Origin of the sequence: Roseixanthobacter glucoisosaccharinicivorans (assembly GCF_043195095.2) — a bacterium.
Taxonomy (GTDB): domain Bacteria; phylum Pseudomonadota; class Alphaproteobacteria; order Rhizobiales; family Xanthobacteraceae; genus NCEH01.
In genome coordinates, this window is the sequence record NZ_CM195538.1 from 2,610,221 (window position 1) to 2,715,096 (window position 104,876).

Below are 104,876 nucleotides of genomic sequence, written 5' to 3' on the forward strand. Positions count from 1 at the left end.
CAGCAGGTGCTTCCTGGCCTTGGCGGCGAGCGGAAACAGATTGCCCGGCACCCCGATCTCGATCACGTCGCCGCGGGCCACGTTCTGGTGCAGAAACCGCGAACCGCCGCGCGACTGCGCCACATGGCGCACGATGATTTCATAGCGCGCCCGGCTCTCAGGCGGGGACACCAGGGAATAGGCATTCTTCATCACCCGCCCCTCGTGGCGCAGGGTGACCATGACATGGGCGCCGGCGGAAGGCGTCGGGAGCGGGCCGCCATGCAACGGCTCGAAGGCGAAGCGCTTCAGCGTGGGCGAAAGCTGCTCGATCTCGTGGATGCGGACCGGGATCGGACCTGAAGCGATCATGCGTAAAGCTCCTCGGCATCGGGCACGGCGCCGGGGACTTCGGCATCCACCTGCACGCCCATGAAGGCCGCATGCCGGCGGGAGAAATGATCGCGCACGAACAGGTTCGCCCCGCAGCCGGTGCAGGTGAAGATGGAGGTCGTCACCCCCTCGCCATAGGTGCGGCAATGCACGCAGAACACGCGCCGCGCCCTGGTTCCCGCATGGGCGAGGCGGATTTCCTGCCGGCTCATTCCGGCAGCCTCGGCAATGCGGAACACATCCCACAGGAACGGCTCGGAGCCGGCGCCGTAGAGCCGTAGGCCCATGGTTTCGCGGGCGAGGCGCTCCTCCAGGGCAGAGAACAGATGGCCGTTGGAACGGAACGGCCGCACGCTGTCGCCCGCCCCATCCACCACGGAGACCGGGAGCAGCGCGCTGCGGTTTACGACGGTCCAGGTCTCGCAGGCGGCCGGCTCAAACCCCTCGGCCAGCGCTTCCGCCGGCAGCGCCGGGCCTTCGACCACAAGCAGATGGTGTCGCCCGGCCGGGTCCAGTTCCAGCGGGGCGTATTTGGGCCGGCTCTTGATGCCTTGATCGCTCATGATGCCTTCCGGTTCAGTTTACACTGTCGGGCAAGCAGGAAACGGGCCGAGACGCCCGGGCCTGCTTACGCCCGCTTCCCCCTCCCCAGCCCTCCCCCGCAAGCGGGAGAGGGAGCATGCCGGGATTGGGAAACAGGATGCCTCGCACGCCTTGCTCCATTCCCTCTCCCGCTTGCGGGGGAGGGTCAGGGAGGGGGCATCGCGCCGCGGAGCGCGCCTCGTCCGCGACGCGCCTCCTATGCCCGCACCCGCGTCTTCTGCGGGTCGAAATGCGGGAACGGCACGATCTGCGCGGGAATGCGCTTCTGGTGTCCGTCCAGCTTGCCGATCTCGATCGGCCCGCCCGCCTCCGCCGCGGCGATATCCAGCCGCGCCAAAGCGATATTCTGTTTCAGGATCGGCGACTTGGTGGCGCTGGTGACGACGCCCACCTGGGCGCGGCCGCTATAGATCGGGTCGCCGTGGCCCACATCGTCATTGGAACCGACGAGCAGGCCCACCATCTTGCGCGCCGGATTGGCCTTGCGGCGCATCAGGGCCTCGCGGCCGACGAAATCCTCGTCCTTATTGGCCACCGCGAAGCCGATGCCGGCCTCGAACGGGTCGGTCTGGTCGCAGAAATCATAGCCCGCGAACACGAGGCCCGCCTCCACCCGCAGCATATCCAGCGCGGTGAGGCCGAGCGGGCTCATGCCCTTGGGCGCGCCGGCTTTCCACACCGCATCCCACAGCGCGGTCGCATCCTTGGGATGGCACCAGATCTCGAACCCGAGTTCGCCGGTATAGCCGGTGCGCGAGACGATCAGCGCCGGCCCCTGCGGCCCGCCGAGGCGGGCGATGGCGAAGCGGAACCATTTCAGCTCGGCGATCGAAGGCTGGACGGGCGAGGTCCAGATGATCTCGGACAGGATCTCGCGGCTCAGCGGCCCTTGCACGGCGATGTTATGGAGCTGGTCGGTGGAGGATTTGACGAAGGCTTTCAGACCCCATTCCGCCGCCTTGTCGCGCAGCCATTTGCCGGTGAATTCCTCGCCGCACACCACGCGGAAATTCGCCGGGCCGAGGCGGAAAACGGTGGCATCGTCGATCATGCCGCCGTGCTCGTAGCACAGCGCGGTATAGACCACCTGGCCGACCGAAAGCTTGCGGATGTCGCGCGTGACCGTGCGCTGGAGCAGCACTTCCGCGTCCGGGCCGGTCACCTCGAACTTGCGCAGCGGCGAGAGGTCCATCACCGCCGCCTTTTCGCGGCAGGCCCAATATTCGGCGATCGGCCCCGCGCCGGTGAAGCAGGTGGGCAGCCAGAAGCCGCGATATTCCACGAAATTGCGGGTCTGCTCGGCGATCCTTGGATGGAAGGCGCTCTCCCGCGTCAGGCGCGGCTCGGCTTCGGGGGTCATGCGGAACGCGGTTCCTTTGGAGATGGGCGTGCCGCCGTCATAGACGCGCACATGAATGTCGGTCGGATTCCAGGCATTGGCGGAATCGATGTCGTCGGCGCAGGAGGAGGAGGCGCACAAAAGGTCCGTCATGGCCCGCAGCAGCACATAATCGCCGGGGCGCGACCACGGCTCGTCCATGGTCAAGGCGTTGGAGCTTTCAACGCAGGTGTTGAAGAAGAAATTGATCGCCGGCCAGCCGCGCTTTTCCTTGATGCCGTAAGGCTTCAGGACAAGGTTGAAATTGTCCGAGCAATTGTCGTGGCCGGGATAGCCCATGTCCTCGTAATATTTGGCCGAGCAGGCGAGCGCGAAGGTATCGTGCCGCCCCACCGTGTCGCGCACGACTTCCACCAGCGGCATCTGGCGTTCGTCGAAATATTTCGAATGCAGGCCGGGGCCGGGAAAGGCCGAGCCCATGAGCGTGCGGGTGGTGGTGGAATCGAGGCCGTATTCCAGCCCCTCCTCGTCCAGCGCCTTGGCGTCGAAGGCGAGGAAGTCGGAGCATTGCCGGCCTTCCACGTCGATGATCTGGATGTAGTCGCCGGCCTTCACGCGGTAAGCCTTGGCGCGGGCGGCTGGCACCCGCAGGTCCAGCACCATTTCACCCAGCGGCGGGGGAAGTTCCGGCAGCGAGCCGGCGACGCGGGACACGTCCACCTTCAGTTCGGTGGGCGGGCTCTGCTCGTCCGGCGCCATCAGCGGGCCGCCGGCGGCGATCACCACCAGAAGATCCCCGAGTGCGGTCAGGCGGGCCTCGGCGCCGGGGGCATCGCTTCCGCCCAGCAACACGCGGGCGGGGGCCTGGGTGTCGATGCCGCGCTGCGCCAGCAGGCGCGCGACGTCCGCGCCCCCCTCGCCGGTCAGGCGCGCGGCGAGCGGCGCGCCCAGCGGCGCCGCATCGAGCCCCAGCGCCGGCGCGGCATCGGCGCCGGTGGCGTCGAAGGCGAAGAGGTCAGCGGCCTGGAGGCCCTCGGGATCGGTGATGCGGATTTCATCGCCCGCCTTCAGCGCGAAGGCGGCACAGCCGCCGCCCGGCACCACGCGCCGCTCGGCCAGCGAGCGGGGCGCCGAGGGCGGGCCGGAAGACAAGGAAGGCGCGGCGATGGCATCCATAAGCTTCAGTCCGGATCGGTGAGCGAGCGATAGCGCCCGCGGTAATAGATGAGCGGGGCGCCCTCGCCCTCGGCATGGAAATGCACGACACGGCCGACGAAGATCTCATGGTCCCCGCCGTCATAATGGGCATAGGCGGCGCATTCGAAGGCGGCATGGGCCGGGCGCAGCATGGGCGCGCCCGAATGGCCCTCGTGAAGCTCGAGATTGGCGAACTTGTCGGCGCCGCCGCGCGCGAAGCGGTTGGAAAGCTCTTCCTGCCCTTCCAGCAGCACATTGACCGTGAAGAACTTGAGCTTCTCCAGCCGCGCCAGCGAATGCAGCGAGCGGGCCATGGAGAACAGGATCAGCGGCGGATCGAGCGAGACGGAGGAGAAGGAATTCACCGTCACGCCCAGCGGCCCCTCTTCGTCGCGGCCCAGCACCACGGCGATGCCGGTGGCGAACCGGCCGAGCACATTGCGCAATTCGCGCGGGTCGAAGCGGGCGTCGAGATCAATGCGGGTCATGAGTTGAAGGCGCTCCTCGCTCCCGCGTTCGCCGGCGACGGCCAGGCCGCCGGCGCCGTGCGGAACGCCCGAAGCCGGGAAGGTGACGGAAGCCGGCATGGGGGACAAGCCTTGTCCCCCATGTTGCGCGGCCGCACCCCGCAGGCCCGCGTCCGGCTGCATGGCGGCGGCGCTCACGCCACCTTGGCCGGCTGAAGCTCGGCGAGGAGCTTCTCGGCGAAGGCGCGCTTCTGCGCGTCGTCCATCTTCTTCACTTCATTGTTGAGCATGCGCTGGTTGATGGACTTGTTCCAATAATCCAGGCTCTCGAAGCCCAGCAGCGAAGCCTTGCCGACGAACTGGCGCAGCACTTCGTTGGTGGGGCCCATGACCCAGCCAGCCTTGCCGTCGCGCAGGTAGCGCTCGATCTGAAGCGCCGGGCGATAGCCGGTGCCGCCGCAGGCGTGCAGCATCTTGTCGGTGACATGGGTGACGTTCTTGGCGGCCTCGAACTTCACCTGCCACAGCCAGTGCAGCAGCGCCGAGCGCGGCAGCGCGTCGAGGTCCTTGTGGATCGACCAGTCGCAATTATTGGTGACGCTGTCGAGCGCCTGGGCCATCTGGAAGACGAAGGCACGGCACGCATTGGTGTCCATGATCGCTTCGCCGACATAATCCTGGATGGTCGGATAATCGGCGACGCGCATGCCCACGTCATTGTGGGTCTTGCGCGTGGTGTGGCGCTTGGCGATGTCGATCACCGCAAGCGAGATGCCGTTCCAGCAGGCGGACGAGCAGGTGAGGAAGAACGGGTCGACCACTTCGTCGTTGGATTTCGCGCCATCCCCGATGGGGCCGACCATGGCGTCCTTGGGGATCACCACGCCTTCCACCTGGATCGGACCGGACTGGTTGCCGCGCAGGCCGAGGCCGTCCCATTCGGACGGATTGGACTTCACGTCGTCCTTCAGCACCAGGAAGCAGGAGAGATCGGAATAATCGCCGGAGAAGCCGGGGCTGGTGGTCTGGAGGATGTACCAATCGGCAAAGCCGCCGGAGGTGGTCCAGGAGGCCTTCTTGGTGATCTTCCAGCCATCGCCGAAAGCTTCGGCCTTGGAGGAGATGGGGTACCAGAAATGCGAGCCGGTCTCGGGATCGGAATAAGAGAGCGTGCCGATCAGCACGTCCGCATCCAGCCGCTTGAGGATGTCGGTGAGGCGGGCGTTGTCGTGATAACGCAGCAGCGCGGCGGCCACCGCGCCAAGGTGCATGGTGTAGCACATGGCGGTGGAGGGGCAGCCGTAGCGCGCGATGGTCTCGACAACCATCGCTGCGCAGACATGGCTTTCACCCAGGCCGCCGAGCTCCTTCGGCACCGTCAGGGACAGCAGGCCGAGGGTGGCGAGCGCCTCGAAATTCTTGCGGGGATAGATGTATTGGGCGTCACTCTCCACCGCATTGGCGCGCAGCGTGGTCTCGCACAGAGCGATGAGCTTGGCCTGCAATTCCTTCTGGGCGGGGGTGAGGAGCCATTGCGGGTCCCATTCGAACCCAAGGCCCCAGAACTCCTCCTGGCCCCACATTTTGACTTGCGACATGACGCTTGCTCCGAACGCCCGGCGCTTCAGCACGCGAGCGGTGAATGTCCCGGCTTAGCTGTTCCCCGCAGTGAACTTTTTTGCCGCCGCAGAAACAGATTGCCAAATGCACGCTTGGACGCAAGAACCAAAAGCAGGCAGGTAAACGCCTTCGATTTAGGCAAAATATTCAAAAGCAACGGCTTAGCGTTTTTGCATCGCCCCAATATTAGGCATCTTAGCCAAAAGATTTCTTCTCAGGAAAAGTAATTGACAGAAAATGCCCCTCGCACAAGGATGACCCCGCCTTGCAGAGCCTGAGGGGACGCAAAGAATGAGCCCGACGCCATTGCGCCAGTCGATCCTGAACGAGCGTCACCGCGCGCTCGGATCGAAGCTGGAAGAATCCTGGAACGACACCGCCATTCCCCAGCATTACGCGACCGATCCCTATGAGGAGGTGACGGCCGTCCGCTCCCGCGCCGGGCTCATCGACGTGTCGGCGCTGAAGATCGTCAATGTCTCGGGTCCCGACGCCACCGCCTTCCTCAACCGCCTCGTCACGTCCGACGTTGCAAAGATCGCGCCCGGCCGCTCCATGATCTCCTCCATGGTGGGAGAAGACGGCGGGCTGATCGACGACGTGCTGATCTATTGCGACAGCCCCACGGCCTATCGCCTCTCCCACGGCGGCGGCGCCACCGAGGAGGTGCTCCCACTCCTCACCGAGGGGCTGGACGTCACTTTCGCGCGCGATGACGATGTGCACATCCTCTCCCTGCAAGGGCCGAAGGCGCTGGAAATCCTCCAGCCCGGCACGCCGCTGGACATCGCCGGCATCCCCTATTTCGGCCATGCACCGACCACCCTCTACGGCATCGACGTTTCCCTGGCGCGCGGCGGCTATTCCGGCGAGCGCGGCTATGAGGTGTTCGTGAAGGCCAAGGACGCGGTCGAGATGTGGGACAAGATCCTGGAGGCCGGCAAGCCTTTCGGCATCATGCCCGTGTCGTGGGATTGCCTGGACTTTGGCCGCGTGGAAGCCGCTTTGCTGTTCTTCCCGTTCGACATGCCCCACAAGGACACCACCCCCTGGGAAGTGCTGATGGACTGGACGGTGGACCTCTCCAAGCCGGATTTTCGCGGCAAGGAGGCCCTCATCCGCCGCAAGGGCACCGAGCGCACCCACCAGGCGGGGCTGGAAGTGATGCATTCCGCGGCCATCACCCCGGGCGCCAAGATCCTCAAGGACGGGCAGGAGGTGGGCACGGTGAATTCCACCGTGTTCAGCCAGCATTTGATGAAATCGCTGGCGCTGGTCTCCCTGGTTCCGAGCCTCACGGCGCTTGGCACCGCCGTGACCGTGGTGGACGACGGCAAGAGCTATGAGGCGACCGTGGTGCGCACGCCCTTCTACGATCCCCTGCGCCTACGCACACACCCGCCCGACGAGCGCGGCTGAGCCGGCGCGGCTTCCCCCTCACCCGTCCGCTGCGCGGCCGACCTCTCCCCGGCAGGGAGAGGTGATCTCGAAGCCCCCTCTCCCCCGCGGGGAGAGGGCCGGACTGGGGGCGGGCCGCAGAAGCGCCCGTCGCTCCCTATTAAACATCTGTACGCGGCTAAAAATGCCGATCGCCGGCCGGCCGGTGCTTCTGCTATGCTCAAGCACCGGGGCGACCGGGATCGGGGCGGACATTCGGTGACTTTCATATCCAGGCAGATTTTGCGCGGCGCCGGCAGCGCCGCACCTGTGCAGACCAAGCGTGCCGCACTCTTCTCCGCCCTGCCCATTCTCGCCTTGCTGCTCGCCGCCGCGCCCCTGCTGTCCGCCTGCGCCGACCGGCCGGGCGCCGATGTGCTGACGCCGAACCTCGTCGAGGCGCCGGGCGCCAAGCCGCATACGATCCTCGTCGCCACCACCCGCGCGCGCGACCCGCGACCCGGCACCCTGTTCAGCGGCGAGCGCGGGAACGGGCTCGACTTTGCCACCGTGACGCTGACCGTGCCGCCCGCCCACCAGCCCGGCGGCATCGAATGGCCCAAGCAGGCGCCCGGCAATCCCGCCACCGACATGGTGGTGCACGAAGCGGTGTATCGCGACACCGACCAGGATTTCGTGCGCGACCTCAATGCCCAGCTCGCCCTGCTGCCGGCGGGCAGCCGCAACGTTCTGGTGTTCGTGCACGGCTACAACACCATGTTCTCGGAAGCGCTCTACCGCCTGACGCAGATGGCCCATGATTCGGACGTGCCGGGCGTGCCTGTGCTGTTCAGCTGGGCCTCGCGCGGCAAGACCGAGGATTATGTCTACGACAACAACAGCGCCACCGCCGCGCGCGACAATCTGGAACACACGCTGACCCTGGTCGCCTCCAGCAAGGCGGAGAAGATCACCATCATGGCCCATTCCATGGGCAATTGGGTGACCGTGGAGGCGCTGCGACAGATGAAGATCGGCGGCAAGGGCCTGCCGCCCGCCCGCATCGGCAACGTCATCCTCGCCGCGCCGGACATCGACGTGGACGTGTTCAAATCCCAGCTGAAGCGCTTCGGCAAGCCGGAAAAGCCGTTCATCGTCATCGTCTCGCGCGACGACAAGGCGCTCGGCTTCTCCGATTTCCTGGCCGGCGGCAAGGTGCGGCTCGGCAATTACACCAATGACGGGGAATTGGTGGCGCTCGGCGCGGTGGTGATCGACATGACCAATGTGAAGGCCATGGACCCCATGAACCACGGCAAGTTCGCCCAGCTGGCGCAGCTCGCTCCCGCCCTGCGCGGCCAGCTCGCGGCCCATGGGGCGCTGGCCAGCGACAAGCCCAACACGATCGAGCTGGACGGCATCCAGATTTCCGGGGTCAACCGGAACGTTGGCGTGCTGCCCGCGGCGGTGCCCGCCCCGGCGCTTCCCTCGATCCTCTCCCCCGCCGCGCCGATCCAATAGCGGCCGGAGCCCTCAGGCCTCGGTTGCGCCGGGCTGCGGCGCGCCGGGCTGCGACAGGATGGTGAGCTTCTTCACCGTCAGCTCATCTATGGTGAGCGAGCGGATGCGCGCCCGCTTGATGGCGAGCCGGCCGATGGCCAGCGCCCCGATGGCGAGCGCGCCGAATGCCAGCGCCCCCACCGCGATGGCGCCGAACGAGGCGGTGCCCACGGTGGAGGCACCGATCGCGGAGGCGCCGACGGCCGCCGCCTTGGTGCGGGATATGGACCTTTGGGAATGGCGCGGCATGAGGGGCTCTCCCGGTATGGCGTGGCGCGGACGGCAAGGCCGCCCGCGATCGCCCAGCTTAGCCCCCGCCCGCGCATGCGGAAGGGCGGATGGCGGCATGGCGCCCGCATCCCGCCCGGCGGGTGGCGGGCCTGAGCAAAACGCGGTCAGCCGACGCCGTATGTCTTGAACCAGGCGAGCATGCGCTTCCAGCCGTCCTCGGCCGCTTCCTTGCGATAGCTCGGGCGGTAGTCGGCATGGAAGGCGTGGGGCGTATCGGGATAGAGCACGATGTCCACCGTCTTGCCGGCGGCCCGCGCCGTGTCGCGCTGCTTTTCCACGTCGGCCACCGGAATGCCGGTGTCGGCGGCGCCATAGAGGCCGAGCACGGGGGCCTTGAGATCGGCGGCGACATCGGCGGCGGTCTTGGGCTGGATATCGGTGCGCGCGCCGCCGATGGGGCCGTACCAGGCGACGGCCGCCTTCAGCTTGGGATTATGCGCCGCATAGAGCCACACCGAGCGCCCGCCCCGGCAGAAGCCGGTGATGCCGAGCCGGTTTTCGTCCGCCTTGGAGCTTTTCACCGCCCAGGCCACGGCCGCGTCGAGATCGGAGAGCATTTCCGCGTCGGGCTTCTTGGAGATGACGTCGCGGACGATCTGCTGGATGTCGGTCATGCCCGTGAGATCGCCCTGGCGGGCATAAAGCTCGGGCGCCACCGCGCAATAGCCCTGCTTGGCGAGCCGGCGGCAGATGTCCTTGATATATTCGTGAACGCCGAAAATCTCCTCCACCACGATCACCAGCGGGAACGGGCCATTGCCCTCGGGCATGGCGCGATAGCCGGGCATGTCGCCATCTGAGGTGGGGATCTTCACTTCCCCGGCGACGAGGCCGGCGCCATCGGTGTGGATGGCCTGCGCCTGCACCGAGGTGGTGGCGAGGGTGAAGCCGGCGATCAGGCCTGTCATGACGAAGCCGCGCCGGGACAGGGGTTCGCGCACCAATCCCTCGAGCCCTTCGAGGGCGGGATCGGCGGCGGGCGCGATGGGCGTGGAATCCATGGCGATCTCCTCATTCACGCCGCCGGCAGCAGCGGCCCCCGTCCTGTGCCACGGGACGCGGCCGGGAGGTAGGGGGGAAGGTTTTGGATTACCGGGAGGCGCGAACACCTGCGCGTGATCGGGGGGCGACGCTTGGAGCTGCGGCAGTGGAACTTCTGGTGGGCGCATCCAGCGAGGAATTCAGCGTAATGGCCCTGAGCGGACCTCGCGGCGGCTACTTGAAGGGAGAGGGAGCAGCTTTTCGCCGGGCGGCCGCTATGGGCGAAGAGCGGCCCTTGAGGAGAAAGACACTCTGCTTGCTCGATCCCAAAGCGGTGCAAAACGGTGTGGTTATAAAAATTGACCAAACAGAGCCACCACTTCTGATTGCAATAAATTTGGCCACTTGATATCATAAAAACAAGTTGGGGATTGCTGAAAACGCCCTAGGACCTGCCGCACCCACACAACCACGAGTTATATGCAACCATTTCGGGAGATGAAGGGCCATGTCTGCCGTTGATCGCGAAGATTTGCTGAGCATTCAACTAAAGGCCCTTCGAGCGGCCGAGAGCCCGGCAGCCGCCGAGCTCCCGATGTCAGCCACACTTTCTCGACTTGCGCATCACGGGGGTCTGTATCAACTCCTCGATGAAGCGGCCTTACAGGCGCGCATCGCCCCCCTCTTTGAAGTCGCAAAGAAGCGTTCGACGCAGGAAATGCCCGATGCAGAAGGGCAAGCAACGTTGTTTTCTGCCGCAGCAGCCGTTCCCGCCATGACGAAATTCGTCTCTCGTAAAATCGCCAATTACTTCTCACATCTTGCCGGACCGCCATGCCACATACCTTCTAGCCTTATGTCACACCTTGTTATGCCTTGCGCCGGACGGGTTTATACTTCACCGGACACTGAAAGGATGACGCCACACGAGTTCGACAGCAAGGCCGTACCGGCCGCTTTCACCTTCGTGGGGCAGTTCATTGATCACGACCTGACGCTCAATGCGCTTAACCTTTTCGAGAACCAGACAGCCAATGTGGTCGACTCAGCGACACCGTTGATCGATCTAGACAGCGTGTATGGGCCGAGGGAGGTGTTGGCCGATCATACAAAATTTCCCAGCGTCTTCGATTCGAACGGCCGCTTTCTTCTGCGCCGGTCGCCCGATGGCGTCATCGACGTACCCCGCGACCCGCCGGAAACTGGCACTAACGCCGAATATGCCAGAATATTCGATGGTCGAAACGATGAAAATCAGATGATTCTTCAGGTTCACATATTATTGATGCGCCTTCACAACGCTTTCGTGAGCAAATTTGGCGACTTTGAAACCGCAAAAACTAAAACAATTCTGAATTGGCAATCATTTATTATAAATGATTATCTTCAAAAAATTATTCGAAATGACATTCTAAACAACATACTTATGGAGGTCGTTAAGCCAAATTTCGGCAACCTTAAGCACAAGCCGCTCCTCGACCTCGCGACCAATACGCTGATTGGAACGATGCCGCACGAGTTCGCCATCGGCTTCCGAATGGGCCATAGCCAACTAAGGCCAGGCTACGAGATTCAGAGAGGTGTCACCGTCAGATTGTTCAACAATCGGCTGACTCCCCAGATCGATGGCGACGGCATCTTTTTCGATGATCTCCGAGGCGGACAGAAATTGCGCGTCGGACATCAGATCGATTGGAATTTCTTCTTGAGCAGTCAGTTGGCCAACGGAATTGACAGCCATGTGACTAGCGTCGTTTTTGATTTGCCTGAGAGCACGATTCCGGATGAGATCACGTTCGTGGGGAACCTGCCTCATCGTAATTTGATCCGAAGCGACAAGATCGGCCTATGTTCAGGCGAAGCGCTCGCGGCTTTCTATGGAGTTACAGAACTCCCGCCCGATGTCATCGAGCCAGATCAGACCGCCCAATCCTTGTTCAAGACCACGGGCCAGTTTTGCACACCGCTCTGGTACTATCTTCTGAGGGAGGCCGAGCACGAGGCAGCAGGCATGCCGGTGCAAACCCTAGGCGAACTCGGCAGCCGTTTGGTGGGCGAGGTAATTGTCGGCGGTGTGGCCTTTAGCCCGGATAAGCATAACTATTTCAAACAACCTGATCCAAGCACTTGGTCGATCACTAGGGTGAACGCTGTTACTTTCCAGGACATCCTGGATTTCGTGGCCAGCGATAGCGATTCATGAGGCGTGGGATAGCCTGATTAGAGCCCCAATCCAATATCTCACGCGCCTATTGGGGTTTTTGACGGCGCGCCGCTCTGTTTGTGGTGCGTGGTTGGAGGACGACACTCGAGACGCAGAAGCTCGTCCTCCTCCGGTCATGCGTCAACTACGAGGCGGGAACGGCCAAGTCGTGGTTTGGCTCGGCATGTCCGTTCCGGCAAGCTCCTAGAGGCCGCTCCGGGTGCTGTCTCCCCCTCAAACCTCCACCGGCGCCCACAGCACATCGTCCACGCTGCGCGCCCCGCTCGCCAGCATCGCCAGGCGGTCCAGCCCCAAGGCGCAGCCGCTGGCGGGGGGCATGAGAGCGAGGGCGGCCAGAAAGCCTTCGTCAAGGGGATAGCGCTCGCCATAGAGGCGGGCCTTTTCCGCCATCTCCACTTCGAAGCGGCGGCGCTGCTCGTGCGGGTCGGTCAGTTCGCCGAAGGCATTGGCCAGTTCCACCCCGCAGGCATAAAGCTCGAACCGCTCGGCGACGCGCGGGTCGGCGGGCTTCGGCCGGGCCAGCGCCGCCTCGCTGGTCGGGTATTCGCACAAAAGCGTCGCCCGCCCCCGGCCGAGATGGGGCTCGATGCGCTCCACCAGCACCTTGGAGAAGATATCCGCCCAGGTGTCGTCATCAGCCACCCGGACGCCTGCGGCGCGCGCCGCCTGCGCCAGGGGGGGCGCCTGCGGCTCCTCCCCCGGCGGCGCCAGCAGCGGGGAAAGAGCGATGCCGGCATGGCGGGCGAAGGCCTCAACCAAAGTGAGCCGCTCCGGCGCGGCAAACGGGTCGCACTCTTGTCCGCGCCAGGAAAAGCGCGCGACGCCCCCCGCCCGCGCTGCCAGCGCCAGGAGCGCGGCGCAATCCTCCATCAGGGTTTCATAGGGTTCCCCCGCCCGATACCATTCCAGCATGGTGAATTCGGGATGGTGGGTGGCGCCCCGTTCGCGATCGCGAAACACGCGCGCCAGCTCAAAGATGCGCGTCTCCCCCGCCGCCAGCAGCTTCTTGGCCGTGAACTCCGGCGAAGTGCGCAGGGAAAGAGGCATCAGCGCCCCATCCGGCGCGTGCCAAGTGGTTGAAAAGGCGTGCAGATGCGCCTCGTTGCCGGGCGAGATCTGGAGGATGGGGGTCTCCACCTCGGTGAAGCCCTCGGCCTCGAAATGGGCGCGGATCGCCTTCGTCATGCGGCCCCGGGCGGCGAGAAAGGGGCGCCGATCCTGGTGGCGATCCGGGCTCCACCAGGGGGAGGACGGGGCGCTCAAAGCTGTGGGCCGCGCGGAAAAACACTTGCGTCGGCGCACAAAAGCAGCCGGCAAGGGTGGCGAAAAGCGAGAAGATCGCTATGTTGCGCCCCGATCAAGGGCGCTCGGGCGCCCCAAGCCGTTCGAGGAAGAAACACCGTGGTCAAGGTCATCGCCAGCTCTCTGCGCAAAGGCAATGTGGTCGAAATCGACGACAAGCTCTACGTCATCCTGAGCGCCGAGAACATCCATCCCGGCAAGGGCACGCCCGTCACCCAGATGGACATGCGCCGCATTTCCGACGGCGTGAAGATCTCCGAGCGCTACCGCACCACCGAGCAGGTGGAGCGCGCTTATGTGGAAGACCGCCCGCACACCTATCTCTACCAGGATAGCGACGGCTACACCTTCATGAACCCGGAGAATTACGACCAGATCGCCGTGCCCAAGGACGTGATCGGCGATATGGCCGTCTATCTTCAGGAAGGCATGGAATGCATGATCTCCATGCACAACGGCGTCGCCATCGCCATCGAGCTGCCGCAGCGCGTGACCCTGGAAATCGTCGACACCGAGCCGACCGTGAAGGGGCAGACCGCCTCCTCCTCCTATAAGCCGGCGATGCTCTCCAACGGCGTGCGCACCATGGTGCCGCCCCACGTCGCCACCGGCACCCGCGTGGTGGTGATGACCGCCGACGCCTCTTATGTGGAACGCGCCAAGGACTGACCCCCTGGCGGGCGCCTTCTCCGCGCGAACCGATTCGCGCGGAATATTTTACTGATGAATGATGTTGAATATGCGCGCTGCCGGCCAGGTGGCGCGCATTTTCATTCGTGGTGGAACATTTCGCGGAAATTCGGGTTTAGCGCAGCGGACATGTGGTGAGGAACGGCTTTAAACATGATTTTGTCGGGCAAGCGCATCCTCGTGGCCGAGGATGAGATGCTGGTGGGGCTGCTCCTCGAACAGGCGCTGTTGAGGCAGAATTGTACCGTTTTGGGGCCCATGAGCACGCTGGCGCAAACCCTTGAAGCGGCTCGCACTTTTCCCCTCGACGCCGCCATTCTCGACCGCAACCTGCGCGGCGAGGACGTGCTGCCGGCCGCCGAACTTCTGTTCGACCGGGGAATTCCTGTTTTGTTTTGCAGTGGTTACGGACAAGATCCCGATCTGCCGGCCCATCTGCGGGCGGTGCCGGTTCTGCACAAGCCCTATCTGGAGGCCGGCATGATCGCCGCCCTATCGGGGCTCTTGCGCGACCCTGGCCGGCTTCCCTCCGGCCGCACGCTAATCCCTTCTTAAATATAGATCTTTCCTCCTTCCAGACGAACTTTCGCTGCGCCGGCGAAGAACCGCGCGGCGGCCTTTCGGCCGTCATTGCCGCTGGAGCCCGGCCATGAAGTCGTTTACCGTAAGCGTGCACAGGCCAAGCTCAACCCAATCCGGGCGGGGATAGTGGACCCGCCTCTTCCGCCGAAGGGGGAAGAAGCAATGGATCTCGATCCGGTCGTTCTGGCGCGTCTACAATTCGCTTTCACCGTCTCCTTCCACATTATTTTTCCAAGCTTCACTATCGGGCTGTCTGCTTTTATTGCGACGCTCGAACTGTTGTGGATCAAGACGGACCGCGACGTCTTCCATCGCCTGTCGCGTTTCTGGACCAAGATCTTTGCCGTGAGCTTCGCCATGGGCGTGGTGTCCGGCATTGTCTTGTCCTATCAGTTCGGCACCAATTGGAGCCGCTTCTCCGAGGTGACCGGCAGCGTCATCGGCCCACTGATCGGCTTCGAGGTGCTGACCGCCTTCTTCCTGGAGGCCACGTTCCTGGGCGTGATGCTGTTCGGCTGGAACCGCGTGCCCCGCTGGCTGCATGTGCTCGCCTGCGTGATGGTGGCGGTCGGCACCGCCATGTCGGCCTTCTGGATCCTCTCCGCCAATTCCTGGATGCAGACGCCGACCGGCTACGAGATGCGCGATGGCCTCGCCTATCCCCTTGACTGGCTTGAGATTATCTTCAATCCGAGCTTCCTGCACCGCCTGCCGCACATGCTGCTCGCGGCTTATCTCACCACCTCCCTGGTCGTGTTGGCGGTGGGCGCGCGCTATCTGCTGGCGGGCAAGTTCACCGAGGAAGCCCGCGTGATGATGCAGATGGCCATCGGCATGCTGGCCATCGTCGCGCCGATCCAAGCCTATGTGGGTGATTCCCATGGGCTCAATACCGCCAAATATCAGCCGGCCAAGATCGCCGCCATCGAAGCACATTGGGACGGCTCGAAGCCCGCACCCCTCGTTCTTTTTGCCTGGCCCGACGCAAAGGCGGAGAAGAATCTCTTCGAAATCTCAATCCCCCGCGGCGCCTCCTTGATGATTACACACTCCCTGGATGGCCTTTTCCCTGGCTTGAAGGATTTTGCGCCAAATGACCGGCCTCCGGTGATCGGACCTTTCTTCGGGTTCCGGGCCATGGTGGGCATTGGCGTCGTGATGATCCTGTTCGGCTGGGTCGGCGCGTTCCTGCTCTATAAACGCAAGCTTTATGAAAGCCGCTGGTATCTTTATCCCGCCCACCTCGCATGGCCGCTGGGCTTTCTCGCCATTCTCTCGGGGTGGATCGTCACCGAGCAAGGTCGCCAGCCCTGGCTTGCCTATAACATCCTGCGAACGGCGGATGCCATTTCCCCCGTGAGCGCGGGGGCCGTTGCCTTCACCTTGGTCCTGTTCGTCCTCGTCTATGGCATCATCTTCTCGATGGGCATCTATTACATCAACCGCCTGATCGTGAAGGGGCCAGGGGGATCCGCCATCGCGCCCTCGGGCAATGACACGCCGAGCCGTCCCATCGCCGCCGCGCATGAAGCCGGCCGCGAAGCCATCGCATCCGGTTCGTGAGGAGAATAGGCCATGGAATGGTATCTCCCCGTCATCTGGTCGCTCATCATCGCGGTGGCGGTGGTCATGTATGTGGTGCTCGATGGATTCGACCTCGGCATCGGCATCCTGTTCCCGTTCGCGAAGGAAGAACGCGAGCGCGACCAGATGATGAATACGGTCGCTCCGTTCTGGGACGGCAACGAAACCTGGCTTGTCCTGGGTGGCGGCGGCCTTTGGGTCGCTTTTCCCAAAGCCTATGCGGTGGTGATGCCGGCGCTTTACTTGCCGATCATCATCATGCTGCTGGCCTTGGTGTTTCGCGGGGTCGCGTTCGAATTCCGGTGGGTGGCGCTGACAAGCCGCCGCTGGTGGAACCTGTCCTTCTCCGCCGGCTCCACCCTTGCCGCCTTTTGCCAAGGTGTTGTTCTGGGCGGGCTGGTGCAGGGCATCAATGTGCAGAACGGCCAGTTCGCCGGCGGCTCGTTCGATTGGGCGACCCCCTTCGCCCTTCTGTGCGGGCTCAGCGTGGTGTGCGGCTATGCCCTGCTGGGCAGCACCTGGCTCCTCATGAAGACGGACGGCGCGGTTGCGGTGCAGGCACGGAAGACGGCACTGATGCTGCTTCCGGTGGTTCTTGGCTTCATGGCTCTCGTCAGCCTCTGGACGCCGCTGGCCTTCGACCGCATCGCCCAGCGCTGGTTCGTGACCCCGAACATCTTCTATCTCGCGCCGGTCCCGCTGGTCACAGCCGCGGTGGCTTATCTGGTGTGGCGCGGCTTGAAGGGGACGGCGGAATACGCCCCCTTCTTCGGCTGCATCGCCTTGTTCGTGCTGGGTTTCCTGGGGCTCGGCATCTCGACCTTCCCCTATCTCGTGCCACCCAGCCTCACGGTGTGGCAGACCGCCGCCGCCGCGCCGAGCCAGATCCTGATGCTGTTCGGCGTCATCTTCCTGCTGCCGGTCGTGCTCGGCTACATCGTGTTCGTCTACTGGCTCTTCCGCGGCAAAGTGCGCGAGGGCGAGGGTTATCACTGACCCATGCGCGGGTGCCTCACCCGCGCGCGGTGAGGCCCCCCGCCTTCTCGATAAAGCGCGTCACCACCTCCACCCCGATGCCGTTTCGAATGGAGGAGAAGACGTAAGGCCGTCCGGCGCGCATGCGCTGGGTATCCGCCTCCATCACCGAGAGGTCGGCGCCCACCATGGGGGCAAGGTCGGTCTTGTTCACCACCAGCAGGTCCGAGCGGGTGATGCCCGGGCCGCCCTTGCGCGGGATTTTCTCGCCGCCCGCGACGTCGATGACATAGATGGTGAGGTCGGCCAGCTCCGGGGAAAAGGTGGCGGCGAGATTGTCTCCGCCGGATTCGATCAACACGATGTCCAGATTGGGGAATTTGGCCTGCATATCGGCCACCGCCCGCAGATTGATGGAGGCGTCTTCGCGGATCGCGGTATGGGGGCAGCCCCCGGTCTCCACCCCGAGAATGCGCTCCGGTTCCAGCGCGCCAGCCACCGTGAGGATGCGCGCATCCTCCTTGGTGTAGATGTCGTTGGTGATGGCGCAGATGTCGTAGCGGTTGCGGAATGCCTTGCAGAGCGCTTCCATCAGCGCCGTCTTGCCCGATCCCACCGGGCCGCCGATGCCGACGCGAAGCGGACCATTTGCCGATGTGCTCATGAGCGGAACAGCCTCGTATATTGGGTTTCGTGTCGGAACGAGCCGAGATCGGCCCGGAAGGTCGCGCTGCCCAGGTCGTCCAGGGTGAGAGTGCGGATGTCTGCAGCCAGTGCCCGCACCTTCGGGGCCAAGGCGGCCACCACCCGCGTGCCCGCCGTCTGGCCGATGGGCGCGAGGCGGATGGCGGCGGACACCAGATTCTGCATCATCGCCAGGAGGAAAGCTTCGAGCGCCGGCTGCCGCGGCACGCCATGGGCGGCGGCGGCGAGCCCCACTGCGACGGGATAGGCCACCTCCCCCTTGAGCAAGCCGGCCTGCGCGAGCAGAGCGGGTGCCGGCCAAGCGGCACATACCGCGTCAAGAAAGCTGCGCCCCTGCTGGCAGGTCTCCAGCCGCAACTCGGCCGAGGGCGCAAGCGCGACCGCGAGGGCGTTGACCTCGACCAGACTCGCACCCTCCCCTGCCCCGGCCGCTGCCATGGCCTGCGCGAACAGGATGCCGTCGTTGCGGCCGAGGCCGTGGAGCAGGAGGGTTTCCAGCCAGCCGGCGAGATCCGCCTCGGTGTGGATGTCGCCGGCCTCCACGGCCCACTCCAGGGCATGGGAATAGGCATAGGCGCCCACGGGAAAGGCCGGGGAGAGCCACGCCAGGAGCGGGAGAATATCGGCCAGCCCGGCTTGCGGGACGGCGGCATGATCAGCCATGGCGATGGGAGGGATCCCGGCCGTGGGCATGGTCGTGGGAATGATCGTGGTCATGGGAATGATCATGGCCGCACTCGGGCCCGTGCACATGGGCAGAGGCGCTCGCGGATGCCGCCGTCGCTTCGCCGTGATGCACGTGGCCGTGATGCGTATGATCGCCGTGGGTGTGATCGTGACCGGCCTCATGATGGGCATGGCCGTGGTCGTGATCATGGCCGTGGTCGTGGCCGCAACCGCACGCATGCGCGTCCGCGTGCGCCTCGGCGTGGGCGTGATGCTCGTGCGCATGATGGTCATGGCCAGCGTGCTCATGCCCATGATCGTGGGAATGCCCATGATCGTGGCCGTGCCCATGGGCTTCCGCCGCCTCATAGGCGCCGCGCTCGGGGCGGAAGGGGCGCAGCACCGGGGCGGCGCTGGCGCCGAGGCCGCGCACCATCTCCACCAGCACATGGTCATAGGCGATATAAAGTGCGTCTTCGGTGATCTCGGTGGGCACATGGCGGTTGCCGAGGTGCCAGCCCACCTTCATCAGCCGCAACGGGCTGCCGGTACGCACCTCGATCAGCTTTTCGGGCGCCGCTTCCACCCGCACCAGCGAGCCGTCCTCCAGCTTCAGCGCGTCGCCGTGGTCGAGAAGTGTCGCCTTCTCCAGGTCCAGCAGGAAATCCAGTCCCTTGGCGCCGGTCATGGCGACGCGACGGCGATGCCGGGCTTGATGGTCGAGCATGATGGTGTCCACCACCTTGTCCTCGCGGACGGCGGCACGGCGAACGACGGCGGTGGCACGAAGCATGGAAAAACCTCAGAACAGGAAATAGCGCTGCGCCATGGGGAGAACCTCCGCCGGCTCGCAGACGAGCAATTCCCCGTCCGCGCGCACGTCATAGGTCTCGGCGTCCACCTCGATATGGGGCGTCGCGTCGTTCAGCACCATATCCTTCTTGCCGATGCCGCCGCGCACATTTTCCACAGCCACCAATTGCTTGGCGACCTGGAGCTTCGCCGCCAGCCCGTCCTCGATCGCCGCCTTGGAAACGAAAGTCAGCGAAGAGCCCGTGCGCGCCCGCCCATAGGCGCCGAACATGGGGCGATAATGCACCGGCTGCGGGGTGGGGATGGAGGCGTTCGGATCACCCATCTGCGCCACGGCGATCACTCCGCCCTTCAGCACCAGATCCGGCTTCACGCCGAAGAATGCGGGCGACCAGAGCACGAGGTCAGCGAGCTTTCCGGCCTCCACCGAACCGATGTGCTTCGACATGCCATGGGCGATGGCGGGATTGATGGTGTATTTCGCGATGTAGCGGCGGGCGCGCAGATTGTCATTGTCACCCGTTTCGCCCGGCAGGGCGCCGCGCTGGCGTTTCATCTTGTCGGCGGTCTGCCAGGTGCGGATCACCACCTCGCCCACGCGGCCCATGGCCTGGCTGTCCGAACTCATCATGGAGAGCGCGCCGAGATCGTGAAGGATGTCCTCGGCCGCGATGGTCTCCTTGCGGATGCGGCTTTCAGCGAACGCGAGATCCTCCGCGATGGAGGGGTCGAGATGGTGGCACACCATGAGCATGTCCAAGTGCTCGTCTATGGTGTTGCGGGTGTAGGGCCGGGTCGGATTGGTGGAGGACGGCAGCACGTTGGGCAGCCCCGCCACCTTGATGATGTCGGGGGCATGCCCGCCGCCCGCCCCCTCGGTATGGAAGGCGTGGATGGTGCGGCCTTTGAAGGCCGCGATGGTGTCCTCGACAAAGCCGCTTTCGTTCAGCGTATCGGAATGGATCATCACCTGCACGTCGAAGGCGTCGGCCACGGAGAGGCAGCAATCAATGGCGGCGGGCGTCGTGCCCCAATCCTCGTGCAGCTTGAGCGCACAGGCGCCCGCGCGCACCATCTCCTCCAGCGACGCGGGCAGCGACGCATTGCCCTTGCCGGCGAAGGCGAGGTTCATGGGGAAGGCGTCCGCCGCCTCGATCATGCGAGCGATGTGCCAGGGGCCGGGCGTGCAGGTGGTGGCAAAGGTGCCGGTGGCGGGTCCGGTGCCGCCGCCCAGCATGGTCGTAACGCCGGAGGCCAGCGCCTCCTCGATCTGCTGCGGGCAGATGAAATGAATGTGGCTGTCGAACCCGCCGGCGGTGAGGATCTTGCCCTCGCCCGCAATCACCTCCGTGCCGGGGCCGATGATGATGTCCACCCCGCCCTGCACATCCGGATTGCCGGCCTTGCCGAGCTTCACGATGCGCCCGCCGGAGAGCCCCACGTCGCATTTCACCACGCCCCAATGGTCCAGCACCACCGCATTGGTGATCACCGTATCCACCGCGCCCTTGGCGTTGGTCACCTGGCTCTGGCCCATGCCGTCGCGGATCACCTTGCCGCCGCCGAACTTCACCTCCTCGCCATAAATGGTGAAGTCCTTCTCCACCTCGATCACCAGCGAGGTGTCCGCGAGGCGGATCTTGTCACCGGTGGTGGGGCCGAACATGTGCGCATAGGCGGAACGGGGCAGATGGGCGGGGGTGGACATGGGCTCATCCTGGTCAGAACCGATGGTGCCGGTTCATTGAAGGCGATGTTTGTGGCCTCTCGGGCCATCGAAAGCGCGTGTCGCGGGCCTCACAATTTTCCCGAGACCGCGCCCCGGAAACCGAATACTTCGCGCTTGCCGCCGAACGGCACCAACGTCACTTCCCGCGTCGCCCCTGGCTCGAAGCGCACGGCAGTGCCGGCGGCGATATCCAGCCGCATGCCGCGTGTCTTGTCGCGATCGAAGGCGAGCGCAGGGTTGGTCTCGAAGAAATGATAGTGGCTGCCGACCTGGATCGGCCGATCGCCGGTATTAGCTACCGTCAGCGTCACCCGCTCCGCACCCTCGTTGAACACAATCTGCCCCGGCGCGGTGGTAATCTCGCCCGGCACATCGTCGGAGGCTTCGCCCCGGATGGGGTGGTGCACGGTGACGAGCTTGGTGCCGTCGGGAAAGGTCGCTTCCACCTGGATGTCGTGGAGCATTTCGGCGATCCCCGGCATCACCTGGTCGGTGGTGAGCACATGCGCGCCCGCGGACATGAGATCGGCCACCGTGCGCCCGTCCCGCGCGCCTTCCACCACGAAATCGGTGATCAGGGCCACCGCCTCCGGGAAGTTCAGCTTTACCCCACGGGCGAGGCGCTTGCGCGCCACTTCCGCCGCCATGGCGATGAGCAGCTTGTCCTTTTCGCGCGGCGTAAGCAGCAAGGCCGATCTCCTCAGGAAGCCCAGACGCGCGGCAAGGGCGCGCCCCGAAAATTCATCAAAAACGAGGTGGCGTCCCGCCGCAACATCTCGCTGTCGGCGGCGAGCCAGCGCACCACAAGAAGCCCATTCCAGGCGCTTGCCCCGCATTCGCTGGCGCAGGACTCCAACGCGGCGCGCACCGCGTCAAGCCGTGCTTCCGCGTCGGGCGCCACATAAAGCAGGGTCGCCAGCGCATGCCGGCCGTTGGCGATCGCCGGCTTGGTCAAAAGGGTGTCGATGGCGCCATCCAAGCGCAGCGCATCGGCATAGATCAGGCCGCCGCCGCGCCGCACCCGCCATTGGTCGACCAACGCACCGCTCTTCATCACCTCGCCGCGCGCGGCGCGCCCCAGAACCAGCGCCTCAAAGGCGAGGAACTGGCTTTCGGGCGCAAGGTCCACCTCGTAGCGGCGCGTCAGGCGGGCCTGGTCGAACAGGATTGTTTCCTGTGGCAACCAATGCAGAGCGGCCCCATGGCCGGCGACGAGCCGCACATGGATCGACGCCTCATCGGCATCGGACCGGTAGACTTTCTCAGCAGCAGGGGTGGAGACCGTGAGCCGCGCGCCGTCGCGCGCCTCGATCTCAATGGCAAACCTATCGCCGCAGGCAACCCCGCCGGAGGTGTTGACGATCACAGCCTCCATGTCGCCGCCATCGCTGCGCGGCAGGCGACCGCGCAGAGCGCCCTGCTCCTCCAGCTCCTGCAAATGGGTCCGCCCGCGTGCGCCGGCCGCGGCGATCCGAAGGCGCCCCACGCTGCGCTGGCGCTTCGGCGCTTCGCTGACCAGGATCGGGGGCAAATCCTCAGATCGCCATGAGGCGGCGGACGTCATCCCCATCAAGCCCGCTCCGGTCCCCGCTCGCCACCACCTCGCCGCGCTCCATCAGAATGAAGCGGTCGGCCAAATCGCGGGCAAATTCGAAATATTGCTCCACCAGTACGATGGCCATATCCCCCTTGTCGCGCAAATAGGAAATGGCCCGGCCGATATCCTTGATAATGGACGGCTGAATGCCTTCCGTCGGTTCGTCCAGCACCAGCAGGCGCGGACGCGTCACCAAAGCGCGGCCGATGGCCAATTGCTGCTGCTGCCCGCCCGAGAGGTCGCCGCCGCGCCGGCCCATCATGGATTTCAGCACCGGGAAGAGTTCGAAAATCTCGTCCGGCACATATTTGTCCTTGCGGGCGAGACGGGCGAAGCCGGTCTCCAGATTCTCCTTCACGCTCAGCAGCGGAAACACCTCGCGCCCCTGGGGCACGAAGCCGATGCCGAGCGCGGCGCGGTCCGGCGTCGGCAGGCGGGTGATGTCGCGGCCATCGAAATTGATCGAGCCGCCGGCGATGGCGCGTTGGCCGACGATGGCGCGCAGCAGCGAGGTCTTGCCGACCCCGTTGCGCCCGAGCACGCATGTCACCTGCCCCGGCATCGCCTCCAGCGACACGCTGCGCAAGGTGTGGGCGGCGCCGTAATAGAGATCGAGATTCTCGACCTTCAGCATGAGAGATCTCCGCTAGGGCGTGCAGAAGCCCTCTCCCGCTTGCGGGGGAGGGTTGGGAGGGGGCTGGCCGCAGGCCGGAAAACGTCTGGATTTTGAAGCGGTCGCGTCTGCCCCCTCCCCGACCCTCCCCCGCAAGCGGGAGAGGGAGTTCGCCATGCGGGAGAGGATGCACCGAAAACGAACATCCTCACCTCCCCAGATAGACTTCGATGACGCGCTCGTCGGCGCTCACCTGATCGAGCGGCCCTTCGGCGAGCACGGAGCCTTCGTGCAGCACAGTCACCTTCACGTCCAGGTCGCGCACGAATTGCATGTCGTGCTCCACCACCACCACGGCGCGGGTCTTGGCGATCTCGCGCAGCAGTTCGGCGGTGTCGGCGGTCTCCTGGTCGGTCATGCCGGCGGCCGGCTCGTCCACCAGCAGAAGCCGCGGCTCCTGCGCCAGCAGCATGCCGATCTCCAGCCATTGCTTCTGCCCATGACTGAGCTCAGAGGCCTTGCGGCCGCGATGGTCCTTCAGGCGGATGCGCTCCAGCAGCGCGTCGATGCGCTCGCGCTCATGGGCGGTGCGGCGCCAGTAGATGTTGGAGAACGGCCGCCGGTCGGCTTTTACCGCCAGCAGCAGATTGTCTTCGACCGTGTGCATGTCGAACACGGTCGGGGTCTGGAATTTGCGGCCGATGCCGAGCTCCGCAATCGCCGCCTCGTCCAGGCGCGTCAGGTCGTGCACGCCGGCGAACAGGGCCTCTCCCTTGGTGGGGCGGGTCTTGCCGGTGATGACGTCCATCATGGTGGTCTTACCGGCGCCATTGGGACCGATGATGGCCCGCATCTCCGCTTCCTCGATGGTCAACGACAAGGCGTTGAGCGCGCGGAAACCGTCGAACACCACCGAGACATTGTCGAGATACAATAGCGATTGGGCAAGGATCGGGGTGAGGGCTTGGCTCGCTTCCATGGTCTCACTCCGCCGGCTTGGCCGAAGCCACGGCACTTGGTGCGGGCTTATGACGTTTGGCAGAAAGGCTGCCCCATAGACCGAGCACGCCACGCGGCAGGAACAAGGTCACCAGCACGAACAGCGCGCCGAGGGCAAACAGCCAGGCTTCCGGCAGCACGCCGGTGAACCAGGTCTTGCCGGCATTCACGATCAGCGCGCCGAGCGCCGCCCCCACCAGCGTGCCACGCCCGCCGACCGCCACCCAGATGACGATCTCGATGGAATTGGCCGGCGCAAACTCGCCGGGATTAATGATACCCACCTGCGGCACATACAGCGCGCCCGCCGCGCCCGCGAGCATGGCCGAGACGGTCCAGGCCAGCAGCTTGTAGTTGGCGACCCGGTAGCCGAGGAAGCGCGTGCGGCTTTCCGCATCGCGCACCGCGACCAGCACCTTGCCGTATTTGGAGGTCACCAGCGCCCGGCACAGCAGATATCCCGCCGCCAGCGCTATGGCGGACAGGACGAACAAGGCCACGCGCGTGCCGTCGGCGGAGATGGAGAAGCCGAGGATGTCCTTGAAATCGGTCAGCCCATTATTGCCGCCGAAGCCCATGTCGTTGCGGAAGAAGGCCAGCATCAGCGCAAATGTCATGGCCTGGGTGATGATGGAGAGATAGACGCCCGTGACGCGCGAGCGGAAGGCGAACCAGCCGAACGCGAATGCCAGCACGCCGGGCACCACCAGGGCCATGATCATGGCAAAGGGGAACCAGTCGAACCCGTACCAGAACCAGGGCAGTTCCTTGTAATTGAGGAACACCATGAAATCCGGCAGCACCGGATTGCCATAGACGCCCCGTGCGCCGATCTGGCGCATCAGATACATGCCCATGGCATAGCCGCCGAGCGCGAAGAAGGCGCCGTGGCCCAGCGAGAGCACCCCGCAATAGCCCCACACCAAATCCACCGAGACCGCCAGCAGCGCGTAGCAGAGATATTTTCCGAGCAGCGGCACGAGATAATTGGAAATGTGGAACGCGCTGCCTTCCGGCACTACCAGATTGGCGATGGGCACCAGGATAGCGGCCGCGGCCACCAGAACGAGGAAGATCGCGCCCGGGCGATCGACAATGCCGAGGCCCTTCATGATTCCACCGCCCGGCCCTTCAGCGCGAACAGGCCGCGCGGGCGCTTCTGAATGAACAGGATGATGAACACCAGCAACGCGATCTTCGCGAGCACGGCGCCGGCGAACGGCTCCAGCAGCTTGTTGGCGATGCCGAGGCTGAAGGCCGCAACCAGCGTGCCCCACAGATTGCCCACGCCGCCGAACACCACCACCATGAAGCTGTCGATGATATAGCCCTGCCCGAGATTGGGGCTGACATTGTCGATCTGCGAGAGCGCCACGCCGGCGATGCCGGCGATGCCCGAGCCGAGCCCGAAGGTGAGCGCGTCGATGCGGCCGGTGCGGATGCCCATGGCGCCCGCCATGCGGCGGTTCTGGGTGACGGCGCGCACATAGAGCCCGAGCGAGGTGCGCTTCAGCACCATCAGAAGCGCGAAGAACACGCCGAGCGCGAAGATGATGATGCACAGGCGGTTATAGGTGATCGACAACTGCCCGAGCTGGAACGCCCCGGACATCCAGGACGGCGCGCCGACTTCCTTGTTTGTCGGGCCGAAGATGGTGCGCGTCGCCTGCTGCAGCATCAACGAAATGCCCCAGGTGGCCAGCAGGGTTTCCAGCGGGCGGCCATAGAGGAAGCGGATCACCGTGCGCTCGATCACGATGCCGACCAGGCCGGTGAACAGGAACGCCAGTGGCAGGGCAATGGCCAGGGACCATTCGAACAGATAGGGCGCCTTGGTGCGGATCAGCTCCTGCACCACGAAGGTGGTGTAGGCGCCGAGCATCACCATCTCGCCGTGGGCCATGTTGATGACCCCCATCACGCCGAAGGTGATGGCAAGGCCGATGGCGGCCAGCAGCAGCACAGAGCCCAGGGAAAGCCCGTACCAGATATTCTGCGCCACGTTCCAGAAGGCGAGCGAACGGTTGATCTTCGTTATCCCCGCATCGGCGGCGGCGCGCAGGGCGGGCGAAGCATCGGCGGGCACGCCCGCCAGCAGCGCCAAGGCCTCCTGGTCGCCGCGATCGACGATCAGCTTGGTGGCGGCGATGCGCTCGGCCTCCGGCGCATCGGCCTTGGTGAGGATGATGGCGGCCCGCGCTTGGGCAAGCGCCGCCTTCGCGTCCGTGTCGCGCTCGCGGGCGATGGCGGCGTCCAGGGCGGGAAGCGCGGCGGCATCGCGCGACTTGAACACCGCGCCGGCGGCATCTATCCGCTTCGCCGCATCCGGGCTCGCAAGGGCGAGGGCTCCTGCGGCGGCTTCCACCGCGCGGCGCACGCGATTGTTCAGGCGCACGGTCTTCAGATCCGCCGGGGCCGTTGCCACCGCGGCGCCCGTGGCGGCTTCCGTAAGGGCGCCAGCCTTGGTTTTCACATAGACCGCCTTGGTGGCGGGATCGAACACGAGCCGTCCGTCCCCCACCGCATCGACGATGACGGCGGCCTGGGGATTGGGGCTGAGCGCCAGCGCGGCAAGGCCGGCCTCGGTGTCGGAATAGCTGTCTGCGGCAAACCGCGCCACGGCCGGGGCAATATCGGCGGCGCCCTGGCAGCGGCCCTCGGTCACGAAACCGGGTCCGGCGCCGAGGAGAACCAGCCCCAGCAGTGCGGACACAGCCAGCCGCATCAAGGAAATCATCATGTCGGCCTCGCCCGGAGCGGCGGCGATGCGTCCGCCTGCTCCCCCCGAAGCAGGCGGACGCCGCCGCGACTTGCCTTCTTTCGAAGGCTCACCCACCGCGCGCAACCGCGCGGCGGGACGGCATTTCGGAACCCTCAGGCTCTCACTTGGTCGCGGTGCCGAGGCAGACCTTCTTGACCGAATCATAGTTGCCGCACTTGAGCTGCACCCAATCGGCCACCAGATCCTTCGAACCTTCCAGCTGCTTGGACCAGGCTTCGCCGGGGATCAGGTTCTCGGTCTTCCACACCACGTTGAACTGCCCATTGTCCTCGATCTCGCCGATGAACACGGGCTTGGTGATGTGATGGTTCGGCAGCATTTCCGAGACACCGCCGGTGAGGTTCGGCTGCTTGGTGCCGGGCAGAGCGTCGATCACCTTGTCCGCGTCCACCGTACCGGCCTTGGTCACGGCCTGGACCCACATGTTGAAGCCGATGTAATGGGCTTCCATGGGATCGTTGGTGACGGCCTTCGGATTCTTCATGAAGGTCTGCCACTGCTTGATGAAGGCGTCGTTTTCCGGCGTCTTGATTGACATGAAATAGTTCCACGCCGCGAGATGCCCCACCAGCGGTTTGGTGTCGATGCCGGCCAGTTCTTCCTCGCCCACGGAGAAGGCGACGACGGGAATGTCGGTGGCCTTGATGCCCTGGTTCGCCAGTTCCTTGTAGAACGGCACGTTAGCATCGCCATTGATGGTGGAAACGACCGCCGTCTTCTTGCCCGCCGAACCGAACTTCTTGATGTCGGCAACGATGGTCTGCCAGTCGGACTGGCCGAACGGGGTGTAGTTGATCATGATGTCCTCGGACTTCACGCCCTTGGACTTCAGGTAAGCTTCCAGAATCTTGTTGGTGGTGCGGGGATAGACATAATCCGTGCCCGCGAGCACCCAACGCTCGACCTTTTCTTCCTTGGCGAGATAATCCACCGCCGGAATGGCCTGCTGGTTCGGGGCGGCGCCGGTGTAGAACACGTTGCGCTCGCTCTCCTCGCCCTCATATTGAACGGGGTAGAACAGGATCGAGTTCAGTTCCTTGAACACCGGCAGCACCGACTTGCGGCTCACCGAGGTCCAGCAGCCGAACACCACGGCGACCTTGTCCTTCGTGATCAGCTCGCGGGCCTTTTCGGCGAACAGGGGCCAGTTCGACGCGGGGTCGACCACGACCGCCTCGAGCTTCTTGCCGAGCACGCCGCCCTTCTTGTTCTGCTCGTCGATCAGCATCAGCATGGCATTCTTCAGCGTGGTCTCACTGATCGCCATGGTGCCGGACAGGGAGTGCAGGATACCGACCTTGATGGTCTCTTCCGCTTTGGCTGCGCTTATGCTTGCCGCGAGGGCGGCCGCTGCCGCCAGCGCCCCGATGCCTTTGGTGGTCCGTCCCAGAAATTCGAGCATACGCTCTCTCCGTGTTCGTCGGCCGGCGCGAAGCCAGCAACCAGGGAGAGCAAGGGGCGTGCCACAATTCCGCCAAACGCCGAGAGGGTTGCGTGGCGCGCTCTCAGCCGTCGGCGTACCCCGCCTAATTTGTATACAGCCAAGGAAATATGGCTACAAATTAATCATTTGCATAAAAAATAGCCGATCCGGCGATGGGGGATTGCCCCCATCGCGGAGTCGCGGCCCGCTTTCCGATCGGCGCACGGGCGCAGCGCTTAAAGGACGTGGAACAAGTAAAGCAGAACGATCACCGAAAACGGTACGCCCAGCAGCCACAGTACAAACCCGCGCATCGTCTTCACTCCTTCAGGTTTTTACGCTCTGAAATGAAAACGCCGCGCTTGCGGAAGCGTTCCCGGCCCCGCGCGCAATCCACCACATTGCATCGCGGAAAACTTGACCGCAGGCGCAGCACGCTCTTTTGTGGCGCGTTTGCACGCAGCGAGGAAAAGCATGGACACTCTGCTCGAAGGATACCGGCGGTTTCGCGACCTCGCGTGGCCCACGTACAAGGATCTGTTCGAGCGCCTCGCCGCGCGAGGCCAGAAGCCGCATACCTTCGTCGTCGCGTGCTCGGACAGCCGGGTCGATCCGCAGCTGATCTTCGATGCCGGGCCGGGCGAGTTGTTCGTGGTGCGCAACGTCGCCAACCTCGTGCCCCCCTACGAACCGGACGGGAATTATCACGGCACCAGCGCGGCCTTGGAATTCGCGGTGCGCGTGCTGGAGGTTGAGCGCATCGTCGTGCTCGGCCACGCCCAATGCGGCGGTGTCCACGCCCTGCTGGAAGGCGCGCCCGTGCTCGCGCGCGACTTCGTGGCCAGCTGGATCACCATCGCCGAACCGGCGCGCACGGAAACAATGAACGCCAACCTGCCCCCCGCCGAACGCCAGCGTTTCTGCGAATTGTGCTGCGTGCGCCTTTCGCTGCGCAATCTCGCCACCTTCCCCTGGCTCAGCGAACGGGTTGCCGAAGGTAAGCTCAAGCTGCATGGGGCTTATTTCGGCGTCGCCACTGGCAAGCTGGAGTTGTTGGGTGAAGACGGCAGCTTCCATGCCGCATAAGTTCCCCCGCCAAGTTGAGAGGCACGGCCCAAGCCAAGCCTGTCACACGCGTTTTACCGCTTCATCCTACAGGCTTGATTTGACATCGTGCGTGGCGTCACACGCCGGGCTGGGAGCTCAGGATCATGAAGCAGGACACCATCGATCCGGTGCAGGCGACTCTGTTGCCTGAAAATGCCGGGCGCCGCCACGTCGCGGATATCGTCGAGTTCCTCAATCAGAAAGAGCTCTCCGAGGCGGTGCAATTCGTCACCACCTTGCCGAACGAATGGGCGGTCGAGGTTCTCGACCAGCCGGACTTCGACCTGGCGTGCGAAGTCATCGAGACGCTGCCGCAGGATAAGGCTGTGGCGCTGCTGGAGGGCATGTCCAGCGATCGCGCCGCCGATATCCTGCGCTGGATCGACGATCCGGTGCGCGGCGAGTTGCAGCATCGCCTTTCGCCCGAAACGCGCACGGCCATCGCCCATCTGCTGACCTATCCGGAGAATACCGCCGGCGGCCTGATGACCACGGAATATGTCAGCGTTCCCGCCGACTGGACCGTGGAGCAGACCCTGGTCTATCTGCGCGAGGTCGAGGCCTCGCGCGAAACCATTTATGCCATCTACCTGCTCGACCCCGCCTCCAAGCGCCTGGTGAATGTGGTGCGGCTGCGTCGGCTGATCTCGGCCAGCCCCTCCGACACGATGCTTTCTCTGGCCCAACCCTATGAGGTCATCACCACCAAGCCGCTGACCGACCGCGAGGAGGTGGCGCGGCAGATGGCGAAATATGACCTCATCGCGCTGCCCGTGGTCGACAGCACCCACCATCTGCTCGGCATCGTCACCTTCGACGACATGATCGACGCCATGATCGCCGAGCAGACGGAGGACGTGCAGCGCATGGGCGGCATGGAGGCCATCGACGAGCCTTACATGCAGATTTCCTTCCTGCAGATGATCAAGAAGCGCGCTGGCTGGCTGTGCGTTCTCTTCCTCTCGGAAATGCTGACCGCCAGCGCCATGCAGGTCTATTCGGACGAGTTGGAGAAGGCGATCGTCCTCGCGCTGTTCATTCCGCTGGTCATGAGCTCCGGCGGCAATTCCGGTTCCCAGGCCACCTCGCTCATCATCCGCGCGCTCGCCCTGCGCGAAGTCCGGCTGAAGGATTGGTACCGCGTGGTCTTGCGCGAAATCCCGACCGGCATCGTGCTCGGGTCCATCCTGGGCGTCATCGGCATCATCCGCATCGTGGTCTGGCAGGAGCTGGGCATTTTCGATTATGGCGAGCACTGGCAACTGCTGGCGATCACCATCGGCGCCGCGCTGATCGGCATCGTCACCTTCGGCTCCTTCGCCGGATCCATGCTGCCCTTCATCCTCAAGCGCGTCGGCTTCGATCCGGCGAGCGCGTCTGCCCCGTTCGTCGCAACGCTCGTGGATGTCACCGGGCTGATCATCTATTTCAGCGTCGCCTACGCGATCCTGCGCGGCACCATCCTGTGAGGATGCGGGCATTGCACTGAATAGAAAAAGCCGGCGCCCGTGCGGCGCCGGCTTTGCTCTAAAAATTGACGAGCCTGACGAGCGACGGGCTCAGTGGTTCGCCATGAATTTCATCAGCGCGCCATAGCCCCCCTCCCCTTCGCCGACGGGTGTTTCCTCGCGCGCTTCAGCGGCGGCGGCCTCGGTAAGATCGCGCGCGGACAAATCGAAGCCTCGGGCGGTAAGGAAGTTCACCGCATCGTCGGTGGTCATGAAATCCGCGACCGCCTCGGCCAGTGTCTCGCTCAAGGCGGTATTCCCCGAGGCATCGGCCTTCAGCCGTTCAATATCCGTATCGCCCATTTCGGCCTCCACTGCGTGTGTGTCCTGCTTGGGACGTCAACGGCGGAACCCTGGCCGTGTTCCCCATCCTGTTCGCGTGCGACCCACAATCGGCGCCACTGGACGACCGCAGCCGCCCCGGCTACCTAAATATCTCACGTGCAGCGGCACGTTGGCGGACTTCAGCCCAGCGGCGACGGGTCACTTCATGGGGCAGATCGCGTTTCTTCTCATCGGTTCGGAGTCCATACGTCAGCGATGGTTCGTGATGGCGGGGCTCGGCGCCCTGATTGCGGCTGCAGGCGGATTTTTAATCCTCGATGCCCTGGACGGCGAGACCCTGCTCCCGGATGGCGTGCTGGGCTTCGTTTTCCTGCTGGAAGGATTCTTCGCCATCCTCACCGCGCTCGCGGGACAGGAGGGCGTCAGCCGCACCATCTCCGTGCTGAAGGCGGGAGGGCTGATCGTCATCGGCTGTCTGATCATCCAATATCCCGACGCCAATACCTATATCGTCACCATCCTGTTCAGCACCGCTTTCGCCGTCGACGGAGCCACGCGGATCGGCACCGCGAGCATCGTGCGCTTCCGCAATTGGCGGCTGGTGGTGGCGTGGGGCGCGTTCGAGTTGATGCTCGCGGTGCTGATCGCCGCCGACTGGCCGATCCCGCGGGCGAAGAACATCCATTTCTGCGTCGGCCTGCTGCTGCTGTTCTCAAGCTGGGTGCTGATCCGCATGAGCCTGATGATCAAATCGCTGGAGCCGGAGGCGGCGATCCTCACCTTGCCCATGTTCGGCGCACGCGCCTGGTATGATCATGCTCCGGTGCTGCTGGGGGAGGATCCGCGTCCGAAATCCTCCGAAGCCATGGTGGTGCGGGTGTGGACGCCGGTCGGCTCGGCGGATGTTGCCAACCGGCGCGTCGTGATGGACCGCTATATCGCGGCGCTCGATCGCAACGGAACCATATCGACCGGCCATTCCGCGCTGGAGCTGCCGCCGGATGTCTATATCAGCCATTATCCCGCGCAGGAGATCGAGCAGAGCGCAGGCGCGTTCATGAACGCGCTGCGCGCGAGCGCCGACAATGATATTCCGGGGCGCTTCCAGCCCTCCTACGAGGTGGAGCGCGCCAATTGGTGCGATGCGGACGCCGAGGTGGCGTTCCGCAATTTCAACGCCCGCCGCCTGCGCGCCTTCTGGATCGGCTATCGCCAGGAGAACACGTACAATCTCACCAACCGCAATTGCTCGGTCGCGGTCGCATCGGCGCTCGATGCGGCGCTTGAGGGTACGTTGGCCTCGCCCTATCCCTGGCTGCGGCTGCTGCGCCTCATGTGCAATCCAGACCTGTGGGTCGCGGCCGCCATCCGCGCCCATGCCGAGACCATGACCTGGACCCCCGGCCTGGTGCTGGATTACGCGCGCGCCCTCCATCGCCTGGTGGAACCAACGCGCCTCACCTGGTTCGAGCGGCTGAAGGGCGCGCTCGCCCTCCTCATTCCCAAATCGAAAGCACCCGCGGCATGACATCCCACGACGCCAGCGCGCCGGCGCCCGCGCACCTGCTGTCACGGGGCGCGGTGATTCTCACCGCCATGATGTTCGGCCTCACCTACAGCCTGAGCGCGGCCCTGATCGCGCTTGACCTGGCCGGACGGGGCATCTCCGACGCCGTCATCGGCGCCAATGCGGCGATGCATGCGGTCGGCGTCCTGGCCACCGCGCTCGTGCTTCCGCGCCTCGTGTCGCGCGTGGGTCCCCGCCGCCTTATCCTGAGCGCCCTTGGGCTCGCGGCGCTGACGTTGATGGCCTTCCCGCTCACGCCCATGATCTGGCTCTGGTTTCCGCTGCGCTTCGTCCTGGGCGCGGCCTCCGAATCCCTGTTCGTGCTGTCGGAAACCTGGATCAATAGCCTCTCCACCGAACAGACGCGCGCGCGCGCCATGGCGGCCTATACCGCCGCCCTCTCCATCGGGTTCGCCCTCGGCCCGCTCATTCTCTCTCTAGTGGGTGCCCAGGGCATGCTGCCCTATGCGGTGGGGGCCGGCATGGCGATGATCGCCGCTTTGTTCGTCGCTTCGCCGAAGGTCGAGGCGCCGGTGTTCGAGGCGCCGAGCCATTCCAACCCCATGCACTATCTTCGCCTTGCCCCGCTCGCCATGTCGGCGACCGTGCTGAACGCGGCCATCGAGGCGGCCGGGCTGTCCTTCCTGGCGCTCTATGCCATCAATCTCGGCTGGGCCGAACAGGAAGCGGCGCGGCTCATGTCCTGCATGATGCTGGGCGCGATCGTGCTTCAGCTGCCCATCGGCTGGCTGGGCGACAAGATGAATCGGCGCCACCTGGTGATCGGTCTCGCGGCGACGGCGACCGGCGGGGCGCTGCTGTGGCCGCTGGCTCTGCAAAGCCCGTTGGCCATCTATAGCCTGCTGTTTCTCTGGGGCGGCGCCTTTGTCGGCATCTACACCATCATGCTCACCGTGGTGGGCAGCCGGTTCCAGGGCAGCGCGCTGGTGGGCATCTATGCGGTGATGGGGCTGACCTGGGGTGGCGGGGCGTTGATCGGCCCGCTGGCGGCCGGCTTCGCGATGCAGCTCACCTTGCACGGACTGGCGCTGTTCGCCGCCTTCGCCTGCGGCCTCTTTACCCTTGCGGCGCTGTTTCTTCGCAAGGAAAGCTGACCAAAAGCGATAGGGATCGGCGGCGACTGCGGTGAGCCAACGGCCGCGGATGAATCGTGTCTTGCGCGCGGCTGTCACAGGTTCATGCTAGAGCGTCGCCATAGCTTGAATGCGACCCACGCACCGAGGGGACGCGCCATGAAATCAATTTGGATTGCCCTCCTTCTCAGCCTGACCTGCGCCTTGTCGCCCGCCCTGGCCCAGGACGAGAAAAGCCTGCCGGCAAATGTGCAGCCGATGCCGCCGGCGAGTTGGCTGTTCGTCCAGGTGGCCGATTCCGTGACCGTCAGCGGCAACAAGATGATCTTGAAGGGCGTCGCGCCCCAGACAGTGATGTTCGCCGACCGCCCAGAGCGCATGACCGGTGACACAGCAACGGCCGATTTCGTCAAATTCTGGACCGCCGGCAAGGACAGCTTCCAGACGGACCCGCCCAATGCCACCGTTTCGGTGACCGTGGACGGTAAAAGCGAGGTTTCGGTGGTCGAGCTGACCGATCCGGACCTGTCCGGGGATACCCTCACCTACACGATCAAGGTGCTAAGCGACGTCCCGCCCAAATCCGGCGAATCCGCCAGCCTGTTCATCGATTGGTGGGTCGCCCGCCGTGGCGCCTGCTATCGGGGCCCATACGGCGGCCTGCACTGCCGCTGGTAGGCTCCAGCTGCATTTTTAAAGCCAGCGAACCCCGCCCGGTTTTCCGGCGCGGGGTTTTTCTTTTCAGCCCCACCGATTCGTTTCTTCATGGAAGCCGGCACCGAGCCTGGGCAACGCAAAACACGCGCGCATCCGGCCCTGTCCGTCAGCGATTCGCGGCGTCCGCCTTGTTCCCCAGAAAAGGGCGGCGAAGTTCTTATGGGATAAGGATCGCGCTGCTCCGCGGCTTTGCGCTGCGAACTGGGACGTGGATTTATCATTGAAGCGAACGGGCGGGAAACCGTTCAAAATCCTTGGTCGGAGTGGCAGGATTTGAACCTGCGACCCCCACGTCCCGAACGTGTCGTCCTATTGGGAAACCCGCATGAATGCGTGATTTCTGATGCCGCCAGATGCCGTTTATCTCGATTCGTTCACGGTGTATCTGTCCCATTTCTGTCCCCCGGCGCCATATGATCGGCTTCCGGCATCATCGCCGCATAGAACGGCAACCTCTCCCCCTGCCCCGTCTCCCTCAAATACCGCACCCAATCCCGAGGGACCGGATGCAGGGAGATGCCACCCAGCCGCCCGCAGCCGGTGCAGCGCATGCGGCGGGATATTTCGGAGAGTGGGGTGGTGTCGCGCTGGCGAAAAGTACCCGAGGGCAGGTGCGCCTTGTGGCGGCAGATCGGGCAATCGGCGATCATGACCGCGCTGGCGGCCTTCGCCTCACCCAATAGGATCGGTGGCAGATCGGACCCCTTCCGCCGCATTTGAGATCGTCCCCATGGCCGGGAGCAAGCTCACATATGAACGAAACGAGAACAAGGCAGAGATGGACGAAGAGGGCTAACCCCGCCGCTTCGCGAGTTCGTCCTGCCCCAATGCAAAATGCAGATCCCGATTGATGTCCGCCGCCAACCCCGCCAGCTTCCGAAGTGGCAGCTCTATCCGTTCGGAGGGCTGCCCGGGCCGGAGAATGCGCAGATACACGATATCGTTTTCCACGAAAGTGGAGACCCACGGCCCCTCGCTCAAGGCAGCGCCTCCATTTCCACGATGGGCTTGCCGGCGGACTGGAAGAACTCAGCCTCCATCGCCATGCCTACGCTTTCCTTCCATCCGTCCATGCGAACGGCGACCATCGCCGAAGCGGCGTCCATGAACGGCTGATTCTGCTCCATCCAAATCTCATGCGAAAGCGGGTCTATCCCGCCGACGCGGGCGATGGTGTGGGAATGGGCGATAGGGGAGAAGACCCGTAAGCCGAGGCCGATCAGGTGCGCCGCGTGACGCTCGGCATCATAGGCCGCGCTCGCGAGCCCCCAACGATACCGGCTGTATGGGGTGGCGAGATAGACAAAGCTCGGGAGCCCGCGAAGATCGTCCAATGTCATAGCGGCTTCGCCTCCACTGCATCGGCCTTGGGCACCATCGCGATGATGCGGGCGGTAGGTGGAGATATGTGGAGCATCAGGGCTTCGGCGGCCCTGGTGGCGAGGCGCCGGCCGGCTGTGGTCTTCGCCGTATCCACCAGCTCGATCATGGCGCGCAGATCGGCCGCGATTTCCCATAGTCCGCCGCCGCATTCGATGTCGTCATCGTCATTCATGCTGGCGCCCCCACTGCATCCATGATCGCGACGCGGGCGCGCCCGATCTCGCCAAACGACTGGTGATAGGTGATTGCCTGGAGGGACCGGCCGGACAGAAAGCCAGATCCAAAATGCCATGCGTCCTGTGCGACAGGGCTCTGGTGGATCTCGCAGATCACACCCTCACCTTCGGTCGCGGTCTTGGAGGAATGGTGAAGGTGGAACCCGTGGACGTAGCGGAATTGAGTTGCGCCCCAATCCTCGGCCCGCCGATGCGCCATGATGGACGGCATCTTGCCGATTTTGACCATGTGGCCGTGCGTGGCGCCGAAGAGCACGCGGCCGAACCGCATCCACCAGAATAGAGACGGATCCACGTCCACGGTCACGCGGGGCTCGTTGCGGTACCAACCCAAGAGAAAGTAGGCGATCGCGACGCTGGCATGTTCGTCGTGGTTGCCCTTGAGGATGCGGACGGTCACCTGCTGGTGGCGTGCGAGGCAGGCGTCCACGGTGCGCACCAGGAGCCGGGAAGCGACGCCGATCACCTTGTCATAGCGCCCGTCTACATCCAACGTATGTCCGGAGCGGGATGTCCGGTTGTCCCCGTTATCTGCGTGGATAAGGTCGCCGCCGCCCAACACAACGGCATCGCCCGATGCAGGGGAGCGCGCGACAAGGTCAGAGACCGCATCGCCGATTGTGGTTTCGGCGATCTTCAGATCCCAATTCGTCCCGGTCTCCCCCCTCCAAGCGAAAAGACCTATGTGCCAATCCGCGAGAGGGTATAGAGTGAGTAGTTCATCGCTTGTGGCCTGTGGCGCGGGGACAGAACTTGCCGTCCCGGCGTAATCAAGGAACGCGCCCTTGATCGCATCCGCGATAGCGAGCGGGTCGAGTTCCCCTTCTCGGGTTTTGATCCATTGCCCGATGATCCGGTTTTCGGAATCAACATAGGCGGAAACGCCCTTAACGACGTGGCCGGCCGGGACCTCGAATTCCTCGCCCGGCGCGGGCTCTTGCTGCACCCATTGTCGGACGACGTTCTCATCTTGGTCGAGTTCGGCCGATGTTTTGGTGATGACGAACCCGGGTAGGACTGGCTTTGTTCCCATCATTCCGAGCGCAGCAGCGGTTTCAAGGCGACCCCGAAATGATGCGGGAGTGATCCCCAATTCCCGCGCCGCCGCGCTCTTGTTGCCCGGATTTCGCGATAGAGCCTCAACCGCCTCCCGCGCTTTAATTTCGTCTCTCTGGTTGCCCATAGGCTACCTCTCAAGTCGGAGCACGGGAAGTCAGTGAGGGACAACGAGCCCCTTGATGCCGATCCACAAGGCGGCAAGCATGCCTGAGACCACCACCACGATCGCGGCGGCTATGGTCTTGTCCTTCAGGGAATTGGAGGCTGTGCGCCAAGACCGCAGATGGATTAGGTCCGCCTGCATCTCGCGGATCTCCTTGGGGTCCTTGATGTCCACGCCGAGCAATTGCATGGCACGCGCGACACCCAGCTCCGCAGCCTCTTCCGACGCGGCCCTGAGGACAGCGCGGGTATCATCGGCCTGGAGCGCCTCCCTTGCGCCTTCCCGGGCTATGCTTCGGATCTGATCTGGCGAAAAGTCCATTACTTGCCCCCGCCAATGGCTTCCGCTTCCGCGTCGTAGAGTGCCAGCAATCGCTTCCCGCAGCCGGATAGGTGAACCTCAGAGGCCCGCAGCGCTCCGACCAGGGCAACGACTTCCTTCGCGGACATGGCGCCCGAACCGGGAGGCTTCCGGGTGACCTCGGAAAAGCACGTCCGAAGATCCGCCGGCACAGCCGACAATTCGATCTTAGGGGGCGACCCAGAGACCCCGCAGGCCATCAGCGGTAGCGTCATCAAGACAGGCGCCAGCAGGCGTGCGAGATTCCAAGTCATTGATTTTTCCCTCAAGTGCGGTGATATCGGCGGCATTGCTGGCTGCCGCGATTGAATCGAGATGGAGGGCATCCGCCTGCTTCTGCATTTGCACGAGGCGAGCGTTTGCGGCTGCGAGTTGTTCTTTTAGAGCAGCGGCCTCGCTGACGGATTGGCCCGCAGCAACACCGGCCGTCCAGCACGCCCCCGCCACAAGGGCAGCCCCGGCGAGCGAGGCAATGCGCCCATAGGGAAGCGGGAAGAGGCCATAGATGATGGCCCCAATTCCAACAAAGCCGAGCAGGCCGGCAAAAGCCGATACCCAGCCGGACGACAGAAAGGACAGAGTCCAGGCGATGACGTTCATAATGCCCTCAGGAGCCGGAAGGGGGAGGAGGTTCGTCGGATGGGCCGTCGATATCCCGCAGGTGCGCGAGGAAATTGCGATCGTCCCACACCGCGCCGAACACGTAGGAGCCGATGGTTGATCCCATCAGCAGGAGCACGCCGCTCGCGATCGTGCGCGAGAGTTCGTGGTCTTGCCCCCAACCCGTGAGATAGATGATTTCCCCGCCGCAGAAGAGGAGCACGGCGACAATGATCCGCCGCCGAATAGTCCAAGACGGGCGGCCTAAGCCGCTGCGGCGCCTGCAGCGAGCGCGCGCTTGACGTAGCCCAGCCATTCCAGTTGATCCTGATAGCCGTTGGGGATTTGGCTGGTTTTCACCGTGCCGACGTTGATGATCCTGGCGATAGACAGGGCATCGTTCTTATCGGCGTAGGAATTCAGGTTCCCGTCCGACCACTCGTAAAGCGAGGGCAGAAGGATGTTCTGAGGCTCAAGGAGCGCATCAGGGTCGGACACGAGGTCAACGCCCATGCGCTTCCCATATTCCGCATAGGCGCCCTTGCCCGTCGTTTGAAGAGGCCCGCGTCCGCGATAACGATACCCGTCGCCAGTCTCGGGACCGCCATTGCCCATGCGGTTGCCGTACACGATGTTGAAGAGCTTCTCGCCCTGCCCTGCGAGCGCCACCAACTCGGACTTGCTGCGGAAATACCGGTGCCAGTTTCCGCGATCCCATTGGTCCGACAGGTTCTTGGCTGTGTAGCCGGCGCTTTCCACCAGCACCCGGAAGCCGCCGGTCTCCGAAAGACACCGGGCGAGGAAATGCGACAGACGAAGATTTGTCGTGAGGCCGTAGGTGGCGAACAGATCGTCCGCATATTTGTCCAGCGCTTCGACATAGGCCGGCTGTGCGCGGGTCGCGATTTTGCGCACCACGTCGATTGCTCGCATGGGTCTCTCCAGGGAATGGACACAAAAAAGCCGCCTCAGCGGGCGGCGTGGATGTTCGGTATTGGGCGCCTTATTCGACCGACGGCTGCCACTCGGCGCCCGCCACCTCGCGCACGGGCATGATGGCGAGCAGGGCGTGATGCATGACGTGTTCGGGCGCGGTGGCGCAAACCTCCGGCAAAACCCAGGTGGCGCCGTCTGCCAGCAGCACCGGGGCAAGCGCGGCGCCGGGGGCTGTGGGGCCGCGGACCGCATCCGCCGTGGTGTGATCGAGAATCAGAAACCGCATCACGCAACTCCCACGCTGGTCATGTACGCCCGCAGTGCCGCATGCAGCGCGGTTTGCTGTGCGGATGTGAGGGAGCCCCCGGCCCAGCCAGCGGCCAGCCGTGCGTCGGAATAGGCAGATGCGGGCAGCCCCGCCGCCAGATAGTCCAAGCGGTTCGATACCGTGCCGCTCGCCACGGTGTCCGTCAGCGTCTGCACGCCCGCCTGGTAAAACTCCCGCGCGCCGGCCGCGGACCTATTGAGGCCCGTCGAACCGGTGAACGCGCCCACCGGGATATTGGCGGACGTGGCGTCATTGACGCGGCACTGATACTGCGTGCCGTTCAAGCGGCGCTGGAGTCGTCCGGTGGAGGTGAAGACCAAAATTCCGCCCGTAGAGGTGGTCACGTCCGCCGTTTCAACCCATGCGCCGAGGGTGGCGCTGTTGAGCGTCAGCAGGCGCCCGCCGGCGCTCGGATCGTAACCGGTGGCCGTGAGGAAATTGGTCGCCCCGTCGCCTTGGTACCCGCGGTCCACCGTGAACGTCGGCGAATTCGTCGCTGTCAGATCGTAACTAGAGGATATCCAGTTCAGACGGGCGGCCTGCGCGTCGTGGGCGGCCATGATGTGGAGCACGTCGAGCCGTTGCCACACGCCCGCCGCTTTGAGCGCGCGGACAAGGGTGTTGATGGCGGTTTTTCGCGCAAAGGATGGGCTGGCGCTCATGCGGGCGATCACGGCGGCAGCGCCGGCATCGAGGGAGAGTGCTCCACCAGACCCGCCCAGCGATAGCGCCGCCGCGCCTGACGCACGGGCCACGCGGCGGCTCGCACCCACCTGAGATAGAGCGAGCCCCGCCGCAGCTTCAAGGCGGCGCGCCCGGCGCGCGCCGCCTGCCGCGGCCAGGGCAAGATCCGCAGCGCCGCTGGCGCGCCGCACGCACCGCGCTCCCGCTTCGGCCTCCAGCGTGAGGGCCGCGGCGCCGCTGCCATAGCTCGGCCCCTGGAGCGCCGAGACGCCGATCAGCCGCACGATTTCGAGCGGCCGCCGGCCGGCGATGATCCGTGGTCCCGTCAACATGTTACACCTATGAGATCGATGCATTCCGCCGACATGCGCACGCCGGCCGAGTTGACGAAAAAGATATGCAGGCGCGTGAGATTGCCCGTGGGCAAGGTCGCCGTCAGGGCCTCGTCCAGCACGATCAAGCCATGAGCCACCTGCCCAGCCCCATCGGCCGCAGGCGCGGGCGCCACCTGCTCGATCACGATGCCCGCGCCCACCGTGAGGTCGATGCTGAGGCCGCGCGCGACGAGCCGCGCGGAGACCGTCCCGTCAGAGATGTTCACGATGGTGTCGCCGGCCACGACGAGGAACGGCTGCCGCACCTCATCTCCAGGCCGAAAGGTGATAGCCATCGCCTCAATCCAGCGTGATGTCGATGTCGCCGGCATTGATCAGCAATTGATCGGTGTCGGCGATAACGCGGGACGCGGTGAAGGCGGCGGAAATGAGCATGTTGCCGGCGACGGACGCATCGAACAACGCCCAATGGGTGATCGTGCCCCAGGCGCCGCCGGCTGCCTGAGGGAAGGTGATCAGGCTGGTGTTTTCGCTCGCCCCGCCCGAGGCGGCGGTGAACTGCACCTGCTGGCGGGCATAGCCCAGCCCCGCGACTTCGGTGCCCAGCCCCGCCTCACCGGGGTCGGCCGTGAACAGGGCGAGATAGACCGCCGTCGGCTTGGCGAACGTGGTGGAGCCGAGCGCGTGATCGAGGAGCTTGTTTTCGAGATAGTTCGAAGCGGACATGGGGTTCTCCAGGCACAAAAAAAGCCGCCCGAAGGCGGCTGAACAGGATTCGATTTCGCGTCGGATTAGGCGGGCCAATACCCGTCATCGGCATAGTTCGCCGGTATCGGATCGAGCCCCTGAAGCAAGAAACTCGCGGACCAGATGGGTTGCCGGTGGTCGCCCGCAGCCAGAAGAACCGCCATCCACTCTTGAGCCGTCACGGTTGCAGGGCCGGTATCCGTAATGATTGAAATGGGCGTCGCCGCATCGCCGGATGCAAGCAACGCTTGAGCCAGCGTTGTCACTTCCGACCAGCCCTGCTGATCTTCCGGCGTTGTGCCAATGCGATGCACGCCACGTGAATCGCCGAAGTCATAGCTGAAGCCGAGCGCCAGGCGCCGATCACGTTCAGCGATCACGTCATAAACGGTGGGACCTGAGTGATATCGAATGCCATAGGTGGACAGGACCTCAGCCAACGAGGAATCCGTCTGGTGGCCATCTTCGTCGCAGGGCCACCGCGTCGCGCGGGATTTTTCGGTCCACGACACATAGTCGGAATCGCTTTCAGCCACAGTAATCTGCCGCGCCGAAGAATAAATGCGGCCATCATCCGCAATCCAGTACCAATCAGACGGTGCGAATACCGGCAAAGCGAGTGCCGAGAGGGTTGCGGGCTCAAACATAAAGGCCTCCGGCGCTGCTGGTTCCACTGGTGGTCCCGGGGTAGAATGATGATCCGGCGCCATAAGTGTTGATCACGGAATTGTTTGTTACGTCGTATCGGCTTCCGGTATTCGATCCAGAAATGCTTGCACCCGGGATAGCGGTGATAGTCCCGAGGTCTCCAGCTTTTGCGAATGCGGTAAAGACAGCACTCGGTGCGGCGGCAAGGTTTGCCGTTTGCACAATTGATCCACCGATACGAGCAAGAAGCGCGGAGGCCATCGTTCCGCTAACCTTGCATCCGTCGCCGACATAAATCATAGACGATTCTGCGGAGCAGATATGTGAATAAATGGAAGACGATGCCGCCGTAAAGCTGACATGATCAATCGCAGAGTATCCAGATCCATTGCAGTTGAAGGTGTTATTGCTCGGACCAGTGTTGTGGAGGCTAAGCCCCTGAAGTATCAACGTTCCACTGCTGTTGCTGAAAACGTTCCCACCTCCACCCAACGGCCCGAGTCCCGCAACGATGTAATTATCCTGGTTTGCGACGTCTCCAAGAATGGTAATTCGTCCAGAGACGATAGGATCCCATGCTGCATAAGTGCTGGCCACACCCAGGCGAATAGTCGTCGTCCCAGAAATCCTGAAGGCGCGCTGTACCGCCTCGTTGATCGTCTGGAGCGCTCCACCCGCGGTATTGGACTGACCGTCATTGACGTCGCTTCCATCCGGGCGAACCCAGAGAGTCGATGCGTCGGCCGCGCTCACGTATTCAGAGGCCACCACAGCCTCAAGCCGCACCACCGATCCATCGTATCGAACCCGTTGGACGGTGCCGGACACCAGGTCGCCACGCGTGATTGTTGAGCCGTCTCGGTGCTTCAGGACTTTTGACCCCGTTACGCCGGAAAATTCAATGGTGGGGTCAGAGGCCGTGTTCGTCGCGCTGATGCGGATATCAAGTGGAACGTTTTGAAGGTCTGACCAACCCGCCGGGGCCGGACTGGCAGTGATGGTGAGCGCGTTTGCAGTTCCGCCCGCCACAAAGTAATTCAGCCTCTGTGAACGGATGGCAGCCTTGTAGATATCGAGGATGGTCGAGACATCACCATCGTCGAGCATGTCGGCGCTGGTCATATCCAACCCGAACTGCGCAATCATTGCCGCCGCGACTGATGCTTGCCGCATGGCCTTATTGAAGGGGGCTGAAAACGCGGTTCCAGCCACGAACCCCGCGCTCCTCGACCCGAGCGCGACATAGTCCGCCTGCGACATGACGTTAGCGCCGACGCCCGTTGCGAACGGGAGAAAATCATTTGTTGGCATAGGGGATTCCCATTTTGTCGTGCAAAATCACCCCGCGCCCAATGGGGCAGAGTTCGTGACGTCCGGAGGTGGGGTTAGTTTAAGAGGCTATGGATTGTAGAAGTCCGGCGGAACGCCCCAGGACCCACGGTCCCAGCCGCCGATATATTCGTTATCCACGTCAAACCCGAAGATGGGCGCGTCCACAACTGAGGTGGTAAGATAGCGCGCCTGAACACCTTCCGGCTTGATGGGGATGTATCCACCCGTCAGGAGGGCGAGAAACGCCGCGTTCGGACGGCGGCCCGAAACCCCGAAAATCATGCTCATGTCAAAGCGATCTTCGATGTACATATAGACGCCGTCGCCGCTGAAAAAGCGCTCCATCGGTTCCCGAATAGACTCGATCGTGCCATCCCATTGATTGGCGATAATTTTAAGCTTCAGCAGGCTGCGGTATGTTTCATCATCGAGGGCATAGAGACCTGTATCGGGATCAAACTCTCCCTTCCATATGCCCTGATCCCAGCCCAATCCTTCGATGTCGAAGGAAAACCAAACGCTTGCGAGGGGGATGTTGACGTACCGCGACCGGCCGACCCACTCGCCCACATGATCAAGCTGGGTGCCGATCGCGGTATCAAGGTCGAAAGCGAGCGACAGTTCAGAAAGAACAGCCTGGGCTTCTGCAACGGGCTCGACGGCAGTGCTAACAGTCTTCGAATATTTGGGACGCCCCCGATGATATGGGGTGATGAGGGCGAGGTAATCCCCCGTATTGCGCGGCCTCATCAGATCACCGTTACCGTGATATCACCGATCACACACGATGCCGATTCATTGAATGCGATCGTTACATTTGATGCCGATGGAGGTCCGGCATCTCGCGCTATGAGCAGCCTTGCGATATCGTAGGTTTCGCTCTGAGGCAGACCGTTCAGATTTGCCGGAACGAAAAGTCGCCTTCTGTAAATGTCCTCTCCGATGTCAAGCAAATTGATATAATCCGCGACGTATTGCTTTATCAGTTCGCCAATCGCTGTCGTATATCCTCCGACCACGGAGATTTCGATAGCGACAGTAATTGGGACAATAGTGGGTCGAAAAAAGCTGATTGTCTTGGAGATTCCGTAGGTATCCGTAACCACCTCGCTGGTGGTTCCGTAGGTTGGGCTTCCAGGGGTCTTCTTGAGGCGAATCAAACTAGCGATCTCCTGCGCATCCCCGCCTTCCACGACCATAGCCAAGGCGTGCGCCGGAACCCCATTGCCATCGGTTGAATTGGTGTCGTTGTCGTAGGGCTTGACGCGCGCCACGCCTGGGAGATCGAGTAGCGCACCAACGATTCCATCCACCACAGTCTTGGACGGGAGGGCTGTGGACGTCTTTTGCCGCCTCCGAAGCGCGGCGTCGGACTCGACCGGGGCGCCTTCGGTGGCGGCTTCCGGATTGGTGACTGTTTGCCACCCCCTGGTGGGTGTACCGATATTGATGATGGTGTCAGGGGGGGCAGAGAGTTGCCCCTCGACCGAACAGGTGGCTGTGACCGTTATCTGCCCTTCAACGGGGATCGTTACGCTATCGGGAAGTACCCATTGGACGCCATCCGCATCTGTCGCGTAACCGCCATTGATGGTGGTGCCTGCGGTTCCCCCGAGCAATAGGTCCACGCTGGATTTGCTCGGCAGCAAGCGGGCGATGCCATTAATTTTCACGACGCTTGAAAGACCGTTGCCCTGGGCTGTCGCTGGAGAATAAGCGCCATAGCAGGCGACGGTCTGCGCATTGCAGTCGTGGATCGCCGTTGAAAAGATATCCAAAAGCTGACCGTCCTGGCTGTCACTCTCCAGATAGACGTCAGTCCCGTAGATCGCCTTGTAAGAGGAGACGAAATAGGCGCGGATATCCGCCAAAGACGGGGCGTGGATGCCGGTCGCGTCGATGGTGCAGACGATTGCCATCAGATGGGCTCCACAATCTTAGCCTGTCCATAGGCAGTGTCGATGGTCACGGACGCCGCGAAGGTCCGCATCTCGGGATCAAAAGAACTCGAATAGGAGGCGAGCGCCGTCACGCCCGTGGTTCCGAGCACGCGGGTTCGTACAGTCCTATCACGCAGAGAGGTGGTATATTTTCCGAGGACATCGGTGTCCCAAGGGGTGCCTGCCGATGTATCCAGGAACCATTCATTGGTCTTCATATGCAGGCGTGTTTTTACAGCTTGGGCGGGCGCCTCCGGCACGTCGCGATAGAAATCCAGGGATCCGCGCCCAAAGGTGTAATCACCATCCGCGTCGAGCTTGCGATATCTCATGCGACCCTCGCGAAAACCTTGGACGACGGGCCGCCCGCAGTCATTACGGGGGACCCGCCGGATCCGCCGAGGTCCACGCGATCGCTGGAAATCTCCACAGACAGGTCGCCGACCTTATGCGTGATTTTGTCCGGCGTGACGGTGGATTCGGAGCCCGTGGCTTTGATTTTCACCTGGCCACCCTTGATGTCGATCAGCGTGTCCCCGTCCGTTGAGCGGATTTGCACGGAGTCGTTCGGAACATTCGAAAGGGCATTCGGATTGCTCCGAAACCCAACCATCACAAAGGCATTGGAAAGATCGTGGCCTCGGTTGTCGATCTGCTGCTGCTCCCCCCCCGACTGCTGCCAAGCATCCTGCGAGCGAGAGGAGATGATCGCGAGCCCCTCATCACCCGGAGATACAGGGAAGGTCATGGAGACCCCGCCACCGTGTGGGAAATGAAGCGGCGCGTCCTGGATCTGCGGAAGCGATATCCACTCCTGCGACCCGTCCGGCTTGCGCACGCAGGCCTTAACTGTGGGCTGGACGGCGCAAGTTTGCTTCTGGTAATCGACGCTCACGATTTTTACGGGAACCGCCGTATGGAGTTCGGCCATCCTTCCGTCGATCGCCGTCTGAATGGCTTCGTCGAGATCAACGTTAAACCGCGTGCGCTGGTCCATTATTTATCCTGCGGGTTGACGGGAACGCCACGCGCGGCCGTGCCCATAGGAATAAACGAACTACTTGCAGAAACACAGACGGCGTCTGTATAATAAGGGTTTCCCCTGGTGTCCCCTGAATTGTTCACAATCAGGACCTTATAGATCCCGTCCGCAGCAGTGGGTGGGATTAGGAAATTTTGTGCGTCTTGATAGTTAGTCGTAAAGGCTGCCTGCTGAATGCTGGCCTGATCTATTTTCAGCCTGCGTCCGGGCTTTATCTGGGGGTTCAGAAGGCAGCGGACCTCAATCCCGTTCATCGTCTGAACGGGCATGCCGACCATACCGGTGTCAGAGTTCAGGACAATCGCATTGCCGGGGATATAGGTGTCGTTTCGGACGATCTGAAGCTGTTTTCCTTGGATGCTCCAGGATGTTCCTGTCGCCGCGCAGATTGCTCGGAGCTGGTTTTTCACCATCCCGAAAAGCGCCTTGCCGCGCGGCATTTTCGCCTTTCCAAGGTCGACGATATAGCCCGCCGTGATCCCGTACTTTTCCAATTCCTTGAGGCAGGCATCAACCTGATCTCGGAATGTGTGCCCAGCGGCGAGCGTTTTTGAGATCATCGCATAAGAGTAGGCTTTCTGACCTTCCTTGGCGATGAGGTATAGGTATGTATCGGTCGGGTTTTCTCGGCCGATCCTCTTTTGAACGATCTCGCCCTGGAAGATAGTGGCGCAGTTGCCATCATATCCAGCCTGGAGCACTACGGAGTCATATTCCTTCTGAATGCGGTTTGCCGTTTGCTCGGACAGGTTGGTGATGATGATGTCCGCGTGATTTGGCGTTTGAACATCACCCTGCTGTACGTTGAAGCGAATGCGCATATTGGACAGATCAATAACGTCGCCGCCATTGCCGACCTGAAGGTTGACCTGCCGGATCCACTGCCGCGTCATGGCGCAACCCAGAACAGCCGAGAGGGACCGCCAAGCGTGTCATAACTCGGCACCTCATCGGGCGCGCCGTCTGTGACCACATAGAGCGAGCCGCCGAGCCCGAGGTGCCTGTACTGCTCCAGAAGGTCGGCGCCTGTTACCAGCGGGACACCGGCTAGAATCGAAACGCCTTCGGTGCCGGCGATATCCATGATCCACCCCGCCTCGTCCGCATCTCGATAGGTAAAGGTCAAGCGATACTCGACTTGTGCGAGTTGAATAGAGAACGCCTGCGGCATAGGCGAGAGGGGGATCTCATAGGTCGTCATGCCGATCCTCCAATAAAAAAGCCGCCCGGAGGCGGCTTTGGGTGGCGTGTGGCCGATGCAATTTTGCATCGTTCAAAATCAATGATTTAGGCCGGGTCTGATCGGCGCGATTCCTGCGGTCCAATTTTGGACCCAATGAAATCAAGGGATGGCTCCGGCCCCTTATAGTCCTCGTCAGCCGGCGGGCGGCTGGCTCGGCGGCGGGACAAGGTTCAACAGGCGCTGCCCCTTCTTGTCCTTCTTGCGCATCTGTGCGCCGATCTGATTGCGGATCCGCTCGGCGCCATGGTCGGTGCCGAACAGCCAGTCGCGCGCCTTCTCCCTGGGAAAGCGCCACGGGCGCGCAGGGTTGAGGTCGGCCGGCGTCCGAAAGCAGCCCGAGCCGTCGCAAAAGTCCAGCATGGCGTTGGTGATCATAACCGTGGTGCCCCGGACGCGCTCCTTGCGGTTCACGCCCGCCAGCTCAATGATCGTATCCGAAGTCACCGATCCTGACAGATCGAAGGTCGGAGCAGCCCGCATCGCCTCCAGGCGCTTCACCGCTCTTTCCATCTCCGTGACCTTGTGGATCGTGGACTTCATGATGCCGAGCGCGCGCGAGATTTCATCGGCGGTCTCCCCCGTTACAATCGCAGCGGTCGCCTTCCCTTCCATGCGCTCGCGAATGACGACGTTGCACTGCATATGGAACTCGGGAGAAAGGGCCTTCGCATAGGCCAGGGCAATCTGCCAATGCGCGAAGGTCGCCCCGCTGCGCCCGCGCTCTCCCTTGATAATGTGGCTGTGGGCCACATTATGCGCATCTGCCAGGAAGGCGATGAACTCAGCCCCTTCCTTGCGCGCCCATTCCGCCGGGCGCTTATGCTCCGGCGAGCCGGCCGCCTTCCACATATCGGTCAGCGAAAGCATTTCGCTGCGGTCGCGAATTTCCACCCCGTTGAACGAAAGCGGGGAACGTGCCATATCTTGTGCCGTCATTCACAGCATCCTGTTTGCTGGGATTGAAACTAGCCGCCCTGCTAAGGCGGCCGGGAAAGCGGGGTCGGGGAGCGCGCCTCTCACAGCATTTGCTCCCCGCCCCTGGTCCCCTCGGGAAACCGAGGACATAATCCACAAGAACAGATTATGAACGCCACGTCCCCCGACGCCAAGAGGTCCGCGCGACCTCCCGGCGTCTTTTCTTTGCCGTGTGGGTATCCCGGTGGATTGATGGGACAGAGCCGCAGCAAGTCGAATTATCTTGCGCGCGGCCGGAATGGATCTGGATCAACATAGCGCCCTTGTAAGCGGGCTCGTGTTTCTCCGATCAACCCAACTAGCGCTTTCCCTCCGAAGGGCGCCTGCCCCATCTTCATTTCAACCACCTCCCCAATGACATTGAAGAGTGCGTCTCCGAAGCTCGCTTCTTGCCCCCGCTCCAGGCGGACCTTGGCGGAGAAAATCATCTCGTACAGCGTATGCAGATCGACACTACCACCGGTGTCATCCCGCAGAGGTGCGCGCCGCCGATGCGCCCGCACCTTTACCGGCTTTTCGACTGCGACGGCGCCACGCTGATAGGCATCGAACACTTCCACCATTTGAATGGTCACGTCGGTCGCGTTCGCCGTCTCCGATTTGGTGCAGAGATAAAGCGCCTGCTTCTTGTTGAGCCAGTAAGTTTTGCCGGGGCGGCCACCTTTCGGGCCGGTTTCATCCACGGTGGATGAAACCTCCCCAAACCTTTGAAGCGCCTCAATGTTCCTCTCCACAAGGTGCTTCATCTTGATCTGCGCGCCATATCCGAGGGCCTCAGCAAGGCGCTGGTGGGCAACTCGCGGCTCGTGATTAACCGCCGTGTTCAGGTCCACGATTGAGAGGTCTTGTCCCATCACGCATCCTCCAACACCTTGGAGGCAACACCGCCGGTCAGAACCGGCGGCTTCGGATCGACACGCACCAGCGCCGGGCTGGACGGTGGCGTGATGAGAAGGCCCTTCAGCAGCATGACGCCGAAGGCGGCGGCGTCTTCGGGGCGGCGGCGAGATGTGGTAGGCTCGTTCTTAGCCTGGTCCATGGAAGCACTCCTTCCGTAGGCTGGTTAGGGCCGATGCGGAAGTTCCCGCTTCCCATCGGCCTGCTACTTTGATATCAACAATCCATGCCCGACACAATAGATAATATCAAAGTATCAAGATCCGGACGCCCAAAGGCAAATACGGAGCCGGTGATGGTTCGCCTGCCATCGGCTTTATTGGCGCGCATTGACGAATGGCGTGCCCAGCAGCGCCCCATTCCAACGCGCCCCGCCGCTATCCGCGCGTTCGTTGAGGCCGGTCTGCACCTCGTCGAGAAAGATCCCAGCTAGGTGGGGTCTCCCGCGATTACATCTCAAGTGATATCATCGCCTCCTTTTTGGAGGAGCAGATGCGCCGCCTGTTCGTATTCCTTATTTTCTGCATCTCCACCAATCATTTGATGGCGGCGGAGGCCCCCGCAAATTGCGTTTGGCCTGATAGCACCCGATCAATCACGGGGGTCTTGTTTCCCCGCGATGTTAAGGTTTCATCTACAAGCTCAAAATCCACGCAATTTCTTTTGATCCGATTAGCAACGCCGGAATGCATTATTGGATATGATGAAGACACCAGAATTGTTCAACTAATATTTAACGGACCAGACAAGACCGCCGTTGCCCGAGCGATGGTTGGATCAACCGTAACAGCTTATGGAACGCTTTCTTTAGCCGAAACGGGCCACCACATTGCGCCTATATTTATGATAGTTGATAGAATATCTGAGACAGCAATCACAAAAGAACCAGGAATAGAATTGATAACCATCCCGGTGATAAACGTTGAATCTGAGTGCGCCGGTTTTGCGAAAGGAAATTCTATTACGTATAATTATTGCATAAATAATCAACAAATAGGTTACGACAGATTAAAATCTATATGGGATCAAGTTTCAATTGACGTTAAGCGCAAATGCCTTTCGATTGATGAATCTAATAAAAAGTCCGGAAACCCTTATAGATATTCAAATATATCTGACTGCATAGACGTCTTTACGCAGCAAGAATTTCTGAATGGCACGCGTCAGATTCCAAGAGACAAATTTAGATACTAATTCTGCCCAATAGCGGAAGATTGGATCGCCCCGGCCTCAATCGGTTGCTTTGTTCCTGAATTGCTCGTCGACGATGACCGCTTCGGATCGGATTGCGTGGCCGAGCTACCGCCGACAGAGGCCATCTGCGTGTTCGTAATAATCACCTCGCGCAACAGGACCCGCACGAACAGTGCATATTCCGTCGCCGCAGCGGTCGTGACCTCCAAGCCGACGACCAGCATGTTCGTGTAGAGCCGCTTCCCGGTCAGAACCGTGAATGGCTCACGCGCCGCCTGGAGCGACTGGAGCGCACCATAGATCATCTCTGAATACCCCTGGAAGCCTGCGGTGCTATCGGACCACGCGCACCGCATCTCGACTTCCACCGGCATCATGAAAGCATGGTCCGAGATGGCGGCGCCACGTTCCACCGGGTGGTTCGTCACAAAGGTCGTATCCCGGCCGATCTCTTCCGCGACCACGTCCGGCACAATACCCCCGATGGAGCGTCCGGACGTCAGGAGCAGAGACGACACCGTTCCGATCACGGCCTCAACGATATCGACCATTCACGCCACCATTGATTGAGCACGCGACACGACCGCGCTGTTAACCCCACGCTGCGCCCGAGCGACCTCATAGGCGGTTTGGTTCGGATCGACATCGCCATTCACGACAATGGTCGTCGTCTGCTTCATCCGGCCGAAGGCCTCGTCATTGGACGCGACTATGGCGGGGGCGGCAAACCCACGCAATTCCGCTCCGTTCCTTTTTTCCGGTACAACCTCGGGCGCTGCCGGCGCGGGCGTCTTGGGCTGCTCTACGGGATCCGGCTTCCCGCGCTTGAACATTTCATGTGCGCGACGCCATTCCGCGTCGCTCATCGGATATTCCCGTCCCGCCTCAAACTTTGACATGGCTTTTGCAAGAGGAACGGCAAACCTCGGATCGTCCAGCATTTCCTTGGTGATAAAGTCGTTTGGATTGATCCCAAGAGCCTTTGCCACAGAGCGCACGTACTCACCCGAAGCGTTCCCTCCAGACCATCTATAAATCGCGGTCGCTAAGGTTTTTCCTGCATACCTGTCTTTAAAAAGATCGAACAAGGCCGCGCCGCCCTGTTCTTTTGTGTCGAAGATGGCAATCTTGTTGCCCTGCCCCAGGCCGTCGTTGAGCACCTCGTGACGGGTAGAGCCGAACTTCGATGCTGATGGTCCCGGCCACATCGCGCCGGGGTTGTTGCTGCGGACAGATGCAGGAACCCTCGTATCCCCCTTAGGCACAGCCGTGCTTGGCCCCGCGCGCCCTTCAGATGACCCAGAACCACCGCTGGAGGCGGATCCTGTCTCGCTCTTTCGATCGAGGCCGATGAAGCTGCGGAACCGCGTCCGAATGCTCGCGCGAGGTTCGATCGTCGCCCCGTGCGCCTCTGCCCGCCCTCCAGACCAGAGGCTGCCTGCCCGGGCTCCAGGAACCCTCAATAGCTCTGCGAGCGCGACAGCAGCCGCAAGGACCAAGCCCACCGTACGCCCCATGCGCAAAGCGATCGAAACCAAATACCCTCCGGCAATGATCCCTGCGGCCGTTTCTAGCCCGTCCGCACCCCCAACGAATTCGCCAACCGCCTCCCCAACGGGCGTTAGGCCACGAACCATGCTCTCGACACTTCGGACGAGCGAGACAATGGACTCCATCAGGCGGCCGACAAACGAGACGATCTTGTACTGGTTCACCTCTAGCCAGCCGGAAAGCTCATCAAGCAGGGGGCCAAGTGCCGGGGCGAGAGCGCCCGCGATAAGGCCCAACACCAAATCCAGATCAGCGGCTAGGCCCCTGACGCTGGACATGAGGAGCGTCGCGCTTGTTGCGGCCGCGCTCGGGTCCACGCCAAGCCGGCGTGCCCGCTCCTTGAACTCTTCCTGGTAAGCCCGGATCTCTCCCCCATATTTGCGGAGGTGGTTGTATTGCTCCTCCGAAATGCCGAGTTGAGCGGCGGTATGGACCGCCTGCACATACGACGTGCTCGCCAGGGAATCCACGACGTCCAGCAGAATGCTGGTGGTGTCTCGCAGTGTCCCACCCACGCGCGTCTGCACACCAAGAAGGTTGATGATCCCCTCAGTGCTGGGCAGCGTGCGGAGCTTCTTCGCGAGCCCGCTCAGGGCCGCCGTGGAAGATGATCCACCCGTCTGACCCAGAGCATAGGCAAGCGCCTGGAGCCCGGCCGCAGACGCATCCAGGCGTTGCGCGGAAAAGTTCAGATCATCCAGGGCAACCGTGGTGCGCCCAATTAAAAGGCCGACACCAGCCGCCGCCGTGGCGAAAGCCGCGATCAACTTTTGGGCCGCCTTATCCGCCCCTTCAAGGGCGGCATCCCATTTGGCCAAACTCGCCTTGTCAACATCCCATCCGATGGAGACAAGAAACTCTTTCATCTGCTCCATATTTTAGCCTCAGGCGAAAGCAGATTGCGAGTTCCGCAACAATTCCGCGTTGAGCCTGGGCTGAAGTGCGCCCAGCTTATCCGAGGTTCCGGCCGGGTCAGAGCTGCCGTTGATTTCGATCTTCGTGTTCTGCTCGATCGAGGCGGATCTGGTGACGCTATTCCCCAGCGCGAAGGTGCCCGAACTGAAAGGCTGAAGGCCCGCCTGGTTGACGGATTTCAGGATTTCGTCGCTGATGCCCCTAATCTCAGAGCGCTTGTCCGGATCGGAAACGCCATCATGAGCCCGGATTGGCTTGCCTGAACTATTCCGCGAGTCGCTACGCTCAATATGCCACGGCTCATGCGGAAGTGGGAAACTCAGCCCATACTTAGCTGCATTTTGGTGGAAATATTCTCTTGCCTCCGAGCTTCCGAATTGCAGGTCCATCGCCTCACCAAAATTATGCTGTGAGCGGCCGGGAGGGGCGACGTATTTTCTTGCGGCATCCTCGGAACCATACTTTTTAACTGCTTCATCGAACAGTTGTCTTTGCCGCTCGACTGAACGGAAACCGGAGTTTACCCCAACGGACTGGCGAATATGATCGGGCGCATCCTCCATCATCTTATCAAACCTTGATTTTAAATCAGGGTTTAGCCCACCGCCTTGCTTATTTTCTTTGTCTGCGGGGGGCTTAGATGCCCCTGGGGCGGCGGGGTTGCCCTTATTATCCACGGGAGGCAACCCGAGAAACTCTCGGGCCTTGTTTTGCTGCCGCGCCCACCAGTTCGGCGGATCTCCCGCCTTGCCGTTTATGGCGTCATTAACGCCGGCACCGACGCCGATCTTGTCCTGGTCGGACATGACGAACGCGTCGTACCCAATGCCCATGATCGCCGCGAGCGCGAGAAACGCCGGATTGCGCATCAAGGTCGCGAGGGTCCCGAGCATTCCCGCAAGCCACGCTCCAGCCATATAGAGCAGGACGGCCTCAAGCGCCCACTTGAGCCCACTGTCTCCAGTCAGGCTGGTCACGAGGTCCAGGAAGGCGTCTGTGACCGGCTCGATCTTCTCCAGGAAGAGCGCAAAATCACGCGCCATTCCATTCACGGCCTCGACAATTCCGAGCACGGCTTTCACAATATCGTCGGAGTGCTCCTCAACCCATTTGGCAAATTCTCCGAGGTATTTCGTCAGCACAGGCTGTAGTTCAACGGTGACCTTTTCCGTCACCAATTGTAGACTGAGAAGAAGGTCCCTGAAGCTCGTCATGAGCCTGTTGGAATTCTGCGCTGCTTTGTCCGGGTCGACCCCGAACTCTGCCGCGCGGCGCCTGTAATCGTCCTGGAACTTCTTGATCTGCGGCCACTGCGTGACGAGGACCTGGAAGGTCGCCTCATCAATCCCGAGGATGCCAGCGATCTGTGCCGAGGTATAATAGGGGTGCGACTTCGACAAGCTGGAGACAATGCCGTCGATTATGACGGCGGTGTCCTTGAGCCGACCATTTTCCCTGGTTGCGATCCCGAGGGAATTCAGCATCCCCTCAATGCCGGGATTGGTGCGGATCGCCGCCGCCAGCCCCTCAATCGCCGCCGATGCCTGACCGGATGAACCGCCCACCTGAGAGAGGGCATAGGTCAGGGACTTGATGTTCGCGACGCTCGCGCCCGTCCGCTGGGAGGCGAAATAGATGCTATCGAAGTCGGCCGCGATCTTGATGACAGAAGCCTGGATCGTCGCCGCAGCCGCTGCCATCGCGGCGGACAGCCCCGCCACGGTCTTTGCCGCCGTCCCGAGCGCGTCCCGGAACCGAACTTCGTCCGCCTTGTTGACCTTAAATCCCAGGGTAACAAGATAGTCGCGAAGGGTTTCGGACATTATTTGTTAGCCTTCTGAGATTCGTTCATCCGACGCGTATTCTCATCTCGGATGTTGAGTGCGTCGTTGAGCAGCGCGACATCGCACAGGTCGTATGTGCCGTCCTGCAACTCTTTAAGGGTGCAGAGCCCTGCCATGACGGGCCGCATCAGGTAGTCCTCGCCATCTGGAAGTGTGACGAGGGCAACGCTTGGGCTTACTGCCCCAACGCGGTCGAACCGGACGGCAGGGCGCGCATAAAATTTGACAGGTTCTCGCCGATCACATTGGCGGCGAGCATGATCATTTCGGGGGCTTCGATGTCCTGGTATTGCAGCGCTTGCGCCTGCTGGTTCCAGACGCGTTGCCAGCCGACATTTCCAACCTCACGCTCCACCACGGAGAGGCAGGCCGCGAGCACATAGTTGCAGTCTTCCTCCGGCATAGCCGCGATCGCCCGCGTCAGGGGCAATACGGCGCTGATTGCGTCCGCCTGGTCTGCGGACCTCTTGCCGGCCGCAGACATCAGCGCCTTCATCGCCGGGGCAAGCTCGCCCAAGACGGGGGCGATGCGTCGGGCAACGTGAAGCTGCTTGAATGCGTCCAACTTGGATGACCGGTAGTTGTGGGCGCCTACCTTAAACTCCATGGATCACCTCAGAGCCCAGCCGCCAGGCCGGAGCCGAGCTGCATGTCGATATAGACGGCGTCGAACACCCATTCGTTGGTGCCGCCGTCCTTGGCGAACGTGATATCCGGCTGCTTGCGGAATGCGCATTGCTGGCAGACGATGACGTCGCCCCGGTAGACATCGCGACCGCTGAGGATGTTCTGCCCGTGCACCGCAGGGTTCGACGTTTGGAAATTGTAAGCGGCACTGAGAAGCGCGTTCGTCGGGCTGGTCTTGAGCAGCCGGACGGTCACGGTACCCGACCGACCCGCGTGCAGCGAGTGCATGCCGGATCCGTCCGCGCCGATGGTCATCGTGTTCTTGTCTTCGGTCATCGCGAAGGAGACGCCCTCCTCCGCATTGCCCGCGCCGGAGCCCAAGGAGAAGTTCCCGCTTGGACCCTGGAAGGTCATGACGAATGTTTCGAATGAATAGGTGTTTGCCATCGGTCAGGCCTCAGCGATTGACGTTGACGGAGACGAGCGCAAAGTGGGTGGCGCCCGCAAGCTTGAGCGCGATCTGGAAGGAGACCGACTTGCGCGCCTCGCGATCCGCCTGAGACTGCGTGGAGACGGGCGGGGCATAGGTATACCAACCCTTGGTCAGGGTATCGCCCTGCTTGAGTTCGCCAAGCCCGGCGGCATTCCAGACACCGGGAGCCGCCAGGCCATTGCGGACGGCCTGTGCGCAGACGCTGTCCATCGTGGCGACGATCTGCTGCATGCCCTCATCAGTCTGCGGGACTTTCGTCGGCGACGTGTAGAGGAGGTTCCAGACGGCCGTCTGGACCGCGTTCTCGAACCAATCCAGCCCCTGACGTTCGTCGAAGAACTGGCCGCTGGCCATCACGCCTTCTTGGATGATGGCCGTCGAGTTGTCGTAATTGACGAAGATATTGACGTTCTTCGCCTTGAGGGCCGCGGCCTGCGTCTCGGTGATCGTCTCCGCCGCCACGCTCGGCTCATTCTTGAACTTCATCGTCAGAGCGGTCTTGCTGCCGTTGAAGTCAACCGTCGCGGCCCGGCCGAAGAATGAGGCTGCCGCATATGCGTTGGCCGAATACTGGCTGTAGGAGCGGTTGTAATTGCCGGCCTTCAGTATGTATCCGAGGTCGGTCGTGCTCCCGCTATCCAGGACCGTGGACGAGGTGATCGTGTAGCCGATGATCCGCTTCTTGCCCTGCCCTTCGATATAGTCCGAGGCGGCCTGCGCGACGGACGTTGAAATGGACGGAAGAACGACGGCAGAATACCAGTCGCCTGATTTGTCAACGAACGCCTGGAGCGCGGCAGCGAGGGTTTCGGCGGCGATGCCCGCCACGGGAGCGGATGCGAGGCCGGACGTCAGCTTGAGCTGTGCCGAGATGTCCACGCCGGATCCGGTCGCGCTGGCATAGCCAACCGTCGATGACGTGCCCGTAGTATCAGAGCGCACGACGAACTTGGCGTTGTACGCATCCCATGTCACCGATGCGCCGGTAAGCGCCGTGTCGATGATTGCAGCCACGCCGGGCATATTGAGCGCGGCGGAGAAATTGAGGGACGACAGCGTCTTGGTGGTCCCGTCGATGTCGATCTTCATGGACCCGGTCGTGATCGAGGTCCACGCCGACAGGAGTTGCTCGGACGTCTGGAGCACTCCACCCCGCAGGGTGCCCTTCGTGGCGCTCTGCCCCCATCGCCCGATATAGAGCAGAGCCGGCTGCGGCACCTGGGCGAAGTGTTTCTGCGCGGAGAGATATTCCGGATCGGTCAGGCCGAAGTCGCCGCCGACACCCGCCAGATTGGAATACTGGCGAATGCGCTCTCCGGTGTCGATGACATCCGTGGTCCCGATATGGAGGGCGGCGCCGAAGTTGCGCGTGGGCGCGGCGATCGGCGAAATATTGACGGTAACGTTAACGACGTCTGTGACGGCAAGGCCTTGAGCCATGGTCAGTTCTCCGTATCGAAGTTTTGAGAGGCGGCGCTTGCCGGGTGGATGGTCCCGACGCCCGACACGACGTTGAGCACCGGGTACGTGCGGTTGATCTGTCGGCGGAACGTCATCAGGACGTCGGCGCGGGCGATCCAATTTTGATTGAACAGGTCCCCAGCGCTAACCACGTCTGAGGCCTGCCTGATGAGCAGCCCTGCCGTAACGATCGCTTCCAGGTTCTGCGGGATAAGAAGGCCGTCAGATAGCAGCCCGGCAAACCCCATCCGGTGCGGGCCATAGAAGCTCGCCATGACGGTTAGCGTCGCGTGACGCTGGAGCGTGTCGGAGCCGTCCCCTGCCCCGCTGTGAATGCGCGCGGCGAAGGTGTCGTTTTCGACGTGGGTGACGCCGACCGCGCACCAGTCCACGCTCGGCTCCGGCTGCTTCGGCTGGTTTGGCTGCCAGCGTGGGCGGACCACCGAGCCCGGCAAGCCCGTGATGCCGACGATCATCGCCTGAAGCACATCGTCGAGTTGATCATCCCACGCTGGGCCGGGCGACGATGGAACGAGGTAGCCACCCGATGCCGATGTATTGGTCACGGGGATACCTGCTTAAGATCGCATGTGGCGCAAACATAGCCGGCGCCATAAGTCGTGTAGTCATTGACCGCGCTTACGATGTAGCGACGGCCGTTCCATTGGATCTCATCTGCGTCGGTGTTTCCGTTGCCATCCGTGAGGGGAAACGTCGTGTGGATCGTGATCGAGCCTCGGATACGCTGCCCGTCTGGAGTGCGGTCAAGGATGTCCCCGGTGTCCGCCGTCACCACGCCGGGGATAACCTTCGTGGTGGTGGTACGAGCGCCGCGCCCGTTGGCGCCAACACTGAGGGTTGAGCGATAGAGCACAATGGCCCCCGCGTCCTGGGCGAACATGGGATCGCCGAGGACGTCGCTCACATCAAGAAGAGGCATGCTATTTGCCTTTCGGGCGGATCACATAGGTCTGAGCATTGCGATACTGCCCAGTGTCCAGTAGCGGCTTCTCGCCCGTTCTTCCGCGCGCCCGCCGCGCCCGCAGCGTGGTTTCAGCCAGGGGCACAAACGGCCCCCCTGTTATGCGCGCCTTGACGGCAGACGATGCGATCAATCCGATATTGTTCAAGGCGACGTCTGCTGCACCAGCCTTTCCGGCCAACGCTTGCTGCGCACCCTTCTTGAGCTGCCCCGCTATGGCGTCCCTGGCGTCCGAAATTCCAGGCAAGAGATGGGGGCGAGCAGGGATATTTGCGTTGGGCGCCCCGAACTCCATGATGTAGCCGATGGTGGCGTTGTTGATCGGCTCGCCCTTTTGGGCCTCTTCTTCATCCGCATTGCGGGGGGCGTTGGCGTCGGGCACGCCGATAAGGACTCGGCTCTTGGTCAGATCCTTCACGCTGGCGAAAACGCCTGCATCGAACTTGCGAACCGTGACCTTCATAGCTGAACACCGCCGGCACCGATCATCAGAGCCAATTGGCGATAACGAACGCCATAGGTCGTCAGGTTCCATGCCCCCGCACCCTCAAGGGAGGCGCTGGACGTGTCGTAGGAGGCAGAGACCTTATCGACGGTCTTCGATGACATAATGCCCGTCGATGCCCCTGGAACGGCGCCGGTGGCAGCCGACGCAGTGGACAGGCGCGATAGCGCAAGGTTGTGCGCGACGAAGAGGCCTGTCCCTAGATCGAGAAGATCACCCCAGCGATCGGCGCTCAAAAGCGACCGCGCCGCAGCGATCCACATATCCACGGTTGCCACGGGATACTTGCCCACATCCGCAAATTCCGGAAATGCCTGATAGAATGTTGCGGATGTAACCGTCATGTTCAGGCCGCTCCAGCCTTGGCGATTTCAGCCTGAAGGCGGGTAACGCCCCAACGGCCGTCAACGGCGATGCCGAGGGTTTCCGCATGGGCAATGAGCGTGTGCTTCTCGCTTACTTCTTCAGGTGTATCGACATGCGTCGTGCCGTCGTCCTCAACGGTGACGCCCTCAACCGGGGCGGGCTCCGGAACAGGGGCAGCCGGTGGCGCGATATGAAGCAGCACGTACCAGTGCTGGGCAATATCGTCCTCAACCTCATGAACGCCCGCCTCGAATTTCTTCAAGACGGCGCCAAGGTTGAGCGTGAACGTCTTCACGACGTTGATGCTGGTCATGAGTTCTTCCTATGACAGGAAGGCCGGCGAAGAGCCGCCGGCCCCTCGCTCACAAACCGTCCCGATAGCCGATCGTCTCGGGGTACACGACTTCAACCACGCCGAGCCGGCCGAAGTACGTGGTGAGCTGATAGAGCGACCGGTATTCCAGCGGGGTGCGCTGGAGCGGCGTCATCGGGAAGCGAACACGCTGCGGGTCCTTGGTATAGGCCGACATGCGGTTCGTGGTGGTGTCGTCACCCTGCGTGCCGCCGGAGCCGGCGCCATTCAGCCACTTGAGGGGCTGGATGTTCAGATCCTGGCCGTTGGACTTGGCGAGGTTGTTATCGCGCAGGTATTGCAGGATCGACATATTGCCGGCGTTGGAGACTTTCTGCGAGACGAGGTAGCTGTACTTCTTGGGGGGAAGGCGCAGTTCCGTGGGGATCACGGCCCAGCCCGACGCAGCCCACACGCTGGACAGCAGCTCGTTGACGTCGGCAAGGATCTCGTCGGCCGTCTTGCTTTCCCATAGCGGAGACAGAGACGCGCCGTTTGCCACATTGGTGACGTTGGTCACCTTGTTGTGGTTGACCAGGCCGTAGACGCCGAGCACGCTGTCGCCGATATAGACCTGCTCATCCACGTCCATGTTGTGCTTGAGACGCATGACCTCGAACTTCTGGGAGTCGACCGGGCGCCCAACCTTCGCAGCCGACTCCAGTTCCGGGATCGTCCAGGAGATTTCCTGGCCCCAGAGATACAGGGGCTGGGCGGTCTTGCCGATATCGAGGGAAACGCCGGAAATGGCGTTGGCGTCCTTGCCGATCCAGGCCTTGCCGCCCGGGGTGATGCCGCCGGCCGCCGCGAAGCTGGAATTGGTGAAGGACGAGGTTTCATCGGCGATGGACACGTCCTCGCGCAGATCAATGTCACGCGACCAGGTCACGGAGACCAGGGGCATGTGCAGGGTCTGGTCGAGGCGCTCCAGTTCCTGGATCAGGAACGAGCCGGCGCTGTCGATGGTGCGACGGTCATAGGTCATCATCGCGTCGCGCGTACGGGCGCGGACGATGGCCGGGCGAGACACGCCGGCCAGGAGGGTCTTATCGTGGTACATTGATGTGGCTCCTTGCCGGGATCAGATGTTGTATGCGATCTCGACGATGCCGTTGGCATCGGCGGGGCCGATGAAGAAAGCGCCGGTGACGGCAACGGCCGTGCCGCCGCCCGCCGGGGACGTCGAGGTGACGATATCGCCCACAACGACGGTGCCGCCGGCCGTGGTCACGGCATAGACCGCGCCGTTCTTGGCAGCGGTGCCGAGCGCCAGGGTCGCCATCATGTAGCCGCGCTTCAGGACATCGCAGATGCCAGAGGTCGCGGGGGTGGAAGTGCCGAGCCCATCGGTGCCATTGCCCGAGGTCGGGAAGGGCCGCGCGAGCATGCCATAGACCACAGAGCCGGCATCACTGGATGCGAGCGGCTGGATCTTGCCGGTCACCATCTTCACGAAGATGCCGAACTTGGTCGGAGGCGTGCCGGAGTCGATGACTTCCGGGGTGATCGTCGCGTGTTCGACACGATTGACGGCGCCGGGAATTCCGGCAGCCATGCGGTAGAGGATTGCATTGCTCATGGTTTAGTCCTTTCGGCTGCGGGAATTCAGGAACGAATCGCCCAGAAGTCGCGATTGCCCTTGTTGATGGCGGCGATGGAGGGGATCTTGACGCCGCTGGCGTCTCGGGTGGCGCGGTCGTAACCGATGCCGCGATCATTGTTTTTGTGCTTGGCGATTTCACTCGCCGCGTAGAACGACACCTTCACGGCGTCGCACGTCATGGACTTGATGCCGGCGGAGGCAACGAGCGGCTTCACGAAATCGGCCGAAGCGTCATCCGAGAGGGCGGCGTCGAGAGCCTTGCGGCGCAGGGCGCACAGGTTGTCCCGCACCTTCTTGGCGCCGACTGCGGCGTCGAAGGTCGGAATCTTGATGCCGGGGGCGAGGATCTCGGCGCGAGCGATGGTGTCCTTGAATTCATCGCTGAGGCCGGCGGAATCGACCGTCTTCCCCTCCTTGACATCGCCCTCTTCGAGCACGTCTTCGTCGGTAGTCTTGTCCTTCTCCTCGTCCTTCTTTTCCCCTTCCGCCTCATCACCGGTCTGGGCTGCGGGCTGGGAAAGCTTGGCGACGGCCTCGGCGATCTGCGCCACGGACGCCTCCAGGCGTGTGAAGCGCTCTTCCACGGGATCCGTGGGGGCACCTTCGTCCTTCTCGGGAGCATCAGCCTTGGAGGCCTCGGCGCCGGCACCGTTCAGGTGCACATGGACGTGCGTGCCACCGGCTTCTCCGGTATCGTCGTCCATGACCTCACCCTCTTCGAGGGCCTTGGCCATCTCTTCGTCGAGGGTCTGGCGGGACTTCAAGAGGTCCCGAATGTTGTCCTTCCAGGACTTCCTGGTCTTCGCCATTTTGCTGTCTCCAATAGAGCAACGAGGTCCGCACCGGCCGTGTTCGACCAGCGCCACATGGTTTCCGATGATGTTGTGTTGCCGCCCGCGACCCGGCGCGGTTTGCTCGTAATCGGCGTCGTAGCCGCACGAGACTTCCACTTTCCCGCCGAGCACTGCCTTGATGGTGTCGGCGTCTTTGATGAACAGATCGCCAACGAGGCAATCGTTCCATATCCCTTCCCCGCGACGCGGGTTGTGGATCTCTCCTTTGGCAAGTTCCGCCCAATTGTCCGGGGTCACATCCTCGTTGGGGTGTTCGTCGGTGACCGGTTTGCCAAAGAAAGAGGCGATGGTCTTCGGGTCGAAGACATCCGCCTCGCCGCGCTCAATAAGAACGATTCCGTCCGGCCCTGCCTCAATGGGGACTTCGCCCGCTCCGTATGTCATAAGGCCGGTGCGCGCGAGCGGGACGGACTGGCAGACGAGAAACCCTTCAGGCGTCAGGTATCGGGTTTCCCCGATCTTCTCCGTCACGTACCACATGGCCGCCCCCCCCTATTCAGATCAAGCGGAGAGGATGCGATACCACTTGCCCACCACCGGGCAGACGTAGAGCGCGGTCTTGCCGGCCGCCTGGGCAACGCCCGTGGCGGTTGCGACGTCGTTGATCGTGTCGGTGCCGTAACCGAAGACCTGCATCGAGTCGGCGGAATCGCCATTGGTGACGATGCAGATGGCGCCCAGCGTGCTCTTGGGCAGCTTCACGCTGTCGGCGGCGGTCGCAACGACAGTGACGTGATTGATGCCGGCCGCAAGCTGCGTGGCGTTGGTCTGCCCGCCGCCCGCGTACGCAGTGATGGCGGTCTTGGCGGAAAGCGTGAGATTGGCAAAATCGCCGACCGCAGCCTGAACCTTGCCCTTGCGGACATAGTCGGGAAGAGACATGATTTCAGATCCGTTTTATGAGAGACCCATGCGAGACACTTTCGCCACACTCGTCGAAGAGTTGAGAGAGAAGGCGGAAGAGGCCGCAGAAGAGGCGAATGATGGAAACGCGGCGCTTTCCAAGGTGATCAATGTGAAGCCTGCCCGCCCCCAAGACATGATCGAATGGGAAGCGGCGGATGTAATTGAGGAACTCTCAGACGCGCTATCGAACATCAGCGACGGCAACAGCGATCCCAAGTCCATCGCAGACAAGGTCTTTGACCCAACCGAACGAGCAAAACGATTGCTCAATCGGTGATGATCGGCTCCGGATAACAGCGGCAGTTCCAGATCGCCCCTGGCAGCGCGTGATGGCCGGGATCGCATTCCGGAGGATCGTCCCACCGAAACACTTTCCCGTTCAGCGCCCTGTGTGAGGGGCGAACATCGCTGTCGCCGACCGTCCGCCAAATGAAATGCGTGGAGCCAACATGAAGCGCCCGAGCTCGCGTCAATTCCGTTGCCGTGCGGCTCACCTCGGTGCGGGCGATCAGGGTCGCTCGCGCCTTGGACACGTCACCGGATCGCATAATCTCTGCGGCGATTTCCTTCGCCCGCGTCCCGTTCGCGATCCCCTCGAGCGTTAGATCGTGCACCCGCTGCGCCGCGTCGATCGGCAGGCTTTTAATGAGCGTGACTTGCTCACTTAGCCGGGTGCGTACAATGCTTCCCGTGGGTGCGCGCAGAAGATCGGTCTTAAGTTGCTCGCCCATCTGGCGGGCGGCCCGGTTCCAGGTCTCGCGATCCCGAGCGTCAACCTCGGCAATCATGCGGGACGCGACAGCTTCCGCCCACGGCGAAATGGTCTCGCTGTAGCGCCGTAGCAAGCCTTCCAGCGTTGAAGTGGTTTCAGGATCGTCCGGCTGATAGATGGCCCGCGTCAGGTCATCAATGTGTTTTGCGATCTGCCTCAGTTGCCGGCCGTATCGCGCTTCTTCCTTGCGCGACCGTTTAAAATCAGCTGCCTTCGGACCCTGTCGGTCTAACGTGAGAGCCCGCAGAGACCCCCGCTCACACGCGAGGCACATTGGGCCGGTCTTCAGGCTTCGGGGCGCTGGGGGTGCCAGGAAGCGGCGGGAGCGCTAATTCCGGCAACGGCGGAGGCTCTTCCTCTGCGTTCGCGATATCGTCGTCCGTCACGTTGGACCAGATTCCGGTCACGTCGGCGGACTGGCGCAGCTCCTTCAGCGCTGTGGCCTTATCCACCAGGCCGGCGTCCGATGCCTGCACCACGGCGGAGGTGACCCCCACAGCGATGGTTGCCTTCTCGGTGTCGCTCATCTGCCAAAGCGGATTGAACTTGAAGTTCAGATCGTCCGGCGTATCCTTGCCAACCTCGGAGCGATACGTCAGATCCACAATCTTCCGAACTCCGGAACTCAACTTCGCCTCTTGTTGCTGCGAAATCATGTCGTAATAATTTCGGATGTCCGAGTCGCCCGTTGCATTCAACCCAGCCGGCGACTGCCCAAAGAGGCGCACGAGCGGGATTTGCAGCGCGCCGGACAATTGTTGAGCAAACTGCAAGAGCACGTCAGAAAGACCGGCGAACGAATAGCTGTGCGTCTCGAACTTGTCTTTCGCATCAATCAGCGTCAGGCCCTCATTGGACTGCATGATGCGGATCATATCGAACATCTTGGTGAGGGCTTCTTCCAGCTTTCCGCCAGCCGAAAGAATTTCCCGCAGGCCATCGACACTGACTGTCCTCAAATGCGCCTTATAGACGAGCTGTGCGGCGCCCTGCGTCGTGCTATCGAATGCCACCAAGCGATCAAATAGCCGCTCGATCACGGATAGGCCCCATCCGTTTTCCGTGATCCTCTGCCAGTATGGCAGCACGACCCCCTCAAGACGAATGACGCGTGTGTAGTGCACCTTGCTGTTCTGAAGAGCCGGGGCATTGGCCGTCACGTAATACGATTCCGGCTTCCCGAGGTCCGGCCCCAACTCCGTGACAAGCCGTTCGAAGCTGGGCTGCACCATCCAACGGTCAAGAACCAAGACGCCCTTGAACTGACCCTTACCCACCGTGCTTACTCGGAGCGGGGTGGACGCGTCTTGTCCATCCACAAGAAGAACCGCAAGCGCCCCGCCGTATAGGCGCGACCACTTGATGGTTTCGTTCAGGTTCTGCCAGATTTCCATGCGCGCCATGGCGCCCTTGACGGAATCCAGTTTATCCGGCGGAATCGATGACGTCAGGTCGATTCCGGCTCGGGTCATGTCCTCGGCAATGCAGTCCACCGCCTGCCCGACAATCCACGATCCGCGATAGGCATACTCCAACTGGATTCTGTTTCGGGATATGGGATTGAACCCATAGGCCGACGCAGTGCTGATGTTGTCGGTTCCGATGCCCAAGCGCGCGGCGACGTTCTGGAACGAGTCCGAAGTCCGGCGTGTGGCGAGGACGCGGACGCGAGGCCTCTCGGTTGCGCCGCCTTGGATTTCAGCCATTATGATACGGCAATCACAGCGATCTTGGCGCCCACCGGCAACGGAACGTCAACCGGGGTGGCGGCTGCAAGGTACTGCCGCGCCGACGTGACGGCCGCGTTGATCGCGGTTGCCGTCGGGTCCGGTGTGGTCCCTACCGCGAAATAGCATGCGGTGTCCGACGTAATGTGTGCGACCGTCTTTGTGGATGCCCCGACAATGGCGCCAGTCGCCGCCGAGCCACTAATGGTCAGGGCCTCAGACGCCACAGTCAATCCAAAGATCGAGGCGCCAGCGCCGCCCTGGTATCCAGAGGGCGCTGGAAGCGCGGGCCGCCCATATGCGATGTATGCCGTGGCCATTTCGCGGCTCCTGTCGCGCTGCCTATCCGGCGAACGCCTTGATCCATTGCGTTGGGTCTAGGGAGTCACCAAGCATCAACTCGGTGAGCGCCCACACGGCGGCATCGACGCGATCCGGCGACCCATCGCCCAAGAACCCGTCCGCCGTAAAACTGCACATCTGGTCTTCCAGGGCTGTAAGCCCGCCTGCCCGGTTGGCGACGTGCTTCACACGCCCCTGCTCATAGAGCGCGGCCACCGGCTCAGCGCGAGGGACCTTCCCTCGACTTGCCGTCACCTCTTTGTAGGCAGCGCTCTTATCGACCGTCCGAATAACGTGCTCGACCATAGCGCCACCGAAATTCCTCTCGGCAACGATCAGATCAGCCGCAAACTCGGTGTATGCCTCTACGGCGCGCCGACCCCATCCATCTGGCGACATCTTGCAGGTCCGGTCAGCCAGGATGTACGCCATCCCGCCGAAGTCCTTGCCGGCAACCACAATGCCGATGCTATCCCCGCCGTCCTCGGCGCCCCTGGTCCCGGATGGGTCAACTGCCACGACAATCCGTTGCAAATCAGGATGCGCCTGCACACGGCATGCATCCATCATTGCCCGCGTCCAGAGCGCGCCTGGAACGTCGTCCAGGATTTCGGCTTCAAGCTCCTGCCGCCCTAGCCGCGTGCCCGCATAGCGATCCGTGATCGACCGCACGAATGCCGGCGCGAGGTTCGCGCTATTGTCCCGCGTCGCGCCCCTGGTGACGACCGTTGATGCCGCCGCCATGATCTCCCGCAGCACCGGAATGGGGCGCGGCGTGGTGGTCACGAGCTGCTTCGGCTTCGTCCCGAGGCGCAGCCCAAACTGGAGCATGTCCCATGTTTCGCGGGCATAAGCCCACTTGGCCAATTCATCGCACCAGGCCGCATCGAACTGCGGCCCGCGCAATTGGTCCGGCTCCGTCGCATTGAAAAGGGTGGCCACAGCCCCATTGGGCCACGTCACCCTGCGCTTTGATGGCTCATAGAGTGGGCGAAACCCAGGCGGGTGAACGCTGAGGATTCCGCTGTCACCTTCCACCATCACGTCGCGGGCATCGGCCGCTGTCTCGGCTATCAGGGCAATGCGCCCATAAGCCCCGCGCGCCAGAGGCGTCGATCCACACACGATGGAGCGGACCCATTCCGCCCCTGCCCTCGTCTTACCAAACCCGCGCCCCGCATTGATGACCCATGTGAGCCAATCGCCCTCAGGCGCTATCTGTTCCGGACGGCCCCAAAACCTCCAGTCCCACGCGAGTGCATCGAACTGTGCATCGGTTAGCCCATCAAGAGCCTTCGCCCTGTCCGCTTCTGGCAGTGAGGCGAGCAATTCGGCTTGTGACAAGCTCACGGGCGCTCACTTCCTCGACTTCGATCGGTCCACCGTCCTTGCCTGTGTGCTCAAGCTGGTGCTTCTCGCGCCATTGTTCGGGGCGTCGGTTCTTCAGCCAAAAGATGGCAGCCGTTGTATCAGGCGGATAGTGTTCGCGGTACTCCGCTCGAAGAATCTCCCCCTGATTGTTGAAGATCTTCACGGAGTCATGCGTGTACCCGGTGGCGCGCTGGTACAAGCTGCGCTCTACGCGATCGTCCGCCTCGCTCTTACCTTCCTTTAGGGCCTGACAAAACTCTTCGTGCTTGGTCTTCCACCTTGCGATGGTTCGAATGCTGACTTCGAAAAACTCGGCAAGGTCCTCATCTGTCGCGCCAAGCCCACAGAGCTTCGCCGCTTGCTTGGCGTATGTGGGCTGGTATGCCGTTGGGCGTCCGCCCACCCCCTTTTCGGCTGAGGCCGGCTTCGATCCATCGGCGCGATCGGCGGCGGCCTGCACTTCTTCGGGAGAAAGCGCCGCACTAAACCTCTTGGCCATCAGTGCACCGCTGCGCCTTCCAGAACACCGTCATCGTCTTCGCCCTCGATCGCTGTGAACAGTTCCGGCGCGATCGCGTTTGCCTCTTCCATCAGGTGCGCTGCGAAGCGTTGATCGTCCATCCCGAGCACGGCCTGGGCTTCTGTGAGGAGAGCGGCTGCGGCGGCACGACGTTCCATCTTGGTCATCGGTGCTCGCCCCTTGTGTCCAGATACAGGGTGATTACCACCACCAGGGCTATCCACCAGATGGTGTGCCTTGCTAGGTGGCGCATGGGGTTAGGTGTTGGGCCTGGGCTCGCGGGCGCCGGAGGCACGCAGAAGTGCATTGGCGAAGCGGATCACATAGGACCAGAAGAGCTTGCTCATTTCGTCACCTGTCCCACAGCCTTGGAGACACCAGCCCAATCCGTGCGGGGCGAGGCGCAGCCAGCGAGAGCAAGCACGACAAGGGCAGCCGCTGCGATCTTCATGATTGCCTCTCTATGGGGTTCGGAAGGCTCGGCTCCGAGAACGTCGGATAGACGTGCGCCCGAAAGGGCTAGAGGAGACGTTCCGAGACGCTTCCGAATTCTGATGTTGAGGTATGCCGGCGCGCTAAATTTACCACCAGCTGGGGTTGTGAGCGCGATACTCCGACCATTCGGACTCTGTCATGTCGCGCTTTATGCGATTGCAGTCGTCGCACGCCCACACGGTGCGTTGTCCACCCTTTGATCTGGGATGAACATGATCCAGAGTGGGGGTAAGCCCAGCACGAGCCGCCATTTCCCTTTTGCAGTATGGGCAAAGCGTTCCGACCGCAGCGGCATACCTGGCGATCTTGGTGAACTTGTTGGCCAATTACGAGCCTTAGCTATTTCCGCATTGCCTCATCAGGGGCTGCACGCCAGAACTGCTTGCCGTCCTTCTCGGAATTCCAGGGGCTGCCGAACGCCTTAGCCGGTGCAAGGTCGCCATCGCCAAAGTTCAATCTGATCTTAGCACATCGGCGCGCCCGGCGGTTCTCCGCACGCTTTAATTCCTTGTCACTCTCGGCTGCCGTGTTGCCGAAAATCGGTGTTCGCCTTTTTGATCGTGCCATGGCAGATCTCTCGAAACTGTATCTCGCGGGCCGGGCGCTACACCGGCTTTCCTGAATGCCGTGATACTATCCGGGCTTTGCTTCATCCACTCAGGGACTCCGCTTTCATCCGGCCAATTGCTCTCAGCCACGACAGATCAGGCACCAATGGAGGCGGGTCTGCTTTCCTCGCCGCCGCGAGAATTAGTCCGTGCAGTCAAGCCCACGGCGGCGTCAGGATATATGCGCCAGGCGATCAACCCTGGCGGCCGTGAATAACCACGGTCTTCAGCGCTATCGGTGCCTTGAGGGGTGTGCCTGGGCAGTGACCGTTTCTCAAGGCCAAACTGGAGGAGGGTGGAGGGATCGAACCCCTGACCGTTAGGTCACCCTAGTTTTCGAGACTAGTTGCCAGCCATTCAGCGGCACCCTCCTGAATTTGGCGGAGGGGGCCGGGATCGAACCGACGCATCCTTTCGGATTCATCGCCTTAGCACGGCGACGCATTACCGCTCTGCCACCCCTCCGGAACTTGATGAGCTGTCGGATGACATAGCGGCCTCTGCGGAATTGTTTTGAGCCTCGCGCCTCCGGGCGCGAATCTGGCTCATATTCACTTTGTCACATAGTCGCGTACTCGGAGTCAATGGTCTTTTTGCAGTGTGCCCCAAAAAATTGCGAGACGATGCAGCCCCTCGGAAAGCCGGTCCACAGCAATAGCGCGAGCACGGTCGCGGTTTGAATGTCCGGTGATCACAAACCCAACGTCCACTGGGTCTTGCCCGTCAAGGATAATCGGGTCAAGCACGCGATAGAAATACATCCCCAAGCAATCCCGTGCACCGCGAAACTGCCCCCGATGGTATGCGACACGCTCGCTGCTCGGCATTGCACTTGGCGGCAGGGTTAGACCCTCGCCTCGTGATCCCGCCCCATAGTCGATCGCTCCGAGACCATTGAGGCCGGCGTTGTACCAGTGCGAGTAATACGTGTTTCCCGCCTCGTAGAGAATGTCATTGCGGTTTTTGTCCTGGCGATCCAGGCATTGGCGCACAGCGAGTCGCTTTAGAGGTTCGTCTTCCATTCGACGGACGCCGTCCGCGCCCACGCGCACATCCCCACGTGCATGTGCGAGGCGCTCGGGTGTGGGGGTCGGCATCAAGGCCGCGCGCTCGGCCGCCCGGTCGATGATCGTAGGCTTTTGCTTCAACGCTGCCTTGGCCATGTGTGATCAATCCTTTTCAATCGGGGTGATGCGGTAGGCTTTTCCGGAGTCGAGATGAACAAAAAAGGACGGCCCTTCCATGCGATTGATGCGCCGATTAAGACTGTCGATCGCAAGGCTATTCATCACGACGGTGATCGCGACGACGAATATCCAAAAGCGGGCTCCCTCATCCATCGTCACAGCCCCGCCAGAACAGAGGAGCACTGCTGCGGCGATGAACGCCGCCGCCGCGCCAAGACTCAACCTCTCGACAATCGTCATTGGCCCGCCCTTCCCGCCGTCTGGCATAGTTCTCGTGTGTCTTGCGCCAGCCCGCCCTTGAGCGCCGCCCGCATTTCCTGCACCAGGGCAAGCTCTGCCGCCTGGCGCCTGGCAGACTCGTCCTTGCCTTCATCGTTCATCCTCTGAACTCTGCGCATGAGGATGTGCTCTCTGTTGCCAAGAGCGGCTAGAAGGGCGTCACGCTCGGATTTGGTGCCTCGGAAGAGCATGGCGATTCAGCCCTCCCCTTTGGGAGGGGCGGGGAGAACGGCAGCGGCTTCAAGGGAATCCGCTTTTTCTCTCAACACGCGAGCCTGCTCTAGGGCGCTCTTCCGAGCGCGATCGTGCCAATCAGGCTCGCCAAAGAGCCATCGTGAATTTCCGGCAGCGACGATCTCGCGGGCGGTATCATCGGACACGCATGCCAGGGTAAGATATTCGACTTCGCCCACTGATGAATGGTTGCGAAGCTGTAGAGACCAAGGCTTGTCGTGCTTTTCTTCCAGGCCCGATGGCCGCAAGATCAGATCGACCACGGCTCAGCCCTCCCCCTGCTTGGAGAGGTCGGGGATGCCGGCGGCTTTCAGAACGGCGCGGGCAATTGCAACCTCATAGTCGCCGAATAGCTCGTGACCCCCTTCCTCTCCCCATGCCCGCACCACCTCCACCGCATCAACACCTGCAGGGGCGGAATGACCCTCGGCGTGGGCGAGGGCGGGACGAGTATAGAGAGGCTCTGCGTTCGACGGCCCCGGCGTCAGACCGTTGTGGCAATCGTTGACGACCCAGAATTCGCGCCCTCCTGCGGTCGCCTTGTAGCGGTACGCAACCGGCTTCACCTCTCCCTGTACAGGAGGGGGCGTGAGAGCGGCGGCCTCGCGCTGCAAAGCGGTCTCTGCGTTCGAATCGGTGACGTGCTTGTAAATGTTGAGCGCGACCTTCGGCAGGTCTTCGCGGCGAAGGTGCGGCGCCCTCCCATCCTCCTCAGACATGTTCAGTTTGAGGATCGAGAAGATCGAAGCCGGCGATATCAGCGTAGGATCCCACTGAATCCAGACAGCCCGCTCTTCAACCTCGTACTCCGAAGGTCGTAGTCGGGGCGCAAACCCATCTGACCAACTACTCCACTTGCCCAAGTCCTGCCCGACCTCTCGAAACCGCCATTGAAAAGTTCGAGCGGCGCGCGTGCGCCAAATTGAAAAAGCAGTTGCGCGGTCGAAACCTTGATCGAGGTTAGATTTAGCCCAGTCATCAAACGCCTTCAGATCTGCTTCTAGGTCCATCAGCGCACCTCCGGTGCAAACGGTATTTCGTCGTCCATATCGTCTCGGTTCAGCCTCGAACCCGCAGAAACCGGGGCGCGCTCAGATCGGCTAGGAGCCTCGTCAGAGGCCGTTTCGCGGTCGGAGCCACTTGTCCCGCTCAAAATGGTCAACTCGCCCCTGTACGGCCTCAGAATGACCTCCGTGGTATATTGCTCGCGGCCATCCTTCTCGTACTTTCGGGTTTCGAGTTGGCCTTCGATATAGACCGTCGATCCCTTTTTCAAAAACCGCTCGCAGACGCCGACAAGATTTTCGTTCAGGATCGACACGCGATGCCACTCGGTGCGCTCCTTTTTCTCGCCGCTCTGCTTGTCTTTCCAAGACTCGCTGGTTGCGACACTCAGATTAGCAACCCTCCCCCCAGATTGAAAGCTACGGATCTCGGGATCGCGGCCCAAATTCCCAAGAATAATTACTTTATTGACCGAACCAGCCATTAGGCGGCGCTCCCTTGTTTCTGAAACCTGAAAGTAAGTTCGCCTGGCGCCGTGCATTTAGGATGCCCAGGCGGGGGGCCGAGAACAGCCTCTGGCCAATCGCCGGTATCGCCGAAGCGCCGAACAGCCCGCTCCCATTCCGCCGGCTTAACCGTGGCCGGATCTCGCACAGCGACGGGCGCCGACTTGGGGATCTCTGGCGCGCGCTTTTGGTGCGCCTCGCGAATGTCCTCTTCGAAATAATTCAGGGACCTGACACTCTTCCCCGCCAACAGCCTCTGCTCGAGCTTTCCAAGCACGACGGCCTCGCAGAGCCGCATGTCGAACCCCTGCGCCGCCCACAGGTGCACCGGGTGCGTGTCCAGCGTCAGCCGGTTGGGGTCGTTGCTTAGCCTCCGGAAAAGGCTGGTGATTTTGGTCGCCAGCTGTGCGGCGGGGTGCGGCGGTTCGGAGGCCGGCTCTGGAGGTTGGCTAGGCTCCGGCGAAGCCTCGGTGTCACCCGCGCCCGCAGAAGATGCGTGAGCATCTTCTTCTGTCTCTGTATCTGCCTCTGTATCTGGGGGCGTTGCGCAACGTCCCTGCAACGTCCCTGCAACGTTGCATCCCGTTGCATCACCGTTGCAATCCGTTACGGCAACGTTGCGTCGGCGTTCGCGAAGCCGCCTTGATCGCTCCGTTGAGGTGTCGCCTTCATACTGCCGACGCCTCCATGCGCTCACTGCCCCGCCTTCGATCATGCCGATTTCGGCCATCGCGTCAAAGACGGACTTGATCGCCTCCATGGGTTCAGCCAGGGCGGCAGCAACACGGCGCGGCGTGGTTTCGAATCTGCCCCCATCCTCTGTTTCCGCAGCGGACTCCAGGATCGAATGCCACACCGCAATGGCAATGGATCGCGAGCAGCCGGCGATAACGGATGCTTCCGCAAGCTTATCGTCCTTCACGGTTCCGGCATATGCCCGATACCAGCGATTACTCATTGCTGGCTATCTCCTCAAATTTCGGATTGCATTGCAGCCAATGTCGCAGAACACGGATACGATCTTGATCGGCCCCTGGCGTTGCTTCGCTATGGCAATTTCCATGAGGTTCTCGTTGGCGTACAAAGCCGCCTGCCGCTCAGCCTCGTCCTCGGCGGTCTTTCCCTTTTGCCGCTCGAGGTAATAGGATTCCCGGTGCAGGAAGAGCACCACGTCTGCGTCCTGCTCGAGCGCGCCGGAATCCCGCAGGTCTGAAAGTTGAGGACGTTTGTCCTCTCGGTTCTCATTGCCCCGGTTCAACTGGCACAGCACAAGCACACAGACGTTCAACTCTTTTGCGAGAGCCTTCAACGCTCCGCTGATCTCCGTGACTTCTGCCGTCCGGTTTCCCGAATAGCGTTCAGAAGCCCGCACCAGGTGGACGTGGTCGATAACAACCAGCTCGAGCTGGGCCTTACCTTCGCGCTCCAGCTTCTCCTTGAGCTTCCTGGTGCGCGATGTGATTTGACCAACGGTCAACCCCATTTCCTGCTCAATCTCGAGGGGCCATGGTATCATTTCAAGCGCAGCCCGCTCGAGGCGTGCTGTCTGTTTGTCGTCCACCTGCCCAGCGCGGATTGCCCGGTATGTGATCGGAGGGCCATTGTCATAGGTCAGATCGGATAAGGCGCGCTGCGTCAGGGATTGGGCTCCCATCTCGAGGGAGAAAAACGCGACCCCATGACCATTTCGCGCCGCCTTGCAGGCGATTGAAAAGCCTGTTGCCGTCTTCCCGACGCTGGGCCTAGCCCCTAAAAGGACCATTTCCCCATATGACATTCCGAGCGTAGCATCGTCGAGTTCGGACAGCCCATAAGCGACACCGGCAATCGCCCGGCCGCTCTCCTTTGTCTCGAGCATTTGGCGATACGCGCCAGCTGCGGCTGCCCCGATAGACATGGGCTTTACAGATTGGTCCAGGTTTGCCGAAACGATCCCATCAAGCACCTCTATGCTCGCTCGAGCGGCCTCAGCAGGGGAGCGGGCGGACTGGGATAGAGCTGTCGCGCGCAGGGTGTCTCCGACTTCGACCATGCGGCGGAAATCAGCCAGTTCTCGGATATGAGCGGCATAGTCTCTGCACCCGACCACCGTGATGGACTCAGACGCCAAGCGAGCCACATATTGGCCGACCGTCATCCCGTCGAACAGTTCTTGTGATGCAACAGACTTAAGCGCGCCGATCGTCAACGTCATGTCGATTGACCGGCCCATCCTCCGGGCCTCGAGGAACGTTCCCCAAATATGGCCGTGCACCGGCTCGAAAAAATCTTCTGGCGCTACCCTGCCCTCAACGACATCGACGGCATCTGCATTGATGAGAGCGGCGCCTATTAGCGCCTGCTCTGCTTCGATATTGTGCGGGAGCTTCGAATCCAACCCGATCATTTGTGCCGACCGATAATGAGGACATCCACATTGTGAAGGGCCGCCCGCTGATCAGTGCTCAAGAACACATCCATAAACGATCGGTGAGCGGCGCCGGCCGCGATACCGTCTTCAAGCCGCAGTGTTTGTTGTGCGCGCTTTACTGCCGCCACATAAACATCCCAGCGACCTGAGATGATCGCTTCACGTTGCGCTTCCAGGGAGATGATCTCTGCGCTCATTCAGCGGCCTCCCGCCAATCGAACCAGTGCAGCTCGGGACGGCCGATCAAGACCGAGGCATTCATTCCGCCGCTCCCGGAAGTTCGAAGAGAGGCCCTGCATTGACGGCAACCGGCGCCTTAGCCAACGCGCGCTGCTCCGGCCCCATCCAATCGCGCTCGATCCGCCTGCGCGCCATGCCGGCATAGTCTTGGTTTAGCTCAATCAGCGCGGCGCGCCGCCCATGGCGCAAAGCCACCATGGCCGTGGTGCCCGCGCCGCCGAAGGGATCGAGCACCAAGCTACCCCTTGGACAGCCCGCGAGGATGCAGCGTTCCGCCAGTTCCGGTGGGAAGGTCGCGAAATGCGCCTCGCCGAAGGGCTTCGTGGCGACGGGCCAGACAGTGAGCGGCGCGGGCTCGTAGTTGCGCAGGTTGCGCGAGCCGCGCTCTACCCCCTCTATGCCGGTGTGATTGATGTGGCCGGCATGACGCGGGTCTGCGACGTCGGAGGCGCGCTTTTTCTCGGCGCCATCCCAGCGCTCGTTGAAGCCCGCCATCCTGCGCCCGCTGGACGCGCCAACGGCGGCGGCAGCGGCAGCGGTCTCTGCCTGCTTGGCGCGCCTGCCACCAACTGCCTTCATGGTGCCGTTGGTTTTCCTGCCACCGTTGGCGCGGTATGAGCCCTCTTGGTTCTCGATGTCCTGGGCCCACCGTTGAAGGCTAGCCGGAGACGCGCCCTGCCGCACCGCCATGGCGTCATACCAATAGCGCTCGCTTTTCGTGAGCAAGAACACCTTTTCATGCGCCGTCGCAGGCCGATCGCGAATGCTTTCCGGCATCGGATTCGGCTTGGCCCACACGATTTCCGAGCGCACCCACCATCCATCATCCTGCAGGGCGATAGCGAGACGGTTCGGCACCATGCAGAGGTCTTTGGGCTTCAGCACCCCGCCATGGCGGTCATGGTGCTGCCCCTCACCCACATTCGATCGCGCCCTAATTGCGCCAATGGTCGAGAACGGCTTGTCCCGAAATGTCCGATCATCCTTGCCCGCCGCCTTCACATCGGCCGCGCTGCGCCCGTTGGGCGAGGTGGCATAGCAATCGCCATAGTTGACCCAGCACGTGCCAGACGGCTTGAGCACCCGCCGCACCAGGCGGAATACTTCCACCATCACATCGAGGTGCTCGCCAAGCGTCGGTTCCAAGCCGATCTGTCCGGCGACGCCGTAATCCCGCAGTCCCCAATACGGCGGGCTGGTGACGACGCAATCCACGCTATCCGGCTCCATTGCTGCGAGCATCTCGCGCACGTCGCCGCGCCAGAGCGCCACCCGACCGTCAAGGAAAAGCTCCGGCGCGCTCATGATCCACCCCGCTCGTTCGATCGGATCCTCGCCGCAGCCTCGGCAAGGCGGCTCGCGCCTGCGATAACCCGCGTCTCCAGAAATTCAGCCGTGGATTTTAGCGCGCGGTTGCCCTTGGCCTGCCGGAGAAGCTCAAGTATAGCGCTTGCCTCTTGGTCCATTTCGTGGGCTTTGTCGGTCATGACGACAGATCAATCAGGCAGCGCAGCATCTCGATCTGCTTACGCAACAGCGCGTCCGTCTTAATGAGACCGTCAATCTTGCGCACCGCATGCAGGACAGTGGTGTGATCCCGCCCGCCGAAGCGGCGGCCAATATCTGGCAGGGAGCGTGGGGTCAGCGTCTTGGCCAGATACATGGCGATCTGGCGCGGCTTGACCACATTGGCGGTTCGGCGCTGGGACACGATATCACAGCGCGAGATACCGAAATATCGCGACACAATACCAGTGATGCGAGCCACTGAAGGCCCGCGCTCTGGGTCGTCAAGATTGAGCCAATCCCGTGGCAGGCCAACGGCGGCCTCAGCGATTTCGATGATACGATCCGGCATCGAAGTCGGCGGGCATGGCGGCGCAGGAATCTCTTCTTGGGTCGCTGCGGCAGGCGTACATTCCATTTCGGCGACGGGCGTCACAGGCCACAGCCGACGCTGGCGCGCGTGATGCTCTTCTTTCTGCCTTCGCCGCTCGGCGATGTTGATTTCAAGATCAAGCATGGCTGGGTCTCCTAGATCTGCCAGCCGCTACCGAGCGATACGATCTTCGGCGCCGCGCGCATTGGCACGGTCTGTTCGAATTCCGTCATCTCGGGATTGGCCTTGCGATAGCCGGCCGCTTCCATTGCCGAGCAGAAGGCTTCGTTCATCGCGGAAAGCTCGCACCGCTCCCAGCCATCGCGAGGGGCCTTATTCTCGGCCACAACGTTAATTCTCGACGGGCGCTGCAAGTGCAGCCGCTTGATCTTATCGGCAATGGCGCTTGGTGACCGATCAAATCCGGCTTCCCTGAAATGAACGGAGATATTCGGTATCGTGAGCCCCTTGGATAGGAGTGAGCGCAGAAGGTGTTCTTCATGACCGGTCCATAGCGTGCTCATAGCTGTATCACCTTCTAAGGATGAGTTTTGAGAGATTTCACGTGTTCCGCGCATTCCAGAACCCGCGCCGCATCAGAAAGCCGCAGCACAATCAGCGGGTCCTTGCGATCTGCCTTGATGACAAGGCCGTAATTGCCTTCGAGCCATCCGTAGATCATCGCAAAACCTGACGATCTCGCTTTGACTTCGATGCGCTCATCTTGGCCTAGAACGGGGACATGAACGTCACCACCAAAGCGGTCAGATGCGCGGGCGATAGCGCCCTGACCGGACAGGGGCACGCGTTCGGCGCACAGCCCGTGATCTTGGAGGATCTTGACGATGGCGCGCTCGATGCGGGCGCCCTTGTCGCGGGATTTCTTTCCCATCAGAGAAAGATGCCGAGGGCCTGGGCATAGAGGTCCACGATCGCCTCGTGCTCCTTGCGCTCGTCCACATCTTGCCGGCGCAGGGCAAGGATGGATTTCAGCGCTTTCACGTCGAAGCCATTTGCTTTGGCCTCCGCAAAGATATCGCTGATGTCGTCGGCGATTGCCTTGCGCTCTTCGGTCAGCCGCTCAACGCGTTCGATGAAGGACTTCAGCTGCTCTTTGGCGAACCCCGCAGGAGCATCGGAGGAATCGGAGGCGGACGGGTGGCGTGCGGTATCGTCGAACATTGGAAAATCTCTCTTGTTCAGGATGACTTACGGATGGCGCCGATTAGGCCATGCGGGCCGCCGGCGGGAATTCCTGCGCAAGCCGCGTCAGGCCCTTTGGCGTGACGCGCACCTGGGTGACCGTCTTCTCAGAGCCATCGGATCGAGAGACCGTCGTCGTCTTATGCTCCAGCAGCCCGCTTGCGAGCTTCGACTGGTATGCGACATCCTGCGCGGAACCGGTGCGCGCATAGATCCAGCCGTGCGCCCGCAGAAACTTGAACAGAGCCTTAGGTCCGACCTGAAGTGTTTTCGCGGCATCGGTGATGCAGAACGAACCTTCGCTTTCGGCGATCCGGGCTAGTGCCTCGACCTTCGGCGCCATGGACGCCTTATCAGCCTCCAACGCGATCACTTTCTCGGTGTAGGACAGGAGCAATACTCGCATCGACGCGGCGTCATTCAACAACACCATCGGATCGACGGGCGCATTATAGCTTCCCGTGCGGCGGACTTGCGGGAGCACCTCGCCCACCACCCACTCTTCGAAGCGCTCGGCAGACGGGAGGCCTGACCGCATGATCAGGCGGTAAACGTCCGCTTCCGGAATGATCGTGAAGCCGCGCGACGGGACATCCAAACCCGACGCTTCATCGGGTTTGAGGAATTGCAACGACTTGCAGTGGCGCCGCACGGCGGCGTCCGTGTCGCGATAGCCGATAGCCGCCGCCACATCCTTGCCCACGAACCAAGGGTTACCGTCCCGGTCCACGATACGAAGATCATGGCCCTCAAATTTGAACGCCCACATGCTGAGATGGCTGGCGCCGGACGCCCCTGCGGAAAGCGCTGTTTGCTGCATCGTCATCCCTCACTGATCCGGGTTGCGGGCTTTGTGGTCTTCACTCTGTCTGGCGCGGCGGCTCACCAATGGCGCGACGGATTTGCGCCACTCGCGCCACCACCTGCTGAACTTCACCGCCGCTAGGGTCAGAACCATCCGCCAGAAGCCCGGAAAGTTCGGCGGCGTGGATTTCGATTTCTGTGAGCAGTTCGCGGATGAGCGCGTCTCGCAGGGCGTCATTCAGGTGCGCTCCGATTTCCTTGATCCTGCCCCGGCAGATATTTTCGAATGTCCCAGCACCCGCCCGCACTGCCCTTGCGGCGACCGGGACAGCCTCTTTGGCCGACAGCCCTGACCGTTTGGCGAGAATGTCTCGCAGCCGAACGCCACGCCGAGAGGCGCGCTCGACATACGCTACTGCTGACATAACTGTCCCCCGATGGCGGATGACCATGCCGTAACTCCCGTGCATTTTAAGGATGCTTGAGAGAGGGCATATTGATGCTTACGAAGACACGCACCACGACTGAACTTGCCGGGACCGAAGTGGAGCGTGCGGAGAAAGGCCCCAGCCCGAAGGCCGGGGAAGTTGGTGCGGCAGAGGAAATCCGCGCCGGGGGATGGCAGTCCATCGGCGCCCTTGCGGCATCCGTGATGGACAAATTGAGGTTGCCAGCGGATCGCACCGCCGCTGGCGCCGGCTGTGAAACGGAAATTCCGGCACGAGGCGTCGGACTTCCCGCTGCGATTTTGAATGGAGGTTTCGGACATGCCTAACCCCAATATCGGACGTAGAAATATACGATTTCCGCCAGGACGTAGGCGGCGACAAAGAAAATGCCGGCGTGCCGGTGCCGCATGAGTGTGCCGATGGTGATCGGCTCTCGCTGCATGGTGCGGCGGGCGGGCGCTGGCTTGAGAGCAGGGCCGGCTAGATCGTCTAGGAGCTGGTGGCGCGCGAGGATGCTCATGACGCACCGCCGCGCGAACCAGAATTCATCCGAGCGTAATGCCCGTCACAAGCGCGCAAAGCAGCAGCAAGCCGACGCTGATGTTTCTCGAACTTCGTGCATCGCACGGTGTGGTCGGAGAGCTCATTCAGGCTCGCGTTGATCATTGCCCGCGTCGGAAACTTGGGAGCGATCAGGAGGTTTTCATTGGCGAGGATTCGAGACAGTGCGGAAACGCTCACGCCAGCGCCGGACTGGATCAAAATCCAATCGAGTGTTCCTGCTGGCTTTTTCTTATCGACGTAGCTGCGGGCGCCATCCCAAATCTCTCGCACCAATTGATGCAGAGCGCGCGGGGACCTTACGCCAGCCTCACGCGCCGAATGGACGATCGCGTAGCCGTACTCATGGACACAGGCGCGCCACTCCGGCGTCATGCTGTCCATATCAGCCCATGAGCGTTCGCGGCGCGCGCCTTGGAGAGGGATATCGCCCATCATGCCGAGCCCTCCTCACGTGCACGTGCACGAGGTGCCGCTTGGGAATGGATGGAACCACTCATGCCGCGCTCTCCTCTCCCGAGTGAAGCCGTCCGAGAAGGCGAAACGTCACCCCCCTCAATCGCCGGGAGCGGGCGAGCCTCACCAATCCGTCCCAATGCCTTGACGGGATGCTCGCTCGCGTCTTCCAGGCGCTGACCGTTCCGAGCGGCAAGCCCAGCCCATCGGACACCGAAGTGACCCCGCCCAGCCCGTCCAATATCTCTGCGACAGATTTCATGCCGAACATTCTGCGAAAAGCAGAGACGCGCGTCAACATAATTCTCTGCGACTTGCAGATCGCATCTCTGCATGGTGCGCCGCATGGAACGGAATGATCGCCTACGACAGGCCAGAGAGCGGAGAGGGTTCAAGACGGCGGCCGACGCGGCCCGCGCCCTTGCCATCCCTTACGGGACCTATTCGGGCCATGAAAATGGCCTGCGAGGCATCAAGAATGATGACCTAATGCATTATGCGAAGGCGTTTCGAGTTCCTCTTGCGTGGCTCGCTTATGGAGAGGGGTCCCCTGATAGCCATACAGTCCCTGTTGTGGGATATGTCGGGGCTGGCGCAGAGGTTCATGGCATCGATGATCACGAAAAGGGTGGCGGGCTAGACGAGATTGAAGCCCCGCCAGGTGCGTCCCCGCATGCGGTTGCCGTCCGCGTCCGGGGCGAAAGCATGCTGCCTGCCTACCGTGAGGGCGACCACATCATTTACGACGAGCTGGCGACGGGTGCCGACATCGCACGCTACATCAACAAAGAGTGCGTCGTTCGGCTCACTGACGGGCGCACGTTCATCAAAACGCTCGCGCGCGGTTCAGAGGACGATTGCTGGACTCTGTGGAGCTACAACGCTCCGCCAATGACCGACATGCTCTTGGAGTGGGCGGCTAAAGTCCGATGGGTTGAGAAGGCATAGCCGCTCGACTTTTCTCACTCTCTGCGCAACCATAGAGCGCAGGGAATGAGGGGCATATTATGTTGCGAATTTTGGGGGTGGCCGCTCTGGCTGCCGTGACCGGCGGGTGCGCCACGCTCACGCGAGGCACTACTGACCAGGTGCAGGTCTATTCCGACCCACCAGGCGCCGACGTTAAAACGTCAATGGGATTCACGTGCACCACGCCGTGCACCATCCAGACCAATCGCAAGGACGAATTCACGGTCACGATAACGAAGCCGGGCCACGAGCCTGAGGCCGTCGAGGTGAAAACGCAGGTCGCGGGGGCGGGCGCGGCTGGGTTCGCCGGCAACGTGATTATCGGCGGCGTCATCGGGATGGCTGCTGATGCGGCGACGGGGGCCACCCTGGAGCACGTCCCGAACCCCGTGAGGGTGAAGCTCTATCCGACCGGGAAGCGCCCACCAGATGCGAACCCGCCTCCAGCTCGCGAAGCGCCCGCGGGGGCTGAGGAGACGCAAGGCGCCCCATCGACATAACCACCAGATCCCTCTGGCGGAACGCTGCGACGATTGACGGTGTTGTCAATTTGTCACCCTATATGCATTGTATAGCTACAACGATAGGGGATGGGGGAGATTGGATAATGGACATGGAGAACGTAATTAACGTTGATATTCAAACTCATAGAGAGACGGGTCTAATCCTGGCGACGAGCGACGATATGCCGGGCCTCTATGTGCACGCTCGCTCCTTCGAAGAGTTAGAGCGGCGGCTGCCCATCGCTATCAGGGACATACTGGAGTTTAAGGGAAACATCGTCGAGTCCGTCGATATTGTTCGCCGGCCGAATAGCGATCCCTTCATGTCCCCACATTTCACGATCAGCGCGATTGCTGCGTGACGTGCGACGAATATCGGGCCAAACTTAAGCTTCTTGGCCTTATTCCGGTTAAGGCGTCCTATGACGGCGCCACCCTGTATCAGGATCGCGAGCGGCAACCTCACGTGATCCCTGACCCAGAGGGCTTAAACGAGATCGAACGATCCGACTTCATGATGAAGCTTATGATACGGATCGGCGCGGAAGACTGACAACCACAACAAGCCCGCCCTACCCGGCGGGCTTTTTTGTGGCTGGCAACCCGTTGCAGCATTTGAAAAATGCCGTTTGCAGATATCCTCTGCATTTTGCAGTTGACCGCATTTCTGCAAAATGCATAATAGTCCTCATCGAAAGAGCGATGGGGATCGCAGAGATGATGACCAGGGACCAGGCCGCGAAGGCCACCACCACCGAGATCAAGGCCCGCCTCCGGGAGATCAAGGCGCAGATCGCCAGCCTCTCCGAGGTCCAGGTGAGTGCGAAGAATTCCGCCACCTCCGAGCACGGACGGATGCGAGCCGACAGCATCGTCCTCATGAAGGCGGAGCGCTGGTGGCTGAACAAGGAACTCGCGACCCGCACCACCAGCCGGGACGCTCTCCCGGTAGCGGCCTGAGGAGGGCGAGATGGACGACATCCCCCACACCCGCCGCGTCCTCGGCAACCAGTCCATGGGCGCAGTCGAGCCGCACTCGCTCGAAGTGCGAGACATCATCATCCTGGAGCGCGCCGACAGCGCAGCACTCATTGCGGAGCTGGTCGAGGCACTGGAATTGGCCGAAGTGGCACTCGCTCACAGCGAGCCGACGATGAAGCACTACGGCGAGCCAGTCGAACGCCATTCGCATGCGGCGAAGATGGTCCGCGCCACGCTCTCCAAAGCAAAGGGAGAGTGAGATGAACGACGGTGGATTGTGGACCGGCACGCGCGTCCGTCATCGCGACGGAAGGACCGGAGTCATTGATCAAGATTACGTCGGCTTTGCCCACCGTGTTCTGCGGATCGTGGATGCTGCGGGGACTCCTATTGCAAGCGTCCAGCTGAACGTGGACGGTCCGCATAGCGGCGATGCCGGCTGGGAGTGGCAGGCGAACGCCGGCGATTGGTATTCACTCGGACCAGAGGAAAAGGTCCATTACAGCCGAGATAGTCTTCGTTCGGCATGCGTGGATATTCTAGGCCGCTCCGTTGTCGAAGACTCCGGCTCTGCTCTTCCAGAGCTTTGCAAGATGGCAGCGGTCGAGCTGTTCATGTTCGAAGGCGCCAACGACGATCACGTGACGATCATCCGCCGCGCGATACGCGACCTTCAGAACCACGGCCAATTCAACTTCGAAAAGACGGAGGGCTGAACATGCACGAGATACGCCACCAGATCAGCCGGCGCTCGAAGAAGTTCCGCGCCGCCCGCAATTCCGGCCGCCGCCTGGGCCGCCGGTTCTGGGTCGAGATTGAGAGCCTTCGCGCCGAATACTGGGAGACCGTGTAATGCCGACCTTCTACGTGACCAAGCATGCGCTCACCTCCGGCACTCTGAAGATCGAGGCCGAGAAAACGGAGTGCGACGGCATCCATTGGGGCGGATCATTCTGGAACTCCGCCTACGGCGAAGGCCGCCAATGGAGCCGAACGGAAGCGGAAGCGCTCGTTTGTGCCGAAAAGATGAGGGTGAAGAAGATCGCCTCTCTCAAGAAGCAGATCGAGAAGCTCGAAACCGCCCCGATCAAGATCGTGGAGGCATGAGCATGTCGAAGATCAATGATGGCGGGCCGGCGTTCCCAAATCCGGCCGATGCGGCTGGCATGAGCCTGCGTGATTGGTTTGCTGGGCAGGCGCTATCGAATGCCGCCATCTGCACCGGAAGCGCCCCTGAATACCAATTGATCGCCTGGTTTGGTGATCGCCGGGACATTACCCGGAAAGAGATTGTGTCGGCTCAAGCCTTTTCCGCGGCAGATGCAATGATTGCGGCGGGTCATAAGAAATGACCGCCGCCTCCGAAATCACCGATGCCCGCGAAGCCCTCACCTACCAGTGGGAAGAAAGCCGCCGCGCGCTTCTGGCGACCGCGAAAGCCTCCCAGCTCCCCACCGAGCAATACAACGCCGTCCTATCGGCAATCCACCTGATGCACGCGGTGTTTCAAGAGGACATCGCGGACATGCTCGAAGCCGCCGCCAGCCGCCCGGAAGCGGACGAGCCTGGCGAAAATCCCCGCCGCGAACACGGCACATATTTCACCGCGAACGGCATGAGGGCCGCGTGAACGCCCCCAGCATCAGCGAAGCCCTGCTCAAGATCATCGGCCACCTCGGAGCGGCGGAAGTGCAAAGCCTGCCGACCGATGACGAGATCATCATGCGCCACGTCCGCGACGCGCTGGAAACCGCCCGCGCCGCTTATTCCCGAACCTGCCAGCCGGAGCCGGCACAATGACCAAATCCCAGGCCGCAGCACTGAAATGGCTCAGAGAGCACAACGGAGACGGTGTTTTTGACCGTAACGGGGTGCTGCTCGCCGCCGGTGAACGGGCGCCGGTCATGCGCAGTACATGGAACGCGCTGCGGGACCTTGGGCACGTCGAGTTCTACGGAACCGGGCGCGGGCGCGTTCGTGCTGTCCAGCAGCAATCGGAGGCAGCGGAATGACCACCCTCCCCCGCCCCAAGCGCCCCCGCAAGCCCAAGCTCGTGCCAGCGGTCGCCATCCTGGCACCCCGTGAGCACACGCCCACCCCGCTGCGCCCGGCCCCGCGCCGGCCGGCAACGCCCACTGATTTCGCCGCCGCGCTCTTCTCGTGCGCCGCGATCATGCTCTCAACGCCGCTGCTGATCGGCACCAACTTTCTCAAGGGATGGAGCGCCTGATATGGCCGCGAAAACGAAGAAGAAAGCCGCAGAGCCGGCGGCCCAGGAAGCTGTCCTGGCGGAACCGGTAATCATCTCCATCAAGGGGTTCAACCACGATCTGTCATGCCGAGGCTTCAAGTTCGAAATCGGCAAGACGTACACCGTATCCGGCAATATCAAGGCGTGCAGCAACGGGTTTCACGCGTGCCCGGAAGAGCATCATCCTCTCTCGGTATTCGAGTTTTACCCGCCGGCCAGAAGCCGCTTTTGCGTGGTCGAGCAGACTGGCGATGCCAATACGCTGGAAACCAAGCTGGCATCCGCAACGATCACCATCGGCGTCGAGCTGACATTAGGCGATCTCGCGCAGCGCGCCGTGAAATGGGTGTTCGACCGCGCAAACTGGCTGCATGGCGCCGTGGCCATGGGCGACAACGAAGGCGCCACGGCGAGCGGCTATCGGGGCGCGGCCACGGCGAGCGGCGATCGGGGCGCGGCCACGGCGAGCGGCGATCAGGGCGCGGCCACGGCGAGCGGCGCTCAGGGCGCGGCCACGGCGAGCGGCGATCAGGGCGCGGCCACGGCGAGCGGCGATCAGGGCGCGGCCACGGCGAGCGGCGCTCAGGGCGCGGCCACGGCGAGCGGCGATCAGGGCGCGGCCACGGCGAGCGGCGATCAGGGCGCGGCCACGGCGAGCGGCGATCGGGGCGCGGCCACGGCGAGCGGCGATCGGGGCGCGGCCACGGCGAGCGGCGCTCAGGGCGCGGCCACGGCGAGCGGCGATCGGGGCGCGGCCACGGCGAGCGGCTATCGGGGCGCGGCCACGGCGAGCGGCGATCGGGGCGCGGCCACGGCGAGCGGCGATCGGGGCGCGGCCACGGCGAGCGGCGCTCAGGGCGCGGCCACGGCGAGCGGCGATCGGGGCGCGGCCACGGCGAGCGGCTATCGGGGCGCGGCCACGGCGAGCGGCGCTCAGGGCGCGGCCACGGCGAGCGGCACTCAGGGCGCGGCCACGGCGAGCGGCGATCAGGGCGCGGCCACGGCGAGCGGCTATCGGGGCGCGGCCACGGCGAGCGGCGCTCAGGGCGCGGCCACGGCGAGCGGCGATCAGGGCGCGGCCACGGCGAGCGGCGATCGGGGCGCGGCCACGGCGAGCGGCACGAACAACGTCGCAATAGCCGCAGGCTACGAGGGGAAGGCGCGCGCAAATGCAACCGGCGCCATCGTCCTCGTCTGCCGTAAGGACCCCTGGGATGGTGGCGCAATCCTGGCTATCGCCGCCGCGAAGGTTGGCGACGCCATCGGCGGGGTCACCATCAAGCCAGACACTTGGTATCGGCTGACCAGCGACGGTGTTGCCGTCGAAGTGGAGGGTTAGCCATGACCGGCGACCTCATCCTCCTCGGTATAGGCGCCGTGTGCGCCTACCTGATCCTCTCGCCTCTGTTTCGCAGGCGAGCGCATCGCGACCCTCTGGACGATGCCCATGGGGATGTCCCGCACTGGACACCGGAGATGGGCGATGACTGACGCAGCTCTCTCCCGCCTGGAGCGGGAAACCACCACACAGAGCGCGGACGCAATTGTCCGCCTGATGCTGACTATCTCCAAGATCAAGGGAGGCCGCCGTGGGTGATAAATTCAGCATGCTCGACAACATCGAAAGCGCGTTCGCCCGCCTGCAACGCGACGCCCGCAGCGTTGTGGCCGATGCCGACACGGCGCTGGACTATGTGGCGATGACGCCCGGCCGGCCGGAATTCCGCACCCGAGCGGAAGCTGAAATCGAGCGCGCAAAGGCGGCGCTAACCCACGCGCTTTCCTGCGTCGAGCAGGCGGAACGGCGCTTCTCTAACCTTCCCAAGGTGGCGTGATGCTGGATACCACAGCGCCCGAAATGATGGGCCACAATAACCCTCCCGAGCCGACGCCCTACGAGCTGTCCAAGGCGGAAATCGAAGAGCTTGTCGAGGAGGCCAAGGGCTGGCTGGACGGAGAACCCGTCAAGGACCAAGCCGTCGCCGACAAGATCGGGCTGCTGAAAGGACTCCTGCGCAAGGCACGCCAGACCGCCGATGGCCGCCGAAAGGAAGAGGTCAAACCTCTCGACGATGCGAAGGCGGAAATCCAGGCCCGCTACAACGCCCTGATCGGCGATACCAAGAAGGATGGCAAGGGCATCGCGATCCTTGCCGAGGAATACTGCGACAAGGCCCTGGAGCCCTTCCTAAAGGCTCTTGCCGCCGAGAAGGAAGCCAAGGTGAAGGCCGCGCGCGAGGAAGCCGAGAAGGCCGCCGCTGCCGCGCAGGAGGCCATCCGCGCCGCAAGAGAGGCGGACTTTGCCACGCAAGAGGCAGCTGAGGCGCTCCTGCGGGACGCGAAGAAGGCCGAGACCGCCGCGAACCGGGCAGAGAAAGACACCGCCCGCGTTGCCGGCGCCGGCCGCTCCATCGGCCTGCGCAGCAGCGAGGTGCTGCACGTCACCGATGCGATTGCCGCCCTGCGGGATGTTGGCCTGACGGACGGCGTGAAGGCCGCCCTTCTGACGGCGGCGCGTGAATACCGGGTGGAATGGGGCCGGTTGCCGGCCGGCGTGACCGCAACCACGGAACGGGGGCTGTGAGATGAAAGCGAAAACCATCAAGACGGTCCTGCGCAAGAAGACAGACGAATGGCTCGCGTCCATCGATAACGAGGCTGTTAGGGACCTCGCATCGAAGAACACCATCATTACCGGCGGCGCGATTGCCTCGATGCTCTTGTCGGAGGATGTGAACGATTTTGACGTGTATTTTCGCAATAAGGATGCGGCTGTGGCCGTCGCCAAATACTACGTCTCCAAGTTCAAGCCCGTGACCCTTAAAGGGATCAAGTGCGAAACATACGTTGATCATGAGGGCGATGATGGGCGCATTCGCATCGTCGTGAAATCGGCAGGGATCGCCAGCGAAGACGGCTCCGAAAAGCCATATGAATATTTCGAAGCGAGGCCGGAGGATGAGTCCGCGGCGTATGTCGGCGAAATTATGAAAGATGCCGGAGACATCGAGGACGCTAGGGAGGATCTTGAAAGCAAGGCTCTTGCGACAGACGATGGAAAACCGCCCTATCGCCCGGTGTTCCTTTCGACGAACGCCATTACGCTGAGCCACAAGGTTCAAATCGTGCTCAGGTTCTTCGGTGAACCTGACGCAATCCATGAAAACTACGACTATGTTCATTGCACGAATTATTGGACGAGCTGGGATGGCGAACTCGTCCTTCGGCAACCTGCCCTCGAAGCACTCCTATCCCGCGAGCTTCGTTACGTCGGCAGCAAATATCCCGTGTGCTCCATCATCCGCCTGCGGAAATTCCTACGCAGAGGGTGGAGCATCAACGCCGGACAGATGCTCAAGATCATGATGCAGATCAGCGATCTGGATCTCAAGGACCACAATGTGTTGCAAGACCAATTGACCGGCGTCGATGCGGCATACTTCGTTCAACTTATGGCAAAGATCAAGGAGAACGATCCCGAAAAGGTGAATGCCGCGTATCTCTGCGAAATTATCGACAGGATGTTCTGATATGAGCGCCGGATTATTCGCCGAATTGGCCGCGCCATTCGCCCCCGACCGCGTTTCGTGGCGCTGCGGCAGCACCAACAAGGAAAAGACCAAGGGCATGGCCCTGGCCTATATCGACGCTCGCGACGTGATGGAGCGCCTCGACGAGGTTCTGACTCCCGCTGGCTGGCAAAAATCCTTCCCGCATGCAGATGGGAAGACCGTCTGCTCCATCGGCATCAAGGTCGGTGACGAATGGATATGGAAATCTGACGGGGCCGGCGACACGGACGTTGAAGCGGAAAAGGGTGCCCTTTCGGATGCCTTCAAGCGCGCCGCCGTGAATTGGGGCATCGGCCGATATCTATACGACCTTCCTTCGCCGTGGGTGGAGATCGAGGCGTTCGGGAACCCGAACAAGCCATCGTATCGCATCAAAGAAACCGAGCATCGAAAACTCCAGGCTCTGCTTTCTCGTGACGCTAAGGCCCACCGCGCGGCGGTTGTGAAGAGCGAGGCGCAGCCGGCTGATGACAAGGCCGCCGCCGTGAGTCCCGACGTGCGCGCCGCGTACATCGCGGAATGCCGAAAGACAATCCTTAGCTTCGCCTCTGCGGATGACGTGCGCGACTGGTGGAACGGTGATGATCGAAAGAAGATGTTCGAGCAATTCGACCTTTCTGAAGCCGAGTCCACTGAGCTGAAAAATGGGGCTTTGGAGCGCCGGAAGGTTCTCGCCCGCCAGGCAACCGCAAGGAGCGCAGCATGAGCGACGCCTTCGAAGACCAGGCGCGCGCCCTGGCGCACAGCATCCCTGTCTGCGACCTCGGATCGGCGGCGGGAATTCGGGCGATTGCCATTGGCCTGCGGGAAACGTGGCGGATGGCAACGGAAACCGCAGAGGAGAAAGCCGAGAAGGTTATCGCGGGGCTCAATGCCCAGCTCACGGCTGAAATCGATGCGACGGGCCGGTTCGCTGCGCGGCAGATCACGTTGGAAGCGAAACTCGATCAGGCGCGCGAACTCGGCATGGCCTATTCGCGCGATGCGAAGGAGGCGCAGGACAGGGCCACCCTCCTTGAGCAGACCATACAGAACGGAGCGGAGATGATCCGGACGGCGCATGCCAGGGCGGATGCTGCTGAAGCAGATGCCGCACGATACCGATATCTCAAGGACCACTGTTCCTCCCATTACGCAATGACGTGGGAGCAACCGGCGGAATGGAGCATCGGCTGGGAATTTCAGCAGCGCACGCCTGCCGAGGCGACAGGCTCTTTCGACTATTGGATTGACCTGGATATCGCCGATCGCAAGCGCCGTGAGGCCGAAATTGAGGCTGAAGAAAACGACGGCCTCGAAGAGTGCGGGAACCACAGCGCGACTGACCCGGTGAAGACGGAGGCGAGCAATGTCTGAGCGCATGACCAGCATTCATCTGCCTGGATCGCGTGGCAGCGGCGGCTATGCCGAATATGGCCGATGCGAACCTGCGGAAATGATCAGCGTTATCAGAGCCCGCGCGGCCCATATGAAGGAAGAGGCCGAACGCATCCTTTCCGCGCCTGATGATGCCTTTCGCGTGGAAACGTATGTCGGCGTGCATGTCCAGCGCCGCCGCGAAATCCTTCAGGAAGGCAAGACGGAGGCGCACAGCCATGACCAGAATTGAACCGAACGTCCACGAAGTCCCGCAGCCGATCCGCGAGGTCATCGTCACCTACGACGATTACCAGACGCACACGATGGGCCTCGCCTATTGCGTCGGCATGGACGGCGTGACGCGCATCGAGGCCTGCGCGAAGAGCGCGGAGTTCTCGAACATTCCGTACCTGCGGGTCTGGAGCGGCGAGCGGTGCATTGCCGAGTTCTGCCAGCACAAGGTCGCGGCGGTGTTCTTCGCCAAGGATGAAGGAGAGCTTTCCGATGACTGACCTTCTGCCCTGCCCCTTCTGCGGCGCCTACAGCACCCGATCCTGCGAAAGCCCTGATGAAGACTTCTGCCAGTGGGAGACCACCATGGATGGCGAATGCGAAACCTGTCACGGCTCCGGCGTCATCGTCAAGCGCGTCACGGTCTATGAGGCCGGCTGCGGCTTTCCCCATGACGATGGCGAAGAGCGGCCGTGCCCGGATTGTTGCGGCCCCGATCCAGACTTGCTCCGTGATGACCGCAACGAGCGGCGCCAGATGGCGAAGGAATATCCCGATGCCGAATGAGATTACATTCCAACGGGCCGAAAAAATCATCGCGGCGACCAAGACCCTGGCCTATTGGCGCGGGCAACTGGCTGTACTCGATAAGGCGATCACCGTCGATATCAGGGTGACTTATCAAAAGGGCGTTGACACCTATCGTCAACCGGTCACGGACGCGGTTAACTACAAGGCTGCGCTCAAGGATCAAACGCTTGCGCGGTCAGTCGTAGCCGGCATCCGCAAAGCCTGGGAGCAGAACCGGGATGAGGCCATCCGCACGCTGCGCCAGCTCGGAGCGGAGGTGCCTTCGTCATGAGCGCCCCGGTCCTCTTCCGCTGGACCGGAGAAGTCATGGAGCCCAGCTCCATGCGTTTCGCGCGCGATTGCAACAAGCGCTTCGTCGTAGGCGAGCAATATCCCATGGACGTTCTGGAGAACCGCTCCGGCCCGGCGCATCGGCATTATTTCGCCTGCATCCATGAGGTGTGGGCGAACCTTCCCGAGGGCGCCTCGGAGCGCTTCCCCACGTCCGAACACCTCCGGAAATTCGCGCTCATCAAGACCGGCTACCGGGACGAGCGCACCATCGTCGCCGCCTCAAAAGCCGAGGCACAGCGCGTGGCGGCCTTTATCCGGCCGATGGATGATTTCTCAGTCGTGACCACGGAAGGCGCCAGCGTCACCGTCTACACGGCCAAGAGCCAGAATATGCGGGCCATGGACAAGGCGACGTTCGCGGCCTCGAAAGACGCGGTGCTTGGATATCTGTCCCAGCTTCTCGACGTGTCGCCGGCCACCCTTGAACACGCTGGAGCATCAGCATGAGCAACACACGACGTTGGGGTGATAACGACCGAAAGTTCGGCCCCTTCACCTTCGCCTATGACCGCCATTATCGGCCGCTCACGGCCCTTGTGAGCACCAACGGCGGGTGCCACCTTCGCCTTGGCGCGTTCGGAGCCACGCTTATCTGCGAGCTTCCGCGGCTGATTAATGGCTACCGCAAATGGGTGGATCTTCCGGAGGTAAACGGCTGGTCCCGCGGCGGGTATTGGGACTGTTACCCCAAGGAATACGGCTTCAGGTTGAGCGAGGGGCATTTCTATGTGAGCCTCGGGGCGCAGACCCATGACAGCAGCACGACGCGGTCACGGTCGTGCTTCCTCCCCTGGACGCAATGGAGACAGGTCCGCCATCAGCTTTACGGGGCCGATGGATATGTCACGCCAAATCTGGTGACGATGCCGTGGAGGGCTCATCACGCGGAAGTTGAATCCCTGGTGAAGCATCAGAGGAAGGTGAAGGACTTCGATGACGAGGTCATCGATGTCGAGATCTACATCGAAGAGCGGGATTTTCGGCTCGGAGAGCGTTGGTTCAAATGGATAGGCTATCTCGCCCCGAAGAAGCGCCGTCGCTCCATTGATATCCGTTTCCTGAGTGAGGCCGGTCGCGACAAAGGCTCATGGAAAGGCGGAATGATCGGCACTCGTCACGAGATGCTTCCGGGCGAAAGCGTGGACGATTCCTTCTTCAGGTTTTGTGAGCAGGAGCAGAGATCTAGGAACGGCAGATATCGCTTAGCGGTTCACACGCAAGACGGTGCCGCAGCATGACATACGACATGACGACCAACACGAACCCGCCGGCCAACACGCTCCCCATCGGGGCCGGCGATAGGGAGGCCGACCTTCCCCCAGGCTCGGCCTCCCGCACCCTTATGACGTGGCAGCCGATCGAGACGGCGCCGAAGGACCGACCCATATGGGGGAAGGTCGGAGACAATGCCATCCGAATGTTCTGGCACGAGAAATTCGATGCGTTCATCTCGCGCTTCAACCGGATGACAATGGCGCCCGGCTACCTGATCAACGGCGAACCGTACGAAGACCATTCGCCGGAATATGTCGACGCAAAATGGTGGATGCCCCTCCCCTCTCCTCCCAACAGAGGAGAGAAGTGATGGCCCGCAGCACAGACGAGTGGATCGGCGCCAGCGCGAACAGCGCCATTCCGCCCCGCGTCCGCGTCCGTGTCTTCGAGCGCGCCGGAGGATGCTGCACCGTCTGCATGCGAAAGCTCGGACCCGGTGATGCATGGCAGGCCGACCACACGGTGGCGATCATCAACGGCGGCGAGAACCGGGAAGGCAACCTCAGGCTCGTTTGCGACTGGTGTCATAAGGGCAAAACACGCGCCGACGTTGCCGAAAAGTCCCGCACGGCGCGGGTGCGCTCCAAGCACATCGGGGTCAAGAGACCTTCCCGCTTTTCTGCAAGCAAAGACAGCAACGTCAAGAAAAAGATTGACGGTACAGTTGTGGATAGACGCACCGGCGAACCGATCACGAGGCGATAATGGGCTATAATACTGTTGCAGTCATATACAATGACCACTCTGATACAATCAAGAAGAGCGGCCGCCTGGGCGAACGGATATGGGATGCAATGGTTGCGGCTGGTTCTTGGCGCTGCCAGACGCACGAACGTAATTTCGGCTCGGGCTACATCGTCTCGCAGGCACACGCCGACACATGGCAGATCACGGCAATCGGCTGCAACTTCGGGTACCGCCTGGGCGACCCGAATAACCCGCCGCCGCCCGATGCCTTGGAAATGGCCGCGTGGGCTCTCCGTGAGCACGGATACAAGGTGACCAAGCCGAGGGTGAAGAAGGAGTCCGGCAATGCGTAAGCCGAAGTATCGCCCCTGCAAGGCGGAGCGATGGGGCATCCTCAACCACGTCGGGGACATGTGGACACCCGATACATTCGAGACCAAAGACGAAGCGCAGCGTTACATTGAAACGTATGCAAAAAAATTTGGTATTGAACTATCCAATCATAAGCCGGTGCGAGTTATTGTTGTAGTCTCCGTCGACTCAGGGGAAAAGAAGTGACCCCCGCCGTCCACTTTGTAGGCTTTCGCGGTGAAGAATACTGGAGCGCCGTGAAGGTGTTTGGACGCCCCGGATTCATCCACCGCGCATGGGATCGCCGCGCCCGGCGCGAAATCGCAGACGAAGACACCATCGTCTTTGCGACGGGTGATCAGCACCAGCCGTTTGCGGAGCGCAACGCACCAGACATCACGGAGGTCGGCCATGAGTGACATGGGAGAACTCTACAGCGCCCTGCGAGCCGAGCGGCGCGACCGGCGCGCCCGGTTCGGCGTCAACTGCCCCCGGTGCCGCGAAAAGCAACCCAAGCGGACGCCCTCGATCCTGCTGCCAGGCCAGCGGTGCAAGGTCGATGGATATCGCGACCCGCGACCGAGCGAAGCAGACATCACGGAGAGCACGCCATGAATGAGCAAGCAGAGCGCGCGCTGATATCGCCGGCTTCGATCTTCTCGATCCTCAAACTGAACATGTCTGAGGAGGATGGGAGGGCGCCGCACCTTCGCCGCGAAGACCTGCCGAAGGTCGCGCTCAACATTTACAAGCACGTCACCGATTCGAACGCAGAGACCGCTTTGCAGCGCGAGGCCGCCGCTCTCACGCCTTCCTCCGCAGCAGAGCGCGAGGCGTTCGAGAAGTGGTGCAAAGAGACCGGATTGATCGACCGCATGTCGAATGGTCCATTCCGCTACTCTGGAGTTGATCACGCATGGGCTGGCTGGCAAGCTTGCGCCGCTCTCACGCCCTCTCCTGCAGCAGAGACGGAACGGCGCGAAAAGAACTTGCGTGCCGGCTACAGCGAGATTTGCGGTCTCGCGAGGCAGATCCTCACGGTTGTGGATCGCGGCGCTTTGGACCCAGAGCCCACTCCCGCGCCTGCGGGCGTTGATGCGGTGGAGGTGGCCGCCAAGGCAGCCTTTCGGCAGGCTCAGACCATTTATCGCGGTGTTTATGATTATATCCCCCTGAATAACACGTGGGAGCGCGCGGATGGCACTACGAGGGAGTGCTGGCGTAAGATCGCCAAAGCTGCCCTCGGCATCCCCGACCTCTCCGAGCAAGGAAGCGATAAATGAGCAATCTATGCAAAGCAAACCCTTGCTGCGGTGAGCCATATTATTGCGTCGTTCCACTGCCGCAGCACCGAAGCGGGATGCCTTGGCTAAACAACCCCAATTGGCAAACTGCGGAACAGACAGATAACAACGCTGTCGATACTTTCGCGGCGGAGATGAAGGACAAGTTGGAGAAGAAGCGCAAAGCTGGATACTGGGGGTGGAACGACATTGATCGTTGCACAAATGCTCATTTGAGCATGCTGCTGCGGGAGCACATTGAAAAGGGCGATCCCGTGGATGTTGCTAATTTTGCCATGATGATTCACCAGCGCGGCGAGAGAATTGGCAGGGTCGACCGACCCGACCTCTCCAAGAAGGGGGAGGGATAGAAGATGCGCCTAACAAAGGCTGAGCGCGACCATGTTCGCGGCATGTTCGGTGGCCGGTGCGCATATTGCGGGGAGGAGTTGGCCTCCCGCTGGCACGCAGACCACATTGAGCCTGTGGTGCGCGGGGCGTGGATCGGGAAGCCGCCCGAAAGGCCGGATAATCACCGTCTCAACAATATGATGCCGTCCTGCGCACGATGCAACATCAGCAAGGGATCGATGTCCCTGGAATTCTGGCGCGGGTGGATCGCCAAGCATGTGGAGAGCTTGAACCAGCACCATTCGATATATCGCGTCGTCAAGTCGTTCGGGCTGGTGGCTGAAACCGGGAAGCAGGTGAAGTTCTACTTTGAGTGCGCCACCCCTCCCAAAGGGGAGGAATGAGCGATGGGACTTCGACATCATTTCCGGCCCGATTATCACGTTTGGCCCTCATCCATCGGGTTATCCGCGCGGGAGTGCCCGTTCTGCTGGTCTAGCTCAATTGCAATTTACGCAGGCCCGAGCCCGCACCTGACCTGCCTGAGCTGCGGTAGCGACGGGCCGCCGGCAGAGAGAAGCCCGTCGGACGCTGGACTATACGCTGCGACCCAGCGGTGGAACCGCCGCGCTCCCAAAGGGGAGGCGTGAGAGATGGTCTTCGGCGACTTCTCAGAGCGGAGAGTTGCGTTGTCTTTTATTCGGGGGCTCTACCGGAAGCGCACTCAGATCGTTTTTGCGTGGCTCCCTCACCGCCTCGTAGACGGGAGGATTGCATGGCTTGAACCAGTCGAGCGCCGATCTGTTCCGGGCGCATGGTGGGATTACGAGGAGGGATGGATTGTGCCACCGTTCAGCTACCACCTACCAGCCGGCCGCGCCTCCCTCAAGGAAGGACAGAAGTGATGCGATCTATCCGCTGGTGGATGTTCAAGAAGCTGTCCTGGCTGGGGTGGAAGATTTGCCCGGAACCGGATCGGTCGATGCTTCAAAGCATGATGCCAACTCGGGCTGAGTGGGAAGACCAGCTTTCCGCTCTCAAGGAAGGGCTTTCGCAATGACCGACATCGTAGAGCGCATGCGAGCGCACATCACCAATCGCGGGGGCCTGTCTCGGGACGCAGACGGCAACCTTGTCGCTCCGAACGGGGCGTGGGCAATGATGCTGGAAGCGGCAGACGAGATCGAGCGGCTGCGGCGTGAGCTTAAATGCGGGCCTAAGGCGGTGCATATAGACGCAGAGGGAGAATTCAGCGTTGAAGCAATCACTATCCTTGGCATGGATGATCTGTCTGTTACGCAGCGCGCCTATTTCGAGAAGCACAAGGAGCCTGCGGAATGAGCCAAGCGCCCCGCGATATCCCCGCACGCGGTAGCATCACGGACACGACACCCCTGCGGTTGTGCGTCGCGGCAGCCATCGCATTTCCGGACGGCTCGATCACCGCGTCCAGCCTGCGGCGGGAATCCCTGAAGGGGCGGCTTGCGGTGGTGCGCGTCGCGAACAAAGATTACACGACGCTGAAAGCGATCGAGGAGATGATGGGGCAATGCCGCGTCCAGCCAAGGGAGCCCGCCTGTGGCTCCAGCCCGCAGAGACAGACCCCCGCACGGGCCTCGTCCGCAAGCAATCCGTCTGGGTCATTAGGGATGGAGGAGCGAAGGTTAGCACGGGATGCGCTCCACGCGAGCGTGAAGACGCTGAACGAAAACTCGCAGCGTACATCACCGCGAAATACCAGGTCCCTCGGGACCGGGGCCGTCATCCCGCTGAAATCTCCATAGCGGATGTGCTGAACATTTACCAGATCGACGTGGCGCCGCAACAGGCGCGGCCGAAAGAGGTTCGGCAGCGAGTCATCAAGTTGGACGAGTTTTGGGGGGAGAAGACCCTATCCGAGGTCAACGGGCGCGCCTGCCGCGATTATGTCGAGTGGCGCACAAAACAGACGATCAAAGCCGCCCGCCCGGAAGCGACGGGAAAGCCCGCGCGATTTGTCACAGCCGCCGGTGCACGGCGCGAGCTGGAAGACCTGAGAGCCGCAATCAACCACCACCGAAAAGAGGGGCTGTGCTCCGAGGTGATCGAGGTGGTGTTGCCGGACAAGTCCCCGCCGCGCGAGAGGTGGCTAACACGCTCCGAGGCGGCAAAGCTGCTATGGGCGGCGATCCGCTACCGGGAGATTCAGAACGGCAATCCCACCGATCGCAAGAGCCGCTGGCACGTTGCCCGGTTCATTCTGATCGGATTGTACACCGGCACCAGGGCTGGCGCCATCTGTGCCGCCGGCTTTAATCCGGGCGAGGGCCGCGCCTGGATCGACCTCGAGCGCGGCGTATTCTATCGACGCGGCGATGGGGAAAAGCTCACCAACAAGCGGCGCCCATCGATTCGCCTCCCCGGACGGCTCCTTGCCCACATCCGCCGGTGGCACGAAATCAGTCCGACCAAACAGGCCGTGGTGGAATTCAACGGCCGCCAGATCGGGACGATTCGCAAAGCCTTCGCCGCTGTCGTTGCGGATGCCGGGATTGATTCGAGCGTCACGCCGCACATCCTGCGCCATACGTGCGCGACATGGATGATGCTCAACGGAGCTGATTTGTGGGAAGCCGCCGGCTATCTCGGGATGACGGTTGAGCAGCTGCAAAGCACCTATGGCCACCACCATCCGGACCATCAGGCCGGCGCCGCTGCTGCTGCGACGGGCAAAGCGCCCGTGACCAAGCCGGAGCGCAAGGTGGTATCGCTTTAGGTTTCTGTCCCTGTATCTGTCCCACCTGCGGGGACAGAAACTCAAGACCCCTTTATTTTCCTGGTCGGAGTGGCAGGATTTGAACCTGCGACCCCCACGTCCCGAACGTGGTGCGCTACCGGACTGCGCTACACTCCGAACCAGGGCGCTGCCTCTAGCACGCGTTTTGGCAGGGAGGCAAGCGCGTTCTCGCGGAAGCTTGTCGTTTCGCCTTCGCTTGAACCCCCATCGCCCGCGTGCCATAGGAGGCCGCCTGTTACAGGACAACGAGTGAGGAGTGGTGGAATGTCGAGCGACAGCAACGCGAGCGGTCTCATGAAAGGCAAGCGCGGGCTGATTCTCGGCGTCGCTAACAATCGATCCATCGCCTACGGCATCGCCAAGTCCGCCCGCGCCCATGGCGCCGAGATCGCGCTCACCTATCAGGGCGAGGCGCTGAAGAAGCGGGTGGAGCCTTTGGCGGCGGAACTGGGCGCCCATCTGGTCGGCCATTGCGACGTCACCGAGCCCGCCACACTCGACGCCGTCTTCGCCGAGACGCAAAAGCTGTTCGGCAGCATCGACTTCCTCGTCCATTGCATCGCCTTCTCCAACAAGGACGAGCTGGACGGCCGCTACGTGGACACCACGGCGGACAATTTCGCCAAGACCATGTTCATCTCCTGCTACTCATTCACCGCCATCGCGCAGCGGGCCGAGAAGCTGATGACGAACGGTGGCTCGCTAGTGACGCTGACCTATTACGGCGCCGAGAAGTGGATGCCCCACTACAATGTCATGGGTGTCGCAAAGGCAGCCCTGGAAGCTTCGGTGCGCTATCTCGCCGCTGACCTTGGGCCGAAGAACATCCGCGTGAATGCCATCTCCGCCGGCCCCATCAAGACCCTGGCGGCCTCGGGAATCGGCGATTTTCGCTACATTCTGAAGTGGAACGAGCTGAATTCGCCACTGCGCCGCACCGTCACCACGGACGAGGTCGGCGATGCCGGCGTGTATCTCATCTCCGATCTGTCGCGCGGTGTCACCGGCGAGATACATCATGTGGACGCCGGTTATCATATCGTTGGCATGAAGCATCCCGACGCGCCGGATCTGGCGCTTGTCCGGGATTGAGGAGACGCCGATGATTCGCTCCGCCACGATCCAAGCCCGTGCACTCTTCCTGGGCCTTGCCCTGCTCGCTGGCGGCGGAACCGCCGAGGCGCAGACCCAGATGCAGATTCAGGTGCCCATGGGCTCAGGCGGCGCCCCTCCCGATTTTAACGCCTATCCACTGCGCGATCGCCTGTTCGGGCCGGGCGGAGCGATCTTCCCCGACTATGTCAACCCGCCGAGCGAAGGCGCGCCTGCGGGCAGCCCGCCGGCCTATGTGATCGGCGCCGCGCCGGGTGTTCTGTTCGGCGCTGGCACGGCGGACCTGCTCTGCCAGCCGGCCGGCCGGCCGCAGATCCAGGTCATCAGCGCCCCGCCGGGTGCCAAGCTTTCGGTGGCGCCCGGCGCCTTCACGGTGACCGGCACCGATGCCGGCTCGACGCTGTGCTACGGCCGCCCCATGGTCGGCAATGTCGTCCGCGTCTCGGGCAAGGGGCCGCGCGCCGGGGGGCCCGTGGTGCTGCGCGTGACCTATCCGCCCATCGGGGCGTGGTATGATCACCAGATCATGATGCCGGCCCGCTGAGCCGCGCGCCCCACTGGGGAAGCGCGCCGGAGACGGTGCACGATGGAGGGGGCAATGCAGGGGTGGGCAAAGAGGGGGCTGGAAAAGGCAGGTGCATTGGCGGTGGCGGCCCTCTGCCTCGCCGCGGCGTTCACGCCCGCGCGAGCGGGGCCGGACAATGATCCTGATGCCTATGTCACCAATTTCTTCACCGGCGGCGGCAGCGGCGGGATCCTGTTTGCGGCGGGCACCGCCAATCAGGAATGCCTCAATATCGGGCCTCCGGCGATCGAGGTGATCAGCGCGTCGCCCGGCGTGCACCTCTCGATTCGCCCCGGTACCTTCATCGTGACCGGCACCGACTATGGCTATCTGGTGTGCCAAGGCCAGCGTCTCGCCGGAACCATCGTGACCGGAACCGGCACGGGGACCGCCCAGATCCGCGTGACCTATCCGCCGATCGGCCAATGGTACACCCACACCCTGACCCTTCCGGGCCGGTAAGATGGCGCGCCTGTTCCTGGTTCGCCACGGAGAAACCGATTGGAACGTCGCTGGCCGGCTGCAGGGGCGGCACGACATTCCGCTGAACAGCCTCGGCCGCGCACAGGCCGCGCAGGTGGGCCGGGTGCTCCACCAGCTGGCTGGCGACGTGGCACCGCTGACCTTCGTGTCCAGCCCGCTGATGCGGGCGGTTGAGACCATGCGCATCCTGCGCACGGCCCTCGATCTGCCGGCCGCCGGCTATCATCTGGATCCCCATCTCGCCGAGCTGTCCTTCGGACGCTGGGAAGGCAGCACCTGGCCCGAGCTGAAGCGGCGCGACAGCCTTGCGGTGCGCGCGCGGGAGCTGGCACCGTGGACCTTCGTGCCGCCTGACGGGGAAAGCTATGAAATGCTGTGCGTGCGCGCCGGCACCGCGCTGGACCGCCTGAAGGACGAGGACGCGGTCGTGGTGACCCATGGTGGAGTCATTCGCGCCCTGCTTCACACGAGGGCCGGCATGCCGCAGGAAGAAGCGGCGCTCCTGCCGGTGCGCCAGGGCGCGGTCTATGTGCTGTCCGGCGGCGGTTTCCGCGTCGCCGAATAACAGAGCGCGGGGCAGCGACCGCGCGCAAAAGATACCGGCAGGGCTCAGTGCGCCGCGCCGGTGGTCTTCTGGCGGTGCAGCACAGGGGGACGCGAGACCAGCAGCTTGTCGATCCGCCGCCCGTCCATGTCGACGATCTCAAAGCGCCAGCCCAGCGAATCGAACACCGCGCCCACCTGTGGCAATTCCTTGATCTGCGACAGGGCGAAACCGGCCACGGTGTGAAAGCCACGGTCGACCGGGAAATTCAGCTGAAGCACTTCGCGCAGTTCGTCGACGGGCGCATCGCCGGAGATCAGGAATGAGCCGTCCTGGCGTTCCACGACATGGGGTTCGTCGTGCTGATTGTCGTCGGAGATGGAGCCGGTGATGGCCGCCAGCAGGTCATAGCCCGTCACCACCCCGACCATGTCGCCATATTCGTCGACCACGATGCCCATGGGCACCTCGGCGCCGCGCAAGGTGCGCATCGCCTCCAGCGCGCCCACGGTCTCCACCAGGAAGGTGACCGGCTGTACGAAGGTGCGCGGATCGGGCGTTTCGCCCTTCAGATAAGCGTCGAGCAGGCGCTTCGCCTGGATTACGCCCACCGTCTCCTCGGGAGACTTGTCGCAGGCCGGCAGGCGGCTGTGCGGTGTGGACAGGAGGATGTCGCGCACATCCTCGGCGCTGCCGGAAATATCCACCCATTCCACATCCGGCCGCGGCGTCATGATCGCGGTGACGGGGCGGTCCGCAAGGCGCATGACGCCGGATATCATGCGCCGCTCGGCGGGCTCGATGACACCGGCGGTCTCGGCCTCGTTGATGATGGCGCGGATTTCCTCATCCGTCACGCCGCCTTCCTGGCCGCCCGAATTGCCGAGCAGCCGCAGCACGCCGCGCGTGGAGACGTCCAGCACCCACACCACCGGCGCGCCGACCTTTGCGAGGCCGACCATCATGGGCGCGACGATGCAGGCGAGACGTTCGGGGTTCTGAAGCGCGAGCCGCTTAGGAATGAGCTCGCCCACCACGAGCGAGACATAGGTAATGCCCGCCACCGCCACGGCATAGCCGATCGGTTCGGCGAGCCGCGCAGCAACGCCCGCGCCCTCCAGAACCTGACCCAGATAGGCTCCGAGGCTTGCGCCGGAGAAGGCACCCGCCAGAATGCCAATCAGCGTGATGCCGATTTGAACGGTGGACAGGAAGCGGCCGGGCTCCGCTCCCAGGGCGAGCGCGGCCTTCGCACCTTTGTGACCATTGTCCGCCTTGTGGCGCAGCCGCGCGGGCCGGGCCGAGACGATGGACAGTTCCGCAGCAGCGAGAACGGCGTTCAGGAGAACGAGGAAAAGGACTATCAAAATTTCGATGATGGGCATGGCGGGAAAATCGGACCCTTCCGTCCGCTCCTGCATAGCACAGCCGCGCCGCAATGGGCGAGGCCGTGCGGTATTTTCGCGCCGCCGCGCGGCTTTATCGCGGCGGGCGCGCGACCGGAGCAGGCGCCGCGGACATTGTGCTTTTGCCTGGAGCGACCTAGACAACCTCAGCACATCACGCAGGCAGGCCATGTCCTTCAATACGTTCGGCCATATGTTCCGGGTCACGACCTTTGGCGAGAGCCACGGCGCCGCCATCGGCTGCGTGGTGGACGGCTGCCCGCCGGGTCTTCGTTTCGCGCTGGAGGACATCCAGGCCGCGCTTGATCGCCGCCGGCCCGGCCAGTCGCGCTTCACCACCCAGCGGCGCGAACCGGACCAGGTGCGGATCATCTCCGGCACCCTGGACCATCCCGAGGGCGGGCTCGTGACCACCGGCACGCCGGTCGCCATGCTGATCGAGAATGTGGACCAGCGCTCGAAGGATTATTCCGACATCGCCGGCAGCTACCGGCCGGGCCATGCGGATTTCACGTACGACATCAAATACGGCATCCGCGACCACCGCGGCGGCGGGCGCTCCTCGGCGCGCGAGACAGCGACGCGGGTGGCCGCCGGCGCGCTGGCTGCCAAGGTGCTGCCGCAGACCCAGGTGCGCGCGGCTCTGGTGCGCATCGGCGAGATCGAGATCGACCGCGCCCGCTGGGATTGGGAGCAGGTGGACGAGAACCCCTTCTTCTGCCCCGACCCTGACACCGTGCCATTGTGGACGGACTATCTCGACGCCATTCGCAAGCGCGGCTCGTCGGTTGGCGCGGTAGTGGAAGTGGTGGCGGAAGGTGTGCCCGCCGGCCTCGGCGCGCCGCTTTACGCCAAGCTTGACGCCGATCTTGCCGCCGCCTTCATGGGCATCAATGCGGTCAAGGGCGTGGAGATCGGCGAGGGCTTCAACGCCGCGCGCCTCACAGGGGAGGAGAATGCCGACGAGATGCGGCTCGGCAATGAGGGGCACCCCGCGTTTCTGTCAAACCATGCCGGCGGCATCCTGGGCGGAATTTCCACCGGCGCGCCCATCGTCGCGCGGTTCGCGGTGAAGCCCACTTCCTCGATTCTCACCCCGCGCCGCACCGTGGACAAGTTCGGCGCCGAGACCGATCTCATCACCAAAGGCCGGCACGATCCCTGCGTCGGCATCCGTGCCGTGCCGGTGGGCGAGGCCATGATGTCGTGCGTGCTGGCGGATCATCTCTTGCGCCATCGCGGACAGGTGGGAGCGCCACCCATATGGCCCTTCCCGCAGGCCTGATTTCAGTAACAGTGAATTTCTCTAAATTTCATTGTCACTGAATAATGCTGCTGCTAGCTTCCCGATATGAAGCTCGCGGAATGGCTCGAAAGCACCGGGACCAAGCGGAGCGCCTTTGCCAGGCAGGTGGGCCTTTCGCCCGCTAGCGTGACGGCGCTGTGCAACGACGCGCGCGCGTGGATCTCCCGCGAAACCGCCGAGCGGATCGCCGAGGCCACGGGCCACGCCGTGACGCCCAACGACTTTCTCGGCCTGCCCGCGCCCCGCATCCGAGGTTTGCCCGTGACCGATACCGTTCAATCCCGCGTCCAGCTTGCCATCGAAGCCATTGCCCGTGGCGAGATGGTCGTGGTCACCGACGATGACGACCGTGAGAACGAGGGCGACCTCATCCTCGCCGCCTCCCTCGCCACGCCCGAGAAGATGGCCTTCGTCATCCGCAATACCTCCGGCATCGTCTGCACGCCCGTGCCCGCCTCCGAGGCCAAGCGTCTGCGGCTGGAGCCCATGGTGGCGAACAATGATGCCCCCATGGGAACGGCCTTCACCGTCTCCATCGACGTGCGGCACGGCACCACCACTGGCATTTCGGCGGAGGAGCGCACCAACACCGTGCGCGCGCTCGCCAATCCCAACATGGGCGCTGGCGATTTCGTGCGCCCGGGCCATGTGTTCCCCTTGATCGCCAAGGATGGCGGCGTGCTCATGCGCTCGGGCCATACCGAAGCGGCGGTGGATCTGTGCCGTCTCGCCGGCCTTCCGCCGATCGGCGTGATCGCCGAATTGGTGAATGACGACGGCACGGTGCAGCGCGGTCCGCAGGTGACCGCCTTCGCCGAGAAGCACAATCTCCACCGCATTTCCGTCGCGGATCTGATCGCCTATCGCCAGGCACGCGAGAAGCTCGTCACCCGCTCGGCCGAATTCCCGGTGCCCACCAGCGTCGGCGAATTGCAGGGGTTCTCCTTCATCACCCCGTTCGATTCCGTGAACCATCTGGCCCTCGTCCACGGCCGCATCGGCGATGGCGAGAAGGTGCTGGTGCGCCTGCATCGCGCTGATCCGGTGGCGGATGCCTTTATGGGGGCCAAGGTGATCCAGAAGGCGCTGGAACGCATCAAGACCGAGGGTCGGGGCGTTCTGGTGTATCTGCGCGACGGCACGGCCGGCGTTCCGCCCACGGCCATGGGTCCCGGCGAGAAGACGCCGAGCGAGCTGGAGCGCGATCGCCACTGGCGCGAGGTCGGCCTTGGCGCACAGATCCTGCGTGATCTCGGCATCGTCTCGATCCGCCTGCTGGCCTCAAAGGCCCGCACTTATGTGGGGCTTGCCGGCTTCGGCATCGAGATCGTCGAGACCGAGCACCTGGAAAGCTGACGCTGCAGACAGCCGCTGGCCGATAAAAGCGGCGGCCCGCCTCTTTTGCGGCACCGGGGAAGGTGGCAGCATGCGTCGATCGTTCGTCGCGGCTGACACCTCCCGGAGGCGCCATGACCCAGCAGATCGCATGCCGGCCCCGCCCCCCGGCCCTTTGGCTTGCATGGCTCGGCCTGCTGTTCCTGGCGTCGACGCCGGCGGCCGCCGCGGAC

At 62.5% G+C, this 104,876-nt stretch carries 145 protein-coding genes and 2 tRNA genes (2 of these 147 running past the window's edge); 60 read left to right on the forward strand and 87 right to left on the reverse strand.

All coding sequences use genetic code 11. The annotated features are described in order from the left end of the window. From V5F78_RS11855 to V5F78_RS11875, 5 genes are all read right to left on the reverse strand, one after another. Positions 1-351 carry the 5' portion of a PDR/VanB family oxidoreductase gene (locus V5F78_RS11855; protein ID WP_394072448.1) on the reverse strand. Its footprint begins 606 nt before the window's first position, so only the first 351 of its 957 coding nucleotides appear in the window; it begins with the start codon at positions 349-351; the stop codon falls past the left edge of the window. Next, positions 348-935, reverse strand: a complete 588-nt coding sequence (locus V5F78_RS11860; protein ID WP_394072450.1) for a dimethylamine monooxygenase subunit DmmA family protein — start codon at positions 933-935, stop codon at positions 348-350. The genes V5F78_RS11855 and V5F78_RS11860 overlap by 4 nt, the downstream gene beginning before the upstream one ends. A 236-nt stretch (positions 936-1,171) precedes the next feature. Further along, positions 1,172-3,490 carry a trimethylamine N-oxide demethylase gene (locus V5F78_RS11865; RefSeq protein WP_394072452.1) on the reverse strand — a complete coding sequence of 773 codons (2,319 nt, stop codon included), beginning with the start codon at positions 3,488-3,490 and terminating at the stop codon, positions 1,172-1,174. Positions 3,491-3,495: 5 nt separating this feature from the next. Next, a complete protein-coding gene (locus V5F78_RS11870; protein ID WP_394072454.1) occupies positions 3,496-4,098 on the reverse strand; it encodes a flavin reductase family protein in 603 nt (200 codons plus the stop codon). Between the two features lie 74 nt (positions 4,099-4,172). Then, positions 4,173-5,576 carry an acyl-CoA dehydrogenase family protein gene (locus V5F78_RS11875; protein ID WP_394072456.1) on the reverse strand — a complete coding sequence of 468 codons (1,404 nt, stop codon included), beginning with the start codon at positions 5,574-5,576 and terminating at the stop codon, positions 4,173-4,175. A 313-nt stretch (positions 5,577-5,889) separates the two neighbouring features. Between V5F78_RS11875 and V5F78_RS11880 the strand changes: the two genes are divergently transcribed. Both V5F78_RS11880 and V5F78_RS11885 read left to right on the forward strand, forming a co-directional pair. Beyond that, positions 5,890-7,017, forward strand: coding sequence for an aminomethyl transferase family protein (locus V5F78_RS11880; protein ID WP_394072458.1), 1,128 nt, complete (start codon positions 5,890-5,892; stop codon positions 7,015-7,017). Between the two features lie 237 nt (positions 7,018-7,254). After that, the gene (locus V5F78_RS11885) at positions 7,255-8,496 is read left to right on the forward strand and encodes an alpha/beta hydrolase (RefSeq protein WP_394072460.1); all 1,242 of its coding nucleotides are present in this window, start codon (positions 7,255-7,257) and stop codon (positions 8,494-8,496) included. A 12-nt stretch (positions 8,497-8,508) separates the two neighbouring features. On the opposite strand, the gene V5F78_RS11890 is transcribed toward V5F78_RS11885, so the two are convergent. Both V5F78_RS11890 and V5F78_RS11895 read right to left on the reverse strand, forming a co-directional pair. Next, positions 8,509-8,784 carry a hypothetical protein gene (locus V5F78_RS11890; RefSeq protein WP_394072462.1) on the reverse strand — a complete coding sequence of 92 codons (276 nt, stop codon included), beginning with the start codon at positions 8,782-8,784 and terminating at the stop codon, positions 8,509-8,511. 146 nt (positions 8,785-8,930) lie between these two features. Beyond that, the gene (locus tag V5F78_RS11895) at positions 8,931-9,827 is read right to left on the reverse strand and encodes a dienelactone hydrolase family protein (protein WP_394072464.1); all 897 of its coding nucleotides are present in this window, start codon (positions 9,825-9,827) and stop codon (positions 8,931-8,933) included. Positions 9,828-9,973: 146 nt separating this feature from the next. On the opposite strand from V5F78_RS11895, the gene V5F78_RS11900 reads away from it, so the two are divergent. Both V5F78_RS11900 and V5F78_RS11905 read left to right on the forward strand, forming a co-directional pair. Next, a complete protein-coding gene (locus V5F78_RS11900; protein ID WP_394072466.1) occupies positions 9,974-10,216 on the forward strand; it encodes a hypothetical protein in 243 nt (80 codons plus the stop codon). 99 nt (positions 10,217-10,315) lie between these two features. Continuing rightward, entirely contained in the window at positions 10,316-12,010 is a 1,695-nt protein-coding gene (locus tag V5F78_RS11905; RefSeq protein WP_394072468.1) for a peroxidase family protein, read from the forward strand. 234 nt (positions 12,011-12,244) lie between these two features. On the opposite strand, the gene epmA is transcribed toward V5F78_RS11905, so the two are convergent. Further along, the gene (gene epmA, locus V5F78_RS11910; protein ID WP_394072470.1) at positions 12,245-13,294 is read right to left on the reverse strand and encodes an EF-P lysine aminoacylase EpmA; all 1,050 of its coding nucleotides are present in this window, start codon (positions 13,292-13,294) and stop codon (positions 12,245-12,247) included. Positions 13,295-13,432: 138 nt separating this feature from the next. Between epmA and efp the strand changes: the two genes are divergently transcribed. The 4 genes from efp (at position 13,433) to cydB (ending at position 17,185) form a co-directional block, all read left to right on the forward strand. Next, entirely contained in the window at positions 13,433-14,002 is a 570-nt protein-coding gene (gene efp, locus V5F78_RS11915; RefSeq protein WP_394013722.1) for an elongation factor P, read from the forward strand. A gap of 174 nt (positions 14,003-14,176) precedes the next feature. Further along, positions 14,177-14,578: a response regulator gene (locus tag V5F78_RS11920; RefSeq protein ID WP_394072472.1), complete on the forward strand. Its 402-nt coding sequence runs from the start codon at positions 14,177-14,179 to the stop codon at positions 14,576-14,578. A 189-nt stretch (positions 14,579-14,767) separates the two neighbouring features. Next, positions 14,768-16,168, forward strand: a complete 1,401-nt coding sequence (locus tag V5F78_RS11925; protein ID WP_394072474.1) for a cytochrome ubiquinol oxidase subunit I — start codon at positions 14,768-14,770, stop codon at positions 16,166-16,168. Between the two features lie 12 nt (positions 16,169-16,180). Continuing rightward, positions 16,181-17,185 (forward strand): cytochrome d ubiquinol oxidase subunit II, encoded by a 1,005-nt coding sequence (gene cydB / locus V5F78_RS11930; protein WP_394072476.1) that lies wholly within the window; start codon positions 16,181-16,183, stop codon positions 17,183-17,185. Between the two features lie 16 nt (positions 17,186-17,201). Here cydB and ureG read toward each other — a convergent pair whose 3' ends face one another. From ureG to urtA, 11 genes are all read right to left on the reverse strand, one after another. Next, a complete protein-coding gene (gene ureG / locus V5F78_RS11935) occupies positions 17,202-17,828 on the reverse strand; it encodes an urease accessory protein UreG (protein ID WP_394072478.1) in 627 nt (208 codons plus the stop codon). Further along, entirely contained in the window at positions 17,825-18,586 is a 762-nt protein-coding gene (locus V5F78_RS11940) for an urease accessory protein UreF (protein WP_394072480.1), read from the reverse strand. The genes ureG and V5F78_RS11940 overlap by 4 nt, the downstream gene beginning before the upstream one ends. Next, complete coding sequence (gene ureE / locus V5F78_RS11945) at positions 18,525-19,328, reverse strand: urease accessory protein UreE (protein WP_394072482.1); 804 nt, start codon at positions 19,326-19,328, stop codon at positions 18,525-18,527. The genes V5F78_RS11940 and ureE overlap by 62 nt, the downstream gene beginning before the upstream one ends. A gap of 9 nt (positions 19,329-19,337) precedes the next feature. After that, positions 19,338-21,056 carry an urease subunit alpha gene (gene ureC, locus V5F78_RS11950; RefSeq protein ID WP_394072484.1) on the reverse strand — a complete coding sequence of 573 codons (1,719 nt, stop codon included), beginning with the start codon at positions 21,054-21,056 and terminating at the stop codon, positions 19,338-19,340. 89 nt (positions 21,057-21,145) lie between these two features. After that, positions 21,146-21,766, reverse strand: coding sequence for an urease subunit gamma (locus V5F78_RS11955; RefSeq protein WP_394072486.1), 621 nt, complete (start codon positions 21,764-21,766; stop codon positions 21,146-21,148). 11 nt (positions 21,767-21,777) lie between these two features. Then, positions 21,778-22,641 carry an urease accessory protein UreD gene (locus tag V5F78_RS11960; RefSeq protein ID WP_394072506.1) on the reverse strand — a complete coding sequence of 288 codons (864 nt, stop codon included), beginning with the start codon at positions 22,639-22,641 and terminating at the stop codon, positions 21,778-21,780. After that, positions 22,613-23,308, reverse strand: a complete 696-nt coding sequence (gene urtE / locus V5F78_RS11965) for an urea ABC transporter ATP-binding subunit UrtE (RefSeq protein WP_394045982.1) — start codon at positions 23,306-23,308, stop codon at positions 22,613-22,615. Before urtE ends, V5F78_RS11960 begins: the two co-directional genes overlap by 29 nt. A gap of 187 nt (positions 23,309-23,495) precedes the next feature. Continuing rightward, positions 23,496-24,266 carry an urea ABC transporter ATP-binding protein UrtD gene (urtD, locus tag V5F78_RS11970; RefSeq protein WP_348846158.1) on the reverse strand — a complete coding sequence of 257 codons (771 nt, stop codon included), beginning with the start codon at positions 24,264-24,266 and terminating at the stop codon, positions 23,496-23,498. 4 nt (positions 24,267-24,270) lie between these two features. After that, the gene (gene urtC, locus V5F78_RS11975) at positions 24,271-25,398 is read right to left on the reverse strand and encodes an urea ABC transporter permease subunit UrtC (RefSeq protein WP_394072488.1); all 1,128 of its coding nucleotides are present in this window, start codon (positions 25,396-25,398) and stop codon (positions 24,271-24,273) included. After that, positions 25,395-27,026, reverse strand: a complete 1,632-nt coding sequence (gene urtB / locus V5F78_RS11980) for an urea ABC transporter permease subunit UrtB (RefSeq protein ID WP_394072490.1) — start codon at positions 27,024-27,026, stop codon at positions 25,395-25,397. Before urtB ends, urtC begins: the two co-directional genes overlap by 4 nt. A gap of 142 nt (positions 27,027-27,168) precedes the next feature. After that, entirely contained in the window at positions 27,169-28,470 is a 1,302-nt protein-coding gene (gene urtA / locus V5F78_RS11985) for an urea ABC transporter substrate-binding protein (RefSeq protein WP_394072492.1), read from the reverse strand. Positions 28,471-28,965: 495 nt separating this feature from the next. Here urtA and V5F78_RS11990 point away from each other — a divergent pair, with 495 nt between their 5' ends. Together V5F78_RS11990 and mgtE are read left to right on the forward strand one after the other, a co-directional pair. Further along, entirely contained in the window at positions 28,966-29,577 is a 612-nt protein-coding gene (locus V5F78_RS11990) for a carbonic anhydrase (protein ID WP_394072494.1), read from the forward strand. A gap of 125 nt (positions 29,578-29,702) precedes the next feature. Further along, positions 29,703-31,067 (forward strand): magnesium transporter, encoded by a 1,365-nt coding sequence (gene mgtE, locus V5F78_RS11995; RefSeq protein WP_394072496.1) that lies wholly within the window; start codon positions 29,703-29,705, stop codon positions 31,065-31,067. A 90-nt stretch (positions 31,068-31,157) separates the two neighbouring features. Here the strand turns inward: mgtE and V5F78_RS12000 are convergent, their stop codons facing one another. Beyond that, a complete protein-coding gene (locus V5F78_RS12000) occupies positions 31,158-31,409 on the reverse strand; it encodes a hypothetical protein (RefSeq protein WP_394072498.1) in 252 nt (83 codons plus the stop codon). 187 nt (positions 31,410-31,596) lie between these two features. On the opposite strand from V5F78_RS12000, the gene V5F78_RS12005 reads away from it, so the two are divergent. From V5F78_RS12005 to V5F78_RS12015, 3 genes are all read left to right on the forward strand, one after another. Continuing rightward, positions 31,597-32,919 carry an HdeD family acid-resistance protein gene (locus V5F78_RS12005; RefSeq protein ID WP_394072500.1) on the forward strand — a complete coding sequence of 441 codons (1,323 nt, stop codon included), beginning with the start codon at positions 31,597-31,599 and terminating at the stop codon, positions 32,917-32,919. Next, positions 32,916-34,073, forward strand: coding sequence for an MFS transporter (locus tag V5F78_RS12010; RefSeq protein WP_394072502.1), 1,158 nt, complete (start codon positions 32,916-32,918; stop codon positions 34,071-34,073). Before V5F78_RS12005 ends, V5F78_RS12010 begins: the two co-directional genes overlap by 4 nt. A gap of 138 nt (positions 34,074-34,211) precedes the next feature. Next, positions 34,212-34,730: a hypothetical protein gene (locus V5F78_RS12015; protein ID WP_394072504.1), complete on the forward strand. Its 519-nt coding sequence runs from the start codon at positions 34,212-34,214 to the stop codon at positions 34,728-34,730. A gap of 831 nt (positions 34,731-35,561) precedes the next feature. On the opposite strand, the gene V5F78_RS12020 is transcribed toward V5F78_RS12015, so the two are convergent. From V5F78_RS12020 to V5F78_RS12130, 23 genes are all read right to left on the reverse strand, one after another. Continuing rightward, positions 35,562-35,750, reverse strand: a complete 189-nt coding sequence (locus V5F78_RS12020) for a hypothetical protein (protein WP_394072343.1) — start codon at positions 35,748-35,750, stop codon at positions 35,562-35,564. Then, on the reverse strand, positions 35,747-36,103 hold the full coding sequence (locus V5F78_RS12025) for a DUF1937 family protein (RefSeq protein ID WP_394072345.1): 357 nt from the start codon (positions 36,101-36,103) through the stop codon (positions 35,747-35,749). The genes V5F78_RS12020 and V5F78_RS12025 overlap by 4 nt, the downstream gene beginning before the upstream one ends. A 2-nt stretch (positions 36,104-36,105) precedes the next feature. Further along, complete coding sequence (locus V5F78_RS12030; protein ID WP_394072347.1) at positions 36,106-36,324, reverse strand: hypothetical protein; 219 nt, start codon at positions 36,322-36,324, stop codon at positions 36,106-36,108. Continuing rightward, positions 36,321-37,571: a helix-turn-helix domain-containing protein gene (locus tag V5F78_RS12035; protein WP_394072349.1), complete on the reverse strand. Its 1,251-nt coding sequence runs from the start codon at positions 37,569-37,571 to the stop codon at positions 36,321-36,323. Before V5F78_RS12035 ends, V5F78_RS12030 begins: the two co-directional genes overlap by 4 nt. A 30-nt stretch (positions 37,572-37,601) precedes the next feature. Then, the gene (locus V5F78_RS12040; protein WP_394072351.1) at positions 37,602-37,931 is read right to left on the reverse strand and encodes a hypothetical protein; all 330 of its coding nucleotides are present in this window, start codon (positions 37,929-37,931) and stop codon (positions 37,602-37,604) included. A gap of 207 nt (positions 37,932-38,138) precedes the next feature. Continuing rightward, positions 38,139-38,570: a hypothetical protein gene (locus V5F78_RS12045; protein WP_394072353.1), complete on the reverse strand. Its 432-nt coding sequence runs from the start codon at positions 38,568-38,570 to the stop codon at positions 38,139-38,141. A 7-nt stretch (positions 38,571-38,577) separates the two neighbouring features. After that, entirely contained in the window at positions 38,578-38,793 is a 216-nt protein-coding gene (locus V5F78_RS12050; protein WP_394072354.1) for a hypothetical protein, read from the reverse strand. A gap of 41 nt (positions 38,794-38,834) precedes the next feature. Beyond that, positions 38,835-39,503, reverse strand: a complete 669-nt coding sequence (locus V5F78_RS12055) for a glycoside hydrolase family 19 protein (protein WP_394072356.1) — start codon at positions 39,501-39,503, stop codon at positions 38,835-38,837. Positions 39,504-39,573: 70 nt separating this feature from the next. Continuing rightward, on the reverse strand, positions 39,574-39,792 hold the full coding sequence (locus V5F78_RS12060; RefSeq protein ID WP_394072358.1) for a hypothetical protein: 219 nt from the start codon (positions 39,790-39,792) through the stop codon (positions 39,574-39,576). Further along, positions 39,792-40,874 carry a hypothetical protein gene (locus V5F78_RS12065; protein ID WP_509276226.1) on the reverse strand — a complete coding sequence of 361 codons (1,083 nt, stop codon included), beginning with the start codon at positions 40,872-40,874 and terminating at the stop codon, positions 39,792-39,794. Before V5F78_RS12065 ends, V5F78_RS12060 begins: the two co-directional genes overlap by 1 nt. Further along, a complete protein-coding gene (locus V5F78_RS12070; RefSeq protein WP_394072362.1) occupies positions 40,844-41,188 on the reverse strand; it encodes a hypothetical protein in 345 nt (114 codons plus the stop codon). Before V5F78_RS12070 ends, V5F78_RS12065 begins: the two co-directional genes overlap by 31 nt. 4 nt (positions 41,189-41,192) lie before the next feature. Further along, positions 41,193-41,579, reverse strand: coding sequence for a phage tail fiber protein (locus tag V5F78_RS12075; RefSeq protein WP_394072364.1), 387 nt, complete (start codon positions 41,577-41,579; stop codon positions 41,193-41,195). Between the two features lie 65 nt (positions 41,580-41,644). Further along, positions 41,645-42,247: a DUF4376 domain-containing protein gene (locus V5F78_RS12080; RefSeq protein WP_394072366.1), complete on the reverse strand. Its 603-nt coding sequence runs from the start codon at positions 42,245-42,247 to the stop codon at positions 41,645-41,647. Continuing rightward, the gene (locus tag V5F78_RS12085; RefSeq protein WP_394072368.1) at positions 42,240-43,559 is read right to left on the reverse strand and encodes a hypothetical protein; all 1,320 of its coding nucleotides are present in this window, start codon (positions 43,557-43,559) and stop codon (positions 42,240-42,242) included. The genes V5F78_RS12080 and V5F78_RS12085 overlap by 8 nt, the downstream gene beginning before the upstream one ends. Before the next feature lie 87 nt (positions 43,560-43,646). Continuing rightward, complete coding sequence (locus V5F78_RS12090) at positions 43,647-44,330, reverse strand: DUF2612 domain-containing protein (protein WP_394072370.1); 684 nt, start codon at positions 44,328-44,330, stop codon at positions 43,647-43,649. After that, positions 44,330-45,499 carry a baseplate J/gp47 family protein gene (locus tag V5F78_RS12095; RefSeq protein WP_394072372.1) on the reverse strand — a complete coding sequence of 390 codons (1,170 nt, stop codon included), beginning with the start codon at positions 45,497-45,499 and terminating at the stop codon, positions 44,330-44,332. Before V5F78_RS12095 ends, V5F78_RS12090 begins: the two co-directional genes overlap by 1 nt. Then, positions 45,499-45,852: a contractile injection system sheath initiator gene (locus V5F78_RS12100; RefSeq protein ID WP_394072374.1), complete on the reverse strand. Its 354-nt coding sequence runs from the start codon at positions 45,850-45,852 to the stop codon at positions 45,499-45,501. Before V5F78_RS12100 ends, V5F78_RS12095 begins: the two co-directional genes overlap by 1 nt. Then, positions 45,849-46,517, reverse strand: a complete 669-nt coding sequence (locus V5F78_RS12105; protein ID WP_394072376.1) for a Gp138 family membrane-puncturing spike protein — start codon at positions 46,515-46,517, stop codon at positions 45,849-45,851. Before V5F78_RS12105 ends, V5F78_RS12100 begins: the two co-directional genes overlap by 4 nt. Beyond that, positions 46,517-47,455 (reverse strand): phage protein, encoded by a 939-nt coding sequence (locus tag V5F78_RS12110; protein WP_394072378.1) that lies wholly within the window; start codon positions 47,453-47,455, stop codon positions 46,517-46,519. The genes V5F78_RS12105 and V5F78_RS12110 overlap by 1 nt, the downstream gene beginning before the upstream one ends. Further along, positions 47,452-47,763 (reverse strand): phage baseplate plug family protein, encoded by a 312-nt coding sequence (locus V5F78_RS12115; RefSeq protein WP_394072380.1) that lies wholly within the window; start codon positions 47,761-47,763, stop codon positions 47,452-47,454. Before V5F78_RS12115 ends, V5F78_RS12110 begins: the two co-directional genes overlap by 4 nt. A gap of 174 nt (positions 47,764-47,937) precedes the next feature. Then, positions 47,938-48,741 (reverse strand): KilA-N domain-containing protein, encoded by an 804-nt coding sequence (locus V5F78_RS12120; RefSeq protein WP_394072382.1) that lies wholly within the window; start codon positions 48,739-48,741, stop codon positions 47,938-47,940. Positions 48,742-48,998: 257 nt separating this feature from the next. After that, positions 48,999-49,634: a hypothetical protein gene (locus V5F78_RS12125; RefSeq protein WP_394072384.1), complete on the reverse strand. Its 636-nt coding sequence runs from the start codon at positions 49,632-49,634 to the stop codon at positions 48,999-49,001. Beyond that, complete coding sequence (locus V5F78_RS12130; protein WP_394072386.1) at positions 49,634-49,819, reverse strand: hypothetical protein; 186 nt, start codon at positions 49,817-49,819, stop codon at positions 49,634-49,636. Before V5F78_RS12130 ends, V5F78_RS12125 begins: the two co-directional genes overlap by 1 nt. 350 nt (positions 49,820-50,169) lie before the next feature. Between V5F78_RS12130 and V5F78_RS12135 the strand changes: the two genes are divergently transcribed. Continuing rightward, positions 50,170-50,871, forward strand: a complete 702-nt coding sequence (locus tag V5F78_RS12135) for a DUF4431 domain-containing protein (RefSeq protein WP_394072388.1) — start codon at positions 50,170-50,172, stop codon at positions 50,869-50,871. On the opposite strand, the gene V5F78_RS12140 is transcribed toward V5F78_RS12135, so the two are convergent. The 16 genes from V5F78_RS12140 to V5F78_RS12215 are packed head-to-tail and all read right to left on the reverse strand — an operon-like array spanning position 50,868 to position 63,306. After that, positions 50,868-51,422 carry a phage baseplate protein gene (locus V5F78_RS12140; protein WP_394072390.1) on the reverse strand — a complete coding sequence of 185 codons (555 nt, stop codon included), beginning with the start codon at positions 51,420-51,422 and terminating at the stop codon, positions 50,868-50,870. The genes V5F78_RS12135 and V5F78_RS12140 overlap by 4 nt on opposite strands. Beyond that, on the reverse strand, positions 51,423-53,297 hold the full coding sequence (locus tag V5F78_RS12145; protein WP_394072392.1) for a hypothetical protein: 1,875 nt from the start codon (positions 53,295-53,297) through the stop codon (positions 51,423-51,425). A gap of 9 nt (positions 53,298-53,306) precedes the next feature. Further along, positions 53,307-55,160: a D-alanyl-D-alanine carboxypeptidase family protein gene (locus V5F78_RS12150; RefSeq protein WP_394072394.1), complete on the reverse strand. Its 1,854-nt coding sequence runs from the start codon at positions 55,158-55,160 to the stop codon at positions 53,307-53,309. Further along, positions 55,160-55,309, reverse strand: coding sequence for a DUF6889 family protein (locus tag V5F78_RS12155; RefSeq protein WP_394072396.1), 150 nt, complete (start codon positions 55,307-55,309; stop codon positions 55,160-55,162). Before V5F78_RS12155 ends, V5F78_RS12150 begins: the two co-directional genes overlap by 1 nt. 47 nt (positions 55,310-55,356) lie before the next feature. Then, a complete protein-coding gene (locus V5F78_RS12160) occupies positions 55,357-55,788 on the reverse strand; it encodes a phage tail assembly chaperone (RefSeq protein WP_394072398.1) in 432 nt (143 codons plus the stop codon). An 8-nt stretch (positions 55,789-55,796) separates the two neighbouring features. Further along, positions 55,797-56,255 (reverse strand): phage structural protein, encoded by a 459-nt coding sequence (locus tag V5F78_RS12165; protein ID WP_394072400.1) that lies wholly within the window; start codon positions 56,253-56,255, stop codon positions 55,797-55,799. A gap of 10 nt (positions 56,256-56,265) precedes the next feature. Continuing rightward, positions 56,266-57,741 carry a DUF3383 domain-containing protein gene (locus tag V5F78_RS12170; protein ID WP_394072402.1) on the reverse strand — a complete coding sequence of 492 codons (1,476 nt, stop codon included), beginning with the start codon at positions 57,739-57,741 and terminating at the stop codon, positions 56,266-56,268. Positions 57,742-57,743: 2 nt separating this feature from the next. Continuing rightward, the gene (locus tag V5F78_RS12175) at positions 57,744-58,328 is read right to left on the reverse strand and encodes a phage neck terminator protein (RefSeq protein ID WP_394072404.1); all 585 of its coding nucleotides are present in this window, start codon (positions 58,326-58,328) and stop codon (positions 57,744-57,746) included. After that, positions 58,325-58,702, reverse strand: a complete 378-nt coding sequence (locus tag V5F78_RS12180) for a hypothetical protein (RefSeq protein WP_394072406.1) — start codon at positions 58,700-58,702, stop codon at positions 58,325-58,327. Before V5F78_RS12180 ends, V5F78_RS12175 begins: the two co-directional genes overlap by 4 nt. A gap of 1 nt (position 58,703) precedes the next feature. Beyond that, complete coding sequence (locus tag V5F78_RS12185; RefSeq protein WP_394072408.1) at positions 58,704-59,207, reverse strand: hypothetical protein; 504 nt, start codon at positions 59,205-59,207, stop codon at positions 58,704-58,706. Continuing rightward, on the reverse strand, positions 59,204-59,593 hold the full coding sequence (locus V5F78_RS12190) for a DUF4054 domain-containing protein (RefSeq protein ID WP_394072410.1): 390 nt from the start codon (positions 59,591-59,593) through the stop codon (positions 59,204-59,206). The genes V5F78_RS12185 and V5F78_RS12190 overlap by 4 nt, the downstream gene beginning before the upstream one ends. Positions 59,594-59,595: 2 nt before the next feature. Further along, a complete protein-coding gene (locus tag V5F78_RS12195; RefSeq protein WP_394072412.1) occupies positions 59,596-59,928 on the reverse strand; it encodes an STY1053 family phage-associated protein in 333 nt (110 codons plus the stop codon). 49 nt (positions 59,929-59,977) lie between these two features. After that, positions 59,978-61,027 carry a DUF2184 domain-containing protein gene (locus tag V5F78_RS12200; RefSeq protein WP_394072414.1) on the reverse strand — a complete coding sequence of 350 codons (1,050 nt, stop codon included), beginning with the start codon at positions 61,025-61,027 and terminating at the stop codon, positions 59,978-59,980. Between the two features lie 21 nt (positions 61,028-61,048). Beyond that, positions 61,049-61,546: a structural cement protein Gp24 gene (locus tag V5F78_RS12205; protein ID WP_394072416.1), complete on the reverse strand. Its 498-nt coding sequence runs from the start codon at positions 61,544-61,546 to the stop codon at positions 61,049-61,051. A 26-nt stretch (positions 61,547-61,572) separates the two neighbouring features. Beyond that, positions 61,573-62,904 (reverse strand): DUF2213 domain-containing protein, encoded by a 1,332-nt coding sequence (locus V5F78_RS12210; RefSeq protein WP_394072418.1) that lies wholly within the window; start codon positions 62,902-62,904, stop codon positions 61,573-61,575. Positions 62,905-62,925: 21 nt separating this feature from the next. After that, complete coding sequence (locus V5F78_RS12215) at positions 62,926-63,306, reverse strand: hypothetical protein (RefSeq protein ID WP_394072420.1); 381 nt, start codon at positions 63,304-63,306, stop codon at positions 62,926-62,928. A 28-nt stretch (positions 63,307-63,334) separates the two neighbouring features. Between V5F78_RS12215 and V5F78_RS12220 the strand changes: the two genes are divergently transcribed. After that, positions 63,335-63,607 (forward strand): hypothetical protein, encoded by a 273-nt coding sequence (locus V5F78_RS12220; protein WP_394072422.1) that lies wholly within the window; start codon positions 63,335-63,337, stop codon positions 63,605-63,607. Here the strand turns inward: V5F78_RS12220 and V5F78_RS12225 are convergent. From V5F78_RS12225 to V5F78_RS12350, 26 genes are all read right to left on the reverse strand, one after another. Then, on the reverse strand, positions 63,597-64,376 hold the full coding sequence (locus V5F78_RS12225) for a phage head morphogenesis protein (protein WP_394072424.1): 780 nt from the start codon (positions 64,374-64,376) through the stop codon (positions 63,597-63,599). The two genes, V5F78_RS12220 and V5F78_RS12225, sit on opposite strands and share 11 nt — an antisense overlap. Further along, a complete protein-coding gene (locus tag V5F78_RS12230) occupies positions 64,360-65,808 on the reverse strand; it encodes a DUF1073 domain-containing protein (RefSeq protein ID WP_394072426.1) in 1,449 nt (482 codons plus the stop codon). The genes V5F78_RS12225 and V5F78_RS12230 overlap by 17 nt, the downstream gene beginning before the upstream one ends. A 363-nt stretch (positions 65,809-66,171) precedes the next feature. After that, positions 66,172-67,521 (reverse strand): DNA-packaging protein, encoded by a 1,350-nt coding sequence (locus V5F78_RS12235; protein ID WP_394072428.1) that lies wholly within the window; start codon positions 67,519-67,521, stop codon positions 66,172-66,174. Further along, positions 67,457-68,041 (reverse strand): hypothetical protein, encoded by a 585-nt coding sequence (locus V5F78_RS12240; protein WP_394072430.1) that lies wholly within the window; start codon positions 68,039-68,041, stop codon positions 67,457-67,459. Before V5F78_RS12240 ends, V5F78_RS12235 begins: the two co-directional genes overlap by 65 nt. Further along, on the reverse strand, positions 68,041-68,229 hold the full coding sequence (locus V5F78_RS12245) for a hypothetical protein (protein WP_394072432.1): 189 nt from the start codon (positions 68,227-68,229) through the stop codon (positions 68,041-68,043). The genes V5F78_RS12240 and V5F78_RS12245 overlap by 1 nt, the downstream gene beginning before the upstream one ends. A gap of 414 nt (positions 68,230-68,643) precedes the next feature. Further along, positions 68,644-68,883 carry an HNH endonuclease gene (locus V5F78_RS12250; RefSeq protein WP_394072434.1) on the reverse strand — a complete coding sequence of 80 codons (240 nt, stop codon included), beginning with the start codon at positions 68,881-68,883 and terminating at the stop codon, positions 68,644-68,646. Positions 68,884-69,543: 660 nt separating this feature from the next. Then, positions 69,544-69,630, reverse strand: a tRNA-Ser gene (locus V5F78_RS12255). A 116-nt stretch (positions 69,631-69,746) separates the two neighbouring features. Beyond that, positions 69,747-70,328: a hypothetical protein gene (locus tag V5F78_RS12260; protein WP_394072438.1), complete on the reverse strand. Its 582-nt coding sequence runs from the start codon at positions 70,326-70,328 to the stop codon at positions 69,747-69,749. 6 nt (positions 70,329-70,334) lie between these two features. Beyond that, the gene (locus V5F78_RS12265; RefSeq protein ID WP_394072440.1) at positions 70,335-70,592 is read right to left on the reverse strand and encodes a hypothetical protein; all 258 of its coding nucleotides are present in this window, start codon (positions 70,590-70,592) and stop codon (positions 70,335-70,337) included. After that, a complete protein-coding gene (locus V5F78_RS12270) occupies positions 70,589-70,732 on the reverse strand; it encodes a hypothetical protein (protein ID WP_394072442.1) in 144 nt (47 codons plus the stop codon). Before V5F78_RS12270 ends, V5F78_RS12265 begins: the two co-directional genes overlap by 4 nt. A gap of 96 nt (positions 70,733-70,828) precedes the next feature. After that, positions 70,829-71,128 (reverse strand): hypothetical protein, encoded by a 300-nt coding sequence (locus V5F78_RS12275; RefSeq protein WP_394072444.1) that lies wholly within the window; start codon positions 71,126-71,128, stop codon positions 70,829-70,831. Positions 71,129-71,131: 3 nt separating this feature from the next. Further along, on the reverse strand, positions 71,132-71,875 hold the full coding sequence (locus V5F78_RS12280; protein WP_509276227.1) for a hypothetical protein: 744 nt from the start codon (positions 71,873-71,875) through the stop codon (positions 71,132-71,134). Continuing rightward, entirely contained in the window at positions 71,875-72,354 is a 480-nt protein-coding gene (ssb, locus tag V5F78_RS12285) for a single-stranded DNA-binding protein (RefSeq protein WP_394072650.1), read from the reverse strand. Before ssb ends, V5F78_RS12280 begins: the two co-directional genes overlap by 1 nt. Then, positions 72,354-73,334: a hypothetical protein gene (locus V5F78_RS12290; RefSeq protein WP_394072648.1), complete on the reverse strand. Its 981-nt coding sequence runs from the start codon at positions 73,332-73,334 to the stop codon at positions 72,354-72,356. Before V5F78_RS12290 ends, ssb begins: the two co-directional genes overlap by 1 nt. A gap of 6 nt (positions 73,335-73,340) precedes the next feature. Beyond that, positions 73,341-74,762, reverse strand: a complete 1,422-nt coding sequence (locus tag V5F78_RS12295; RefSeq protein ID WP_394072646.1) for a replicative DNA helicase — start codon at positions 74,760-74,762, stop codon at positions 73,341-73,343. Continuing rightward, positions 74,759-74,983, reverse strand: a complete 225-nt coding sequence (locus V5F78_RS12300) for a hypothetical protein (RefSeq protein ID WP_394072644.1) — start codon at positions 74,981-74,983, stop codon at positions 74,759-74,761. Before V5F78_RS12300 ends, V5F78_RS12295 begins: the two co-directional genes overlap by 4 nt. 61 nt (positions 74,984-75,044) lie before the next feature. After that, positions 75,045-76,331: a DNA-methyltransferase gene (locus V5F78_RS12305; RefSeq protein WP_394072642.1), complete on the reverse strand. Its 1,287-nt coding sequence runs from the start codon at positions 76,329-76,331 to the stop codon at positions 75,045-75,047. A gap of 178 nt (positions 76,332-76,509) precedes the next feature. Further along, the gene (locus V5F78_RS12310; RefSeq protein WP_394072640.1) at positions 76,510-77,049 is read right to left on the reverse strand and encodes a helix-turn-helix domain-containing protein; all 540 of its coding nucleotides are present in this window, start codon (positions 77,047-77,049) and stop codon (positions 76,510-76,512) included. Positions 77,050-77,060: 11 nt separating this feature from the next. Further along, on the reverse strand, positions 77,061-77,429 hold the full coding sequence (locus V5F78_RS12315) for a hypothetical protein (protein WP_394072638.1): 369 nt from the start codon (positions 77,427-77,429) through the stop codon (positions 77,061-77,063). A gap of 14 nt (positions 77,430-77,443) precedes the next feature. Next, positions 77,444-77,797: a putative PDDEXK endonuclease gene (locus V5F78_RS12320; protein WP_394072636.1), complete on the reverse strand. Its 354-nt coding sequence runs from the start codon at positions 77,795-77,797 to the stop codon at positions 77,444-77,446. Beyond that, a complete protein-coding gene (locus tag V5F78_RS12325; protein WP_394072634.1) occupies positions 77,797-78,087 on the reverse strand; it encodes a DUF2312 domain-containing protein in 291 nt (96 codons plus the stop codon). Before V5F78_RS12325 ends, V5F78_RS12320 begins: the two co-directional genes overlap by 1 nt. Positions 78,088-78,130: 43 nt before the next feature. Next, positions 78,131-78,934 carry a phage antirepressor KilAC domain-containing protein gene (locus V5F78_RS12330; protein WP_394072632.1) on the reverse strand — a complete coding sequence of 268 codons (804 nt, stop codon included), beginning with the start codon at positions 78,932-78,934 and terminating at the stop codon, positions 78,131-78,133. Positions 78,935-78,968: 34 nt separating this feature from the next. Next, positions 78,969-79,364, reverse strand: coding sequence for a hypothetical protein (locus V5F78_RS12335; RefSeq protein ID WP_394072630.1), 396 nt, complete (start codon positions 79,362-79,364; stop codon positions 78,969-78,971). 319 nt (positions 79,365-79,683) lie between these two features. Beyond that, positions 79,684-79,881, reverse strand: coding sequence for a hypothetical protein (locus V5F78_RS12340; RefSeq protein ID WP_394072628.1), 198 nt, complete (start codon positions 79,879-79,881; stop codon positions 79,684-79,686). Further along, entirely contained in the window at positions 79,878-80,360 is a 483-nt protein-coding gene (locus V5F78_RS12345) for a hypothetical protein (RefSeq protein WP_394072626.1), read from the reverse strand. The genes V5F78_RS12340 and V5F78_RS12345 overlap by 4 nt, the downstream gene beginning before the upstream one ends. A 58-nt stretch (positions 80,361-80,418) precedes the next feature. Then, positions 80,419-80,679, reverse strand: coding sequence for a carph-isopro domain-containing protein (locus V5F78_RS12350; RefSeq protein ID WP_509276228.1), 261 nt, complete (start codon positions 80,677-80,679; stop codon positions 80,419-80,421). Between the two features lie 44 nt (positions 80,680-80,723). On the opposite strand from V5F78_RS12350, the gene V5F78_RS12355 reads away from it, so the two are divergent. From V5F78_RS12355 to V5F78_RS12540, 38 genes are all read left to right on the forward strand, one after another. Next, on the forward strand, positions 80,724-81,326 hold the full coding sequence (locus V5F78_RS12355) for an XRE family transcriptional regulator (RefSeq protein ID WP_394072622.1): 603 nt from the start codon (positions 80,724-80,726) through the stop codon (positions 81,324-81,326). 59 nt (positions 81,327-81,385) lie between these two features. Further along, positions 81,386-81,847, forward strand: a complete 462-nt coding sequence (locus V5F78_RS12360; RefSeq protein WP_394072620.1) for a PEGA domain-containing protein — start codon at positions 81,386-81,388, stop codon at positions 81,845-81,847. 107 nt (positions 81,848-81,954) lie between these two features. After that, the gene (locus V5F78_RS12365; RefSeq protein ID WP_394072618.1) at positions 81,955-82,212 is read left to right on the forward strand and encodes a DUF1902 domain-containing protein; all 258 of its coding nucleotides are present in this window, start codon (positions 81,955-81,957) and stop codon (positions 82,210-82,212) included. 355 nt (positions 82,213-82,567) lie between these two features. Continuing rightward, positions 82,568-82,810: a hypothetical protein gene (locus tag V5F78_RS12370; protein WP_394072616.1), complete on the forward strand. Its 243-nt coding sequence runs from the start codon at positions 82,568-82,570 to the stop codon at positions 82,808-82,810. 10 nt (positions 82,811-82,820) lie between these two features. After that, positions 82,821-83,090, forward strand: coding sequence for a hypothetical protein (locus V5F78_RS12375; protein ID WP_394072614.1), 270 nt, complete (start codon positions 82,821-82,823; stop codon positions 83,088-83,090). 1 nt (position 83,091) lies between these two features. Next, positions 83,092-83,547 carry a hypothetical protein gene (locus tag V5F78_RS12380; protein WP_394072612.1) on the forward strand — a complete coding sequence of 152 codons (456 nt, stop codon included), beginning with the start codon at positions 83,092-83,094 and terminating at the stop codon, positions 83,545-83,547. 2 nt (positions 83,548-83,549) lie between these two features. Beyond that, complete coding sequence (locus V5F78_RS12385) at positions 83,550-83,684, forward strand: hypothetical protein (RefSeq protein ID WP_394072610.1); 135 nt, start codon at positions 83,550-83,552, stop codon at positions 83,682-83,684. Then, positions 83,684-83,938, forward strand: a complete 255-nt coding sequence (locus tag V5F78_RS12390; RefSeq protein WP_394072608.1) for a hypothetical protein — start codon at positions 83,684-83,686, stop codon at positions 83,936-83,938. The genes V5F78_RS12385 and V5F78_RS12390 overlap by 1 nt, the downstream gene beginning before the upstream one ends. A 2-nt stretch (positions 83,939-83,940) precedes the next feature. After that, complete coding sequence (locus V5F78_RS12395; protein WP_394072606.1) at positions 83,941-84,183, forward strand: hypothetical protein; 243 nt, start codon at positions 83,941-83,943, stop codon at positions 84,181-84,183. Next, positions 84,180-84,461 (forward strand): hypothetical protein, encoded by a 282-nt coding sequence (locus V5F78_RS12400; protein WP_394072604.1) that lies wholly within the window; start codon positions 84,180-84,182, stop codon positions 84,459-84,461. Before V5F78_RS12395 ends, V5F78_RS12400 begins: the two co-directional genes overlap by 4 nt. Continuing rightward, the gene (locus V5F78_RS12405) at positions 84,458-84,631 is read left to right on the forward strand and encodes a hypothetical protein (protein ID WP_394072602.1); all 174 of its coding nucleotides are present in this window, start codon (positions 84,458-84,460) and stop codon (positions 84,629-84,631) included. Before V5F78_RS12400 ends, V5F78_RS12405 begins: the two co-directional genes overlap by 4 nt. Further along, positions 84,628-84,843, forward strand: coding sequence for a hypothetical protein (locus V5F78_RS12410; RefSeq protein WP_394072600.1), 216 nt, complete (start codon positions 84,628-84,630; stop codon positions 84,841-84,843). Before V5F78_RS12405 ends, V5F78_RS12410 begins: the two co-directional genes overlap by 4 nt. Next, positions 84,840-85,061, forward strand: a complete 222-nt coding sequence (locus V5F78_RS12415) for a hypothetical protein (RefSeq protein ID WP_394072598.1) — start codon at positions 84,840-84,842, stop codon at positions 85,059-85,061. The genes V5F78_RS12410 and V5F78_RS12415 overlap by 4 nt, the downstream gene beginning before the upstream one ends. A 1-nt stretch (position 85,062) precedes the next feature. After that, entirely contained in the window at positions 85,063-86,421 is a 1,359-nt protein-coding gene (locus tag V5F78_RS12420; protein WP_509276229.1) for a DUF7666 domain-containing protein, read from the forward strand. Between the two features lie 2 nt (positions 86,422-86,423). After that, positions 86,424-86,573, forward strand: a complete 150-nt coding sequence (locus tag V5F78_RS12425; protein ID WP_394072742.1) for a hypothetical protein — start codon at positions 86,424-86,426, stop codon at positions 86,571-86,573. Between the two features lie 98 nt (positions 86,574-86,671). Next, on the forward strand, positions 86,672-86,917 hold the full coding sequence (locus tag V5F78_RS12430; RefSeq protein ID WP_394072740.1) for a hypothetical protein: 246 nt from the start codon (positions 86,672-86,674) through the stop codon (positions 86,915-86,917). Continuing rightward, positions 86,917-87,666: a hypothetical protein gene (locus V5F78_RS12435; RefSeq protein ID WP_394072738.1), complete on the forward strand. Its 750-nt coding sequence runs from the start codon at positions 86,917-86,919 to the stop codon at positions 87,664-87,666. Before V5F78_RS12430 ends, V5F78_RS12435 begins: the two co-directional genes overlap by 1 nt. A gap of 1 nt (position 87,667) precedes the next feature. After that, positions 87,668-88,612, forward strand: coding sequence for a Gabija anti-defense Gad2 family protein (locus V5F78_RS12440; RefSeq protein ID WP_394072736.1), 945 nt, complete (start codon positions 87,668-87,670; stop codon positions 88,610-88,612). A gap of 1 nt (position 88,613) precedes the next feature. Further along, positions 88,614-89,360 (forward strand): Rad52/Rad22 family DNA repair protein, encoded by a 747-nt coding sequence (locus V5F78_RS12445; RefSeq protein ID WP_394072734.1) that lies wholly within the window; start codon positions 88,614-88,616, stop codon positions 89,358-89,360. Further along, on the forward strand, positions 89,357-90,010 hold the full coding sequence (locus V5F78_RS12450; RefSeq protein WP_394072732.1) for a hypothetical protein: 654 nt from the start codon (positions 89,357-89,359) through the stop codon (positions 90,008-90,010). Before V5F78_RS12445 ends, V5F78_RS12450 begins: the two co-directional genes overlap by 4 nt. Continuing rightward, positions 90,003-90,263, forward strand: a complete 261-nt coding sequence (locus tag V5F78_RS12455; RefSeq protein WP_394072730.1) for a hypothetical protein — start codon at positions 90,003-90,005, stop codon at positions 90,261-90,263. The genes V5F78_RS12450 and V5F78_RS12455 overlap by 8 nt, the downstream gene beginning before the upstream one ends. After that, positions 90,250-90,525 (forward strand): hypothetical protein, encoded by a 276-nt coding sequence (locus tag V5F78_RS12460; protein ID WP_394072728.1) that lies wholly within the window; start codon positions 90,250-90,252, stop codon positions 90,523-90,525. The genes V5F78_RS12455 and V5F78_RS12460 overlap by 14 nt, the downstream gene beginning before the upstream one ends. Beyond that, positions 90,518-90,811: a hypothetical protein gene (locus V5F78_RS12465; protein WP_394072726.1), complete on the forward strand. Its 294-nt coding sequence runs from the start codon at positions 90,518-90,520 to the stop codon at positions 90,809-90,811. Before V5F78_RS12460 ends, V5F78_RS12465 begins: the two co-directional genes overlap by 8 nt. Further along, on the forward strand, positions 90,801-91,106 hold the full coding sequence (locus V5F78_RS12470) for a hypothetical protein (protein ID WP_394072724.1): 306 nt from the start codon (positions 90,801-90,803) through the stop codon (positions 91,104-91,106). Before V5F78_RS12465 ends, V5F78_RS12470 begins: the two co-directional genes overlap by 11 nt. Further along, positions 91,103-91,615, forward strand: coding sequence for a hypothetical protein (locus V5F78_RS12475; RefSeq protein ID WP_394072722.1), 513 nt, complete (start codon positions 91,103-91,105; stop codon positions 91,613-91,615). The genes V5F78_RS12470 and V5F78_RS12475 overlap by 4 nt, the downstream gene beginning before the upstream one ends. Beyond that, complete coding sequence (locus V5F78_RS12480; RefSeq protein WP_394072721.1) at positions 91,612-92,406, forward strand: hypothetical protein; 795 nt, start codon at positions 91,612-91,614, stop codon at positions 92,404-92,406. Before V5F78_RS12475 ends, V5F78_RS12480 begins: the two co-directional genes overlap by 4 nt. 8 nt (positions 92,407-92,414) lie before the next feature. Beyond that, positions 92,415-92,753 carry a hypothetical protein gene (locus V5F78_RS12485; protein ID WP_394072719.1) on the forward strand — a complete coding sequence of 113 codons (339 nt, stop codon included), beginning with the start codon at positions 92,415-92,417 and terminating at the stop codon, positions 92,751-92,753. Beyond that, positions 92,753-93,148: an HNH endonuclease gene (locus V5F78_RS12490; protein WP_394072717.1), complete on the forward strand. Its 396-nt coding sequence runs from the start codon at positions 92,753-92,755 to the stop codon at positions 93,146-93,148. Before V5F78_RS12485 ends, V5F78_RS12490 begins: the two co-directional genes overlap by 1 nt. After that, positions 93,148-93,483: a hypothetical protein gene (locus tag V5F78_RS12495; RefSeq protein ID WP_394072715.1), complete on the forward strand. Its 336-nt coding sequence runs from the start codon at positions 93,148-93,150 to the stop codon at positions 93,481-93,483. The genes V5F78_RS12490 and V5F78_RS12495 overlap by 1 nt, the downstream gene beginning before the upstream one ends. Then, positions 93,476-93,688, forward strand: coding sequence for a hypothetical protein (locus tag V5F78_RS12500; protein ID WP_394072713.1), 213 nt, complete (start codon positions 93,476-93,478; stop codon positions 93,686-93,688). The genes V5F78_RS12495 and V5F78_RS12500 overlap by 8 nt, the downstream gene beginning before the upstream one ends. Continuing rightward, positions 93,685-93,900: a hypothetical protein gene (locus V5F78_RS12505; RefSeq protein WP_394072711.1), complete on the forward strand. Its 216-nt coding sequence runs from the start codon at positions 93,685-93,687 to the stop codon at positions 93,898-93,900. The genes V5F78_RS12500 and V5F78_RS12505 overlap by 4 nt, the downstream gene beginning before the upstream one ends. After that, the gene (locus tag V5F78_RS12510; protein WP_394072709.1) at positions 93,893-94,096 is read left to right on the forward strand and encodes a hypothetical protein; all 204 of its coding nucleotides are present in this window, start codon (positions 93,893-93,895) and stop codon (positions 94,094-94,096) included. Before V5F78_RS12505 ends, V5F78_RS12510 begins: the two co-directional genes overlap by 8 nt. Beyond that, positions 94,093-94,764, forward strand: a complete 672-nt coding sequence (locus V5F78_RS12515; protein ID WP_509276230.1) for a phiTE_015 family protein — start codon at positions 94,093-94,095, stop codon at positions 94,762-94,764. Before V5F78_RS12510 ends, V5F78_RS12515 begins: the two co-directional genes overlap by 4 nt. Then, positions 94,761-95,135: a hypothetical protein gene (locus V5F78_RS12520; protein WP_394072776.1), complete on the forward strand. Its 375-nt coding sequence runs from the start codon at positions 94,761-94,763 to the stop codon at positions 95,133-95,135. Before V5F78_RS12515 ends, V5F78_RS12520 begins: the two co-directional genes overlap by 4 nt. A 42-nt stretch (positions 95,136-95,177) precedes the next feature. Beyond that, positions 95,178-95,519, forward strand: a complete 342-nt coding sequence (locus V5F78_RS12525) for an HNH endonuclease (RefSeq protein WP_509276813.1) — start codon at positions 95,178-95,180, stop codon at positions 95,517-95,519. Between the two features lie 376 nt (positions 95,520-95,895). Beyond that, positions 95,896-96,129: a hypothetical protein gene (locus V5F78_RS12530; RefSeq protein WP_394072772.1), complete on the forward strand. Its 234-nt coding sequence runs from the start codon at positions 95,896-95,898 to the stop codon at positions 96,127-96,129. 42 nt (positions 96,130-96,171) lie between these two features. Further along, positions 96,172-96,456: a hypothetical protein gene (locus tag V5F78_RS12535; RefSeq protein WP_394072770.1), complete on the forward strand. Its 285-nt coding sequence runs from the start codon at positions 96,172-96,174 to the stop codon at positions 96,454-96,456. 448 nt (positions 96,457-96,904) lie between these two features. After that, positions 96,905-97,870, forward strand: a complete 966-nt coding sequence (locus tag V5F78_RS12540; protein ID WP_394072768.1) for a site-specific integrase — start codon at positions 96,905-96,907, stop codon at positions 97,868-97,870. Positions 97,871-97,931: 61 nt separating this feature from the next. Here the strand turns inward: V5F78_RS12540 and V5F78_RS12545 are convergent. After that, positions 97,932-98,008, reverse strand: a tRNA-Pro gene (locus V5F78_RS12545). Between the two features lie 147 nt (positions 98,009-98,155). On the opposite strand from V5F78_RS12545, the gene fabI reads away from it, so the two are divergent. From fabI to V5F78_RS12565, 4 genes are read left to right on the forward strand one after another with little or no spacing between them, the layout of a single operon-like run. Further along, positions 98,156-98,983, forward strand: coding sequence for an enoyl-ACP reductase FabI (gene fabI, locus V5F78_RS12550; RefSeq protein WP_394070901.1), 828 nt, complete (start codon positions 98,156-98,158; stop codon positions 98,981-98,983). 10 nt (positions 98,984-98,993) lie between these two features. Further along, positions 98,994-99,548 carry a hypothetical protein gene (locus V5F78_RS12555; protein WP_394070902.1) on the forward strand — a complete coding sequence of 185 codons (555 nt, stop codon included), beginning with the start codon at positions 98,994-98,996 and terminating at the stop codon, positions 99,546-99,548. A gap of 54 nt (positions 99,549-99,602) precedes the next feature. Continuing rightward, positions 99,603-100,031, forward strand: a complete 429-nt coding sequence (locus V5F78_RS12560) for a hypothetical protein (RefSeq protein WP_394070903.1) — start codon at positions 99,603-99,605, stop codon at positions 100,029-100,031. A 1-nt stretch (position 100,032) separates the two neighbouring features. After that, positions 100,033-100,617, forward strand: coding sequence for a histidine phosphatase family protein (locus V5F78_RS12565; protein WP_394070904.1), 585 nt, complete (start codon positions 100,033-100,035; stop codon positions 100,615-100,617). Between the two features lie 44 nt (positions 100,618-100,661). Here V5F78_RS12565 and V5F78_RS12570 read toward each other — a convergent pair whose 3' ends face one another. Continuing rightward, complete coding sequence (locus V5F78_RS12570) at positions 100,662-101,981, reverse strand: hemolysin family protein (RefSeq protein ID WP_394070905.1); 1,320 nt, start codon at positions 101,979-101,981, stop codon at positions 100,662-100,664. Positions 101,982-102,171: 190 nt separating this feature from the next. Here V5F78_RS12570 and aroC point away from each other — a divergent pair, with 190 nt between their 5' ends. The 3 genes from aroC to V5F78_RS12585 all read left to right on the forward strand — a co-directional run. Then, on the forward strand, positions 102,172-103,287 hold the full coding sequence (gene aroC / locus V5F78_RS12575) for a chorismate synthase (protein ID WP_394070906.1): 1,116 nt from the start codon (positions 102,172-102,174) through the stop codon (positions 103,285-103,287). A 66-nt stretch (positions 103,288-103,353) separates the two neighbouring features. Beyond that, positions 103,354-104,664: a 3,4-dihydroxy-2-butanone-4-phosphate synthase gene (gene ribB / locus V5F78_RS12580; RefSeq protein ID WP_394070907.1), complete on the forward strand. Its 1,311-nt coding sequence runs from the start codon at positions 103,354-103,356 to the stop codon at positions 104,662-104,664. Positions 104,665-104,777: 113 nt separating this feature from the next. Beyond that, positions 104,778-104,876, forward strand: partial view of a DUF1194 domain-containing protein gene (locus V5F78_RS12585; RefSeq protein WP_394070908.1) — the beginning only. The gene runs 729 nt beyond the window's last position; only the first 99 of its 828 coding nucleotides appear in the window; the start codon lies at positions 104,778-104,780; the stop codon falls past the right edge of the window.

What these genes read in the sequence shown, in the direction of transcription:
- V5F78_RS12420 (WP_509276229.1), top strand. Translation starts at nt 85,063, where the DNA reads ATGGCCGCGAAAACGAAGAAGAAAGCCGCAGAGCCGGCGGCCCAGGAA.
- V5F78_RS12315 (WP_394072638.1), bottom strand. Translation starts at nt 77,429, where the DNA reads ATGAGCACGCTATGGACCGGTCATGAAGAACACCTTCTGCGCTCACTC.
- V5F78_RS12265 (WP_394072440.1), bottom strand. Translation starts at nt 70,592, where the DNA reads ATGACGATTGTCGAGAGGTTGAGTCTTGGCGCGGCGGCGGCGTTCATC.
- V5F78_RS12325 (WP_394072634.1), bottom strand. Translation starts at nt 78,087, where the DNA reads ATGTTCGACGATACCGCACGCCACCCGTCCGCCTCCGATTCCTCCGAT.
- V5F78_RS12465 (WP_394072726.1), top strand. Translation starts at nt 90,518, where the DNA reads ATGACTGACCTTCTGCCCTGCCCCTTCTGCGGCGCCTACAGCACCCGA.
- V5F78_RS12345 (WP_394072626.1), bottom strand. Translation starts at nt 80,360, where the DNA reads ATGATGGGCGATATCCCTCTCCAAGGCGCGCGCCGCGAACGCTCATGG.
- urtC (WP_394072488.1), bottom strand. Translation starts at nt 25,398, where the DNA reads ATGAAGGGCCTCGGCATTGTCGATCGCCCGGGCGCGATCTTCCTCGTT.
- V5F78_RS12065 (WP_509276226.1), bottom strand. Translation starts at nt 40,874, where the DNA reads ATGCATCGATCTCATAGGTGTAACATGTTGACGGGACCACGGATCATC.
- V5F78_RS12270 (WP_394072442.1), bottom strand. Translation starts at nt 70,732, where the DNA reads ATGAACGATGAAGGCAAGGACGAGTCTGCCAGGCGCCAGGCGGCAGAG.
- V5F78_RS11905 (WP_394072468.1), top strand. Translation starts at nt 10,316, where the DNA reads ATGTCTGCCGTTGATCGCGAAGATTTGCTGAGCATTCAACTAAAGGCC.
- V5F78_RS12485 (WP_394072719.1), top strand. Translation starts at nt 92,415, where the DNA reads ATGACGACCAACACGAACCCGCCGGCCAACACGCTCCCCATCGGGGCC.
- V5F78_RS12375 (WP_394072614.1), top strand. Translation starts at nt 82,821, where the DNA reads ATGGACGACATCCCCCACACCCGCCGCGTCCTCGGCAACCAGTCCATG.
- mgtE (WP_394072496.1), top strand. Translation starts at nt 29,703, where the DNA reads ATGAAGCAGGACACCATCGATCCGGTGCAGGCGACTCTGTTGCCTGAA.
- V5F78_RS12185 (WP_394072408.1), bottom strand. Translation starts at nt 59,207, where the DNA reads ATGAAGGTCACGGTTCGCAAGTTCGATGCAGGCGTTTTCGCCAGCGTG.
- V5F78_RS12205 (WP_394072416.1), bottom strand. Translation starts at nt 61,546, where the DNA reads ATGAGCAATGCAATCCTCTACCGCATGGCTGCCGGAATTCCCGGCGCC.
- ureC (WP_394072484.1), bottom strand. Translation starts at nt 21,056, where the DNA reads ATGTCCACCCCCGCCCATCTGCCCCGTTCCGCCTATGCGCACATGTTC.
- V5F78_RS12310 (WP_394072640.1), bottom strand. Translation starts at nt 77,049, where the DNA reads ATGCTTGATCTTGAAATCAACATCGCCGAGCGGCGAAGGCAGAAAGAA.
- urtA (WP_394072492.1), bottom strand. Translation starts at nt 28,470, where the DNA reads ATGCTCGAATTTCTGGGACGGACCACCAAAGGCATCGGGGCGCTGGCG.
- V5F78_RS11875 (WP_394072456.1), bottom strand. Translation starts at nt 5,576, where the DNA reads ATGTCGCAAGTCAAAATGTGGGGCCAGGAGGAGTTCTGGGGCCTTGGG.
- V5F78_RS12140 (WP_394072390.1), bottom strand. Translation starts at nt 51,422, where the DNA reads ATGGTCGATATCGTTGAGGCCGTGATCGGAACGGTGTCGTCTCTGCTC.
- V5F78_RS11990 (WP_394072494.1), top strand. Translation starts at nt 28,966, where the DNA reads ATGGACACTCTGCTCGAAGGATACCGGCGGTTTCGCGACCTCGCGTGG.
- V5F78_RS12210 (WP_394072418.1), bottom strand. Translation starts at nt 62,904, where the DNA reads ATGTGGTACGTGACGGAGAAGATCGGGGAAACCCGATACCTGACGCCT.
- V5F78_RS12055 (WP_394072356.1), bottom strand. Translation starts at nt 39,503, where the DNA reads ATGCGAGCAATCGACGTGGTGCGCAAAATCGCGACCCGCGCACAGCCG.
- V5F78_RS12200 (WP_394072414.1), bottom strand. Translation starts at nt 61,027, where the DNA reads ATGTACCACGATAAGACCCTCCTGGCCGGCGTGTCTCGCCCGGCCATC.
- V5F78_RS12290 (WP_394072648.1), bottom strand. Translation starts at nt 73,334, where the DNA reads ATGAGTAATCGCTGGTATCGGGCATATGCCGGAACCGTGAAGGACGAT.
- V5F78_RS12280 (WP_509276227.1), bottom strand. Translation starts at nt 71,875, where the DNA reads ATGGACCTAGAAGCAGATCTGAAGGCGTTTGATGACTGGGCTAAATCT.
- V5F78_RS12150 (WP_394072394.1), bottom strand. Translation starts at nt 55,160, where the DNA reads ATGTCCGAAACCCTTCGCGACTATCTTGTTACCCTGGGATTTAAGGTC.
- V5F78_RS12360 (WP_394072620.1), top strand. Translation starts at nt 81,386, where the DNA reads ATGTTGCGAATTTTGGGGGTGGCCGCTCTGGCTGCCGTGACCGGCGGG.
- V5F78_RS11860 (WP_394072450.1), bottom strand. Translation starts at nt 935, where the DNA reads ATGAGCGATCAAGGCATCAAGAGCCGGCCCAAATACGCCCCGCTGGAA.
- aroC (WP_394070906.1), top strand. Translation starts at nt 102,172, where the DNA reads ATGTCCTTCAATACGTTCGGCCATATGTTCCGGGTCACGACCTTTGGC.
- V5F78_RS12215 (WP_394072420.1), bottom strand. Translation starts at nt 63,306, where the DNA reads ATGTCTCTTCCCGACTATGTCCGCAAGGGCAAGGTTCAGGCTGCGGTC.
- V5F78_RS12005 (WP_394072500.1), top strand. Translation starts at nt 31,597, where the DNA reads ATGGGGCAGATCGCGTTTCTTCTCATCGGTTCGGAGTCCATACGTCAG.
- V5F78_RS12445 (WP_394072734.1), top strand. Translation starts at nt 88,614, where the DNA reads ATGAGCGCCGGATTATTCGCCGAATTGGCCGCGCCATTCGCCCCCGAC.
- V5F78_RS12300 (WP_394072644.1), bottom strand. Translation starts at nt 74,983, where the DNA reads ATGAGCGCAGAGATCATCTCCCTGGAAGCGCAACGTGAAGCGATCATC.
- V5F78_RS12555 (WP_394070902.1), top strand. Translation starts at nt 98,994, where the DNA reads ATGATTCGCTCCGCCACGATCCAAGCCCGTGCACTCTTCCTGGGCCTT.
- V5F78_RS12480 (WP_394072721.1), top strand. Translation starts at nt 91,612, where the DNA reads ATGAGCAACACACGACGTTGGGGTGATAACGACCGAAAGTTCGGCCCC.
- V5F78_RS12260 (WP_394072438.1), bottom strand. Translation starts at nt 70,328, where the DNA reads ATGGCCAAGGCAGCGTTGAAGCAAAAGCCTACGATCATCGACCGGGCG.
- V5F78_RS12090 (WP_394072370.1), bottom strand. Translation starts at nt 44,330, where the DNA reads ATGAGGCCGCGCAATACGGGGGATTACCTCGCCCTCATCACCCCATAT.
- V5F78_RS12370 (WP_394072616.1), top strand. Translation starts at nt 82,568, where the DNA reads ATGATGACCAGGGACCAGGCCGCGAAGGCCACCACCACCGAGATCAAG.
- V5F78_RS12245 (WP_394072432.1), bottom strand. Translation starts at nt 68,229, where the DNA reads ATGACCAAGATGGAACGTCGTGCCGCCGCAGCCGCTCTCCTCACAGAA.
- V5F78_RS12115 (WP_394072380.1), bottom strand. Translation starts at nt 47,763, where the DNA reads ATGACGACCTATGAGATCCCCCTCTCGCCTATGCCGCAGGCGTTCTCT.
- V5F78_RS12120 (WP_394072382.1), bottom strand. Translation starts at nt 48,741, where the DNA reads ATGACGGCACAAGATATGGCACGTTCCCCGCTTTCGTTCAACGGGGTG.
- V5F78_RS12170 (WP_394072402.1), bottom strand. Translation starts at nt 57,741, where the DNA reads ATGGCTCAAGGCCTTGCCGTCACAGACGTCGTTAACGTTACCGTCAAT.
- V5F78_RS12295 (WP_394072646.1), bottom strand. Translation starts at nt 74,762, where the DNA reads ATGATCGGGTTGGATTCGAAGCTCCCGCACAATATCGAAGCAGAGCAG.
- V5F78_RS12435 (WP_394072738.1), top strand. Translation starts at nt 86,917, where the DNA reads ATGCTGGATACCACAGCGCCCGAAATGATGGGCCACAATAACCCTCCC.
- V5F78_RS12515 (WP_509276230.1), top strand. Translation starts at nt 94,093, where the DNA reads ATGAATGAGCAAGCAGAGCGCGCGCTGATATCGCCGGCTTCGATCTTC.
- V5F78_RS12165 (WP_394072400.1), bottom strand. Translation starts at nt 56,255, where the DNA reads ATGGCAAACACCTATTCATTCGAAACATTCGTCATGACCTTCCAGGGT.
- V5F78_RS12410 (WP_394072600.1), top strand. Translation starts at nt 84,628, where the DNA reads ATGACCAAATCCCAGGCCGCAGCACTGAAATGGCTCAGAGAGCACAAC.
- V5F78_RS11920 (WP_394072472.1), top strand. Translation starts at nt 14,177, where the DNA reads ATGATTTTGTCGGGCAAGCGCATCCTCGTGGCCGAGGATGAGATGCTG.
- V5F78_RS12045 (WP_394072353.1), bottom strand. Translation starts at nt 38,570, where the DNA reads ATGAACGTCATCGCCTGGACTCTGTCCTTTCTGTCGTCCGGCTGGGTA.
- V5F78_RS12365 (WP_394072618.1), top strand. Translation starts at nt 81,955, where the DNA reads ATGGACATGGAGAACGTAATTAACGTTGATATTCAAACTCATAGAGAG.
- V5F78_RS12570 (WP_394070905.1), bottom strand. Translation starts at nt 101,981, where the DNA reads ATGCCCATCATCGAAATTTTGATAGTCCTTTTCCTCGTTCTCCTGAAC.
- V5F78_RS12335 (WP_394072630.1), bottom strand. Translation starts at nt 79,364, where the DNA reads ATGGTCATCCGCCATCGGGGGACAGTTATGTCAGCAGTAGCGTATGTC.
- V5F78_RS12000 (WP_394072498.1), bottom strand. Translation starts at nt 31,409, where the DNA reads ATGGGCGATACGGATATTGAACGGCTGAAGGCCGATGCCTCGGGGAAT.
- V5F78_RS12385 (WP_394072610.1), top strand. Translation starts at nt 83,550, where the DNA reads ATGCACGAGATACGCCACCAGATCAGCCGGCGCTCGAAGAAGTTCCGC.
- V5F78_RS12070 (WP_394072362.1), bottom strand. Translation starts at nt 41,188, where the DNA reads ATGGCTATCACCTTTCGGCCTGGAGATGAGGTGCGGCAGCCGTTCCTC.
- V5F78_RS11865 (WP_394072452.1), bottom strand. Translation starts at nt 3,490, where the DNA reads ATGGATGCCATCGCCGCGCCTTCCTTGTCTTCCGGCCCGCCCTCGGCG.
- ribB (WP_394070907.1), top strand. Translation starts at nt 103,354, where the DNA reads ATGAAGCTCGCGGAATGGCTCGAAAGCACCGGGACCAAGCGGAGCGCC.
- V5F78_RS12145 (WP_394072392.1), bottom strand. Translation starts at nt 53,297, where the DNA reads ATGGAGCAGATGAAAGAGTTTCTTGTCTCCATCGGATGGGATGTTGAC.
- V5F78_RS12460 (WP_394072728.1), top strand. Translation starts at nt 90,250, where the DNA reads ATGACCAGAATTGAACCGAACGTCCACGAAGTCCCGCAGCCGATCCGC.
- V5F78_RS12440 (WP_394072736.1), top strand. Translation starts at nt 87,668, where the DNA reads ATGAAAGCGAAAACCATCAAGACGGTCCTGCGCAAGAAGACAGACGAA.
- V5F78_RS12395 (WP_394072606.1), top strand. Translation starts at nt 83,941, where the DNA reads ATGTCGAAGATCAATGATGGCGGGCCGGCGTTCCCAAATCCGGCCGAT.
- V5F78_RS12060 (WP_394072358.1), bottom strand. Translation starts at nt 39,792, where the DNA reads ATGCGGTTTCTGATTCTCGATCACACCACGGCGGATGCGGTCCGCGGC.
- V5F78_RS12510 (WP_394072709.1), top strand. Translation starts at nt 93,893, where the DNA reads ATGAGTGACATGGGAGAACTCTACAGCGCCCTGCGAGCCGAGCGGCGC.
- V5F78_RS12085 (WP_394072368.1), bottom strand. Translation starts at nt 43,559, where the DNA reads ATGCCAACAAATGATTTTCTCCCGTTCGCAACGGGCGTCGGCGCTAAC.
- V5F78_RS12105 (WP_394072376.1), bottom strand. Translation starts at nt 46,517, where the DNA reads ATGGACCAGCGCACGCGGTTTAACGTTGATCTCGACGAAGCCATTCAG.
- V5F78_RS12455 (WP_394072730.1), top strand. Translation starts at nt 90,003, where the DNA reads ATGTCTGAGCGCATGACCAGCATTCATCTGCCTGGATCGCGTGGCAGC.
- V5F78_RS11880 (WP_394072458.1), top strand. Translation starts at nt 5,890, where the DNA reads ATGAGCCCGACGCCATTGCGCCAGTCGATCCTGAACGAGCGTCACCGC.
- ssb (WP_394072650.1), bottom strand. Translation starts at nt 72,354, where the DNA reads ATGGCTGGTTCGGTCAATAAAGTAATTATTCTTGGGAATTTGGGCCGC.
- V5F78_RS12535 (WP_394072770.1), top strand. Translation starts at nt 96,172, where the DNA reads ATGACCGACATCGTAGAGCGCATGCGAGCGCACATCACCAATCGCGGG.
- V5F78_RS12015 (WP_394072504.1), top strand. Translation starts at nt 34,212, where the DNA reads ATGAAATCAATTTGGATTGCCCTCCTTCTCAGCCTGACCTGCGCCTTG.
- V5F78_RS12075 (WP_394072364.1), bottom strand. Translation starts at nt 41,579, where the DNA reads ATGTCCGCTTCGAACTATCTCGAAAACAAGCTCCTCGATCACGCGCTC.
- V5F78_RS12225 (WP_394072424.1), bottom strand. Translation starts at nt 64,376, where the DNA reads ATGTGCCTCGCGTGTGAGCGGGGGTCTCTGCGGGCTCTCACGTTAGAC.
- V5F78_RS12425 (WP_394072742.1), top strand. Translation starts at nt 86,424, where the DNA reads ATGACCGGCGACCTCATCCTCCTCGGTATAGGCGCCGTGTGCGCCTAC.
- V5F78_RS12035 (WP_394072349.1), bottom strand. Translation starts at nt 37,571, where the DNA reads ATGGGCAACCAGAGAGACGAAATTAAAGCGCGGGAGGCGGTTGAGGCT.
- V5F78_RS11870 (WP_394072454.1), bottom strand. Translation starts at nt 4,098, where the DNA reads ATGCCGGCTTCCGTCACCTTCCCGGCTTCGGGCGTTCCGCACGGCGCC.
- V5F78_RS12350 (WP_509276228.1), bottom strand. Translation starts at nt 80,679, where the DNA reads ATGTTGACGCGCGTCTCTGCTTTTCGCAGAATGTTCGGCATGAAATCT.
- urtD (WP_348846158.1), bottom strand. Translation starts at nt 24,266, where the DNA reads ATGGAAGCGAGCCAAGCCCTCACCCCGATCCTTGCCCAATCGCTATTG.
- V5F78_RS11895 (WP_394072464.1), bottom strand. Translation starts at nt 9,827, where the DNA reads ATGGATTCCACGCCCATCGCGCCCGCCGCCGATCCCGCCCTCGAAGGG.
- cydB (WP_394072476.1), top strand. Translation starts at nt 16,181, where the DNA reads ATGGAATGGTATCTCCCCGTCATCTGGTCGCTCATCATCGCGGTGGCG.
- V5F78_RS12525 (WP_509276813.1), top strand. Translation starts at nt 95,178, where the DNA reads ATGTTCGGTGGCCGGTGCGCATATTGCGGGGAGGAGTTGGCCTCCCGC.
- V5F78_RS12095 (WP_394072372.1), bottom strand. Translation starts at nt 45,499, where the DNA reads ATGGCAATCGTCTGCACCATCGACGCGACCGGCATCCACGCCCCGTCT.
- V5F78_RS12010 (WP_394072502.1), top strand. Translation starts at nt 32,916, where the DNA reads ATGACATCCCACGACGCCAGCGCGCCGGCGCCCGCGCACCTGCTGTCA.
- V5F78_RS12230 (WP_394072426.1), bottom strand. Translation starts at nt 65,808, where the DNA reads ATGGCTGAAATCCAAGGCGGCGCAACCGAGAGGCCTCGCGTCCGCGTC.
- V5F78_RS11940 (WP_394072480.1), bottom strand. Translation starts at nt 18,586, where the DNA reads ATGACCACGATCATTCCCACGACCATGCCCACGGCCGGGATCCCTCCC.
- V5F78_RS12390 (WP_394072608.1), top strand. Translation starts at nt 83,684, where the DNA reads ATGCCGACCTTCTACGTGACCAAGCATGCGCTCACCTCCGGCACTCTG.
- ureE (WP_394072482.1), bottom strand. Translation starts at nt 19,328, where the DNA reads ATGCTTCGTGCCACCGCCGTCGTTCGCCGTGCCGCCGTCCGCGAGGAC.
- urtE (WP_394045982.1), bottom strand. Translation starts at nt 23,308, where the DNA reads ATGCTGAAGGTCGAGAATCTCGATCTCTATTACGGCGCCGCCCACACC.
- V5F78_RS12155 (WP_394072396.1), bottom strand. Translation starts at nt 55,309, where the DNA reads ATGCGGCCCGTCATGGCAGGGCTCTGCACCCTTAAAGAGTTGCAGGAC.
- V5F78_RS12100 (WP_394072374.1), bottom strand. Translation starts at nt 45,852, where the DNA reads ATGAGATATCGCAAGCTCGACGCGGATGGTGATTACACCTTTGGGCGC.
- V5F78_RS12110 (WP_394072378.1), bottom strand. Translation starts at nt 47,455, where the DNA reads ATGACGCGGCAGTGGATCCGGCAGGTCAACCTTCAGGTCGGCAATGGC.
- V5F78_RS12500 (WP_394072713.1), top strand. Translation starts at nt 93,476, where the DNA reads ATGCGTAAGCCGAAGTATCGCCCCTGCAAGGCGGAGCGATGGGGCATC.
- V5F78_RS11960 (WP_394072506.1), bottom strand. Translation starts at nt 22,641, where the DNA reads ATGACGTCCGCCGCCTCATGGCGATCTGAGGATTTGCCCCCGATCCTG.
- V5F78_RS12220 (WP_394072422.1), top strand. Translation starts at nt 63,335, where the DNA reads ATGCGAGACACTTTCGCCACACTCGTCGAAGAGTTGAGAGAGAAGGCG.
- V5F78_RS12180 (WP_394072406.1), bottom strand. Translation starts at nt 58,702, where the DNA reads ATGCCTCTTCTTGATGTGAGCGACGTCCTCGGCGATCCCATGTTCGCC.
- V5F78_RS11890 (WP_394072462.1), bottom strand. Translation starts at nt 8,784, where the DNA reads ATGCCGCGCCATTCCCAAAGGTCCATATCCCGCACCAAGGCGGCGGCC.
- V5F78_RS12565 (WP_394070904.1), top strand. Translation starts at nt 100,033, where the DNA reads ATGGCGCGCCTGTTCCTGGTTCGCCACGGAGAAACCGATTGGAACGTC.
- V5F78_RS11925 (WP_394072474.1), top strand. Translation starts at nt 14,768, where the DNA reads ATGGATCTCGATCCGGTCGTTCTGGCGCGTCTACAATTCGCTTTCACC.
- V5F78_RS12130 (WP_394072386.1), bottom strand. Translation starts at nt 49,819, where the DNA reads ATGGACCAGGCTAAGAACGAGCCTACCACATCTCGCCGCCGCCCCGAA.
- V5F78_RS12240 (WP_394072430.1), bottom strand. Translation starts at nt 68,041, where the DNA reads ATGGCCAAGAGGTTTAGTGCGGCGCTTTCTCCCGAAGAAGTGCAGGCC.
- V5F78_RS12125 (WP_394072384.1), bottom strand. Translation starts at nt 49,634, where the DNA reads ATGGGACAAGACCTCTCAATCGTGGACCTGAACACGGCGGTTAATCAC.
- V5F78_RS12320 (WP_394072636.1), bottom strand. Translation starts at nt 77,797, where the DNA reads ATGGGAAAGAAATCCCGCGACAAGGGCGCCCGCATCGAGCGCGCCATC.
- ureG (WP_394072478.1), bottom strand. Translation starts at nt 17,828, where the DNA reads ATGAGCACATCGGCAAATGGTCCGCTTCGCGTCGGCATCGGCGGCCCG.
- V5F78_RS12450 (WP_394072732.1), top strand. Translation starts at nt 89,357, where the DNA reads ATGAGCGACGCCTTCGAAGACCAGGCGCGCGCCCTGGCGCACAGCATC.
- V5F78_RS12520 (WP_394072776.1), top strand. Translation starts at nt 94,761, where the DNA reads ATGAGCAATCTATGCAAAGCAAACCCTTGCTGCGGTGAGCCATATTAT.
- V5F78_RS12355 (WP_394072622.1), top strand. Translation starts at nt 80,724, where the DNA reads ATGGAACGGAATGATCGCCTACGACAGGCCAGAGAGCGGAGAGGGTTC.
- V5F78_RS12340 (WP_394072628.1), bottom strand. Translation starts at nt 79,881, where the DNA reads ATGAGCATCCTCGCGCGCCACCAGCTCCTAGACGATCTAGCCGGCCCT.
- fabI (WP_394070901.1), top strand. Translation starts at nt 98,156, where the DNA reads ATGTCGAGCGACAGCAACGCGAGCGGTCTCATGAAAGGCAAGCGCGGG.
- V5F78_RS12080 (WP_394072366.1), bottom strand. Translation starts at nt 42,247, where the DNA reads ATGTTTGAGCCCGCAACCCTCTCGGCACTCGCTTTGCCGGTATTCGCA.
- V5F78_RS12380 (WP_394072612.1), top strand. Translation starts at nt 83,092, where the DNA reads ATGAACGACGGTGGATTGTGGACCGGCACGCGCGTCCGTCATCGCGAC.
- V5F78_RS12030 (WP_394072347.1), bottom strand. Translation starts at nt 36,324, where the DNA reads ATGAATGACGATGACGACATCGAATGCGGCGGCGGACTATGGGAAATC.
- V5F78_RS12495 (WP_394072715.1), top strand. Translation starts at nt 93,148, where the DNA reads ATGGGCTATAATACTGTTGCAGTCATATACAATGACCACTCTGATACA.
- V5F78_RS12305 (WP_394072642.1), bottom strand. Translation starts at nt 76,331, where the DNA reads ATGAGCGCGCCGGAGCTTTTCCTTGACGGTCGGGTGGCGCTCTGGCGC.
- V5F78_RS12135 (WP_394072388.1), top strand. Translation starts at nt 50,170, where the DNA reads ATGCGCCGCCTGTTCGTATTCCTTATTTTCTGCATCTCCACCAATCAT.
- V5F78_RS12195 (WP_394072412.1), bottom strand. Translation starts at nt 59,928, where the DNA reads ATGACCAGCATCAACGTCGTGAAGACGTTCACGCTCAACCTTGGCGCC.
- V5F78_RS12330 (WP_394072632.1), bottom strand. Translation starts at nt 78,934, where the DNA reads ATGACGATGCAGCAAACAGCGCTTTCCGCAGGGGCGTCCGGCGCCAGC.
- V5F78_RS12400 (WP_394072604.1), top strand. Translation starts at nt 84,180, where the DNA reads ATGACCGCCGCCTCCGAAATCACCGATGCCCGCGAAGCCCTCACCTAC.
- V5F78_RS12470 (WP_394072724.1), top strand. Translation starts at nt 90,801, where the DNA reads ATGCCGAATGAGATTACATTCCAACGGGCCGAAAAAATCATCGCGGCG.
- urtB (WP_394072490.1), bottom strand. Translation starts at nt 27,026, where the DNA reads ATGATGATTTCCTTGATGCGGCTGGCTGTGTCCGCACTGCTGGGGCTG.
- V5F78_RS12560 (WP_394070903.1), top strand. Translation starts at nt 99,603, where the DNA reads ATGCAGGGGTGGGCAAAGAGGGGGCTGGAAAAGGCAGGTGCATTGGCG.
- V5F78_RS12490 (WP_394072717.1), top strand. Translation starts at nt 92,753, where the DNA reads ATGGCCCGCAGCACAGACGAGTGGATCGGCGCCAGCGCGAACAGCGCC.
- V5F78_RS12040 (WP_394072351.1), bottom strand. Translation starts at nt 37,931, where the DNA reads ATGGACTTTTCGCCAGATCAGATCCGAAGCATAGCCCGGGAAGGCGCA.
- V5F78_RS12160 (WP_394072398.1), bottom strand. Translation starts at nt 55,788, where the DNA reads ATGGAGTTTAAGGTAGGCGCCCACAACTACCGGTCATCCAAGTTGGAC.
- V5F78_RS12475 (WP_394072722.1), top strand. Translation starts at nt 91,103, where the DNA reads ATGAGCGCCCCGGTCCTCTTCCGCTGGACCGGAGAAGTCATGGAGCCC.
- V5F78_RS12415 (WP_394072598.1), top strand. Translation starts at nt 84,840, where the DNA reads ATGACCACCCTCCCCCGCCCCAAGCGCCCCCGCAAGCCCAAGCTCGTG.
- V5F78_RS12190 (WP_394072410.1), bottom strand. Translation starts at nt 59,593, where the DNA reads ATGACGGTTACATCCGCAACATTCTATCAGGCATTTCCGGAATTTGCG.